At 68.7% G+C, this 113,129-nt stretch carries 102 protein-coding genes (2 of these 102 cut by a window edge); 58 read left to right on the plus strand and 44 right to left on the minus strand.

Features of this window, described 5'->3' with window-relative positions; genetic code table 11:
• Positions 1–48, plus strand: the 3' portion of a protein-coding gene (locus tag QHF89_RS14575) for a hypothetical protein (RefSeq protein WP_136928742.1). 669 nt of this gene lie to the left of the window's left edge; 48 of the gene's 717 nt are visible here — the last part of the coding sequence; its start codon lies beyond the left edge, outside the window; the stop codon is at positions 46–48.
• A gap of 7 nt (positions 49–55) precedes the next feature.
• Here the strand turns inward: QHF89_RS14575 and QHF89_RS14580 are convergent, their stop codons facing one another.
• Entirely contained in the window at positions 56–943 is an 888-nt protein-coding gene (locus QHF89_RS14580) for an alpha/beta fold hydrolase (RefSeq protein ID WP_284720486.1), read from the minus strand.
• A 46-nt stretch (positions 944–989) separates the two neighbouring features.
• Between QHF89_RS14580 and QHF89_RS14585 the strand changes: the two genes are divergently transcribed.
• From QHF89_RS14585 to QHF89_RS14600, 4 genes are all read left to right on the plus strand, one after another.
• Positions 990–2,219, plus strand: a complete 1,230-nt coding sequence (locus QHF89_RS14585; RefSeq protein WP_284720487.1) for a mechanosensitive ion channel family protein — start codon at positions 990–992, stop codon at positions 2,217–2,219.
• Positions 2,220–2,244: 25 nt separating this feature from the next.
• The gene (locus QHF89_RS14590) at positions 2,245–2,658 is read left to right on the plus strand and encodes a hypothetical protein (RefSeq protein WP_136928740.1); all 414 of its coding nucleotides are present in this window, start codon (positions 2,245–2,247) and stop codon (positions 2,656–2,658) included.
• Positions 2,659–2,728: 70 nt separating this feature from the next.
• Positions 2,729–4,633: a M20/M25/M40 family metallo-hydrolase gene (locus QHF89_RS14595; protein WP_284720488.1), complete on the plus strand. Its 1,905-nt coding sequence runs from the start codon at positions 2,729–2,731 to the stop codon at positions 4,631–4,633.
• Positions 4,630–5,646, plus strand: a complete 1,017-nt coding sequence (locus QHF89_RS14600) for a formylglycine-generating enzyme family protein (RefSeq protein WP_136966813.1) — start codon at positions 4,630–4,632, stop codon at positions 5,644–5,646. Before QHF89_RS14595 ends, QHF89_RS14600 begins: the two co-directional genes overlap by 4 nt.
• A gap of 15 nt (positions 5,647–5,661) precedes the next feature.
• Here the strand turns inward: QHF89_RS14600 and QHF89_RS14605 are convergent, their stop codons facing one another.
• The gene (locus QHF89_RS14605) at positions 5,662–6,594 is read right to left on the minus strand and encodes an RpnC/YadD family protein (RefSeq protein WP_136966814.1); all 933 of its coding nucleotides are present in this window, start codon (positions 6,592–6,594) and stop codon (positions 5,662–5,664) included.
• A gap of 265 nt (positions 6,595–6,859) precedes the next feature.
• Between QHF89_RS14605 and QHF89_RS14610 the strand changes: the two genes are divergently transcribed.
• Positions 6,860–7,309, plus strand: a complete 450-nt coding sequence (locus QHF89_RS14610) for a hypothetical protein (RefSeq protein WP_136966815.1) — start codon at positions 6,860–6,862, stop codon at positions 7,307–7,309.
• 7 nt (positions 7,310–7,316) lie between these two features.
• Here QHF89_RS14610 and QHF89_RS14615 read toward each other — a convergent pair whose 3' ends face one another.
• Positions 7,317–8,312, minus strand: coding sequence for a fatty acid desaturase family protein (locus tag QHF89_RS14615; RefSeq protein ID WP_284720489.1), 996 nt, complete (start codon positions 8,310–8,312; stop codon positions 7,317–7,319).
• Between the two features lie 101 nt (positions 8,313–8,413).
• Here QHF89_RS14615 and fumC point away from each other — a divergent pair, with 101 nt between their 5' ends.
• Together fumC and QHF89_RS14625 are read left to right on the plus strand one after the other, a co-directional pair.
• Positions 8,414–9,811: a class II fumarate hydratase gene (gene fumC, locus QHF89_RS14620; RefSeq protein ID WP_136966817.1), complete on the plus strand. Its 1,398-nt coding sequence runs from the start codon at positions 8,414–8,416 to the stop codon at positions 9,809–9,811.
• Positions 9,812–9,843: 32 nt separating this feature from the next.
• Complete coding sequence (locus QHF89_RS14625) at positions 9,844–10,533, plus strand: ROK family protein (RefSeq protein ID WP_136966818.1); 690 nt, start codon at positions 9,844–9,846, stop codon at positions 10,531–10,533.
• Positions 10,534–10,604: 71 nt separating this feature from the next.
• On the opposite strand, the gene QHF89_RS14630 is transcribed toward QHF89_RS14625, so the two are convergent.
• Together QHF89_RS14630 and QHF89_RS14635 are read right to left on the minus strand one after the other, a co-directional pair.
• Positions 10,605–11,066: a hypothetical protein gene (locus QHF89_RS14630; protein ID WP_136966819.1), complete on the minus strand. Its 462-nt coding sequence runs from the start codon at positions 11,064–11,066 to the stop codon at positions 10,605–10,607.
• A 291-nt stretch (positions 11,067–11,357) separates the two neighbouring features.
• The gene (locus tag QHF89_RS14635) at positions 11,358–13,199 is read right to left on the minus strand and encodes a hypothetical protein (RefSeq protein ID WP_136966820.1); all 1,842 of its coding nucleotides are present in this window, start codon (positions 13,197–13,199) and stop codon (positions 11,358–11,360) included.
• A gap of 111 nt (positions 13,200–13,310) precedes the next feature.
• Between QHF89_RS14635 and pip the strand changes: the two genes are divergently transcribed.
• Both pip and QHF89_RS14645 read left to right on the plus strand, forming a co-directional pair.
• Positions 13,311–14,285 (plus strand): prolyl aminopeptidase, encoded by a 975-nt coding sequence (gene pip, locus QHF89_RS14640; protein WP_136966821.1) that lies wholly within the window; start codon positions 13,311–13,313, stop codon positions 14,283–14,285.
• A 51-nt stretch (positions 14,286–14,336) separates the two neighbouring features.
• Positions 14,337–15,065: a PP2C family serine/threonine-protein phosphatase gene (locus QHF89_RS14645; protein WP_136966822.1), complete on the plus strand. Its 729-nt coding sequence runs from the start codon at positions 14,337–14,339 to the stop codon at positions 15,063–15,065.
• Positions 15,066–15,071: 6 nt separating this feature from the next.
• Here the strand turns inward: QHF89_RS14645 and QHF89_RS14650 are convergent, their stop codons facing one another.
• The 4 genes from QHF89_RS14650 to QHF89_RS14665 form a co-directional block, all read right to left on the minus strand.
• Positions 15,072–16,838 carry a GMC oxidoreductase gene (locus QHF89_RS14650; protein ID WP_136966823.1) on the minus strand — a complete coding sequence of 589 codons (1,767 nt, stop codon included), beginning with the start codon at positions 16,836–16,838 and terminating at the stop codon, positions 15,072–15,074.
• Between the two features lie 331 nt (positions 16,839–17,169).
• Positions 17,170–18,042 (minus strand): succinate--CoA ligase subunit alpha, encoded by an 873-nt coding sequence (sucD, locus tag QHF89_RS14655; protein WP_136928728.1) that lies wholly within the window; start codon positions 18,040–18,042, stop codon positions 17,170–17,172.
• Between the two features lie 40 nt (positions 18,043–18,082).
• A complete protein-coding gene (gene sucC, locus QHF89_RS14660) occupies positions 18,083–19,276 on the minus strand; it encodes an ADP-forming succinate--CoA ligase subunit beta (protein WP_136966824.1) in 1,194 nt (397 codons plus the stop codon).
• An 18-nt stretch (positions 19,277–19,294) separates the two neighbouring features.
• A complete protein-coding gene (locus QHF89_RS14665; protein ID WP_284720490.1) occupies positions 19,295–19,570 on the minus strand; it encodes a hypothetical protein in 276 nt (91 codons plus the stop codon).
• On the opposite strand from QHF89_RS14665, the gene QHF89_RS14670 reads away from it, so the two are divergent.
• Positions 19,545–20,372 (plus strand): formylglycine-generating enzyme family protein, encoded by an 828-nt coding sequence (locus QHF89_RS14670; protein WP_284720491.1) that lies wholly within the window; start codon positions 19,545–19,547, stop codon positions 20,370–20,372. The genes QHF89_RS14665 and QHF89_RS14670 overlap by 26 nt on opposite strands.
• A 173-nt stretch (positions 20,373–20,545) precedes the next feature.
• Positions 20,546–25,546 carry an AAA family ATPase gene (locus QHF89_RS14675; protein ID WP_136966826.1) on the plus strand — a complete coding sequence of 1,667 codons (5,001 nt, stop codon included), beginning with the start codon at positions 20,546–20,548 and terminating at the stop codon, positions 25,544–25,546.
• Positions 25,547–25,554: 8 nt separating this feature from the next.
• On the opposite strand, the gene QHF89_RS14680 is transcribed toward QHF89_RS14675, so the two are convergent.
• Positions 25,555–26,982 carry an SLC13 family permease gene (locus tag QHF89_RS14680; protein WP_136966827.1) on the minus strand — a complete coding sequence of 476 codons (1,428 nt, stop codon included), beginning with the start codon at positions 26,980–26,982 and terminating at the stop codon, positions 25,555–25,557.
• An 86-nt stretch (positions 26,983–27,068) separates the two neighbouring features.
• Here QHF89_RS14680 and QHF89_RS14685 point away from each other — a divergent pair, with 86 nt between their 5' ends.
• From QHF89_RS14685 to QHF89_RS14720, 8 genes are all read left to right on the plus strand, one after another.
• The gene (locus QHF89_RS14685; protein ID WP_136966828.1) at positions 27,069–28,115 is read left to right on the plus strand and encodes a hypothetical protein; all 1,047 of its coding nucleotides are present in this window, start codon (positions 27,069–27,071) and stop codon (positions 28,113–28,115) included.
• An 888-nt stretch (positions 28,116–29,003) separates the two neighbouring features.
• Complete coding sequence (locus QHF89_RS14690) at positions 29,004–29,318, plus strand: hypothetical protein (protein ID WP_136966829.1); 315 nt, start codon at positions 29,004–29,006, stop codon at positions 29,316–29,318.
• A gap of 8 nt (positions 29,319–29,326) precedes the next feature.
• Positions 29,327–29,833 (plus strand): hypothetical protein, encoded by a 507-nt coding sequence (locus QHF89_RS14695; protein WP_136966830.1) that lies wholly within the window; start codon positions 29,327–29,329, stop codon positions 29,831–29,833.
• A 251-nt stretch (positions 29,834–30,084) separates the two neighbouring features.
• Positions 30,085–30,894, plus strand: a complete 810-nt coding sequence (locus QHF89_RS14700; protein ID WP_136966831.1) for a hypothetical protein — start codon at positions 30,085–30,087, stop codon at positions 30,892–30,894.
• A 16-nt stretch (positions 30,895–30,910) separates the two neighbouring features.
• Positions 30,911–31,357 (plus strand): hypothetical protein, encoded by a 447-nt coding sequence (locus QHF89_RS14705; RefSeq protein WP_136966832.1) that lies wholly within the window; start codon positions 30,911–30,913, stop codon positions 31,355–31,357.
• A complete protein-coding gene (locus tag QHF89_RS14710; protein WP_136966833.1) occupies positions 31,354–32,607 on the plus strand; it encodes a hypothetical protein in 1,254 nt (417 codons plus the stop codon). Before QHF89_RS14705 ends, QHF89_RS14710 begins: the two co-directional genes overlap by 4 nt.
• 227 nt (positions 32,608–32,834) lie before the next feature.
• Complete coding sequence (locus QHF89_RS14715) at positions 32,835–33,377, plus strand: hypothetical protein (RefSeq protein ID WP_136966834.1); 543 nt, start codon at positions 32,835–32,837, stop codon at positions 33,375–33,377.
• Between the two features lie 149 nt (positions 33,378–33,526).
• A complete protein-coding gene (locus tag QHF89_RS14720) occupies positions 33,527–35,047 on the plus strand; it encodes a hypothetical protein (protein ID WP_136966835.1) in 1,521 nt (506 codons plus the stop codon).
• Between the two features lie 305 nt (positions 35,048–35,352).
• Here QHF89_RS14720 and QHF89_RS14725 read toward each other — a convergent pair whose 3' ends face one another.
• The 3 genes from QHF89_RS14725 to QHF89_RS14735 form a co-directional block, all read right to left on the minus strand.
• Positions 35,353–36,447, minus strand: coding sequence for a hypothetical protein (locus QHF89_RS14725; protein ID WP_136966836.1), 1,095 nt, complete (start codon positions 36,445–36,447; stop codon positions 35,353–35,355).
• Positions 36,444–36,902: a hypothetical protein gene (locus QHF89_RS14730; RefSeq protein WP_136966837.1), complete on the minus strand. Its 459-nt coding sequence runs from the start codon at positions 36,900–36,902 to the stop codon at positions 36,444–36,446. The genes QHF89_RS14725 and QHF89_RS14730 overlap by 4 nt, the downstream gene beginning before the upstream one ends.
• A 497-nt stretch (positions 36,903–37,399) precedes the next feature.
• The gene (locus QHF89_RS14735; RefSeq protein ID WP_136966838.1) at positions 37,400–38,740 is read right to left on the minus strand and encodes a PAS domain S-box protein; all 1,341 of its coding nucleotides are present in this window, start codon (positions 38,738–38,740) and stop codon (positions 37,400–37,402) included.
• A 92-nt stretch (positions 38,741–38,832) separates the two neighbouring features.
• Here QHF89_RS14735 and QHF89_RS14740 point away from each other — a divergent pair, with 92 nt between their 5' ends.
• From QHF89_RS14740 to QHF89_RS14755, 4 genes are all read left to right on the plus strand, one after another.
• Positions 38,833–39,567, plus strand: a complete 735-nt coding sequence (locus QHF89_RS14740) for an AAA family ATPase (RefSeq protein WP_136966839.1) — start codon at positions 38,833–38,835, stop codon at positions 39,565–39,567.
• Positions 39,518–40,213 (plus strand): hypothetical protein, encoded by a 696-nt coding sequence (locus QHF89_RS14745; RefSeq protein WP_136966840.1) that lies wholly within the window; start codon positions 39,518–39,520, stop codon positions 40,211–40,213. Before QHF89_RS14740 ends, QHF89_RS14745 begins: the two co-directional genes overlap by 50 nt.
• A gap of 217 nt (positions 40,214–40,430) precedes the next feature.
• Entirely contained in the window at positions 40,431–41,819 is a 1,389-nt protein-coding gene (locus QHF89_RS14750) for a hypothetical protein (protein ID WP_136966841.1), read from the plus strand.
• 149 nt (positions 41,820–41,968) lie between these two features.
• Complete coding sequence (locus QHF89_RS14755) at positions 41,969–42,430, plus strand: VOC family protein (protein WP_136966842.1); 462 nt, start codon at positions 41,969–41,971, stop codon at positions 42,428–42,430.
• Positions 42,431–42,433: 3 nt separating this feature from the next.
• Here the strand turns inward: QHF89_RS14755 and QHF89_RS14760 are convergent, their stop codons facing one another.
• A complete protein-coding gene (locus QHF89_RS14760) occupies positions 42,434–44,263 on the minus strand; it encodes a TIM-barrel domain-containing protein (RefSeq protein ID WP_136966843.1) in 1,830 nt (609 codons plus the stop codon).
• 697 nt (positions 44,264–44,960) lie between these two features.
• On the opposite strand from QHF89_RS14760, the gene QHF89_RS14765 reads away from it, so the two are divergent.
• The 4 genes from QHF89_RS14765 (at position 44,961) to QHF89_RS14780 (ending at position 48,938) form a co-directional block, all read left to right on the plus strand.
• Positions 44,961–45,866 carry an RNA polymerase sigma factor gene (locus QHF89_RS14765; protein WP_284720492.1) on the plus strand — a complete coding sequence of 302 codons (906 nt, stop codon included), beginning with the start codon at positions 44,961–44,963 and terminating at the stop codon, positions 45,864–45,866.
• 62 nt (positions 45,867–45,928) lie between these two features.
• Entirely contained in the window at positions 45,929–47,158 is a 1,230-nt protein-coding gene (locus QHF89_RS14770; RefSeq protein ID WP_136966845.1) for a peptidase associated/transthyretin-like domain-containing protein, read from the plus strand.
• Positions 47,158–48,384: a hypothetical protein gene (locus tag QHF89_RS14775; RefSeq protein WP_136966846.1), complete on the plus strand. Its 1,227-nt coding sequence runs from the start codon at positions 47,158–47,160 to the stop codon at positions 48,382–48,384. Before QHF89_RS14770 ends, QHF89_RS14775 begins: the two co-directional genes overlap by 1 nt.
• Positions 48,385–48,542: 158 nt before the next feature.
• On the plus strand, positions 48,543–48,938 hold the full coding sequence (locus QHF89_RS14780; protein ID WP_136966847.1) for a hypothetical protein: 396 nt from the start codon (positions 48,543–48,545) through the stop codon (positions 48,936–48,938).
• Positions 48,939–48,996: 58 nt separating this feature from the next.
• On the opposite strand, the gene QHF89_RS14785 is transcribed toward QHF89_RS14780, so the two are convergent.
• The 3 genes from QHF89_RS14785 to QHF89_RS14795 form a co-directional block, all read right to left on the minus strand.
• Entirely contained in the window at positions 48,997–49,212 is a 216-nt protein-coding gene (locus QHF89_RS14785; RefSeq protein WP_136966848.1) for a hypothetical protein, read from the minus strand.
• Between the two features lie 11 nt (positions 49,213–49,223).
• On the minus strand, positions 49,224–49,847 hold the full coding sequence (locus QHF89_RS14790; RefSeq protein WP_136966849.1) for a hypothetical protein: 624 nt from the start codon (positions 49,845–49,847) through the stop codon (positions 49,224–49,226).
• Positions 49,848–50,073: 226 nt separating this feature from the next.
• Positions 50,074–50,877, minus strand: a complete 804-nt coding sequence (locus QHF89_RS14795; RefSeq protein ID WP_136966850.1) for a hypothetical protein — start codon at positions 50,875–50,877, stop codon at positions 50,074–50,076.
• Between the two features lie 133 nt (positions 50,878–51,010).
• Here QHF89_RS14795 and QHF89_RS14800 point away from each other — a divergent pair, with 133 nt between their 5' ends.
• From QHF89_RS14800 to QHF89_RS14810, 3 genes are all read left to right on the plus strand, one after another.
• Positions 51,011–51,742, plus strand: coding sequence for a hypothetical protein (locus tag QHF89_RS14800; protein WP_284720493.1), 732 nt, complete (start codon positions 51,011–51,013; stop codon positions 51,740–51,742).
• 7 nt (positions 51,743–51,749) lie between these two features.
• Positions 51,750–52,313, plus strand: coding sequence for a hypothetical protein (locus tag QHF89_RS14805; protein ID WP_136966852.1), 564 nt, complete (start codon positions 51,750–51,752; stop codon positions 52,311–52,313).
• 119 nt (positions 52,314–52,432) lie between these two features.
• Complete coding sequence (locus tag QHF89_RS14810; RefSeq protein ID WP_136966853.1) at positions 52,433–53,644, plus strand: cytochrome P450 family protein; 1,212 nt, start codon at positions 52,433–52,435, stop codon at positions 53,642–53,644.
• A 71-nt stretch (positions 53,645–53,715) separates the two neighbouring features.
• Here the strand turns inward: QHF89_RS14810 and QHF89_RS14815 are convergent, their stop codons facing one another.
• Complete coding sequence (locus QHF89_RS14815) at positions 53,716–56,484, minus strand: HEAT repeat domain-containing protein (protein WP_136966854.1); 2,769 nt, start codon at positions 56,482–56,484, stop codon at positions 53,716–53,718.
• Between the two features lie 119 nt (positions 56,485–56,603).
• On the opposite strand from QHF89_RS14815, the gene QHF89_RS14820 reads away from it, so the two are divergent.
• Positions 56,604–57,155, plus strand: a complete 552-nt coding sequence (locus QHF89_RS14820) for a TlpA family protein disulfide reductase (protein ID WP_232379470.1) — start codon at positions 56,604–56,606, stop codon at positions 57,153–57,155.
• A 1-nt stretch (position 57,156) separates the two neighbouring features.
• On the opposite strand, the gene QHF89_RS14825 is transcribed toward QHF89_RS14820, so the two are convergent.
• On the minus strand, positions 57,157–58,500 hold the full coding sequence (locus tag QHF89_RS14825) for an alpha/beta hydrolase fold domain-containing protein (RefSeq protein WP_136966855.1): 1,344 nt from the start codon (positions 58,498–58,500) through the stop codon (positions 57,157–57,159).
• Between the two features lie 102 nt (positions 58,501–58,602).
• On the opposite strand from QHF89_RS14825, the gene QHF89_RS14830 reads away from it, so the two are divergent.
• Entirely contained in the window at positions 58,603–59,088 is a 486-nt protein-coding gene (locus tag QHF89_RS14830) for a hypothetical protein (protein WP_136966856.1), read from the plus strand.
• Between the two features lie 3 nt (positions 59,089–59,091).
• Here QHF89_RS14830 and QHF89_RS14835 read toward each other — a convergent pair whose 3' ends face one another.
• Positions 59,092–59,946, minus strand: coding sequence for a class I SAM-dependent methyltransferase (locus QHF89_RS14835; RefSeq protein WP_136966857.1), 855 nt, complete (start codon positions 59,944–59,946; stop codon positions 59,092–59,094).
• A 200-nt stretch (positions 59,947–60,146) separates the two neighbouring features.
• On the opposite strand from QHF89_RS14835, the gene QHF89_RS14840 reads away from it, so the two are divergent.
• Positions 60,147–61,112, plus strand: coding sequence for a tetratricopeptide repeat protein (locus QHF89_RS14840; RefSeq protein WP_136966858.1), 966 nt, complete (start codon positions 60,147–60,149; stop codon positions 61,110–61,112).
• A gap of 6 nt (positions 61,113–61,118) precedes the next feature.
• On the opposite strand, the gene QHF89_RS14845 is transcribed toward QHF89_RS14840, so the two are convergent.
• Positions 61,119–62,258: a cysteine desulfurase family protein gene (locus tag QHF89_RS14845; protein WP_136966859.1), complete on the minus strand. Its 1,140-nt coding sequence runs from the start codon at positions 62,256–62,258 to the stop codon at positions 61,119–61,121.
• Positions 62,259–62,407: 149 nt separating this feature from the next.
• On the opposite strand from QHF89_RS14845, the gene QHF89_RS14850 reads away from it, so the two are divergent.
• The 3 genes from QHF89_RS14850 to QHF89_RS14860 all read left to right on the plus strand — a co-directional run bounded on the left by QHF89_RS14850 (position 62,408) and on the right by QHF89_RS14860 (position 65,246).
• Entirely contained in the window at positions 62,408–63,004 is a 597-nt protein-coding gene (locus tag QHF89_RS14850; protein WP_136966860.1) for a hypothetical protein, read from the plus strand.
• 70 nt (positions 63,005–63,074) lie between these two features.
• Complete coding sequence (locus QHF89_RS14855) at positions 63,075–64,001, plus strand: DHH family phosphoesterase (RefSeq protein WP_136928695.1); 927 nt, start codon at positions 63,075–63,077, stop codon at positions 63,999–64,001.
• A gap of 57 nt (positions 64,002–64,058) precedes the next feature.
• Positions 64,059–65,246, plus strand: coding sequence for an NAD-dependent epimerase/dehydratase family protein (locus tag QHF89_RS14860; protein ID WP_136966861.1), 1,188 nt, complete (start codon positions 64,059–64,061; stop codon positions 65,244–65,246).
• Positions 65,247–65,252: 6 nt separating this feature from the next.
• Here the strand turns inward: QHF89_RS14860 and QHF89_RS14865 are convergent, their stop codons facing one another.
• Genes QHF89_RS14865 through QHF89_RS14880 form a run of 4 tightly spaced genes read right to left on the minus strand, consistent with a single transcriptional unit; the run spans position 65,253 to position 70,767 of the window.
• A complete protein-coding gene (locus tag QHF89_RS14865) occupies positions 65,253–67,112 on the minus strand; it encodes a hypothetical protein (protein WP_136966862.1) in 1,860 nt (619 codons plus the stop codon).
• On the minus strand, positions 67,076–68,959 hold the full coding sequence (locus tag QHF89_RS14870; protein WP_284720494.1) for an acyltransferase family protein: 1,884 nt from the start codon (positions 68,957–68,959) through the stop codon (positions 67,076–67,078). Before QHF89_RS14870 ends, QHF89_RS14865 begins: the two co-directional genes overlap by 37 nt.
• Positions 68,960–69,019: 60 nt before the next feature.
• Entirely contained in the window at positions 69,020–70,069 is a 1,050-nt protein-coding gene (locus QHF89_RS14875) for a Rieske 2Fe-2S domain-containing protein (protein ID WP_284720495.1), read from the minus strand.
• Positions 70,070–70,086: 17 nt separating this feature from the next.
• A complete protein-coding gene (locus QHF89_RS14880) occupies positions 70,087–70,767 on the minus strand; it encodes a hypothetical protein (protein WP_284720496.1) in 681 nt (226 codons plus the stop codon).
• 136 nt (positions 70,768–70,903) lie between these two features.
• Between QHF89_RS14880 and QHF89_RS14885 the strand changes: the two genes are divergently transcribed.
• Positions 70,904–71,620: a TetR/AcrR family transcriptional regulator gene (locus QHF89_RS14885; protein ID WP_136966865.1), complete on the plus strand. Its 717-nt coding sequence runs from the start codon at positions 70,904–70,906 to the stop codon at positions 71,618–71,620.
• Between the two features lie 4 nt (positions 71,621–71,624).
• Here the strand turns inward: QHF89_RS14885 and QHF89_RS14890 are convergent, their stop codons facing one another.
• From QHF89_RS14890 to QHF89_RS14900, 3 genes are read right to left on the minus strand one after another with little or no spacing between them, the layout of a single operon-like run.
• Entirely contained in the window at positions 71,625–75,104 is a 3,480-nt protein-coding gene (locus tag QHF89_RS14890) for a protein kinase domain-containing protein (RefSeq protein ID WP_136966866.1), read from the minus strand.
• On the minus strand, positions 75,101–75,469 hold the full coding sequence (locus QHF89_RS14895; RefSeq protein ID WP_136966867.1) for a hypothetical protein: 369 nt from the start codon (positions 75,467–75,469) through the stop codon (positions 75,101–75,103). The genes QHF89_RS14890 and QHF89_RS14895 overlap by 4 nt, the downstream gene beginning before the upstream one ends.
• Positions 75,470–75,472: 3 nt before the next feature.
• Complete coding sequence (locus tag QHF89_RS14900; RefSeq protein ID WP_136928686.1) at positions 75,473–75,946, minus strand: hypothetical protein; 474 nt, start codon at positions 75,944–75,946, stop codon at positions 75,473–75,475.
• 147 nt (positions 75,947–76,093) lie between these two features.
• Between QHF89_RS14900 and QHF89_RS14905 the strand changes: the two genes are divergently transcribed.
• The 5 genes from QHF89_RS14905 to QHF89_RS14925 all read left to right on the plus strand — a co-directional run bounded on the left by QHF89_RS14905 (position 76,094) and on the right by QHF89_RS14925 (position 82,357).
• Positions 76,094–77,077 (plus strand): PEGA domain-containing protein, encoded by a 984-nt coding sequence (locus QHF89_RS14905; RefSeq protein ID WP_136966868.1) that lies wholly within the window; start codon positions 76,094–76,096, stop codon positions 77,075–77,077.
• Positions 77,077–79,137, plus strand: coding sequence for an RCC1 domain-containing protein (locus QHF89_RS14910; RefSeq protein ID WP_136966869.1), 2,061 nt, complete (start codon positions 77,077–77,079; stop codon positions 79,135–79,137). Before QHF89_RS14905 ends, QHF89_RS14910 begins: the two co-directional genes overlap by 1 nt.
• Positions 79,138–79,139: 2 nt before the next feature.
• Positions 79,140–80,534, plus strand: coding sequence for a serine/threonine-protein kinase (locus QHF89_RS14915; RefSeq protein ID WP_284720512.1), 1,395 nt, complete (start codon positions 79,140–79,142; stop codon positions 80,532–80,534).
• A 6-nt stretch (positions 80,535–80,540) separates the two neighbouring features.
• The gene (locus QHF89_RS14920) at positions 80,541–81,035 is read left to right on the plus strand and encodes an MmcQ/YjbR family DNA-binding protein (RefSeq protein ID WP_284720497.1); all 495 of its coding nucleotides are present in this window, start codon (positions 80,541–80,543) and stop codon (positions 81,033–81,035) included.
• Positions 81,036–81,187: 152 nt separating this feature from the next.
• Positions 81,188–82,357: an STAS domain-containing protein gene (locus tag QHF89_RS14925; RefSeq protein WP_136966871.1), complete on the plus strand. Its 1,170-nt coding sequence runs from the start codon at positions 81,188–81,190 to the stop codon at positions 82,355–82,357.
• On the opposite strand, the gene QHF89_RS14930 is transcribed toward QHF89_RS14925, so the two are convergent.
• The 5 genes from QHF89_RS14930 to QHF89_RS14950 are packed head-to-tail and all read right to left on the minus strand — an operon-like array spanning position 82,351 to position 87,519.
• Positions 82,351–83,370 (minus strand): DUF1152 domain-containing protein, encoded by a 1,020-nt coding sequence (locus QHF89_RS14930; RefSeq protein WP_136966872.1) that lies wholly within the window; start codon positions 83,368–83,370, stop codon positions 82,351–82,353. The two genes, QHF89_RS14925 and QHF89_RS14930, sit on opposite strands and share 7 nt — an antisense overlap.
• A gap of 47 nt (positions 83,371–83,417) precedes the next feature.
• Positions 83,418–84,215, minus strand: coding sequence for a succinate dehydrogenase/fumarate reductase iron-sulfur subunit (locus QHF89_RS14935; protein WP_136967049.1), 798 nt, complete (start codon positions 84,213–84,215; stop codon positions 83,418–83,420).
• Positions 84,215–86,125 (minus strand): fumarate reductase/succinate dehydrogenase flavoprotein subunit, encoded by a 1,911-nt coding sequence (locus tag QHF89_RS14940; RefSeq protein ID WP_136966873.1) that lies wholly within the window; start codon positions 86,123–86,125, stop codon positions 84,215–84,217. Before QHF89_RS14940 ends, QHF89_RS14935 begins: the two co-directional genes overlap by 1 nt.
• Before the next feature lie 12 nt (positions 86,126–86,137).
• On the minus strand, positions 86,138–86,806 hold the full coding sequence (locus tag QHF89_RS14945) for a succinate dehydrogenase cytochrome b subunit (RefSeq protein ID WP_284720499.1): 669 nt from the start codon (positions 86,804–86,806) through the stop codon (positions 86,138–86,140).
• Positions 86,807–86,841: 35 nt separating this feature from the next.
• The gene (locus QHF89_RS14950; RefSeq protein WP_284720500.1) at positions 86,842–87,519 is read right to left on the minus strand and encodes a hypothetical protein; all 678 of its coding nucleotides are present in this window, start codon (positions 87,517–87,519) and stop codon (positions 86,842–86,844) included.
• Positions 87,520–87,754: 235 nt separating this feature from the next.
• On the opposite strand from QHF89_RS14950, the gene QHF89_RS50185 reads away from it, so the two are divergent.
• The 4 genes from QHF89_RS50185 (at position 87,755) to QHF89_RS14970 (ending at position 90,964) form a co-directional block, all read left to right on the plus strand.
• Entirely contained in the window at positions 87,755–88,456 is a 702-nt protein-coding gene (locus QHF89_RS50185) for an Hsp20/alpha crystallin family protein (RefSeq protein WP_136966875.1), read from the plus strand.
• A 54-nt stretch (positions 88,457–88,510) separates the two neighbouring features.
• Positions 88,511–89,413: an undecaprenyl-diphosphate phosphatase gene (locus QHF89_RS14960; RefSeq protein WP_284720501.1), complete on the plus strand. Its 903-nt coding sequence runs from the start codon at positions 88,511–88,513 to the stop codon at positions 89,411–89,413.
• On the plus strand, positions 89,383–90,480 hold the full coding sequence (locus tag QHF89_RS14965; protein ID WP_136966877.1) for a mannose-1-phosphate guanylyltransferase: 1,098 nt from the start codon (positions 89,383–89,385) through the stop codon (positions 90,478–90,480). Before QHF89_RS14960 ends, QHF89_RS14965 begins: the two co-directional genes overlap by 31 nt.
• Before the next feature lie 79 nt (positions 90,481–90,559).
• Positions 90,560–90,964, plus strand: coding sequence for a CBS domain-containing protein (locus QHF89_RS14970; protein ID WP_136931279.1), 405 nt, complete (start codon positions 90,560–90,562; stop codon positions 90,962–90,964).
• Between the two features lie 3 nt (positions 90,965–90,967).
• On the opposite strand, the gene QHF89_RS14975 is transcribed toward QHF89_RS14970, so the two are convergent.
• From QHF89_RS14975 to gshB, 4 genes are all read right to left on the minus strand, one after another.
• On the minus strand, positions 90,968–91,600 hold the full coding sequence (locus QHF89_RS14975; RefSeq protein ID WP_284720502.1) for a hypothetical protein: 633 nt from the start codon (positions 91,598–91,600) through the stop codon (positions 90,968–90,970).
• A 52-nt stretch (positions 91,601–91,652) separates the two neighbouring features.
• Complete coding sequence (gene folK / locus QHF89_RS14980) at positions 91,653–92,141, minus strand: 2-amino-4-hydroxy-6-hydroxymethyldihydropteridine diphosphokinase (RefSeq protein ID WP_136966878.1); 489 nt, start codon at positions 92,139–92,141, stop codon at positions 91,653–91,655.
• Positions 92,142–92,163: 22 nt separating this feature from the next.
• Entirely contained in the window at positions 92,164–92,478 is a 315-nt protein-coding gene (locus QHF89_RS14985; protein WP_136966879.1) for a hypothetical protein, read from the minus strand.
• Between the two features lie 163 nt (positions 92,479–92,641).
• Positions 92,642–93,592 (minus strand): glutathione synthase, encoded by a 951-nt coding sequence (gshB, locus tag QHF89_RS14990; protein ID WP_136931275.1) that lies wholly within the window; start codon positions 93,590–93,592, stop codon positions 92,642–92,644.
• 114 nt (positions 93,593–93,706) lie between these two features.
• On the opposite strand from gshB, the gene ggt reads away from it, so the two are divergent.
• On the plus strand, positions 93,707–95,500 hold the full coding sequence (gene ggt / locus QHF89_RS14995; protein ID WP_284720503.1) for a gamma-glutamyltransferase: 1,794 nt from the start codon (positions 93,707–93,709) through the stop codon (positions 95,498–95,500).
• 71 nt (positions 95,501–95,571) lie between these two features.
• Here the strand turns inward: ggt and QHF89_RS15000 are convergent, their stop codons facing one another.
• From QHF89_RS15000 to QHF89_RS15010, 3 genes are read right to left on the minus strand one after another with little or no spacing between them, the layout of a single operon-like run.
• Positions 95,572–96,438 (minus strand): anti-sigma factor family protein, encoded by an 867-nt coding sequence (locus QHF89_RS15000; RefSeq protein WP_136966881.1) that lies wholly within the window; start codon positions 96,436–96,438, stop codon positions 95,572–95,574.
• Positions 96,435–97,139, minus strand: coding sequence for a sigma-70 family RNA polymerase sigma factor (locus QHF89_RS15005; protein WP_136931272.1), 705 nt, complete (start codon positions 97,137–97,139; stop codon positions 96,435–96,437). The genes QHF89_RS15000 and QHF89_RS15005 overlap by 4 nt, the downstream gene beginning before the upstream one ends.
• Before the next feature lie 30 nt (positions 97,140–97,169).
• Positions 97,170–97,883 (minus strand): polyhydroxyalkanoate synthesis regulator DNA-binding domain-containing protein, encoded by a 714-nt coding sequence (locus tag QHF89_RS15010; protein ID WP_136966882.1) that lies wholly within the window; start codon positions 97,881–97,883, stop codon positions 97,170–97,172.
• 102 nt (positions 97,884–97,985) lie between these two features.
• On the opposite strand from QHF89_RS15010, the gene QHF89_RS15015 reads away from it, so the two are divergent.
• The 4 genes from QHF89_RS15015 (at position 97,986) to QHF89_RS15030 (ending at position 103,760) form a co-directional block, all read left to right on the plus strand.
• Positions 97,986–98,798 carry an ABC transporter ATP-binding protein gene (locus tag QHF89_RS15015; RefSeq protein WP_136966883.1) on the plus strand — a complete coding sequence of 271 codons (813 nt, stop codon included), beginning with the start codon at positions 97,986–97,988 and terminating at the stop codon, positions 98,796–98,798.
• Positions 98,799–98,807: 9 nt separating this feature from the next.
• Positions 98,808–100,766 carry an NADH-quinone oxidoreductase subunit H gene (locus tag QHF89_RS15020; RefSeq protein WP_136966884.1) on the plus strand — a complete coding sequence of 653 codons (1,959 nt, stop codon included), beginning with the start codon at positions 98,808–98,810 and terminating at the stop codon, positions 100,764–100,766.
• A gap of 91 nt (positions 100,767–100,857) precedes the next feature.
• Positions 100,858–102,588 (plus strand): serine/threonine-protein kinase, encoded by a 1,731-nt coding sequence (locus QHF89_RS15025; RefSeq protein WP_284720504.1) that lies wholly within the window; start codon positions 100,858–100,860, stop codon positions 102,586–102,588.
• Positions 102,585–103,760: a serine protease gene (locus QHF89_RS15030; protein WP_284720505.1), complete on the plus strand. Its 1,176-nt coding sequence runs from the start codon at positions 102,585–102,587 to the stop codon at positions 103,758–103,760. Before QHF89_RS15025 ends, QHF89_RS15030 begins: the two co-directional genes overlap by 4 nt.
• A gap of 78 nt (positions 103,761–103,838) precedes the next feature.
• Here the strand turns inward: QHF89_RS15030 and QHF89_RS15035 are convergent, their stop codons facing one another.
• Both QHF89_RS15035 and QHF89_RS15040 read right to left on the minus strand, forming a co-directional pair.
• Positions 103,839–104,810 carry a hypothetical protein gene (locus QHF89_RS15035; protein WP_284720506.1) on the minus strand — a complete coding sequence of 324 codons (972 nt, stop codon included), beginning with the start codon at positions 104,808–104,810 and terminating at the stop codon, positions 103,839–103,841.
• Positions 104,811–105,218: 408 nt separating this feature from the next.
• On the minus strand, positions 105,219–105,389 hold the full coding sequence (locus QHF89_RS15040; protein ID WP_284720507.1) for a hypothetical protein: 171 nt from the start codon (positions 105,387–105,389) through the stop codon (positions 105,219–105,221).
• A 74-nt stretch (positions 105,390–105,463) separates the two neighbouring features.
• On the opposite strand from QHF89_RS15040, the gene QHF89_RS15045 reads away from it, so the two are divergent.
• Entirely contained in the window at positions 105,464–106,342 is an 879-nt protein-coding gene (locus QHF89_RS15045; protein ID WP_136966885.1) for an alpha/beta fold hydrolase, read from the plus strand.
• Positions 106,343–106,351: 9 nt separating this feature from the next.
• On the opposite strand, the gene QHF89_RS15050 is transcribed toward QHF89_RS15045, so the two are convergent.
• The gene (locus tag QHF89_RS15050; protein ID WP_284720508.1) at positions 106,352–107,068 is read right to left on the minus strand and encodes a hypothetical protein; all 717 of its coding nucleotides are present in this window, start codon (positions 107,066–107,068) and stop codon (positions 106,352–106,354) included.
• A 138-nt stretch (positions 107,069–107,206) separates the two neighbouring features.
• Between QHF89_RS15050 and QHF89_RS15055 the strand changes: the two genes are divergently transcribed.
• The 4 genes from QHF89_RS15055 to QHF89_RS15070 all read left to right on the plus strand — a co-directional run bounded on the left by QHF89_RS15055 (position 107,207) and on the right by QHF89_RS15070 (position 110,754).
• Positions 107,207–107,752, plus strand: a complete 546-nt coding sequence (locus QHF89_RS15055; RefSeq protein WP_136931264.1) for a hypothetical protein — start codon at positions 107,207–107,209, stop codon at positions 107,750–107,752.
• Entirely contained in the window at positions 107,749–108,162 is a 414-nt protein-coding gene (locus QHF89_RS15060) for a hypothetical protein (RefSeq protein WP_284720509.1), read from the plus strand. Before QHF89_RS15055 ends, QHF89_RS15060 begins: the two co-directional genes overlap by 4 nt.
• Positions 108,163–108,243: 81 nt before the next feature.
• Positions 108,244–109,917: a signal recognition particle protein gene (gene ffh, locus QHF89_RS15065; protein ID WP_136966887.1), complete on the plus strand. Its 1,674-nt coding sequence runs from the start codon at positions 108,244–108,246 to the stop codon at positions 109,915–109,917.
• 12 nt (positions 109,918–109,929) lie between these two features.
• Positions 109,930–110,754, plus strand: coding sequence for a carbohydrate-binding family 9-like protein (locus tag QHF89_RS15070; RefSeq protein ID WP_136966888.1), 825 nt, complete (start codon positions 109,930–109,932; stop codon positions 110,752–110,754).
• A gap of 4 nt (positions 110,755–110,758) precedes the next feature.
• Here the strand turns inward: QHF89_RS15070 and QHF89_RS15075 are convergent, their stop codons facing one another.
• Positions 110,759–112,030 (minus strand): agmatine deiminase family protein, encoded by a 1,272-nt coding sequence (locus tag QHF89_RS15075; protein ID WP_284720510.1) that lies wholly within the window; start codon positions 112,028–112,030, stop codon positions 110,759–110,761.
• Positions 112,031–112,775: 745 nt separating this feature from the next.
• On the opposite strand from QHF89_RS15075, the gene QHF89_RS15080 reads away from it, so the two are divergent.
• Positions 112,776–113,129, plus strand: the 5' portion of a protein-coding gene (locus QHF89_RS15080) for a hypothetical protein (RefSeq protein ID WP_136966891.1). 315 nt of this gene lie beyond the right edge of the window; the window shows 354 of its 669 coding nt (coding positions 1–354); its start codon is at positions 112,776–112,778; its stop codon lies beyond the right edge, outside the window.

A 113,129-nucleotide genomic window follows, 5' to 3' on the forward strand; every position in this document is an offset into this window, starting at 1 on the left:
CTGCTCGAAGAGTCAGCGCCGCCGCACTGGCATTTGCAGGTCGATTGAAGGCGCGTCAGGCGAGCGCGGCCGCCCATTGCGCGATTTCGCGCCAGACGGGGAGCGAGCGCGCGTCGGTCACGAGCCCCATGTGATCCGGCGCGCGGCCTTCGTGCTCGGCGTGCGTCACGACGCGCAGCCTCTTCTCCGCGCTGCCGATGCGGGAGAAGAAACGCGAGACGGAGGCAGGGTGCGCGAGGAGTTTGTCGCCCTCGCTCGCCACGGCGAGGACCGGGCAGGCGACGCGGGTGAGCGCCTCCGCATAATCGTACCGATCGTCGATGCTGCCGTAGCGATCGGAGGACCACACCTTCCAGAACTGGCGGATGTACGGCAAGGCGACGGCGTCCGTGCCGATGCGTAATGGTTTGGGGTCAAAATAGCCGACGGCCTCCGCCGCGGCGAGCCAGGTCCGGAGCGTGGCCGCCTTCGCGGCGCGCCGCGCGGCGCTCGGTTCGTCCGAAGGGAACCAGAAGTTCCCGGCGATCGAGGCGATCGCGTCGGGGGCCTTGTCCGGAAAAACGCCGGCCGACACGAGCGCCGCGTGTGCGCCGAGGCTGTGGCCGACGACGATCACGCGCTTGTCCGGGAACAGGGAGCGGGTGAGGCCGACGAGCGCGGGCACGTCGAAGAGGACGCAATCGTCGTACGTGTACCGCGCGCCTTCCCGCGCGGAGGGGCCGCTCTCGCCGTGGCCGCGCAGGTCCATGGAGATGACCGAGAGCCCGGCCGCGGCGAGGGTCGCGGCGAGGCCCGCGCCGCGTGGTTTGTCCATGCTCCTGCGGCTCGCCATCATCGCGTGCAGGAGCAGCGCCACCGCGGGCCGCGCGCCTTCGGCGAGGACCTCGCCGCGCAGGTGCCAGCCGTCGTCGGTCCGGGCGGAGACAGGCCCGATTGCGATCATGGAGACGAGGCTACCACGCGCCGCGTCCTTCGCTACAGTGCGCGCCATGCTGGACGAACTGCCGATCCCCCTGTTCGCCGCGCAGCCCGGCGTGACGCCGGGATGGGTGATCCGCAACCTCCCCACCTGGGCGTACACGAAGTCGGTGTACGGCGTGGCCATGTGGCAGTGGGTCGCGCTGCCGCTCGCGTTCGTGCTCTCGATGCTCATCGGCGCCCTCGTGTCCGCGCTTTTCGTGCGCCTCACGATGCCGATCGCCCGGCGCACGGCGACGAAGTGGGACGACGAGCTGCTCGTCGCGCTCCGCGGGCCCGCGACGCTCTTCTTCGGGACGACGGCGTTCTGGTCCGTGGAACCAGCGATCGCGCTGCGCCGCGCGGCGAGCGACGTGGTGGGCCGCGGCGTCGACGCGTTGCTCGTCGCGAGCCTGCTCTGGGGCCTCTTCGGCCTGCTCGATGTGCTCGCCCACCGCGTGGGGGCGCGGATCGCGAAGGCGGGCGACACGAAGGATCGCGGCGGCGCGCTCTCGCTCGTGGCGATCTCGACGAAGGCCGCGAAGGTCCTGCTCGTGATTTTCGGGTTCATCGTGGTGCTCGGGCAGCTCGGCCTACAGGTGACGGGGATCATCGCGGGCCTCGGGATCGGCGGCATCGCCGTCGCGCTCGCGAGCCAGAAGACGCTGGAGAACCTGTTCGGCTCGTTCACGATCGGCGTGGACCGGCCGCTGCACATCGGCGATTACGTGAAGGTCGACGATCTCGTGGGGACCGTGGAGCAGATTGGCCTGCGCTCGACGCGGATCCGGACGCTCGACCGGACGCTCGTGACGATGCCGAACGGGCGGCTGTCGGACATGCGGATCGAGAACTACAGCGTCCGCGACCGGCTGCGCCTGCACACGAAGCTCAACCTCGTGTACGCGACGCGCCCCGCCGTGGTGCGGCAGATCGTGGAGGAGATGCGCGGTTATCTCGCCGAGCGGCCGGGCATTTACCCCGACGCGATCAACGTGAACTTGATCGGCATCGGCGAGTCGGCGCTGACGATCGAGGTGATGGTCTGGTTCGACTCCTCCGAGTGGACGGAGTTTCTTACGTGGCGGGAGGAGATCCTGCTCGGGTTGATGGAAATCGTCGAGAAAAACGGCTCGGCGTTTGCGTTTCCGACGCAGACGGTCCACGTGGCGTCGTATCCGTCCCCTCCGCAGCCGCGCCCGGCCGAAAAGGAGGCCCAAGCGGTGAGGCTTTACAGCGCGACCGATCTGAAGGATACGTGACAAAAGTCCGAGACGAGGAGGCCCCGTGGCAAGCTGGCGAGACGAGCTCATCGAGGCAGCGAAGACCAAAGCGGAGCGCGACGCCGAGGAGCAGGAACGGCATCGAAAGCGCGTCCAAGAGGCGCTCCACACGGCCGAGGCCGCGCTCTCGCTGGGCGCCGAGGCGCTGCGCTTCACCCGCGACCGGCTGCGCGACAAGGGGCAAGTGCCCACGTTCGGCGAGCAGGCGGACGACTACAAGCTGAAGCTCGGCGATTTCAGCCTGCGCGTAGAGCTCGCCCGGGACGCGGCCGTCGTGCGCGTGACGTTCGGCGACGGCAAGCCGCGCGAGTTCGACTTCGCCAAGGACCGGCACATCGCGCCCGCCGACGTCGAGGAGTACATCGGCCGCCGCGCCGTCGAGCTCGTACGCACGGCCCAGAAGTCATCCCCCTGGTGATCACCTGGGGGTATAGCTCGGACAAGCCGAGTTATGCCCCCGCACCCCCGTTCGTGGTAGAGGCGTTGGCGTGAAGCCGACCCTCCTGCCGCGCCTGCGTGGGCGCCTCGCGATCCACGCGTCCCTCCTCGCCCTGCTCGCCGCCTGTGGCCCCGCGGCCGAGCCCGTCACCCCGCCGCCGCCCGTGCCGCCGGAGCTGGCCCAAGCGGCGGCGCCGAAGGCGGAAAACCCCATCGAAAAAGGGGATCCGCAGCGGATCGACGCGGACGTGAAGCAACTCGCGTCGGACGCGTTCGCCGGTCGTGGCACGGGCGATGCGGGCGCGCAGCAAGCCGCCGAGCACGTGGAGAAGCGCTTCCGCGAGCTCGGGCTCGAGGCGTTCGGAGATGCGGACGGGAGCGGGAAGAGCTTCAAGCAGAAGTTTTCCGCGCGCGTCGGCGCGAAGGTCGAAGCGCCGACGGTCTCGCTCGCGAAGAAGGGGCAGAAGGCGGCGAAGACGCCCGCAGCGGCCGACGTGATCACGGCGGAAGGCGCGCAGACGGGCGAGGCGAAGGGCGAGGTCGTGTTCGTCGGGCACGGCGTGACGGCGCCCGCGGCGTCGTGGGACGACTACGCGGGCAAGGAGATCGCCGGGAAGGTGGCGCTGATCGTGGACGGCGCGCCGAAGCCCGAGTCCGGCGGCAAGAACGCCGAGGCGCTGCGCGACTTCAAGAGCGTGCGGTACAAGCTGCGCACCGCCCGCGAGCACAAGGCCGTCGCGGCGATCGTGGTGGCCGCAGGCGAGGAGCTGCCGGCCGCGCCGGAGAACGCGAGCGGGATGGGCATCCCCGCCGTGGTGATCAAGCGGAGCGCGGCGAAGGCGTTGTTCCCGGAGATCAAGTGGGACGACGCCGCGGTGAGCGCGCCGAAGGCCGCCGTGAAGCCGAAGGCGCTCGCGGGCACGGAGCTCTCTGTGGCGACGCGGATCGAGCCGACGTTCGCGGACGCGTGGAACGTGGTCGCGCGGCTTCCTGCCCGCGCGGGGACGAAGACGGCCGAGGAGTACGTCGTCGTCGGCGCGCACTACGATCACCTCGGCAAGGGCGGCACGTCGCACTCGCGCGCGCCGGGCTCGCGCGAGATTCACCACGGCGCGGACGACAATGCCTCGGGGACGGCGCTCCTGCTCGACGTGGCGCGGCGTTTCTCGAAGCTCGCCGAGAAGCCCGCGCGGAACATCGTGTTCATCGCGTTCGGCGCAGAGGAGCTCGGCACGCTGGGTTCGCGGCACTGGGTGGAGCACCCGCCCGTGCCGATCGGCTCGGTGACGGCGATGATCAACGCGGACATGGTCGGGCGGATGCGTGACCGGACGCTGGTCGTCGACGGCACGGGGACGGCGGCGGCGTGGCCGGAGCTCGTGAACGCGGCGAACACGGGTCTCTCGCTCACGCTGAAGCTCGGCGCCGAGGGGTTCGGCGCGAGTGATCACGCCTCGTTCACGGCGGCGCGTGTGCCCGTCGCGTTCCTGTTCACGGGCGTGCACGACGACTACCACAAGCCGAGCGACACGGCCGACAAGGTCGATGTGGGCGGCATCGACCTCGCCGCGACGCTCGCCGCGCGCCTCACGCAAGCGGTCGCGGAGCGCCCGGAGCGTCTCGCGTTCGTGGAGGCGCCGGCGGCGCATGATCCGCACAAGGGTGGCGGCGGGGGCGGCGGGCGCGCCTTCCGCGTCTCGCTCGGCTCGATCCCGGACTACGCGTGGCAGGGCAAGGGCGTGAAGCTCACGGGCGTGCGTCCGGACGCACCCGCGGCGCGCGCGGGCCTGCAGGCGGGGGACATCATCGTGAAGCTCGACAAACACGAGATCACGAACGTGCACGACTATACCTTCGCGCTCGGCGATCTGGAGCCGGGTCGCGAGATCACGGTCGAGGTCGAGCGCGACGGCAAGCGCGTGGCGCTGAAGATCATCCCCGCCCCGGGCCGATGAGCGAACGGTACACGACGTCGTCGAGGCTGGGCCTCGGCTTCCTTTTCTGCGTCGCGCTCGCCACCTCGGCGACGGCCCCCGCGTGCTCGGGCGGTTCCACGCCGGCCGCGCCCGACGCGTCTGCGGACGCCGCGATCGAAGCTGCGGAGGCGGCTGCCGAGCTCGACGCCGCGCTCGCGGATGCAGCGCTGGATGCAGACGCGGACGCGGACGCCGATGCGTCTGCGGATGCGTCTGCGTCGCTGCCTGGGACGAGCGAGGGTTGTCCGGGCGACATGGTGCTCGTGGCTGGCGAGTATTGTCCGCTCGTGCAGCAGAGGTGCACGGAGCACCACGACGAATTCGAGAAGGACCAGGCAAAGAAGAAAAAAGCTTCCGAGCAGGGCGAGGGCTCCGGGGCGAGCACGGTGAGCGAGCGTTGCATGCGGTACGAGGAGCCGTCGGTGTGCCTCTCGAAGAAGCGCACGCCGATGCGGTTCTGCATGGACCGTTATGAATGGCCAAACCAGAAAGGCGAGCTGCCGGCGCTCCTGGTCTCGTGGGGCGACGCGCAGAAGCTCTGCGAGGCGAAAGGAAAGCGGCTCTGCGCGGAGGCCGAGTTCAACTTCGCCTGCGAGGGCGAGGCGATGCTGCCGTACACGTACGGCTACGAGCGCGACCCCACGGCGTGCAACATCGACAAACCCTATCGAAAACGCGAAAAGAAGCTCTTCAAGTACGAGCGGTGCATGAAGCGCCCGGAGTGCAAGGCCGAGCTGGAGAAGCTCGACCAGCGCTTGCCGACGGGCTCGATGCCGCGCTGCGTGTCGCCGTTCGGGGTGTACGACCTGAACGGCAACATCAATGAATGGGTGGTGCGGCCGAAGCAGAAATACCCGAACCGGAGCGGCCTGAAAGGCGGCTGGTGGGGCCCGGTGCGCGGCCGCTGCCGGCCGACGGTGGGGTTCCACAAGGAAGACGATTACGGCTACGAGGAGGGGTTCCGCTGCTGCAAGGAGGCGGAGGGGACGTGAGGGAGCGGACGGGCGTCAGTGCCCGTTCGTCGCGGCGAGCCAGGTGGCGAGGTCCTCGGGCGATAGATCGAGGACGACATCGCCCAGCCGCTCGGCGCCCTGTTGAAGGAGCCGCTCGGCCAACGTCGCACGTTCGGTCGGTGTGAGCGGGCGGCGGAGGCGGCGCTCGAACTGATGCGCGAGCGGGGCGAGGCCCGTCTGGAGGCCCTCCTCACGACCCTTCTGCCGACCGTCCTCCAACCCTTCCTTGTAAATCCAGTTCTGCATCACCAGCTCCCTGGGTAACATCGTTCTTACCACACTTCGGAGATCACGGCCTCGCTGATCCGCTTCCGCGAGGACCGCCATCGCCACCCCGAGCTCCTCGAATGCCTCGGGCGATACCTGCGCCCGGAGATCCTCCATGACCCGCCGAATGCAGGGCTCGTCCGCATCCAACGCGAGCGGCGCGAAGATGAGCCAGAAGGGGCCGCGCGCCGCGAGCTCGGCGACGGTCCGCTGATACACGGGCTCGATGCGAAAATGCACCCCCGAGAACGGCGCATCTGGGGGCGAGAGGCGGTACGAACCATGCGGTGGCCAGGGCTCCGCTCGGCCTCCCAGGAGCACGACCACGCTCTCGATCGGCGGCACGAGCTGCGAGCCCGCGCGGCTCTCGGCCGCCACGGCGAGCGCCATCAACGACTGGTACTCGTAGCTCCGGAACGGCATATTTGCAGGCATGTCGCCCTGCCATTCGAGGTGGAGCAGCCTCCGCTCGCCCTTCACCTCGACATCGAGCGTGCGGTCGAGCTCGCGATGGCGCGAGGCAATCTGCGTTTCGAGGACGGTCGCCGAGAGCGGGCCCTTCACGCCAAGCAAGCCCCGCGCGAGGTCCTCGGGAAAACGGTGCGAGACGTGGCGGAGGATCAGGTCGACGCTGTCGTTCTCTTCCACGGAATCGTTCATCGAACCTCCTTCCTGGACGGCTGCGCAACGCTTACGTTTGTCCGATGGATCCGTCAAGAAAAACGTTTGTCGAGAAATGTGATGCCTGCGCAGTCGATTTGTGAAATGAAAACGCGCGTCGACACACCCCCACGCAGGTAGCCCCTTCTCCGTCCCCAGCACAGCCCGGCGGCCACGATCCCCGCATCTTGACCCACCGCGTCGAGCACGCCCCCGCCTCTCGTTCGGGTTTTCCACCCGCCCTCGTCTCCGCTAGGCTTCGGGCATGGGGCTAGGACATCGTGGGCAGCACGGCTTTCGCGGCGGGCTCGGGCTCGCGGCGGTGCTCTTCTTCGCGGCGTGCGGCGGTAGCCAGGCCGACGGCTCGCCCCCGACGGTCGAGGGCGGCAACGCGTACGCGCCCATGCCCGGGCAAGGGACCGTCGCCGGACAGCAGGTCTCGTACGGACCGTCGACGCCTTATGGCACCACGCCCCAAGGTCAGGTCGCGGGATACGGGCAGCCACAAGCCGCGCCGACAGGCACCACGCCCCCGCCGAGCGCGCTCTCCCCCTTGTGCTCCGAGGCCACCGCGATCGTGTGCGGCGGTCATCGTTGCAATACGCAGGTCGGACGCTGCGCGATGCCCTGTGGCTCAGCGCAGGATTGCAATCCGGGATTTTCGTGTCTGGGGGCGGGCGGGCCGACGGCGATCTGCGTGCCCGGCAGCCCGTGAAGGCAGGTCAGGCCGCGCCGGGCTGAATGCCCTGCACGGCGAGCATCTTCTCACGCTCTTTTTGCTTGTCGAGGTCCTGGTACTTCGCCTCGAGCTTGTCGACGTCGAGCTTCACGATCCGGCCCCAGAGCATGAACGTCGGGCCAAGCACCGAGCCGTAGCATTCGGCCTTCACCCGCTCGTCGTAATAGGGATATGCGGCGTGGTGGAAGCTCTTCAGGTTGTAGAACGGGATCCCCGGGTACTTGTGGTGCTCGTTGTGATACGTGACGTTGTTCCACAAGAAATTGAGGAAATCGCTCTTCGTCCCGTAGGTGCGTGAGCTGTACGCGTCGTCGTCTGTCGCCGGCATCTCGAAATGCTCGATCATCGACGTCACGCTGGCGAGGATCGCCCCGAAAATGAAGGGCAGGGCGAAGCAGAAGAACCATACCTGAAACGGCATGTACCAGGCCGCCAGGCCCACGAGCGAGAAGTAGCCGATCGTCTCGAGATGCGTCCGTAGCTGGAGCGCCGGCGTGAGGCGCTTCATGTAGAACTTCAGCATCTGCCCGAGGAAATAGAACGGGTACGCGAACGTGTAGACGACGAAGAGGAAGATCTTCGCCAGCGTGGGATGTTTCGTGTAATCGGTGACCACGACGTTGTCGACGTCGGGGTACGTGTTCGTGATCTTGTGATGGTGCAGGTGATAGTTCGCGTAAAGCGTCACCGGAAACCCCGAGGGCGACCAGCACAAGAGCGCGAGCAGGTACGAGATCGTCTTCGATCGCGAGAGGTTTCCGTGCACGGCGTCGTGCCCCGCCGCCCCGAGCCCGCGGATCAGGTTCGCGATCGTCCACGCGACCACGATGCCGATCGGGATCGCGAAGCGGTGATGCTGCGTCGCGTAGAGGACCCACGCGAGGCCCGCCCAGAGACCATAATGCAGCGGGATCTTGAGCAGGTAGATCGGCTTGCGCTCGTAGGCCGCGCGCAAGATCTCCCGGGGTACCGCGTCCATGCCCTGTCCAGCCATCACTCACTCCACGTAAGAATCGTCGGGGGCGGAAGGTGGCAAAGATCGGGACAGATGACAAGCGCGGACGCTGCTAAGCCAGCGGCATGACGACGCGCATCGAGACCGACACGTTCGGACCCATCGAGGTCGAAGCCTCCCGCTACTGGGGCGCGCAGACGGAGCGCTCGCTGCACCACTTCGCGATCGGCGCCGAGCGCTTCCCGAGGCCCTTCCTCCGCGCCCTCGGCCTCGTGAAGAAGGCCGCCGCGCTCACGAACGCCGAGCTCGGGCTGCTCGGGCCGCAGGAATCGCGTTGGATCGTGGCCGCCGCCGACGAGGTGATCGCAGGCCAGCACGACGCGCATTTTCCGCTCTCGATCTGGCAGACCGGCAGCGGGACGCAGACGAACATGAACGCGAACGAGGTCATCGCGAACCGCGCCATCGAGGCGAGCGGCGGCGTGCTCGGCTCGAAGAAGCCGATCCACCCGAACGATCACGTGAACCTCGGGCAAAGCTCGAACGACGTGTTTCCGACCGCGATGCACGTCGCGATCGCGTCCGAGATCACGGCCGCCCTCCTGCCGAAGCTCGCCACGCTGCGCGCGACGCTCGCCCGGAAAGCCGAGGCGTGCGCGGAGGTCGTGAAGATCGGAAGGACGCACCTGCAAGACGCGACGCCGCTCACGCTCGGGCAGGAGATCTCGGGCTGGGTCGCGCAGCTCGATCAAGCCAAGGGGATGATCGAGCGGGCGCTTTCGCCGCTCTACGAGCTCGCGCTCGGCGGGACCGCGGTCGGGACGGGGCTCAACACGCATCCGGAGTTCGCCACGCGCGCGGTCGCGAAGATCGCTGCGCTCGCGGGCTTACCGTTCGTGCCCGCGCCGAACAAGTTCCAGGCGCTCGCCGGGCACGAGGCGATCGTGTTCGCCCACGGCGCGCTGAAGACGCTCGCCGCGAGCCTGACGAAGATCGCGAACGACGTGCGGTGGTTGTCGAGCGGGCCGCGCGCAGGGCTCGGCGAGATCACGATCCCCGAGAACGAGCCCGGCAGCTCGATCATGCCGGGCAAGGTGAACCCGACGCAAAGCGAGGCCGTGATCATGGTCGCGGCCATGGTGCAAGGGAACGACGTCGCCGTGGGGATCGCAGGCGCGGGCGGAACCTTCGAGCTCAACGTGATGAAGCCCCTCCTCCTGCACGCGACGCTCCAGTCGATCCGGCTGCTCGGCGACGCGATGGCCTCGTTCGAGGAGCACTGCGCGCGCGGGATCGAGCCGAACCGCGCCCGGATCACCGAGAACCTCCAGAAGAGCCTGATGCTCGTGACCGCGCTCGCGCCGCGCCTCGGCTACGACGCGGCGGCGCGTATCGCGAAAAAAGCGCACGCCGAGGGGACGACGTTGCGCGAGGCGGCGCTCGCGCTCGGGCTGCTCACGGGTGCGGATTTCGACGCGATCGTGCGGCCAGAGCTCATGATCGGCCCGAACAAATCGATCTAGCCACGCCGAACGGCCTCTGGGACGATGAGGGCATGCGTACGTTGGTCCTCGACATCGGAGGCACGGGTCTCAAGGGAAGGGTCCTCGACGGCGAGGGAAACGCGCTCACCGAGCGGGTCCGCGTCCGCACGCCCGCGCCCGCCGATCCTGAGGCGGTGCTCGCCGCGATCGCCGAGCTGATCCGCGGGCTCGGCGACTTCGATCGGGTGTCGGTGGGGTTCCCCGGCGTGGTGACGGAGGGGACGACGCGCACCGCGCCGCACCTCGACGCGGCCTGGGCCGGTTTTCCGCTCGCGAAGGAGATCGAGCGGCGCACGGGGAAGCCGGCCCGGGTGATCAACGACGCGGGGCTGCACGGGTTCGGGGTCATCGAGGGGCGCGGGACCGAGATCCTGATCACGCTCGGCACGGGGATGGGCTTCGCGCTCTACGTGGACGGGCATTACGTGCCGAACATCGAGCTCGGGCATCACCCGTTCCGCAAGCGCCAGAAGTACGAGGATCGGATCAGCAACGAGGTGCGGAAGAAGGTCGGCAAGCGCCGGTGGAACACGCGCGTCCGGGGGGTGATCGCCCAGATCGCCCCCATTTTCAATCACCGCAAGCTCTACCTCGGCGGCGGCAACGCGCGGCACGTGGAGGCCGAGGGGCTGCCGAGTGATGTCGTGCTCATCGACAACGTGATGGGCCTGCGCGGCGGCGTGCGGCTCTGGTCGGTCTGAAAGAAAGACCGGGCGCGCGTGGCCAGGGGGATCACCACGCGCGCCCGGCGACCAGAAGCCTTTGGGATCCCCTACGGAATCATCCAGGGCAGTTCGAGCTGAAAGCCCACGAGCACGCCCTGCATGCCGCGTGCCTCGGCCACCACCGTCGAGGCGGTCTCGATGGGCATGAGCTGGGCCCGCGCAGGTCCCACGTAAAGCGTGGGCTGCTCGGGGCTCTGCGGGATGAACGTCCGCATATCCGCGCCCCACAATTGCGAGGGGACGCTCACCTGTACGGCCGGCGTGAGGGCGGGCGGTGCGCCATAACGCGTGAGATCCGCGAACGCCTCGAATGCCTCGAACGTATCGAGCAAGACGCGGCGGTAGCCATCCCCGAACGGGGCGGCCGGTGTGATTTCCGAGGCGGGCTGCCAGGGCTGGCTCCCTGCCGAGAGCGGCGCCAGCGGCGCCTGTGCCCAAGCCAAAGCAGGCGTGCCGAGCGCGATCCCGATCGCGACGACCGCTCCCAGCACCTTCGTGCAAGCTCCCATCGCACGCTCCTCCATGGACGCACGCCGCGCGCGCGCCGGTGACCGTGGGAGGCGGCGAACCGCCCCCGAATCCAATGGCAAACACGAATATAGCGAGTGCCAGCGACAGTGAAAAGAGGGTCTCCTCACGCGGGCGGCATTTTCCAGCGCGCGGTCGCATCCCGACCCGCTCGCCCGAGGAGGGGCCCGACGTGCCTACGGCCCTTCCTCAGGTGGCTGCTTGCCCCGCCCGGACGTGACACAAGGCGGCAGAAATGAGGGGTACGTTGGGGGGCATGCCGCGTGGCGGCGTCACTCCCAGGTGACGTCGACCGGCGTCATCGCGCCCGCGGGGTCGAAGCGTAGCGCATACACGCCCGTCACCGTCGAGAGGAGCAGGATCGCGAATCCCTCGCGGGAGAAGAGCCGCAGGTCGAAGAGCGTCGAGAGCTTCTGGACCTGGCCGTCCTTGTAGAGGTCGTCATAGAGGATCGCGTCGTCCGCGCGCTCGATGTCTTCGGCCTTGGCATAACGCATGCGCACGCCGCCACGCTCGCCGGCCGCCCACACGACGAGCAGCTTTCCGTCGACGTCGACCGCGTCGACTTTCCGCTCGCGCGGGCCAAACTCATATTGGCCCTTCAGGATCTTGTCGAACGTGATGTCGTGCACGCGGCAGCCGGCGGTCGTGCACTGGCTCTGCGCGATTTTCGTGGCCCAGCCTTTGTCCGGGCCGCCCGGGTAGAGCCGCGTGACCACGGCCTCGGTGCCGTGGCAGGAGAGCACGCCGTCGCTGACCGTGGGCGACATCGGCGGGCTCCACTTGCCGCCGACGAGGAAGCTCATGAAATCGTTGTCGTAGCCCTTCACGCGGACGACCATGGCCTGGGACGACCGGCAGCCGCCGATGTGCGGGGATTCGTCCGCGCCGCCCTCGACGAGGCCCGGCTCGGGCAGTTCCCCGACGTCGGCGAACGAAGGCTCGGCCTGGCCCGCGAGGCCATACGGCGAGACGAAGAGGCGGCGCTCGTTCTGCTTGGTCACGCCGCGCAGGATGAGGTGGTCCCAGAGGATCTGCGTCGAGTAATAATAATTGCCGACGCGGAAATCAGGCTCGAGCTTGGTGCGTCCGGGCGCGCCGCCGGCGGGCCTGCGCGTCAGCAGGAGGTCCTTCGTCTTCTCTTCGAACCCGAGCGCCGCGGCCGCGCCGTCCTTCTTGGCATAGCCGCCATAGCTGTACATGGCGTCGATCTTGTCGCCGCTGTCCGCGCGGAAAATGCCGGCCTGGCCACGCTCGCCCGCGAAGACGAGCGGCGCGGAGTCGTCGTCGGCCGTGCCCCAGAGGCGCAGGCCGTGGCCCTTCGGCATCGAGCCCGGCAGCGATTTGCACGTGGCCTTCGCGTCCTTCGCGGCGAACGTGCAGAGGAACGGCGCCTTGTCCACGCCCTTCTCCTCGATGAGCAGTCGCATCACGCCGGCCGGATGCGCGTCCGTGTAGGCCGCCTTGAACGTGAACGCGGTGCGCGAGAGCGGCTCGCTGAGCTCGTCGAGGCGCGTGGCGTCGAGCGGACGCACGGGCTCGGGTGCGCGCGGGCCCTTCTCGACCACGACGCGCTGCACGCCGGCTTTCTTGGCCTGCGTGAAGGCCTCGTCGATCGCCTCGGAGAGGTCGCCCATGCGCGCCGTCGGCTCGCCGAGGGATTTCGCCAGGCCTTCGGCCGCGGCGCCGAGGTCCTTGCCGCCTGCCTCGGTGCGCCCCGCGCTCTTCCACACCTCGGCGACGGCGTGGCCGAGCGGCGCGCACGCGGCCGGCCAGGGTTTGTCCACGCCTGGCGTCATCCGCTCGGCGTCCGTCATCGTCATCGCTTCGAGCTGCACGCGCCGGAAGCGCTGGCTCGCGGGCTCCTTCTCGTCGAGCTCGGCGCCGATCGTGCACGTGGCGAACGCGCTCCATGCCTCGGCGATCGCCTTCGTGTTCTGCGCGTCCTGATACCGGAGCAGCCCGAAGATCCCGCCGCCTCCGAGGACGACGGCGAGCGCCCCGAACGTGAGGAGCCGGCGCGAGCGCTTCTTGCGGTCTTCCACGAGCTCGTCGATGGGCTCGGGCGGCGGCGGCTCGTGATCGGCCGCGTGCGAGGAAATGGGTTCGTTCATGATGGAGTGTTCTCCCTCCCAGGGCGGCCCGAGACATACCACGCGTTCTGATGATTCCGGAAGATTCCCCCGATGGACAGGCGTGGGTCCGTCTGGCAAGCTCGCGCGCCCATGGCCGGATCCCTCCCCATTCGCAGACCCCTCTACCCCGAAATCGAGCCCTTCCGCACCGGGCGCCTGCGCGTCTCCGACGTGCACGAGCTTTATTTCGAGGAGTCCGGCAATCCCACCGGAAAACCCGTCGTCTTCCTGCACGGCGGGCCCGGCGGCGGCAGCGACGCGAAGCAGCGGCGGTTCTTCGATCCGGCCCATTACCGCATCGTCCTCTTCGACCAGCGCGGCTGCGGCAAGAGCACGCCCCACGCGTCGCTCGACGACAATACGACCTGGCACCTGGTCTCGGACATCGAGCGGCTGCGCGAGCACCTCGGGATCGAGCGCTGGCAGGTCTTCGGCGGCTCGTGGGGCTCGACGCTCGCCCTCGCCTACGCGGAGAAGCACCCCGAGCGCGTCACGGAGCTCGTGCTCCGGGGGATCTTCCTTTTGCGCAAGTGGGAGATCGACTGGTTTTACCAGGACACCGGCGCGGGCGCGTTTTTCCCCGACGCCTGGGAGGTGTACCTCGCCGCGATCCCCGAGGCGGAGCGGGGGGATCTCGTGGCCGCGTATCATCGGCGCCTCACGAGCGACGATCCGGCCGTGCGGCAAGCCGCGGCGCGCGCGTGGAGCGTGTGGGAGGGCAGCACGAGCTTCCTCTTCCAGAACCACGATTACATCGCGCGCTGCGCGGGCGACACGTTCGCCGACGCATTCGCCCGTATCGAATGCCATTACTTCGTGAACCGCGGGTTCTTCGAGCACGACGGGCAGCTCCTCACGGACGTGGGCCGCATTCGCCACATCCCCACCGTCCTCGTGCAGGGGCGCTACGACGTGGTTTGTCCCGCGAAGAGCGCGTGGGATCTGCACCGCGCCTTTCCCGAGGCAAACCTTCGTCTCGTGCCCGACGCGGGGCACTCGGCGTTCGAGCCTGGAATCATCCACGAGCTCGTCACGGCGACGGACGGTTTTCGCAGCAAGAAGTGAGCGTGCCCGGCGATTGACGGAAAGCCGCGAGCCTGGTTGGATGGAAAGGCCATGAAGCGAAAGGCCCCCCGGAGAGCGCTGGCCATGACGGTCGAGACGCTGTTCGAAGCGGCCGCGTCTTCCGGTGCCCCGGGCGAGGCGACGAACGAGGACGTGCTGCTCGTGTCGGGGCACGTGTACGGCGTGTTCGACGGGGGGCGGAGCGGGACGATCGCGAGCGAGGTGTTCGGCGAGCGGACACGCGCGCCGCTCGCGGAGCTGTGTCAGGAGGCGAATCGGCGCATCGGCGCGGCGCGGGCCCAGGGCGGGGCGCAAACGGGCAGCGCGGCGGCCGTGGTGCGGATGGCGAAGGACACGTTCGAGTGGGTGATGGTCGGCCGGAGCCAGGTCGTCGTGGTCCGGGCGGATGGCTCGTTCGAGCGCCTCGCGCCCGAGGACGCGCACGTGCTCTCCGGCGAGCCTTCGGCCGAGGCGTTCATGCGCGCGGGGGAGCGCAAGCTCGCGGGCGTGCGGCATCTGCTTCTGTTCACGGACGGGTTGCTCGCGTCCGGCGCGGACGAGGCCATGGAGGACCTCGTGCGCCGTTTCCTCGACGGAGGCCTCGGGGCGGTGCGGCAGGCGGCGAACGAGGCGGACGTCGCCGCGGTGGCGATTTCGTTGTTGCCGCCGAACCCGGTGGCGCGAAAGCGTATCTCGATGTACCCGCGCCGGATCCTCACGGGAGGCGCGAAGCGGAGCTCGGGCGTGCCTTCGCGGAGGCGGCGGAGCCGGTTTCCCTGAGTTTTGTTAGGGCTTCTTGGCCAGATGGTCGGCGAGGTCCTGCGTGAGCGCGACCATCGTCAGGGTCGGGTTCCACGACCCGCTGACCGGCCAGAGGCTGCCGCCCGTCACGTACACGTTTTCGACGCCGTTGAGCTTGTAGTTCAGGTCCACCACGCCCTCCTTGCCTTTGCCGATCCACATGGTGGAGCCCTCGTGGACGAGGCCGGGCACGCGGCGCTCCGTGATGCTGGGCCGCTCCTTCGTCCATTCGCCCTTGTTGGGATCGCCGTGCCAGTACTCGATCCCCTTGTTCTTTGCACCCGGGGGAAACAGCGCGCCTTCGAGGAGCTGGAACGTCCCCTCATCCATCGTGTTCCACGTCTCCCGGTCCGTGTCGTTGGCCAGCACCTGCAAGGTCACGTTCGTGGTGGGATCCGACTCGCCATTGGGACGGAAGAAGTTCTGCGGGTTGTTGCCGTCGATCTCGCCCAGCACGGCGCATACGAAGACCAGGTGATCCTGCGATGTCGCGAGCTGCGCCTGCGACGCCGTCGCCACGACGTCCGGCATGTAGCGCGCTGCCTTTTCGGCGTATTGCTCCGGGTTCTTGTCGGAGAGCACCGAGAGCTGAATATGGTACTGCATCTTGCTCTTCGGGTTCTCTCCCGCGACGTAGATCGCCGCGAGCTCGAGCTGCTCGAGCTTGTCGCCGAAGGCGTAGGCGTTCCGGGGGATACGCGCGATCACCGAGGTGATGAAGTGCGAGGTGAAGCGCGTGCCTGCCTTCTCGACCTGCGGGAACGAATTGAGCACCAGCGTCGTCGCCGGAAGCGTCCCCATGGCCAGGATCACCTTCGCGTGGCCCACATTCACGACCCCGCGGGAGGTCTCGAGCGCGGTGGCGTGGTGCTCCGTTTGCCCATCTTTGATGAAATTCTGCTGGAGAATCCGGTTGACCACGCAGTCGGTCGCGATGTGCAGCGGGCTGCCTTCGCCCTTCGCGGCGAGCCTCGCCTGACGGTCGATCAGGTTGAGCAGCGGCGCAGGCGTCGAGAATTTCGCGAAGTCGAGGCCCTCTTGCACGCCGGCCCCGACCGCCAACGGCGCCGCCATGAAGCGCGTCAACGACGAGACCTTGCGCCGGTTCTCCTTCAGCATCTTCTGCAGCTCTTGTTGCAACTTGGAGTAGACCGGGCGGCTCTGGGCGACCTTCTGCTTGAGCTTGGGTTCGTCGAGATTCTTGTCGATCTCGTCGGCGGGGACGACGTTGAGCAGCTTCTCGGCCTCTCCGAAGTATTCGTTTGCCGTTCGAATGACCTCCTCCGGCCAGCCCGCCATTTCCTCGCGCGTGGGGCGGGGGCACCACGCGCTCCACAGGGTGCTGCGACCGCCGAAGAAGGGCACCATTCCGTGCTGAAACTGGATGTTGCCCGGGGGCTGGTTCACGGTATTGGCCGACAGGGTCCAGGGGAAGGTCTCGGAGAGACCTCCCAGGGTGCGCTGGTAGGAGATGGGCAGGTTCTGGAAGTGCTGCGGGAGGAAAAACGAGCCGCGCTCGATGATCAGGATCTTCGCGTGGGGGTTCTTGCTGAGCGTGCGCTCGGCGAACGCCAGCGCGCAGAAGCCGCTGCCGATGATGATGTAATCGAACGTCTCCTCCTCGCGCGCCCGCTTCCAGCCCGTCTCGGAGAGGAAAAAAACGTGATTCATCACCTGCTGCCCGCTGGGAGTCTGCGGGCCGGGTGTCGGGTATCCATAATTGAAATTGGGAGATGACGAAGCAGCGCTCATGGCTTCTCCACCTTTCGTTCGAAAATAGGACGGTCGCCCCCTGGAGCTCGGTCATCCGAGCCCACGCTCGGCCCCGCGACTTCGCCGACGCAAGATTCGTTCGTCGGGTGCTCGGGGTGCGAGCGTACGAACCATGCAACGTCAGGCACCTTCCCACGTCAAGGCTTTTGATCGCGCTTGCTTCGCGAAATCAGCGCGATCTCCACAGCGTGTGTCGTGGACGTTTCTCGCGCGGCTCGGCAAGCGCACGCAATCTCGCGCGCTGCGATCCGGGAGCAAGGGAGATGGGAGGGGAGGAGCCAGGGGCCCTGGGAAGGGCCCCCGAGGGCGATTACTTCATCAGGCTGACGAGCGTCGCGGCCATGTCGGCCGGGGTCGGGGCGACCTTCACGCCGGCGTCTTCGAGCGCAGCGATTTTCTCGTCTGCCGTGCCCTTGCCGCCCGAGATGATGGCGCCCGCGTGGCCCATGCGCTTGCCGGGAGGCGCGGCGCGCCCCGCGATCAGCGCCGCCACGGGCTTCTTCATGTTCGCCTTGATCCACGCCGCGGCCTTCTGCTCCGCGCCGCCGCCGATCTCGCCGATCATGATCACGCCGTGCGTGTCCGGGTCCTCATTGAAGAGCTCGAGCACGTCGATGAAGTCCATGCCCGCGACCGGGTCGCCGCCGATACCCACGCACGACGACTGGCCAATGCCCAGCGCCGTGAGCTGACCGACCGCCTCGTACGTGAGCGTGCCCGACTTCGACAGAACGCCGATATGGCCCTTCTTGTGGATATGCCCCGGCATGATGCCGATCTTGCATTCCTCGGGCGTGATGATGCCGGGGCAGTTCGGCCCGATGAGGCGCGTCGGCTTGCCTTCGAGGTACCGGCGCACCTTCACCATGTCGAGCACCGGAATGCCCTCCGTGATGCAGATGACGAGCCGACAGCCGGCGTCCGCGGCCTCGACGATCGCGTCGGCAGCGCCCACGGGCGGGACGAAGATGCAGGAGACGTCGGCGCCCTCTTTCTTCACGGCTTCTTCCACCGTGTCGAACATCGGGACCTTGTCCTCGAATCGCTGGCCGCCGCGGCCGGGCGTGACGCCGGCGACGATCTTCGTGCCGTACGCGAGGCAGGCGCGGGCGTGCTGCGAGCCGTACTCCCCGGTGATGCCTTGGATGACGACCCGCGTGTCCTTGTTGACGAGAATGCTCATCGCAACTGGTTCCTTTTCGTGACGAAAATCATCCCCGGCATCAGGCCGCGGCGCCCGGTTTTACCGCGGCGACGATCTTTTGCGCGCCGTCGCCCATGGAAGAAGCGCTCTCGATTTTCAGGCCACTCTCGTCGAGGATCTTGCGACCCGCCTCGACGTTCGTGCCTTCGAGCCGCACCACGAGCGGCACCGACAAACCGAGCTCCTTCGTCGCTGCGACGATACCCGCCGCGACCACGTCGCAGCGCATGATGCCGCCGAAGATGTTGACGAAGACGCCCTTCACCTTGTCGGAGCGAAGGATCATCTGGAACGCCTTCTTCACCTGCTCCTGCGTGGCGCCGCCGCCGACGTCGAGGAAGTTCGCGGGCTTGCCGCCGTAGTGCAGGATGATGTCCATCGTGCCCATCGCGAGGCCCGCGCCGTTCACGAGACAGCCGATGTCGCCGTCGAGCGAGACGTACGAGATGCCCACCTGCTTCGCCTCGAGCTCGACCGGATCCTCCTCGTCCGCGTCGCGCAGATTCGCCCACTCGGGGTGGCGGATCTCGGCGTTGTCGTCGAACGTCATCTTGCCGTCGAGCGCGACGATGTCGCCCTTCTTCGTCACGACGAGCGGGTTCACCTCGACGAGCGAGCAGTCCTCGGCGAGGAAGCACTTGTAGAGGCCGTCGAGCAGCTTCGTGAACTGCCGCATCTGCTCCTTCGCCCCGAGCCCGAGCGCGAACGCGAGCTTGCGGGCCTGGTAGGGGGCGAGGCCGATCACGGGGTCGACGTGCAGCGTGTGGATCTTCTCGGGCGTGTCGTGGGCGACCTGCTCGATGTCCATGCCGCCCTCCCGCGAGGCCATCACGGCGATGCGGCGGCGGTCGCGGTCGAGCGTGAGCGCGAGGTAGATCTCGCGGTCGATGTCGAGGCCCTGCTCGATGTAGAGCCTGCGGACCTTCTGCCCGGCGGGGCCCGTCTGCACCGTGATGAGCTGCATGCCGAGGATTTTCTCGGCGAGCGCGCGTGCTTCGGCGACGCCGCCCTTTGCGACCTTCACGCCGCCGCCTTTGCCGCGGCCGCCTGCGTGGATCTGGGCTTTCACGACGACCACCGGGATCCCGGTCGCCTCGATCAGGCGCTGCGCCGCGGCTTCCGCCTCCGCCACGGAGAAGGCAGGCTCACCCTTCGGCACGGGGATCCCGTAGCGTGCGAAGATTTGCTTGGCTTGATACTCGTGGATTTTCATGCGAGGGCGGGCAAGGTATCACACGCATGAGTCCAGCATGGGATCGAATTTGAAAAGGTTGACCGTGGTTGCCGTGATGTCCCTCACGGCATCGAGCTGCGGCGGTCCAACGGAGTTCCCAAAAGGGGCGAACGCGACGGGCGTGCCGAGCCCAACGCCGAGCGCGCCCCCGGCGGAGCTCGTTCCCACGGCAAAAACGGCCGCTCCTTCCGCGAGCGCGAGCGCGAGCGCGGAGCTGATGTCCGCGGCGCCGGCGAGCGAGGCGAAAGTGAAGTCGCCTTGCCCGGAGGGCATGGCGTTCGTCGACACGACGTATTGCCCCGACGTCGAGCTCGAGTGCTTGAAAAAAGAGCACAACAAGCCGAACAAGATCATCATCTGCCACGAGTTCGCCGAGCAGGCGCAGAAGTGCAAGACGGAGCTCCGGCGCCAGCGATACTGCATCGACAAATACGAGTACCCGAACCAAGCGGGCGCGCACCCGCCGGTCATGGTCGACTGGTACGACTCGCTGCAGATGTGCCAGGAGCAGGGAAAACGCCTCTGCTGGGAGAGCGAGTGGGTCGCGGCCTGTGAAGGGCCGAAAAAGACGCCATTTCCTTATGGCTACAAGCGCGACCCCAAAACCTGCAACATCGACAACCCCTGGTACCAACCCGTCCTCAAGAACATTTATTCGCGCGAGGCCTGGCTCCAGGATCAGGAGCTCTTTCGGCTCGACCAGAGCGTGTCGAGCGGCGAGATGCCCGGCTGCGCGAGCGGGTTCGACGTCCACGATCAAACCGGAAACGTGGACGAGTGGGTCAACGCGGAGAAGAACTACGAAAAGTCGAAGTGGGCCGGGCTGAAAGGCGGCGCCTGGGGCCACGTGCGGAACGCCTGCCGGCCCATGACCGTCAGCCACGAGCCGGAGTTCACCTATTACTTCGTCTCCTTCCGTTGCTGCGCCGACGCCACGCCCGACCCTGCCGCTGACGCCGATCCGACGCTCTGGCGCCCGCCCCCCCAGCCCACGCCGAAGAAACACGGCGCGTACTCCAAGGGCTGGACGCCGAAGACGCGCGCCCCCCACCAGCCCTCGCCGCCGAAGCCTTAGCCGGGCCCAACGTCGACCGAGCAGTTTTTCCCCGCGGTTTGCCCCTCCCGCCGGGGGAGCGGGCGGGGTGAGGGAATCGAGCACAATTACGAGCTTCTTCGCCTCTTCCATCCACGCCCGGACCCGCCGTATCGTTCGGTCAAACGTACCCCTCCGGCGGAGGCTCCCCCCGCATGGTCCCCGAGTTTCCCGGCTGCACCATCATCGCAACCCTCGCTGAGGACGCGCGCTTCGCTCTGCACCGCGGCCAGCTCGAGGACGGTACGCCCGTGCTCGTCGAGACGGCCCGAGCCCGCGCCCGCGGGGAAGAACGCGCGCGCATCCGCCGCGCCCACGCCATCGCCAAGGACCTCGGCGAGACCATCGTCCCGCGCACGCTCGGCCTCGTCGAGCACGGCGACGTGTTCGCGCTGCTCCGCGCCGACCCCGGCGGATGCACGCTCGCCGAGCTGCTCACCTTGCGCCGGCTGCGCATCGAGACCGCGCTGGAGATCTCGATCGCGCTCGGGCGGGCGCTCTCCACGCTGGCGGCGCACGGCATCGTCCACCGCGACATCGCGCCGAAGAACGTCCTCTTCCGCGAGGACGACGGCGCCGTCTGGCTCCTCCACTTCACCTCGGCCGCGCGCGTCGGCGAGGAGTCGCTGCGCACGCCGAACCCGCAAGCGCCCGAGGGCACGCTCGCGTACATGCCGCCCGAGCAGACGGGCCGCACGAACCGCCCGGTCGACCACCGCGCCGACCTCTACGGGCTCGGCGCCGTGCTCTACGAGATGCTCACGGGCTCGCCGCCCTTCACCACGCAGGACCCGGTCACGCTCGTGCACGCGCACCTCGCGCGCACGCCGAAGCCGCCCCACGAGCTCGAACCGAACGTGCCGCCGGCCGTGTCGCGCCTCGTGCTCAAGCTGCTCGCGAAGGGCGCCGACGATCGGTACCAGAGCGCGCGCGGGCTCGTGGCCGACCTCGAAACGTGCCTCACGCGGCTGCGCAAATCGGGCCGCATCGATCCCTTCCCGCTCGGCGGCCAGGACCGGCCGACGATGCTGGCGTCAGCGGTCCGTCTCTACGGCCGCGACGCGGAGCGCGAGGCGTTCGCCTCGGCGATCGAGCGAGCGCGGCGCGGCGGGCGGGAGCTCTTCGCCATCCAGGGCGCCCCCGGGATGGGCAAGACCGCGCTCGTCCTCGACGCGGCCGCGCGTATCGGCCCCGACGACGCCTACATCGTCACGGGCAAGTTCGATCCGATCGGGCAAGGCCTGCCGTTCTCGGGCTTTGGCCATGCGCTCGGTGAGCTCGTGCGCGCGGCGCTCGCCGAGAGCGAGTCCGAGCTTGCGCGCATCCGCAGCGAGATCGACGTCGCGCTCGGGCCGAACGCCGAGCTCGTCACGCGCGTGGTCCCCGAGGTCGGCCTGCTCTTCGGGCCTGCGGAGGCCGCGCCGGACCTCGGCCCGATCGAGTCGCAGAACCGCTTCGCGCTCGTCGTGCAGCGCTTCCTGTCGGTGTTCACGCGGCGCCGGCCGGTGCTGCTCTTCCTCGACGATCTCCAGTGGGCCGACCCCGCCTCGCTCAAGCTCCTGCGCGACCTGCTCTCGGATCCGCAGTCGAGTTACCTGCTCGTCGTCGTGGCGTTCCGCGGCCGCGAGGAGGGCGACGGGTTCCGGGCCGTCGGGCGCGTGATCGACGAGGTCGAGTGGCAAGGCGTGCCCGTCTCGAAGGTCGAGCTCCGGCCGCTGCGCCCGTCGGACGTGCGCGCGCTCGTCGCGGGGCTGCTCGGCTGCGACCTCGCGGACGTGGAGTCGCTCGGCGTGCTCCTCTGGAGCAAGACGAGCGGCAATCCGCTCTTCATCCGGCAGCTCCTCGGCACGCTCGTGCGCGAGGGCCTCGTCGAGGTCGAGCCCGCGACGGGCACGGTGATCTCGGACGAGGCGCGGATCGAGGAGACGGTCACCGACGACATCGTGACGCTCCTGCTCGACAAGATCGGCGACCTCTCGCCCGCGGCGCAGCGGACGCTCGAGCTCGCGTCGGTCTTCGGGCACGAGTTCCAGATCGACGCGCTCGTGGCGCTCGCCGACAGGCCGGAGACCGAGGTGCGCGCGGACCTCGCCGCGGCGCTGAGCGAAGGGCTCGTGCTCCCCGTGCGCGTGCGGCCTTCGACGTCGCGCGGCTCGGGCAAGTCGACCCCGCCCCGTCCGATCGCGCCGCGCGCGTTCCGGTTCTCGCACGACAAGGTGCAGCAGGCGGCCTACTCGCTCTTGCGCCCGGAGGAGGTGCCCGCGCTGCACCTCGCGATCGGGCGGCGGCTGCGCGACGAGATCGGCATGGAGGGCGAAGGGCTCTTCGAGCTGCTCTTGCACATGAGCCGCGGCATCGCGGTGATGAACGATCCGACCGAGCGGCTGGAGGTCGCGCGGCTCGCGCTCGACGGCGGGCAACAGGCGAAGGGCGCGGCCGCGTACGAGGCGGCGATCGGCTACCTCGCGACGGGCATGGAGCTGCTCGGCGAGCGCGGCTGGGAGGAGCAAACGTTCCTCACGTTCGCGCTCACGCGGGACCGCGCGGCGTGCGCCTACCTGACGGGCCAGTTCCACGAGGCCGAGCAGCTCTTCGCGCTCCTCCTCTCGCATGCGAACTCGGCCCTCGATCGCGCGGGCGTGCACGACCTCTTGGTGGTGCTCTACGTGACGCAGGGCAGGTTCGTGGACGCGGTGCGCGTGGGCCGCGAGGCCCTCGCGCTGCTCGGCGAGGCGCTGCCGGACGAGGCGGACCTCGAAGCGGCGCTCGCGAAGGAGCAAGCCGAGCTCGTGGTCGAGCTCGAAGCCCGCTCGATCGATTCGATCACCTCGGCCCCGCCGCTCGACGACGTGCGGAAGCGCGCGACCTTGCGCACGTGGATGCACCTCGTGTCGGCGGCGTACGGCTCCTCGCCGTCGCTCATGTTTTTCGTGTGCGCGCGGATGGTGCGCGCGACGCTCGCGTGGGGGCCGACGGAGCTCTCGGCGTACGGCTTCTCCGCGTACGGCATGAGCCTCGTCGCGCAGCGGCGGTACGAAGAGGCGTACCGGATGGGCGAGATCGCGCTGCGCCTGCACGACCGGCTGCCGAGCCCGAACATCGCCTGCAAGGTCTACCTGAACCACGGGGTGACCTTGCATCCGTTCCGCCGCCCGCTCGCGGCGTGCCTGCCCTTCCTCGAACGTGCGCAGCGCGAAGGGCTCGCGACGGGCGACTTCTCGTTCCTGTCGTACGCGTGTTTCTCGACGACGATCGTGCGGCTCGGGATCGGCGAGGACCTCGCCGTCGTCGAGCAGGAGGCCGAGGGCTTCCTCACGCTGATGCAGAAGACGCGGGACGCGGCGTCGGAGGCGTACCTGCGGATCACCTACCAGCTCATCCGTTGCCTGCGCGGCCGGACGCGGGGTCGGATCTCGCTCTCGGATCGCGAGTTCGACGAGGTGTCGTTCGTCGCCTCGCTGGTCGAGAAAAAGCTCCAGTTCATCGCGTGCCGCTACCACGCGGCGCGGCTCGAGCTCGGCCTGCTCTTCCACGACCTCGATCTCGCGGAGAAGGCGGCCGCGGAGGCCGAGGCGCTCTTGCCCACGGTCATCGCGCAGTACTTCGCGACGGAGGTCCACTTCCACGGCGCGCTCGTCGCGGCGGCGCTGCTCCACGCGGGCACGCCTGCGGATCAGGCGCGCCGGAGGGCGGACCTCGATCGGCGCGAGGCCGAGCTCGTCGCCCTCGCCCGGAGCTGCCCCGAGACGTACCAGCACCGGCTCGACCTCGTCCGCGCGGAGCGCGCGCGCGCGGAGGGGCTCGACGCCGAGGCGATCGACCTCTTCGAGACCGCGATCACGGGCGCGTGCGAGCACGGCTTGATCAAGGACGAGGCGCTCGCGAGCGAGCGCGCGGCCGTGCATCACATCCACCGGGGCCGAAAGCGCCTCGCGCGCGCCTACGTGCTCGACGCGCGCAAGGCCTACCTGCGCTGGGGCGCGCGCGCGAAGGTGGAGAACATCGCGGCGCGGTACGAGGACCTCTGGGAGAACGAGACGCCGCCCTGGGACATGCCGGCGAACTCGAGCCCCGGCGAGCGTTCGTTCGCGACGCTCGACACGGCCACGGTGATCCGCGCGGCGCAGGCGATCGCGGGCGAGATCCTCCTCGAACGTGTGCTCTTGCGCGTCGTGCGCGCGGTGATCGAGAGCGCGGGCGCGGACCGGGGGATGCTGCTCATCGAGCGGAGCGGCCGCCTCTGGGTCGAGGCGACGATGGTGGTGGATCCGGAGCGGCTGACGGCGGGCCCGAGCGTGCTCGCGGAGGAGACAGAGGAGCTGCCGCTCTCGGTGGTGGAGTACGTGCGGCGCACGCGCGAGCCGCTCTTGCTCGGCGACGCGCGCTCGGATCGTCGCTTCGCGAAGGATCGGTACATGGTGGCGCGCGCGCCGCGCTCGATCCTGTGCACGCCGATGCTGCACAAGGGCCGGCTCGTGGGGATCATCTACCTGGAGCACGCGCTCGCGACGGAGGCGTTCGTGCCGGCGCGGCTCGTGCTGGTGGACTTCCTGGCCTCGCAAGCGGCCGCCGCGGTGGAGAGCGCGTTGCTCTACACGGAGGTGCAGCGCGTGACGGAGGAGCTGCTGCGCACGAACGAGGGCCTCGAAGAGGAGGTCGCGCGGCGGACGCGGGAGTCGAACGAGACGGCGGAGCAGCTCCGGGTCGAGCTCGAACAACGCATGCTCGCGGAGCTCGAGCGCGAGTCGCTGCAAGCGCACATCATCGAGGTGCAGCGCGAGCGCCTGGCGGAGCTGTCGACGCCGATCATCCCGATCACGGACGACGTGGTGGTGATGCCGCTCATCGGGGCGATGGACCGGGCGCGCTCGGAAGAGGTGATGGGCGCGGCGCTGCGCGGCGCGTCAGAGCGGAGCGCGCGCGCGGTGATCCTGGACGTGACGGGCGTGAAGGGCGGCGACATCTACATCGCGGAGGCGCTCGTCCGAACGGCGGCGGCGCTGAAGCTGCTCGGGACGCAGGCGATCCTGACGGGCGTGCGCGCGGACGTGGCGCGGTCGCTCGTGGGCAGCTCGGCGGAGCTTCAGGGGATCGTGACGAAGGGGAGCTTGCAGGCGGGGATCGCGTTTGCGATGGGGGCGCGGAAGCGCGGCTAGGTCGAAGCTCAAAACACCAAAAACCGCGGAAACCAGAGCTTCGTGAACGCGGCCAGCACCCCGAGGCCGACGATCGTGAGGAACGTACCCGGGACGATCATGTCCCGCGCCGTGAACTCGCCCCGCCCGGCAGGGTCCACGCTGAACCCGTACGCCATCGCGTTCGGCGGCGTGCTCACCGGCAGCGGCATCGAGAGCGTGCACGCGAACGCCGCGACGAGCAGCAGGGGCGCCGAGGGCACGCCTTCGAGCCCGACCACCACGGGCGCGAGCAGGTTGACCGCGGCCGTGTTGCTCATGACCGACGAGACCACCACCGCGAAGACCGCCACGACGCCCATCACGACGAAGGGCGGCAGCCCCGTGGTCGGGAGCCTTTGTGTCGCCCACGCGGCGAGCCCCGATTGCTCGACGGCCGCGCCGAGCGCGAGCCCGCCGCCGATGAGGAGGATCACGTCCCACGGCAGGGCGCGCAGGTCCGGCGCGCGCAGGAGGTGCGTGCCGAAGAAGACCACGACCGGCAGGAGCGCGACCGTGCCCGAGCTGATCGAGAGCGCGCCGCCGAAGATCCAGCCCGCCACCGTCAACACGAACACGCCGAGCACGAGCGCCTGCGGACGTCCGAACGGACGTGGCGGCTCGTCGTCGAGCGAGATCGCCTTCACGCCGCTCGGGTAACGACGCCCGAGGTACACGAGCAGGACGAGCTGCAGCACCACCTGCAGCGGCACGGCGAGCGCCATCCACACCGCGAAGCTCGGCGCCTCGGCGCCGAGGTAGCGGATCACGATCGCGTTGGGCGGCGAGCTGATCGGCGTGGCGAGGCCGCCGAGGTTCGCCGAGAACGCGATGCCGAGCAGGAGCGCCTTGCGGAACCCGTCGCCCGGCGGGACCCGCGCGAGCATCGACGCCGCTGGGCCGAGCATCAGCGCGCACGCGGCCGTGTTGCTCATCCACACGCCGATCACGCTCGTCGCGATCATCATGGCGAGCAGCACGCGCTGCGGGGACGTGCCTGCGCGGCGGAGCAGCGCGCGCGAAATGCGCCGGTCGAGCTGGGTGCGCTCGATGGCGACGCTGAGCACGAAGCCGCCGAGGAAGAGGAGCGTCACGTCCGAGAAAAACGCGTTCAGGAAGAGCGTCGGGCCGTGGTGCGCGGGGTCGAGGGCGGGCGAGAGCCAGACGAGCTCGAGCGCGAGGATGACGAGGCTCGTGACGAAGAGCGGCACGGCCTCGGTGAGCCAGAGCGTGGCCGCGACCGCGACGATCCCGAGCGTGATCTCGGCCGGCCGCGTGAGCCCGAGCGGCACGCAGAGCCAGCCGCGGTGCGTCACGAAGGCCGCGACGACCGCCAACGTGACTCCGAGGATTGCGCGCGGATCGAGCCGCAACACGAGGGGCGCGAGGCTCGATTCCTTCGCCGGCTCAGGCGACATGGCCTGCTTATAGCCCGAGGGTCGGCCTCGACGCACGCGCCGTTGCCCTTTGCGCAGCGTGAGAATCAGCGCATTCTCTCGCCCTCGTGACCGACGCCCGCCCCGCCCACGACGCCCGGATCTGGCTCTACGCGTTCGGCTATTTCGCCTGCTATTGGCCCTACAGCGCGCTCACCAAGCTCGCGTCGCAGGGCCGGATCCCAGGCATGACGCGCGCCGTCTCGGGCTTCGAGCTCTTGCCCGTCACCACGATCGCCTCGCTCGTGGGCATGCTCGTCTTCCTCTCGTGGCGTGGCCTCTTTCGGTACGCGACGCATCGCACCGTGCTCGGCCGCGTGATCCCCGTCCCCACGCGCTGGACCTTCCTTTCGGGCGTGGCCACGGCGGTCATCATCGCGACGACCACGCTCGCGTACACCTTCGACGGCGTATCGATCGTCCTCATGATGCTCCTCATGCGCGGCGGCGTGCTCGTCCTCGCGCCGTTCGTCGACGCGTGGAGCGGGCGCCGCGTCCGCATGGTCTCGTGGATCGCGCTCGGGCTCAGCCTCGCCTCGCTCGCCGTGACGCTCGCCGATGGGGCGAGGTACGACATGACGTGGGTGGCCTCGGTCGACGTCGCCGCATACCTCGCCAGTTATTTCGTGCGGCTGCGCTTCATGAGCCATCTGGCGAAATCGGAGGACCCGCGCGACACATATCGATATTTCGTCGAAGAGCAAATGGTCGCGACGCCGGCGGTGGTGTTTTTGCTGGTGGTGGGCGCGGTGATCGGAAAGGGTGCGGCGCTCGAAGAGCTGCGGGCCGGGTTCCTCTCGCTCGGGGGGACGGGCGCGCTGCTGCCGGCGATCGCCATTGGCTTGCTCTCGCAGGGCACGGGTGTCTTCGGCGCGCTCATTCTGCTCGATGGGCGCGAAAATGCGTTTTGCGTGCCGGTGAACCGCGCGTCGAGCGTGCTCGCCGGGGTGCTCGCCTCGGCCACGCTCGCGCTCCTCGGGCTCGGCCAGGCCACGCCGATGAGCGAGGTCGCGGGGGCTGGGCTCGTGCTTTCGGCGATCGTGGTGCTGGCTTGGCCGACGTTGGCCGCGCGGCGGCGTGCAGGGCAGGCGTCCACGGCGCGGCCTGCGGGCTGATGTGGCGCGGTCGCTCGTGGGAAGCTCGTCCTTCCGAGGATGTGCTCAGCAGGAGCGCAAGCCGCGTCGCGTGTGCCGTTGCGCCAGCGATCAGGGCCACCGGCGCAAGAAGATCATGTGTGCAATGGCGCGCTGGCCCTGAGCAGGGGTCTCCTCTCGAAGGCGCCTCGCCGGGCAACGCTCCGGCGCGGTGAGGGTCGGCAAAAGGGGCCGACCCCGGACAGACAACGTCTGCCCACCTCGTGCTTTGTCTTGCCCGACCCGTTCGTCTTCCTGATAGATAGGCCACAGCTCATCGCAGGAGGGGTTCCAGATGAGACGAGGGGGTCTTCTCGTCGCGGCGCTCGTCGTCGCGGCGCCGGGCGTCGTGTTGCCTGGGTGTTTGTGGTCGTTTGGGGAGGACGAAGGGCAGGGGCGGTTTTGCGCCGCGCTGCTGCGGCTCTTTCGGCTTGGGCTTCTGTTCCTCGGCGCGATTTGCGTCTCGGCATGGCTTCTCGCATGCGGCGCGACACGCGCGCATACGCAGACGTGGGCGCAGGCGACGCCGAGCGGAAAGCGCTTGTTCCGTATATGCCGGCGCCATCCCCAGGTCGATCCGAATGCGCGTTATTGGTACGATCGCGGGGACGGAACACCTCGAACGACGTCCCTGCCGCTCGACGCGCTTTCCATAAGAGGCACAAGAACTTTCAGGAGGGAAAGACCAAGCCCGCCGGGACGCGCAATGGGCAATCGTTGTCCACGGGGAGCGGTGGGGGAGCGAGCCCGCCGCAGCCCGCGCCGAAGACGAAGGTCCGGACCAAGACGCGGACCTTCGGGAAGCCAAACGGCGCTGCGGCGGGAGAGGCGTCACCCGGGAACACGGGCGCGGCGACGAACGAGAGGCGCGTGCCGAATCCGAATGGTAGGAACGGCGGGGAGGCGCATCAAGACAAGGTGCGGGAGGTCATGCAGGATATCAAGAATCGCGGCCTCACGCCGAAGAAAGAACATCACGTCAAAACCCCGGGCGGCCACAAGGAAAACCGCTACGTGGACGTCGCTGGGCTTGACAAGAAAACGGGGCAGCCCGTGGAATACCACCAGGTCGGGAAGCAAAGGAAGGACGGGCAGCCCGTGGAACGTGAACGAAAGGCGCTTGACGACGTGGAACGCGCGAAGAGGCGGCGCCCGACGTTCCACCCCTACAACAAGGACAAGTGAGGAGCATCATGGGACATCAATCAGCCTTCTACCTCACGCCAACGGACAAGGCGGAGCTTGAGCAGCGGCTTCGGGAGAAGACGGACTTCATCATCCTTCTCGATGAGTCCCCCACGGCGTCGCCGCGTGTCGTGGACTCGCTGAACTTCTCCGAGCCCGACAACCCGTGGTTGAGCAAGTACCTCGCGCGGCCCGAGGACCTCGACAAGGTCGTGACGGATTACGTGAAAACGCAGGGCTATTGGACCGTGGAGGACCTTTTTTCGCCCGTGCTCGAGTTCAGCGGCTGCTTCTTCGACGGGAAGATCCTGCGGGAGGGGCGCGTGTATTACGTCGACGGGTTTTATGGTCCGGACGGCGGGTGGGTGGAGAAGAGCGAGGCGTTCCGGAAGTGGGCGAGGATGGTGCATACGACCCTCAAGAAATCGTTGAAGCGGCGTGATTCGAGGTATGTCGAGTACATCGGCGCGGACGCGCAGGCGTGGGTCGATGCAGGCGGGCAGCTCGTCGACTGAAGTGGGCAACGCGTCACGGGTAGCGGACGGCCTGTAGGCCTGAGCCCCAGCGCATCCTCGGGCCGGAGAGGCGCGCCGGTCGTCCGCTGCGCCCATCGCAACGACGGCGGAAAACCCTCCACGACCACTGCCGCAGCGGTAACGTTCGCAGGAACCGCGCTTCGCGCTCGCGGGAGGCGCAGGCCTCGGGGTTTTCGCCGGACGATCCGTTCGAGTATTCGCTCACGTCGTCGGAGCTGCCGTGGGTCGAGGTGCCCGATGTGTCGGGCGCGGCGGGGGCGTTCGAGCCGGGGAAGGATCCTTATGCGGCGTATGCGGATGCCGTGATTGAAGCGCTGTCGCAGGATGTACAGGGCGGCAAGGTGATCCTGCGCGGGGACTTCGTGACGAACGTGCGGGCGTGGCGGTCGAACACGGCGGCGATCGAGAAGGCGCTGGCCGCGCGGGTGAGTGTTTCGCAGGCGGAGACGAGCGCGTTCTTGCAGGCGCAGATTCGCGTCACGGAGTACGTGCGGCAGTACATGGATGCGTCGGATTGGTTCCTGGATTCGCCGATCCCGCCGGATGTCCGGGCGCAGGTGGACGGGGTTCTGAAGAATGCTTTCGCCGACATGGCGGAGCAGATGAAGGAGAGCCTCAATGTGTGGGAGGCGATCGCGCTCGGGCCGGAGCAGGGCTCCTTCATGGAGACGGTGCGGGCATTTGCCGGGGCGATGTCGTTCGTCGGGGAAGGGGCGGCGGCGTATGCGGAGGTGATGCAGACGCTGGTGCACGCGTCGTCGCGCATTGCGATCGGATTCGTGCCGTATGCGGGGCCGGCGCTCGATCTCTGCGAGGCGGTGACGGGGAAGCTCTTGTGTTTGCCCGGGGGGAAGGATCTGTCCTCAGAGGAGCGGATTTTCTCGGGGGTCGGGTTCGGGTTTGGGAAGATCACGAAGGCTTGGGCGGGGATCAAGGCGGCCGGGGTCAAGCCGGGGGCGAAGATCGTCGCGGCGGGGATTGTCGGGTATACAGATGAGTTCCTCGAGGCCTTGCGGGGGGGCTCGGAGGGAGTCGTATAAGGATCTTCGCGGCGTGATGGAAAGCGCCAAGACGGTCGGCGACACGTTCGAGCAGAAGGCGGGGGTCTACCTGATCAAGCAGGAGGGACGGCAGATGCTTGGCGTGGGCGATCCGGCCGTACGGAGGGTGCTCGGCTTGCCGAAGCCCAACGGAGCGCCCCGGGGGGCGGCCGTCGCGCCGGACTACCTCACGGTGACGAAGGAGAACATGTTGGCGGTGAGCGAGGTGAAGAGCGGCGGCGTGGAGGGCGGTAAGGTCGTCGAGCAGTTGACGAACGCGATGAAGAAGCTGAAGGAGAAGAACCTCCACGGCGACGTCGCGCACCTTGAACTCATCATGAGCAAGGGAGCGACGATGAGCAACGCGTATGAGGTCGTCGGTGACACCCTCATGAAGGTGACCGAGGAAGGCAAGGAAGTGGTGCGCATCGAGGGCCACGTGATTCGGGTGATCCAGCTATGAGCGACGACCACCTGGAGAACGATGACCCGCACATCCGCGCGATGCGGGAAATGTTCCGCGCGATTGGCGGACCCGTCCTGTGCAACAGCGAGGACGCTCCGCATTTCTATGCGTGGTGCGCGCCGGAGGACCGGGCCGATGCCTTCGTGGCGGCCTTGGCCGTGCTCGATGAGAGGGACCCGCCTTATTGCGTTGAGCTCGGCGCATTCCGTAAGGAGGCGACGCGCCACGACCTCCCGCTTGAGGACGTGCGGCTGCTCGCGCGGGCGCATCTCAGCAAGGAGACAGCGTTCATCCGGGGTTTCGCGGGCGTCACCCTCCGGTCAGGGGAGTGGCTCGACGAATGGTTCGAAAGTCGCGGGGAGGCGGCGAAGGTTTCTTGGTCCGAGGACCCGATCGAACTGTCTGTGTATGATGCGTCGTACTTCTTCCCCATCAAAGAGGACCTCGTCCTTGGCGCGGGGCCGCACGCGGCGATGGTCGAAGCGGCGGCCATCGCGATCCACACGCAAGGGGACGTGGAGCATATCCTCCTCGGCCTCTGCGGCCCGAACGCAGGGCTCGTGACGACGGGCGCGTGTGCCTTGTCGTCGCCCTGGGGGGCGCACCTGGAGTGCAATGCGACGTATCACGCTGACGCCGCGGCCGTCGCGCGTGACCTCGCCCTCTCGTGGATTCACCTCCACGACGGAGACAAGATGGCGCTCCTCGTTGGCCTTTCCCTCGACGAACTCACCGCGCGCGTCTTCGCCGCGCCCGAAGACGCGCACGTCGGAATCGCGACCTCGCTTGAAGGCGTGCAGCAGCACGGCGCGGAGGACCACGAGGCGAGAGGAGAAGACTTTCCCAGGCAACCGCCCTTCTCCCCGTTCGCACGCAAGGGCGTGCGACCGATCCGACCTGGCGACGAGCAGCTTTCCCGCGAGCAGGTCTTACGGGCACTCGCGACGCCGCCGAATGCGCTACTCGACGCCCTCGAAGCATCTGCGGCAGCCTTGTGCGATGACGAATGGCGCGCGGCCGAGCCGCTGGCTCGCCAGGCCATCGAAATGCGGCTTTCGGGAGGGCCGACGTACGAACTCCTGCACACGGTCGAACACCGGCGCCTGATCGAGCAGCACGCCCCGTACCGTGTCCACAGGCTCCCGACGGGAGGCGTCCTCCTCGCGACGCATCCCTTCCGCACGCTTTGGCCCCTCTGGGCCGACGCGCTCGCGCTCCTTGGAATTCGGCCGAGAGGCGGAGGCTGAGACCCCTCAGCCAAGACGGCGGCGCTGACGGTTCAACGGGCAACGTCCCCGGAGCTAGCGCCCGCCCCGCGGAGCATTTCCGGACCTCACCCACCGCAACCCTCCCTCTCCCCATGGTGGAGAGGGAGGGGATTTCCGCTCGTTCCAGTGCTCCTCCCCCCCTCTCCGCCGCGCGGAGAGGGGGAAGGGGGATCGACGGGCGACATGCCGTGGTGCAGTCTGCGCCGATGTCAAAGGGCACGCGTGGTGACTTCGCCGACGATCCGGACAGCGTCTTTGTCGACGTTCCCCCGGGCCCCGCGTGGATCACGCTGGCCGATGTGCTGATCGCCGGCGGCGCGGCCGTCGGAACCTTCTTCGCGGCGAAGCACTTCGGGGCAAGCGGACTCCTCGCCACGGTGCTGGCCGCTTTGGCGGTTCCCCTGGCGGGCTTCAAGCTCTCGTGGTTTGCCCATCAGCGCAGGATTCCGCGGCTCACCGTCGAGGCGTTCGACGCGGCGCGCCGCGCGGGCTCGTTGGCGCTCGCGGAGTTCCGCCGAGCCAACCCGGAGCACGCGCAGGTCGACTGGTCGTTGGTCGCCTCGTCGTCCGAGGGAAACGTCATCCATTGCATGGGACAGCGCGAAGGGGCTGACCCCATGGCCCGCGGCATCGTCGGCTTCTATCTCGTCGCCGCCGACGGGGCGATCCGCGAGGTCGCCGATCCCCATCCACGCGGCCGCTACGCGCAGCGCATCGTGCGATCCGAGTGCGTGAATGCCCGCGCTTGAGCGACTCGTTGCGTAGGAGGGACCGACCCGTAGGGCAATGAGCTGTCACCCAGGCTCCCGGTCTACCCTGTTACCCAGGTAGCCAGTCTGTACCGGACGACGAGCCCCCCGTGGCATGGCCCCTGCGGATGGCCGCGCCTGGGAGGAGAATGATGATCCGACGTACCCACGTAGCACACGCCGCGACCCTCCTTGCTCTGGCTTCCTTCCCTGCTTGCGGCGGCAAGGGCGAAGGCACGGGCGGCCCGCCATCGCCGAGCCCCTCGGGCCCCTCGGAGGGCGGCGGCGAGCGCGACGCCGTGTCCGTCCGCGCGACCGACCGCTGGATCGAAGAAAACGCCACCGTCGAGGCCCCCCGAGACCTGAGCAAAACCCGCATCGAGGCCCTCGTCCCCATGGGCGGCGGGCAGTGGCGGACTTTCGAAGGCACGGCCAAGGCGGATGGCTCGGTCGTCATCCCCGGTGTCCCCGAGGGTCCGTATGTCCTCCACGTGGACGACTTCGAATATATCTACACCTCGGCCAGGCTCGTCGACCTCGGCGCCGCAATCGCCGGGCGCAAGGATGCCCCGCGCGCGACGGTTCCGACCAAGCTCGCCCTGGACATCACGAACCTCGATCCTTGGCAGGCCCCTGATGACCTCCAATTGTTCGTCCCGAACAGCGGTGCAGGGCAGAGGATGTTCGGCTCGGGCACGGGCGCCGAGAACTGGCCTGCGGTTGGCGACACCACGCTCGAGAGGTTCACCGTGAACTGGGCGGGTTTCGCCTACAGCAGCCTCATCGACGCGGGCAAGGGGGATGTCCTCACGGTCTCCCAGCTCTCGCAGCAGACGGGCGCTTCCGGCGTGCCTTACGCCATCGTCACGCGATTCGCGAGCTTCGACGACATCACGCAGACCGACGGGAGCACCGTCTCGAAGAGCGGCGCGTTCACCAGTGTCCCGTCGAACCTGAGCGCCTCGCTCGATGTACATACGACGAAATTCGCGAGCCACGTCGCAGCGGTGAACCCCAAGGCCGTCGACCAAGGTACCTTCGTCGAGCTCCGCACGCAGCCCGGCAACTCGCTCGCCCCCATCGGCTCTTCGGCGACGCTTCTTCTCCTCGGCCTCGCTGCCGGAACCGCCGACGTGAATCTGGGCGCGCTCCCGTATGGAAACCCGTATCCCGCGGCCTGGGGGAGCTCCGTGTTCGTCTCCCACTATGGCCTGGTGGAGTATACGGCGCCCGGCGTGGCGACCCCGTGGAGCGACTACGGTGTCATCATGTTCAGCCGTGATGTCGCGAGCGTCCATGCGGGGGGGCCCATCGAGCCGCCTTTGAGCCCGGTCCAGGACCTCGAGGTCAACGGGAAAAGCGCATTCAGCGATCAGACGGGCGTCACCCGGACACCACGCTTGAGCTGGAAGGCGCCGGCCGTCGGGACACCGACGCACTACACGATCGTGGTCTCGAAACCCACCGGGAACGCGATCGGGTCGATTGTCGCGATGCTGCACACGAAGGACACGAAGATTGATCTCCCGCCGCGCATCCTCGAGGGCGCGAGCGCCTTCTATGTCCGTGTCCAGGCCTATACGTCGGCTGTCGACATCACGACCCACCCGTACGGATACCCCGCAGACTTCGCGCGGGCAGATGTCTTGTCGAACATCCTCATACCCTGACGCCACACGGGGGAGCTCTCGTACGGGGTCGCCGACCTCTCGAACGAGGTAGCCGACCTCTCGAACGAGGTAGCCGACCTCTCCTACGTGGACGCCGATCTCTCGTCGGAGGTCCTTGGACCTCTCGCACGAGGTAGCCGACCTCTCGTACGGGGTTGCCGATCTCTCGCACGAGGTAGCCGACCTCTCGAACGAGGTAGCCGACCTCTCGAACGAGGTAGCCGACCTCTCGAACGAGGTAGCCGACCTCTGGTCGGAGGTCGTTGGACCTCTCATCGGAGGTCGTTGGACCTCCGACCAGAGGTCTACTCCTGCGGAATCACGAGCGGCTCGCAGCAGAAGACGCTCGGATCCATGGCGACCGCCTCCCCGATCGCCTCGCCGCCCGTCGCCACGCAGGCCCCCGGCTCCTCCGCCAGCCACACCGCGGAGATCGATCCGAGGGCCAGCGGCATGGACGTGTCGTAGCAGACCGGGGCGTTCAGGCCGACGGCCGCGTTCTGAAAGATAGGCATGGGAGCGCCCGCGCAGCTCGCGTCCTGGAACGCGCTCACCGACGCAATGCAAATCCCGTCGGCGGGCGGTGCACACGTGCACGCAGTGCATTCACGCGTATCCGAGAGCCCCGCGTAAAACACATGTCGCTCCGGAAACTCCGCCGGGCACGTCTGCGTCTCGCTCTCCTCCGCTCCCTTGGGGTAACGGAGACATTGCCGGAATTCGCTCGGAAGCTTCTCGATCCCACGCACGCATGCGGCCCCCGCACACGCGGGCGGACTCTCCTCTTCTGCCGCACAAGCCCGCGCGGTCACCGCCCACTGGGCCGGCCATGCCGTGGCAAACTGCGGTGTCGGCAGGGGATCCTCGACGACCTCGCAGCCCGCCGTGCCCACGGCGCCGACGTGCACCGAGCTGAACGTCCCGGGCCCGAGCGGCGGGCCCGCGAGGCACTCGCCTTCCCACGACGGGGACGGCTCGACCGCGCCGACGACCTCCCCACCACACGCGTCCCCCGCCGTCGCGGTCACCGAAGGCAAGACACACGAGGGCTCGGAGCATCGGCACGGCGCGCACGTCGGAGGCGCCGTGAGCCCTGCATACCCGTTGAAGACCGGCTTGGGCGCCTGCTTCGGGCACGCCGGCTCCTTGCCCTCGGGGCCCACCCATAAAGCGACGATCGTCTTCTCGAACGAAAGCGAAATCTCCTCGCAGCCCCCCATGCAAAGGGACTGCGGCTTCCCTTTCTCTTCCAGATGGCACGGGTCGGGTTTTCCCTTGGAATCGAAGTGGCCGATGTCCGGGTTGTCGCAGGAGTAAACCACGTCCTCGGTTTCCTCTTCGCAGCCGAGGACGAACGTCGACATCGAGAGCAAAACGAGCGCAAAACGTAGAGTCTTCATTCCAGGGGATCCTTCACTGCATACTGCATGATGTCGTAAATGATCTGCACCGAGAGGACGCCGAACACAGGAAGAGGCGGGCCCCATATCTGGTCGAACCTCGCGTCCACGCGGAGCGTGGGTTTGGCGATGGTGTACCCACCTTCGGCCAGGACACGAAAGGCGAGCTTGGGCGCGAACCGCCAGAAAAACTCGGCGCCGAGCAGCCCCGCCCCGGTCCTTCCCTTGGACTCCAGGGGGCCGCTCGGCGTCTCGTTCCAGCCGTACCAGTCGCCGACCCGCGCGCCGGCAAAGACCCCGAAAAACGCCCAGGGGCGGACGCCGATGTGCGTGAAGATGGAGACGTCGTATCCACGCATCGGCGCGCGGAAGCGCTCCTCGGGGACCACCGCCACGGCGAACGTCGTGCCGACGTCCCACAGCCACATCGGGCTCCGAATGCTCAGATTCACCATGCCCCCCGCGTGGTAGAGGCTGGGGACAGGGCCGCCGATCTGCGCGAGCGGACCGGCGCCGATGGCGAACGACTTGAAACCTCGCGGGGGGGAGGATGAGGATGCGGATGCGGAGGGGGCCGGTGGCGGGGTTGGTCCGGGAGGGGCGCCGGGGGTCGCGTTCGCGGCGGAAGAAGCCAGGGCCCCGAGAAAGAAGGCTCCTCCTACGCCCAAGGCCAGACGTCGACAAACCCGCATCCTCCGGCCTTACCTGGGGTTTTTCCGGGGGTCAAGGGAAGTTTGTCCCGTTCCTCAGCGCGCTATCGGTCATCCGGAGCGGCGACGTCGAGCGGCCCCGACCTATCGACGCCCGTCATTCGCGCAGCGCGCGGCGTTTGGTGCAAATCAGGGCAAACGCGGCCGCGCAATCGCGGCGCGCGTATCGCGCACAACCCGGACGTTGCGGGACGTCCGGGCTGTGGTGCCGATGTCCCTTTACCGTCCCCTGGTTTTGTGCCCTACCGCCGCCGCCACGCCCCGCCGATCGCCTCTGCAATCGCGGCCGCCAGCGTGCTCTTCGTGGTCGTCCCTCGCATCTCCACCCCGAGGTCGACCAACGTCCGCGCCACTGCCGGCCCGATCCCCGAGAGGATCACCTTCGTGCCGAGCAGGCGCGCCGCCTGCGCCGCCGAGATCAGCGCGTTGGCCGCTGACGCGTCCACGGAAGGCACCCCCGTGATGTCGAGGATCGCCGTCGTCGCCTGGTGCGCCTGGATCCCTTCGAGCAGCGCTTCGAGGATCTGCTGCGCGCGCGCGTCGCCGATCGAGCCGACGAGCGGCATCGCGATGACGCCCTCCGCGATCGGCACGAGCGGCGTCGAGAGCTCGCGGATCAGCGCGTCCTGCGAGGCGATCACCTTCGCTTCGAGCTCCGCCCGCTCCACCTCCGCCCGCTGGTCCTCCGAGAGATCCCGGATGATCGCAGCGAGCCCGAGCACCCCCTCGGGGCCGGCGCGCACCACGTAGCAGTCCACCTGCGCCGGCAACGCCGCGCCGTCCGCGCCGCGCAGCGTGAGCGTCCCTCGGTACGTGCTGCCGTCGATGAGCGCCGCGTAGAGCACGTCGCGCACCGACGCGTCGGCCGGCCGGATCGCGTCGACGAGCGGCGTGCCGAGCACCCCCGCGCCGTCGCCGAGCAGCCGGTGGTAGGCGTCGTTCACGTACGTCACGTCGCCCTCGGGGCTCGCGAGCACGAAGGCGTCCGCCGCGTGCTCCGCCAGCGCCGCGAAGATGCGCAGCTCGTCGCTCGTCCTGCGGAGATCGGCCGAGCGGAGCGCCACGTCTTGCTCGAGCCCCAGGCGCGCCTCCACGCGCGCGGTGATGTCGAAGTTCGTTCCCACGAACCCGAGGAGCGTCCCCTCCGGGCTCTTCATCGGCACGATGGTGCCCTGTACCCAGCGCGTCGTGCCGTCGGGTCGGAGGACGCGGTGGTCCGCCACGAAGGGCATGCCGCTCGTCCGCGAGAGGACGAGGTTCTCCTCGACCGCCGCGATGTCGTCCGGATGGAAGGTCTTCTGCCAGCCTTGGCCGAGCCCCTCGTCCCCAGGGAGGCCCATGATCTTGCGCCAAGCGTCGTTCACGTAGACGCACTGGCCCGTGCCGTCGTCCTGGAACATGCCCACGTGCGCGTGCTCGACCATCGCCCGAAACCGCGCGAGCTCTGCGCGGAGCGATTCGACCTCGCGTTCCTTCTCGGCGAGGGCTCGTTCGAGCGCCGCGACGCGCTCCTCGCTGCTGCCGTCGGCCTCGGTCGCCACGCGCTCATCGTAGGCCGTCTTCCCCGCGATGTCCCCGTGCATCCGCAGCGTCAACCGTCCGGCATGGCGCGGCGCGTCCGAGGTGCGTCACCAAAAATTGGGCCCGGCGGCGTCGCTTCCGGTAGGGGGGCTTCATGATCATCGCGCTCACCGGACAGAAGGGTGGGATCGGCAAGAGCACCACGGCGGTGAGCCTCGCCGTGGCGGCGCTCGCGCGGGGGCAGCGCGTGCTCCTCGTGGACGCCGATCCGCAAGGCACAACGCGCACGTGGGGCGAGGTCGCGAGCGAAGCGGGGCACAAGGCGCCGACGATCGTGGCCATGGGCGCGCAGATGCATCGTCCCGGCCAGCTCGACAGCGTCTCGCACGCGTACGACCTGACGATCATCGACTGCCCGCCGCGCCACGGAGAGATCTCCCGATCGGCGCTCATGGTCGCGGACGTCGCCGTCTTTCCCTGCGGCCCGACCGCGGCGGATGCCTGGGCGCTGACGGCCGCGATCGAGGTGTTCCAGGAGGCGCGCGCGCTGCGGGACCACCTCCGGGAGTTCGGGGGCGCAACTCCGCACGCGGAGCGGAGCCCCCGAGCGTTGAGCGGCTGCGTGCTGATCACGCGCAAGCAAGGCCGCACGGCGCTCGCCAAGAGCGCGCGCACCGCGCTCGAGACCTCGGGCCTGCCGGTCCTCGGCACCGAGCTCGGGTTTCGCGTGGCGTACCAGGAGGCGATCGCCGTGGGGAAGGGCGTCACCACGTACGCCCCGCGCGACGCCTCCGCGAAAGAGATTCACCAATTGCTCGACGAGCTCACGAGGTTCCACCATGGCCAAGAAGCAAGTCGCGGTTTCGCTCCGCAAGCCGCCGTCGCCTGAATCGATCGACGCATTCGTCAGCGGAGACGAGCCGCCCGCCGCCGCCGCCGCAGCGCCGAAGCGCGCGCGCCGCGCCCCGGCAAAAGCGGAGCGTGGGGGTTTGGGGGCGCAGCTCGGCTCGTCCGAGCGGAGCGAGGCCACGCCCGTCCCGGAGGACGTCACGCCCGTCCCGGAGGGCGTCACGCCCGTCCCGGAGAGCGCCGTCGTCGCCGTCGCGGCCCGCGCCGAAGCGCCGGCCGCGCCCGCGGCTGCGCCTGTCGAGCCCGTCGCCGCGACCGAGCCTGCTGCGCCTTCGCCGCTGCCCGAGCCGACGGTCGTGGGCGGCGTGCCGCTGCGCCCCGTCACGATTTACCTGACGCCGGAGCTCGCCGAGCGCCTCACGATCCATTGCATTCAGCACGATCGGGATCTCAGCAACGTCATCGGCGAGGCCCTCACGAATCACCTCGCGCCGCGCCTCGGCGCCGGCACGGCCGAAGCCGCCGCCGCGCCCGGGGACGCCCGGCCGCCGCGTCCCTCGCCGTTCTGGGGCCAGGCGCCCTTCCCGCACGTGGAATGGCCTCCCCGCCGCTTCGGGCAGATCGTGGAGATCGGCCGTATCCTGCTCGACGTCGTGCGTCGGCGCGGCTACGCCGCGACCGCATAGTCCCGCGTGCTACGAAATTCCGTCCCTCGCGGGGGCTCCCCGCCAGCCGGGGAAATCTTGCACAGCGGTTGAAAGCGCCCCCCTTTGCGCCGAACATGACCGCTCGGCGGCGGCCCCCCGTCGCCGTGACTTCGTTACGCGACTCTCAACCCTTGGTGGCTCGAACTCGGACGTGCCGAGCGACGCCCCAAATCCCCTTCCTGAGGAGCTTCTTCCCATGCGAATGAGCCGAGTGGGTCTTCTGTCGTTGTCTCTCTTCACGCTGTTTGCGCTCGGTTGCTCCGGGGATGCCGGTCCGCAGGGGCCCGCGGGACAGCCGGGTGAGGAGGGTCCGAGCGCGGACCCGAGCATCAGCGCCATCACGCCGGGCAAGGCGTTCATCTCGCGCCGCGCGGACGTCACGATCAGCGGCTTCAACACGAGCTGGACCGACGGCGCGTCGATCGACTTCGGGCCGGGCATCACGATCGTCGAAAAGAAGATCGCGAGCCCCACGGCGATCGTCGCGACGATCGAGATCGACGCCTCGGCCGCGGCCGGCCCGCGCGACGTGAACGTCACCGAGGGCGACACGAAGGTCACCTACGCGGGCGCGTTCTCCCTCGACGCGCCGCTCGAAGTGTCGTTCCTCGGCACGCAGGCGCAGGGCTCGATCCTCGTCGCGACCGCCAAGCAGCGGGACCTCTCGACGCCGTTCGACCTGACGACCACCGGCGACGGGTTCTTCGAGCCGCTCGTCTACACGAACCTCGCGGTCTCCAGCTCGGCCGGCGTCACCGGCGGCGTCGAGGGCGCGCAGCTCTACGGTGCCGATCTCACGATCTTCACCGACGTGACCGCGGCCGCCGGAACGGCGGACGTCACGGTCGCCAGCGGCCCGCCTGGCGAGGAGATCCTCTCGCCCGCGCCGGGGAGCTTGCAGATCGCGGCGCGCCAGCCGACCGCGCTCACGCCGGCCATGATCCTCAGCAGCACGATCGATCAGCCGTTCGCCACGGTGCTCTACCAGTACACGCCCACGAGCGCGGGGAAGGTCATCACCGTCGAGGCGCTGCCCGACTCGCCCGACGCGTCGCCCGCCTTCGCGGTGCTGCCGGCGAGCGGCAAGTTCGCCGACCTGATCACGTTCGCCGAGGCGCCCACGGTCGAGGCCGGCTCGGAGCCGATCTACTTCATCTACTGGGACAACACGGGCACGTCGGGCTACGGCATCAACGTGTCGGTCACGGAGATCGTCCCGGCGGAGGTCGAGCCGAACAACGCCTGCGGCGAGGCGCAGCAGGTGGCGTCGCTGCCGGCGGAGCTCGAGGCGTTCAAGATGGCGGACAAGGACGACCAGGACTGGCTCGTCATCGACGCCGTGGAGGCGGACGTGGGCAAGGTCATCCACGTCGTCACCTCGCCGGGCGAGGCGCAGACGGACACGGTCGTCGAGGTCGTGGGCTCGGACTGCACGACGTCGCTCGGCGTGAGCGAGGACTCGAACTACCACGAGGACTTCACGAGCGACCCGATCCCGGCGCCCGGGAAGTACTTCGTCAAGGTGACGAACTCGACGTACGGCTACTCCGGCGCGCTCTACAACCTCTCGATCACGATCGAGTGATCCGAGGCGGAGGGGAGCGCGCGGCGCGCCCGCGTGCTCCCCGCCGTCCCCGCCCATTTCCCGGAAAAACCTCCTCTGCGAGCCGAAGGCCTTGACGCATGTGCGGGCCTTGGGAAAACTCTCGCGCGCTCCAAAGGAGGAGGGAACAGATGACCACGCAAGAACCGTCGAAGCCGGCCCCGGCGAGCTGGCCCCGCATTTCGTGCTCGCTGTACTACGAGGATTCGAGGGCCGCGATCGACTGGCTCTGCCGCGCCTTCGGCTTCCAGGTGCGGCTGCTCGTCGAGGGGAACAACGGGTCGGTCGAGCATTCGGAGCTCGTGTACGGCGAGGGGCTCATCATGGTGGGTCATCCCAAACCGGAGAAGTTTCCGTACATGAGGGCCCCGAGCCAGATCGGCGGCGCGAACACGCAGAACATCCTGGTGTACGTCGACGACGTGGAGGCCCACTGTGCGCGGGCCCGGGCCGCGGGCGCGAGGATCGTCAAGGAGCCCGAGACCGTCGATTACGGCGAGGAATACTGGTCGGATCGCGGATACGAGTGTGTGGACCTCGGCGGCCACCACTGGTGGTTTTACCAGCGGCTCCGCGACCCGAAGACGACCTGATCGTCAGGGGTTTTTCAGCTCGATCGCGCTCTCCCCGGCGCCCGCCGGGACCTTGACCCACGCCGAGCGCGTCTCCGCCTCGTAATAATAGCCCGAGGGGGCCGCATCGAACGCGGCCCGCGTGGCGTGTTTCGTCGCCGCGCTGCCGGCGACCGTGACACTCCCCGGCTCCCCTTCCACGCGGACGCGGAGGAGCGTCTCCACGAGCGTCCGTGAAATCGACACGGACGACGCATTCGCGGTCGCGGACGCCTTCACGACGGTGACCACGTCATCGGTGTCGTGCAGGGAGAAGCTCGTCGACGTCGCGTCCGGGAACACGAGCAGCGTCAGCTTGCCCGCGGAGGCGGCATTGCCGAGCCCGGTGACGTCGTCGGCGACGTGCATCGGCACGATCGCGCCGGACCGGAAATAGAGCGGCACCTTCTGCAGATCGGTCGAGAAGTCGACGGGCACCGTCGTCCCGCCTTCGATCGGCGCGGCCGAGGGCGACCAGAAATCATAATAACGCACCCCCGCCGGGAGCACGACGTCCCGCTTGCCCGTGCCGTCGAGCAGCGGCGCGACGAAGAGGGCGTCGCCGATCGCATACCGATAATCCCCGGCCCAGCTCGCCTCTTCGCCCACGGGCCGCACGGGGACCGCGGCCCCGGCATACGCCTCCTCGGAGAGGCTGTACCAGAAGGGGACGAGCTCGTGGTGGAGCTTCGACCAGAATCGATAGATGTCCGCGATCTCGGTCCCATTTTGCGGCACGGTCCAGGGCGTGATGTTCGCGCGGCCGTGGAGCTGCATGAACGGCGAGAGCGCGCCGATCGCGGTCCAGCGCGCGAAATTCACGGGGTCGAGCGGGATCTGCTCGCCGAGGAGGTCCTTGTCGTCCCGATCGAGATAACCGCCGATGTCGGACCCGAGGACGACGTACCCCGCGGCGGCCGAGCGGAACGTGTGATCGAGCGCGTCTTCGAGGCCCACCCAATCGCGGCGGTTGTCGCCCATCCACGCGACGGGCGCGTGCTCCTTGCGGGCGAAGAACCGGCCCTTGAAATCGTACGACTCGTCCCAGGCGCGGACCATCGTGACGAACTCGGGCCCGCGCCGCGAAACGCCGTAGGCCAGGAAATCCTGGTAATAGGCCTCCGAGTATTCCTGGTGCGGGACGGGCCCCGCGGCCGTCGTGACCGTGTCGAGGCGGACGTAGCTGTCGCCGAAATCGATCTTCCAGCCGTCGATGCCCATGTCGAGCACGGCATTCTGCTGCTCGTGCCACCACGCCCGCGCCGACGGGTTCATGAAATCGACCGCCGCGCCCGTGCCTTTCCACCACGCCCATCGCGACGAGTCCTCGACGAAATATCCGCACGTTTCACCTTCTGCGAGGTTCGGCGAGGCGCCCACGTACCCGTCGCCCCCCTCTTCGAGGTCGTACGAGACGGCGTTCACGAGGTTCGTGATCCACAGGACGACGCGCACGCCGTCCGCGTGCATGTCCGCCACCATCTTGCCGAAATCGGGGTACCGCGTGGGATTGGGGATGAACGTGTTGTAATGGGTCTCCCACGGGCTATCGAGGACCACGGCGCCGACGGGGATGTCGCGCTCGCGGAAGCCCTCGACGAAGGCATACGTGTCCGGGCCGTCCGAGATGTCCTTCGAGATCCAGGGCTCGAAGGCCCAGCGCGGCGTGTGGGGCGTGGGCTCGGGCAGATTCTCGGCGGGCCGGATGCAAGGGTCGGCCGGATCCGGGGGCGGTGGAGCCACATCCTCCGGGCACCCGAGGAGCGCGAGGAGCGACAAAGGCAGAACACGGAGCGGGAGCGAAAGCATTCTCATTCTGCGAACCTATCGCGGCTCGTCCGCCCCTGTCACGCTCGTCTCGAAGGGGACGTTCGGCATCCACAGGAGCGTATGCGGTTCCCCTCTTCCGCCCCACCTCGACCGCCGGATGCCCTCCACAAGCCAGGAGGTGAGCACATGGGGAAGGGGCGGCTTGCCGGGGCGACGTTGCTCGCTACGTGCATGGCGGTGTCCATGGTGCCGATGGGATGCGGGGCGGGCGACGCGTACGCCGTCGTGCCCAAGGCCCCGACCGGCTCGCGCGTGGTGGATGGAGCGCTCGGACGCAAGGGACCCCCCCCGGCGTTCGTCCCAGGGACCCGGGGAAAACCTACCGGTTTGGAAATCTGTAACTTTGTGCATTTATCGCTTGACGCGGCGCCTCGGTTTGGCAAGGGTATTCGCAGTGGAGGATGTCCCCGCGCTCCGTGCGCAAACGCCTCGCGAGCACCCACCCGGCAGCACCGGGAGACGGGACCGGGGAAAAAAAAACCAGCCGGACCTCGCGGGGACCTCTCCTCCACGCTTTTTTCTGTGACTCGCTCTCATGGACCCACCTTCCAGGGACTCACCGTCCGTCCGTCGAAATCGTCACATCGAGCGAAGTTTTTACGTCACGAAATCTCGCCTCCGGTGAATACAGGTCATGAGCGCTGGTTCTGCCTCCCGCCATTCTGACCTCTTGGCTCGCGTCGTGGACCTGCGTCCCGACGTCGAGCGCTTCCTCGCCAGCCGCCGGAAGGGCCGCGAGGACGACGACAGCCTCGAAGACGAGGTGCAGGTCGTGATGACGGAGGCCATCGCGAGCGTGCCGAATTATCGCGAGGACGAAGGCGATCTGAAGTCATGGGTCCTCGGCATCGCCGCGAACATCGCGAAGCGCGCGGAACGGACGCGGCATCGGGACGCGTGCCTCACGACGGAGGACGGCGCCGTTTCGGTGCTCTCGCCGCTCGATTCCCCGGAGCGCCTCGCCCGGATGCATGAGCTGCGACGAAAGGTCGGGCTCGTGCTCCAGGCGATGCCGGAGCCGCTGTTCATCGTGCTCTACCTCGTTTGCATCGATGAAAAGTCACACCAGGAGGCGGCCGAGCTGCTCGAGATCACCGAAGAAGCCTCCCGCAAGCGCCTCCAGGACGCGCGCGCGTATGTCGAGAGGGAGAGCGGGATCAGCCGTGACGAGCTGCGCGTCGTGTTTCCGTTCTGCGTTGCGAGCGAAGAGGACGAGCGACGGGAGGGCGCCGCGGCGCTGGACAAGCTCTTCCCCTTCCTTTGGCGCGGCGGGGAGTTCCTGGTGGTGTGGATCATCGCGGCGCTCTCGTGGCCTTCGCCGTCGTTGCACACCGCGCGGGCGGGGCTCTCCGTGCCCGCGGTCCATGTGGCGACGGCCGAGAGCGCTCCCGCCGTGATCGAGATCGCGCCTGCGCCGCCTGTTGATGTCCCCGCGCACGCGCCCTCCTCCGCAAAGGAGAGCGCAAAGCCGCCCGCGGCTCGTCCGAAGCCCGCGGGGCCGGTCGAGACTGCACGCGGCGCCGCAGCCGCGACGACGGAGAAGCCCTTCCTCGACAAGGTCACGGACCTCGAATTCCGGCGTCGTTAGGGGTTCGTCGCATGGCCGCTCGGCCTCCTCAACGCCGCGCCGGCGGAGTACCCTGGCGCGGGATGCGTTCCCTCGTTGTCGTGGCCATCGCGCTTGTCGGCATCGCATCCTCCGCGGCCGCCGACGAGCCACGCGCCGCGCCTCCCGTTCCGCCGGACGCTCTCGCGGACGCAGCGACCCACGCGACGTTCGCGGCCCACGTCATCGATGGAGACGACGCGCGCGCAGCCGGCCGCAAGACGGCGGCCGCGAGGTCCTACGCCGCGGCGCTCGCGGTCCGTCATGACCCGTTGATCGCGGGCCGGCTCGGGGTGCTGCTCGTCGAGCTTGGTCGCCCCGTCGATGCGGCCGACCTCTTGCTCGACGCGATCCAGCGCGCATCGAGCGCGAGCTCCGACGAGCGACAGGGGTTCTTGAAGGCGTACGACGCGGCGCGCGCCGAGGTCGCGTGGATCGACGTCACGATCTCTCATGTCGGCGCCAAGCTCACGCTTGACAGCGAGCCGCGAAACAAGAGCGGGTTTTCAGCGCTCTCCATGTTCGTCACGCCGGGCGAGCATGAGCTCCGCGCGACGCTCGACGGGTACGAGCCTGCGGTGGTGATCTTCACGGCACGCAAGGGGGAGCAGAGGACGATCACGCTGACGCTGCGCGAGCTTCCGAAGCCGTTGCCGCCGCCGGAGCGGCTCTTGCGTCGGCGAGACGTCGATCGGGCCTACACCGTGGAGGAGCCGCGGGAGGACGAGTCTGCGCGGCGCGAGCCGATCGTCGGCGGTGTGGCCGGGCAGGAGAAGAAGCCTGGCTTGCGAGGGACGATCGGGGCGGGCCCCGTCGTCGTGTTTGGTGTCGCGTCGTGGAGCCCGGCCGTGGGCGGCGTGCTCGCGGGTAGTTTGAGGACCAACGAGCACGTGTCGATCGGCGTGGAAGGACGCGCCGCGTGGCTGACGTCGGGCGTGCAAGACGGGCAGATCAACGCGATGACGGCAGGCGGACTGCTCAACGCGTGTGGACACTACCGCTGGTTCTACGGTTGCCTGGTCGGGCACATCGGCGTGATCAACATCGAGTTCGAAGGGACCGGCTACAAGGAGCGCTCGCTCTCCTTCATGCAGCCCGGTGTTGGAGGCCGGATCGGTGCAAGGCTCAGCCTCGGCTCCTCCTTTTCCTTGCAGGCGGCAGCCGAGGCCATCGGGCTCGCCCGCGGCACGAAACTCATGGTTGGTCAAACGGTTTTGATCGATCAGCCGCCGGTGATGATCACGTCTCAGCTCCTTACAGGATGGGATTTCTGATGTTGCGACGAGCGCGTTTCTCCTTCTTCTTGATGGTGGGTCTGGGCATCGGGACGGGCGGTTGCTCGAGTTCGCCCTACGTGGGCGTGGGTGAGTGCGCTCCCGACCCCCTCATCCCCGATCCGTGGTGCATCCCCGACGCCGGCCCCGACGCCGCCGACGCCGGAACCGACGCCGATCAACTCATCGATCCCGGCACGCCAGCGCCGCAATCCTACTGCTCCGGCCGTTGCCTCCCCGAGCCGAGCGACGACTTCGCGGGGAGCTGGCCTCGCACGCCGATGCTCCTCTGGGTCGGCCCTCGCGCCCTCGCGCCGACGAACTGCGACGAGGCGCGCAAGGCCGCGGGCCTCCCCGAGGACGTCGTCTTCTTCGAGAAGTACCGCCGTTTCGCGGGTCTCATCGCTCCGCCCGCGGCGTGCGAGGCCTGCACGTGCGCCATGTCGGAAGGCACATGCACCGGGCTGCCCGCGGACCTCGAAGTCCGCGCGGGTACGTGCGCGGAGGACGACGCGTCGTCGCTCCCGTTCGGCGGGCCCGACGGCTGGGACGGCGCGTGCACGAGCGCGAACGCGTTGCCTTCGGGCGCGCAGTGCGGCGGCGAGCCGTGCGCGCAGTCCGTCCACGCCTCGCCGCTCCCCGGGCCGACGAGCGAGGCTTGCCCGATCAGCTCGACGCTGCCCGCGTTCACGAAGACGACGGACTGGGAGACCGCCGGCGTCGCGTGCGAGGCGAAGGAGATCGACGAGCCCTGCGACCCGTCGTTCTACCCATCCACGTACCGCTGCATGCACAACGCGCCGCTGCCGTGGCTCCAGTGCGTCGCCCTTGACGGCAACCACGAGATGTGCCCTGGCAACTACACGTTCGCGCGGTACGAGCTCTACGGCGAGCAGCCGAGCGACACGCGTGGCTGCACGGCCTGCGAGTGCGGCGGGACGCCGGTGGGGAGCGCGTGCTTGGGCACGTTGCGGCTCTACAGCGATGGCGCCTGCGCGGTGCCTGCGGATAACGTCGGCCTCTCCAGCTACGGCGAACAGTGCGTCAACGTGTACCCCGTCGGCCGTGCCCTCGGCGGCAAAGCCATCACGGACCTCGCGTACAGTCCCGGCATCTGCGCCTCCACGGGCGGCGATCCGACCGGGTCTGCCGAGCGTGACCCCGCGCAGGCCGTGACCTTCTGCTGTCGGTCGCCGTTCGACGACGAGCCCCCGCCGCCCAAGTAGCCGCGGGCCCGGCCCTCCCTCCCGCCGGGAAAAATCGACCCGACACACCTCACGAAATGGTTCCTCCTGCGAATATAGGGGGAGGACGAACCCATGGTCGCGCTGCCCTTCTCGCGCGTCGGGTCGATCGAGAGGTGATGATGACGAGACGTATTGCCATGCCCGAGCCGAGATTGCCGACGGCGTATGCGCGCCGGAGCGATGGTCGGCTCTACGTCAACAGCTTTTACCTTCGCGAGGGGGAGAACGGAGAGGCTGTGCGTTCCTGGTATGCGCTGACCCGTCGAGAATCGGAGCGATTCCTCGGAGACCTCGCAGAGCAGAAGCGGGTCGGTCTTCACCTCGTCGGCAGCGATCATCGTATCTATGTCCCCGAGGACAAGGTGGGCAATCGCCAACGTCGACGCGTCTTCCACGGAGCGCCGGCCGGCGACGAGCTGACAGCGCTGCTCATCGAGGAGATCCACAGGGTGGCCTCCGAGGTGGTCAGCCTCGCGCTGCGAGAAGTGCGGGCGCTCGGGCGCGGCGTGATCCCTATTCGACTTCTGCCATGAGGAGGGTGACTCTTGCGCGGCATAAGCTTACCGAGATCGGAGGGATCCCGTTCCCCGGTCACGCGATGTTGTCGGGCTTGAGATCCGGATACTCTGTGTAGAGTGGACTCAGAACGTCCGTATAAAGATACCCGAGCGCTCTCCCGAATCCCATGATGTATTCTTTTCTTTCGGGGGCCGAGCAGCTCGCGTGCACGAGGGCGGCTGCGTCGTGGAGCTTGAAATAGGCTTCGAGTGTGATCTTGTTCAGCTTTTCGGCCGTGTCTCGGTCCATTGTCTCCTCCTTTATAGGCAGTTGGCCTTCTCCATGCACGCTCGTAGGCAGCGGGTGAAGTGCGGTTCGTGAATCCCTTGGTCCAGTATCGTATCGGCACAGGATTCGATACAGCCCTGCTTGACCTTCTTGCACCGCTCCTTCTCGGCTTCCTCGTCGGCGGCATCCTTATAGGAAACGGCCGCGGCCACGACCAGGACCGCGACGCCCACGACGATCGTCACGCCGGACGCCGAGACGACGAGCGGGGCGAGTCGGATCAACTGGGAGATCACCGACACGTTCGCCAGGAGGCCTCGTGCAGGCAAGAGGCCGCCGCGCGAGATCAGCGCGTCGGGGTTTGGCGTGTAGCCCGCGTCCGCGATCGTCCGCAGCGCAGCCATCATGCACTGTTCGAGGCCGGCGTCGTCGAGCCGCGGACCTTTGGGCCTCACTTTGGAGACCTGGTTGTCGGTCAGCTCGACCTGAAAGTCGATCTCGTACGCATGGCGCCCGAGCCGCCCTGCGTGCTTCTCCGCGCACGCTTGAAGTGCGCGGACGGTGCTCGCCGGGAGCGAACCCTCGGTCGGGGGCGCGCGCACGGCGGCGTACTCGTCGCTCGCCCCGCATCCCATCGGCACCCAACACGCTGCCATGCACGTAGCGAACAACGTCGCGCCGGCAAGCCGCCCCTTCCCCATGAGCTCACCCCCTCGCTGGGGAAGCAGCGTATCGGACCGTACGCGCTGGGTGGAAGCGGAGAAGAGGCGCGTCGACGGCCTCGGGCGGGGGGTTTCGGAGCTCTCCGGCGCCTGTCGACGACCCCGGGAGGGGGGTTTCCGAGCCCTGGCGCGCCTGTCCGCGCCCTCCGGGAGGGGTTTTTCAGCCTCCGGTGGCTCCTGCCGGGGCGGGCTCGGGCTTCTTCTTGCCTCGGCCGCCTGCGCGGGTGCGAACGACGCTGAAGAGCGAGGGGAAGGTCTTCTCCGGTGCGGGCTCGTGGCGCAGGAGCCACCGGCCGGTGGCGGCGACTTCCTCGTAGGTATCGAGCAAGAGCGTGAATGCGCGAGCGAGGTGATCGGCAGCCGCGCGCGCCTCCGGGCCGAGCCGCGCGCCCAGCGTGGCGAGGATCTCCTCCGCGGCCTTTACGGCGTCGTCGGCGTCGGTCGAACGGAAGTGCTTCGTATCGGCGGAGAGCGCGCCGTAATGGTCGCGATACACGCTGGCATAACCGAGCAGATCCGCGGCGAGGTCGCGGTGGCCCGTGCCCCCGCGCAGCATGGCGAGGTAGGGGCCGACCTCGGGGTGATCATTCAAATGGTACTCGCAACAGGCCTGCATGCGGGCTTCGATGGCCAGGGCCTTTTGCACGAGCTCGACCGGGAGCTTCGCCTCCGTGGAGAGGGCGCGCGCCTTTTGATCCTCGGTCGCGGCATACCAGCACGCCCAGGCGGCCGTGGGGAGCAGCTCGACGAGGCTCGCGTCGAATTCGCTCGCGGGGAGGGTCTTGTAGCGCGAGAGGAGCTTTGGCTCGCTCGCCCGCGCGGACAATCCGAGCGCCGCGACCGCGACGAGGCCCGCGTCGGCATTGACGACGGAGAGGAATTCAGCCGGCATGGCCTTGTAGCGAGGGAGAAGCGCGTCGAAGGCTTGCTTACCCTGGATGGGATCGAATGAGGGGCTGCTCATGCGCGGTATGGGACCACAGGAGGAGAGGCACGCGCAAGAGGAGAAGGGTGTGGATGCACTGTGGGGGCAGACACGGCATGCGTTGACAGAGGCCGGTGTTCCTGGTCGCATTCTGGCAATGACGGGCCCGCGTGTGCGTACCTTCCTGTCCCTCGGGCTTCTCGGTTGCGCGACGTTGGCGCTCGTGCCGCTCGGCTGCGGGGCCAAGATCACGTACCCGGCGGCGAGCGAGGGCCCGCGCGTGCCGGACGCGACCGCAGAGCGCCTGCGAGAGTGCGTGGATGAGTTCGGTGGCGACCTTCCGCGGGGGTACTACGTGTTCGACGTCGCGGTGAAGGTCGACGAAGAGGGCCGTGGGGTCGATGTGGCGTCGAAGGGCGTGCCCCACGCGGATCTCGCGGGGTGCATGCGGATCGCGCTGCGAGGCATGACCGTGCCGGAGGATCTGCTCCGCCTGCGCAAGCTACGCCTGTCCGCGTCGCCCGCGCCTGCGAACGAGCAGACGGCGGCCGAGCGTGCGCTCGTCGGCAACCCCGGGGTGCTCGTGGCTGTGGCGGTCGTGCTCGCCGACCTCATCATCGAAGCAGCCCCCATCGTCATCGTGATCGCCGCGTCGGTGGAGCTTGGCAAGTCGGATATTGCGACGAAGTATCGGCAGGAGGACGATGACGACGACCCGTGTCAAGAGCATCTGAACGCTTGCCTGAACAAGCGCCTGGCGGACAGACCGGGTAGCGTCATTGGAGAAACGAGATGCAAGATGTGCTTCGACAGGTGTCGAGGGGAGAAAGAGTGGCCCAAATTTATTCCGCTGACGCGCGGCAAGGGATCCTGCGAGTATTGGTTGCCCGGATGGCCGCGGTAGGAAGAGCATGACGACAGAAGACGAAAGAATTGAATATATTTTCCAGGATTTTGCAAAAGTGAGCGGCGCTCTCTTGGTTAAATCTTTGAAGCGAACTCGTAGCTTCGCCGAGGCCGTTGACGATTACTGTCGGCTCGAGGCGGAGTTCGTGGCGCGCATGGGCGACAGTGAGTTCGGCGTGCTCGAAACAAGGCGCCGCATCGCCGAAGATATCATCAGGCTGACAGAATCAAAGCACCCCCCCTTCCAGACCTGTCGGGACGCTTGGAACGCACGCGTTCTCCTCGGTTTCACGGACATTGATATCGAATGCAGGATGACGTGGTTCTTTGCGGAGTGCTGTCGCTACGACGAGAACCCCGAGGAGGGGCTCGCCGTGCTCTTGCCGCTCATCGCCGAGCTCGAGCGAGGGCTCGAAGAAGCGAGGGCGACGCAGAGCGACACGGATTTTCACGAATACCACCTCGAACCTCTGCGGAAGCTCCGTGACGTTCTCCTGGCCCAACGAAGGGGCGAGCAAATCCCGGGGAAGAGGACGCGTCGGATCGACGAGGAAGATCAAACCCCGTGAGCGCCCCTCTGCGCATCCGCCCCTCCTGAGCGGCGAGCCCGAAATGCGGCCCGTCCGCCCCTGTCACTCGCTTCGGCACCCACGGCCTTGTTCCTGCGTGTATGGTATGCTCGGGAACGATGCCTCCCCCCGCGTCGGTCGACATCCTCGCCCCCGGATTCAAGGCGAATCCATTCCCATTCTACGCCCGCCTCCGGGCCGAGGCGCCCGTCTTTCCCACGAAGCTCGAGGACGGGCGCACGGCCTTTCTCGTCACCCGATACGACGACGTCGTGGCCGTCCTCAAGGACCCGCGCTTCGCCAAGGACCGCAGCGCCGTCCTCACCCCGGATCAGCAGGCAAAGCAGCCGTGGGTCCCCGACTTCGTGAAGCCCCTCGAGCGCAACATGCTCGACGTCGACGAGCCCGATCACCGTCGCCTGCGGAACCTCGTCCACCAGGTGTTCACCCCGCGCATGGTCGAGGACATGCGCGAACGCGTGCAGCGAATCGCCGACGATCTCCTCGCGAAGGTCGCGGCGCGCGGCCGCATGGACCTCGTGCGTGATTACGCGCTCCCGCTGCCGCTCACCGTGATCGCCGAGCTGCTCGGCATCCCCTCCGAGGCTCGTCCGAGGTTTCATCGCTTCTCGAAGGCGCTGATGGAGACCACCTCGAACATGAAGATGCTGCTCGCGCTCCCGCACTTTTACTTCATGCTGCGATATCTCCGCGCGCTCATCGCCGAGAAACGCGCGCGGCCCCGGGACGATCTCCTGAGCGCCCTCGCGCAGGCGGAGGAGGAAGGCAGCCACCTCAGCGAGAACGAGCTGCTCGCGATGATCATCCTTTTGACCGTCGCCGGGCACGAGACCACGGTGAACCTCATCGCGTCCGGCACGCTCGCGCTCTTGCAACACCCTGGCGAGCTCGATCGGCTTCGCCAGGATCCGTCGCTGATCAAATCGGCCATCGAGGAGCTGCTCAGGTTCACGAGCCCCGTCGAGATGGCGACCGAGCGATATACCCGCGAGGACGTCGAGTTCGCCGGCGTCAGGCTCCCCCGCGGCTCGCTCGTGCTCGTGGTCCTCGCGTCCGCGAACCGCGACGCCTCGCAGTTCGTGAACCCGGACCAACTCGACCTCACGCGCGACCCGAACCGCCACGTCGCCTTCGGCCAGGGCATCCATTATTGCCTCGGCGCGCCGCTCGCGCGGCTCGAAGGCCAGATCGCGCTCGCCACGCTCCTGCGCACGCTGCCCGATCTCCGCCTCGCCGCGGCCCCGCACACCCTGCGCTGGCGCCCCACGTACATCGTGCGTGGGCTCGAAGCGCTCCCCGTCGCATTCTAGCCGCTAGAAACACGAAACCCCCTCCCATCACGCAGATGAGAGGGGGTTTTGGGGTCACGCGCGGGCGCGTTTTACTGCTTGTCGCCCTTGTCGCCCTTGCCCTTCGGCTGCAACGCCGAGAGGTCCTCGGCGATGATCGCCTTCGGGTTCATGATCTCGAAGAAGGCGCGTTTCGCCATCTCGCCCGTCTCGCCCTGCTCCTGACGGAGCGCCATCAGGACGCCGCGCTCCTTCATGAACTTGAGCGTCTGGATCGCGCCCTTCTTCCGCGCCGCGTCGCCCGTCTTCGCGTCCTGCCAGAGGCGGTAACGCAGGACGACGCGCGTCTCGGAGTGCGGGCCGTTGTCGAACTTGAGGTTGTCGAACTGCGACTGCAGGCGCTGACGCGACCACTCCTGCGGCACGTCCGCCACCTTGATGCGCGCGATCGCCTCGGCGTTCGACACCCAGCGGTAGATGTTGCCGCGCTTGAAGTCCTCGTCCGACCAGTAGCCGAACGCCCGGAAGTAGTGGTCCTTGAGGTCGTTCAGCGCGTCGGGGCCGAAGTCGCCGTACATCGCGACCGTGCGGGCCGCCGTGTCCGTCGAGCCGCCGAGGATCAACGCGAGCGCCGCCGCGTTACGGATCTCCGGGTTCTGCAGCTTCTCGAAGAGCTTCGCCTCCGTCGCCTGATCGAAGCCGCCGATGCCGATCGCGCGGGCGTAGGCCATGCGCAGGCCGATGTCGAGCTCGGGCGTGAGCAGGTCCGCGAGCTCCGGCGCGATCGTCGGCACGGGCTTGAGCGAGAGCGTCGAGGCGTAACAAGCGCCGATGAGCTGCTTGCGCGGCTCCTTCTTCGCCCCGTACTCCTTCGCCTTCTTCGCGACCTCGCTCATCGTCTTGTCGTCGGCGCACCAAGCGAGCGCGTCACAGGCGGCCGCGCGCGCCTCCTCGTGCCACGACTCGTCCTCGATGAGCTCCATCAGCGGCTTCGAGGCGCGGTTGTCGCCCCACTGCCCGAGGCCCTGCGCCGCGCCGTAGCCCACCGCGCGGAGCGCCATGCCGAGCATCGCCAGGCCCGCGCCGTTCAGCGCCTCCTGCGTGATGTCCATCTTCTTGTCGGGCTTGCGCTTGAACTGCTCGAGCAGCTTCGGGAACGCCGACTCGTCCTTCATCAGGCCGACGTAACGGAGCGCGCTCTGCGCCGTCTCGAAGGCCGTGGGGAAGGGAGGCTGCGCGCCCTCCTTCGGCAGCGGATCCTTCGGGAACGCCCAGTCGCGCAGGTCGTTCTTGATCTTCTCGCTCTGCACGGCGGCGAGGAAACGCAGGCCGTTCGCGTGCGGCTGCGGGCGGTCCTTGATCCAGTAGATCACGCCGTCCTCGGCCGCAGCCTTGAGCTCGTCCTTCTTGTCGGGGTGGATCAACGCGAGATCCGCGAGCATGCGGGTCGCGACCACGCGCGGCAGATCCGTGCGCGAGAGATGGCCGCCCTCGTCGGCCTCCCAGAACCGCTCCTGCGCGTAGAGCTTCGCGGGCTCGACGCGCATGCGCTCGCCGAGGTACTTCGCCGCGCGGACGTCGCCGACCTCGGCGAGCCGCGTGCCGGCCTCGCCCTGCCAGTGCAGCGTGGGCTTCGAGCCGTCGAGCCACTTCACGAGCGAGTCGCCGACGCGCGGATCGGCGATGTCCTTCATCATCTCGAAGAGCTGCTTCGTCTGGAACCACTCGCTCTCGGGCGGATCCTTCTTCACGCTGGCGAGCGCGAGCACGAGGCCCTCGCCGCCGATGCCGTCGCGCAGCGCCTCCAGGAACTTCTGCCGGTTCTCCTTGCTGGAGCTGCTGAGCGCCGAGAGCAAAGGAGCGCGCGCGGTCTCGTCGCCGATCTTGCCGAGGCCCGTGGCGGCCTCGCGGCCGACCTCGGAGTCGGGATCCTTCACGAGCTGAATGAGCGTCTGCGTCCACTTCGCGTTCGCGTCGCGCGAGAGCAGCGTGGCCACGAGCTGGCGCACCGACGGGCTCTGATCGTTCGCGAGCTTGGCGAACTCGTCGAGCGGCACGAGGGCCGCGAGCCGCTCCGGATCAAACGCGGTGCCGCCGCCGAGGCGCTCGACCTTCGACAGGAAGCCCTTCCTGTACTGGTCCATCGCGTCCTTGAAGACCTGCGGCTCCTTCAGCATGACGAGGGCCCACACGATCTGCGGCTTGTCGCTGTCGTCGGCCTCCTGCAGCGCCTTGAGCAGCGCCGCCTTACCGGCGTCGCCCTTCGGCGATCCGTAGTAGGCGAGCACCTGCGCGGAGACGCCCTTCACGCGGTGATCGGGCTGATCGAGCGCCTTGATCGCGTTCGTCACGCCCTCGGGATCCTCGGCGTAGGCGAGCTGGATCAGCGCCTCTTGCTGCAGGGACCACTCGTTCGGGTTCGCGGCCCACGTGCGCCAGCGCGGGATCTGGTCCTTCACGGGCAGGACGAAGATGTTCTTCTTCTCCTTGACGACCTGCTCGACCGTCATCTTCTCCTGGCCCTGCTTGATGCCGAAGAAGAGCGCGGCTGCGCCGCCGGCGACGATGAGCAGCGCCACGATGATCGTGACGGGATTGAAGCGGCCCTTCTTGAAGTCGCCGTCGCCGAAGTCGGCACCGCCGCCGCCGCCGCCGGTGGGCGCGGGGGGCACGGCGCCGCCGTCGGGCGTGCCGCCGGGCAGATCGGCGTCGTCCGGCGGCCACTTGGCGAGGTCGAGCCGATCGGGCGTTCGGAGCCTTCGCTTGATGGGTTTCGCTGTGCCCCCGAGGCCCTGGGGAGGAGGCTTTGGTCCGTTGGGAAGAGGAGACGGTTCGGGCTGTGGATTCGGACGATCGAGCATGGTTCCTCCCCGCGTCGCTCTCGTGCGACCGGCGGAGCGGCGGCGCCGCTTTGCGGGGAGCGAACATACCAGGGGACGCCTTTCGGGCGCAGCCGCAAAGAACTTGCTAAGGAGAACGGGTGCCGACGCCCGCCTCCGCCTCTTCCGACGGCAAAGTTCGCTCCTGGGTGTTCGCGGGCCTCCTCGGCCTGGGCGCGCTCGGGGTGCTTTCTCTGCTGCCGCGGGTCGTCGGCGGGGGGAGCCCGTTCGAGGGCAAGCCGGCGCCCGACGCGGTCTTCGCGGTCGCGGCGAACGGCGATCCCGGGGCGCGCATGCAGATCGAGAGCCTCAAGGGCCACCCGGTGGTCCTGGACTTCTGGGCGACCTGGTGTGGCCCGTGCGCCGCGCAGGCCCCGATCCTCGACCGCATCGCGCGGAGGTACGAGAAGCAGGGCCTCATCGTGCTCGGCGTGAACGCGCACGACCCGCCCGCGAAGGCGAAGAGCTACGCGGAAAAGAAGGGACTCTCGTATCCCATCGTGATCGACGCGGGCCAGGAAGCGGCGCAAGCGTACGACGTGCAGAACCTGCCGAGCCTCGTGGTGATCGATCGCGAGGGCCGCGTCGTTCGGTACATGACGGGCCTCGTGGACGAGGCTTCGCTCGACGAGATCGTCGCGGCGACGCTGTAGCTCAAGCGGCCGACGTCGCGTCCGCGGCCTCGCCGAGCACGCCCGCCGGGGGCTTCTCCTCGGCGCCCTCGGCATGCGCGACCTCGCGGCGATGTTTCGCCCACTGGTGCGCGAGGAACCGCTCCACGGCGGCGAGCGCGTGCCCCGTGCGCTCCGAGGGGAACACCTCGAAGGCGTGCTGCGCGCCCGGCAGCTCCGCGTAGAGCACCGGCGCGCGGCTGTGGGCGCGCAAGAGCTCCACGAAGAGCCGCGCCTCCTGCACGGGCACGAGCGAGTCGCGATCGCCGTGCACCACGAAGAACGGCGGCGCGTCCTCGTGCACCAGGCTCATCGGCGAGGCCGCCTCGAACGCCGCGTGATCGTCGTCGAGCCGCTTCTTCATCACGCTCTTTTCGAGGATCGTCCGCAGCAGCGTACCCCGCCAGATCCCGCGCCGGTCCGTGAAATCGTAGACGCCGTAGAACGGCACGCAGGCTTGCACGCGCGTGTCCACGTCTTCGAAGCCCGGCTGGTAGCGTGGATCGTTCGGCGTGAGCGTGGCGAGCGCCGCGAGGTGACCGCCCGCCGAGCCGCCCGTGATCACGAGGAAGCTCGGGTCCGCCCCGTACGCCTTGCCGTGCTCGCGGATCCAGCGGATCGCGCTCTTCACGTCGATCAGGTGATCCGGGAACGTGAAGCGCGGCGAGAGCCGGTAGTTCGCCGACACCACGACCCACCCGTGCGCAGCGAGCCGGTACGCGAGGGGTTTGCCCTGGTCGTCCTTGCTGCCGATCACCCACGCCCCGCCGTGCACGAACAGGACCGTCGGGCGTGGCTTCGTGTTGCCGCGCGGCCGGTAGACGTCGAGCCGCAGGTTCACGCCGCCTGCGCGCGAGAAGACGATGTCGCGCACGATCTCCACGCGGCCGTCGAGCACCGGCAGCGGGAAGAGGCGCTGCCGCAGCGAGAAGTGATCGTCGACGTGCGCGCCGATCTCCTCGGGGATCACGCTTCGATACTCCGTGCCGAGCCCCTCGCGCAGCGCCGATTCCGTCACGTCGCGCGCCTTGCGTGCGTCGAACACGATCCGCACGAGCCCGATCCACGACAGCGACACGATGAACAGCGCGACCCAGCCGGGCCAGCCGTCGAGCCCGCCGGCCCACACGAAGAGCGCCGTCGCGACGACCTGCCAGAACAGGTGGTGCGCCGCGAGCTCGCCGGTCAGCCACGACGCGAAAAAACCTGCGCCGACCAGCGGCCAGAACTTCCGGGCGGGCCGGAGCGCGTTGAGCGTGAACATCGCTCCGACGGCCGCGGCCATCAGGAAGAGCACCGGCAGGGGGAGCAGGAAGGGCAGGGGCACGTCGCGTGGAAAATAACCGAGGCGCGTGGTGTTGTCCCGCGCCGAGACGGAAGGAAATGCGCCGTCGGGCGAGCAAGACGCCGCGTGGTATCTTGCGCCGCGATGAAGAAGACGATCGCGTTCGGAACGATCGGCGAGGTGCTCGTGCTCGTGCACGCCGATTCATCGCCGACCGATCCCGAGTGGAATGCCTACATCGATGCTTGGGAGGCCCACCACGCCACGCAAGGCCGCTCTCGTTTGCTCGTCTGCACCGAGGGCGGCGCGCCGAGCGCGGCCCAGCGCCACAGCCTCGACGAGCGCGTCCGTCGGTTCGGGCCCGACACCGCGCGTGCCGCGATCCTCAGCGAATCGCTCTTCGCGCGTGTCGTCACGAACACCTTGAGCGCGATGGAGCATGCGCGCGCGTCCCGCTTTTTGGGGCCGCTCGGCGAGAGCCAAGGGCCCGCGTCGTCCCGCGTGTATCGCATGTTCGCGCGCAGCGATCTCCGCCACGCGCTCGCCTGGCTCGACGTCTCCGCCAAGCGCGAGCCCGAGATCGTTCGTTGCATCGAGCAGCTCAAGGCCGCGATCGAGAACAGCGGCTGACCCTCACGCCCCCACGTCTTCGGCCACGCTCGCCACGACCGCGTGCTGGAACCGGAACGTCCGCGCCCGGTCGTACGTCCCCGTCAGGTTCAGCGCGATCTCGTCGAACGACGCGCAGCGCGCGCGCCGAAACCCTTCCTCGTAGAGCATAGGCAGCACGTGATCGACGCCGAAGACCACGGGCTCGCCCATCTCCGCGACGTTGTCGCGCGCCGCGATCGCCGACGCGTCGCGCACGTTTCCTTGGCCCATGCGTTTGCCCACGTGGTCGAAGAGGATCACCGAGTTCGGGTGGAGCTTTTCGGCGATGCGCCGCAGCGTCGCCCGGACGGCGGGTTCTTCCAGGTAATAGGTCACGCCTTCCCAGATCAGGAGGGCCGGCTGCTCTGCGAGAAACCCGCTCGAATCGAGCCGCTCCACGAAATCGTTCACCGCGAAATCGCAGGGCACGTACGTCGCATTCTCGAACGGATAGCCGGGCAGCGCGGAGAGACGCGCGAGTTTGTCCGCCTGCGTCGTCGGGTGATCCACCTCGAAGAACCGCACGCCCTTCTGCCCGAGCCGCGCCGCGCGGGTATCGAGCCCGGCGCCGAGCAGCACCACCTGGGTACACCCTCGCGCGAGCCAGCGCCGTGTCTCCTGATCGAACAGCGCCGTGCGCAGCGCCACGAAGAGCTCGATGTGCGGGTAGCCTTGCTCGTAACGCGCCGCGTCCTCGAACCCGCGGGGGCCTGCGAGCGCGCGGGCGAACGGATCGTCGCAGAGCGGCGTTTCTCGCTCCGTTGCTCGTGCTCGGAGGGCCGCCACCATCCTCGCCGTTCGGCTCGGCTGCTGCATCGCCTCAGAATGACAGGGCATGCCGCAGCGCGCAACGTTCACGTTTCAACCAGGACGGACCACATGTCGCGGAGATCCCTGTCGTGTAGGGATCCGACCGTGACAACCCTGCGCTGCGTCGGTCTTTGGGGACGACGTCCACGCCGAGGACGAACGGCTGGCGCGGGCCCTCGCCGTCCTCGAAGCCCCACGCCCTTCGAGATGCCGTAGGCTCGGACTTCATGCGCGCCGTCGCCTCGCCCCTCCTCCCGCTTTTCGCTCTTCTTTCCGCGTGTAGCGGCGGGCCTTCCGCGCCGCAGGAGCCGGCGAAGGCGCCCGTCGTCGAGGTAGGCGCGGGCCACGAGGCGCCGCCCGTGTCTGCGCAGGGACCCGAGGAGGACGGAGACGCCGAGCCGCGATCTGCGAACGACGCCGAGGCGCCCGACACTTGTATCGAGCACATGCGTGAAGGCCGGGGTTTGCCCGAGCGCGTGAAGGCCTCGCCCGAAGCGTCGCAATATGCCCAGACCCTCGCCGCCGAGCGAGCGGGCAACTTGGACCAGGCGAAGAAAGGGTACCTGAAGATCGTCCAGCAATACCCGGACTCGCCCTACATCCCGCTCGTTTATTTCGCGTTCGGCGAGCTCTTCTTCAAGGACGGCCAGAAGGACCCCATCAAGCTCGATTTCGCGGAGCAGTCGTACGACGAAGTGCTCAAATTCCCCATGCCGAACAACACCGCCTGGATCGCGGCGAACTTGCGGCTCGCCGAGGTCTACCGGCAAAACGGCGACCCCCCGAAGGCGCTGTCCGCGCTGAAGAAGGTCGCCGAGGCCGCGGCGAAAGAGCCGGGCGCGTCATGTGCAGCCTCGCTCGTCCCTCCTGCCCGCGCGCGCCTCGTCGCCGTGTACGCCGACGTGGGCAGGCCGAGCGCTGCGTTCGATTTCTTCAAGACGGCGAGCGGAAGCAACAAGGGCGACGAACGCACGACGGCCCTCGCCATGGTCGCTTCCCTCGCGGAGCTTTACGTCCAGCAGCAGAAGCACGACGACGCGGCGACGGCGTTGATCTCCGCGCATGCGAGGTTTTACGATACGGCGTATTGCCAGCGGGAGGGCCAGCTCGTCACGAAGCTCGGGCCCTCGCTCACGGCCACGCGCCGGGACCAGCTTGCCAGCGCGCACTCGGTCCATTGTATCGCGCAGTGAAATGTTTTACCGCGAAAGCTTCACCCACGCCGCCACCAGCACCTCGGCCGCCCGCGTGATCTCCGCCTCCGTCGTCCCTCGCCCGAGCGTCAATCGCACCGAGCCGATCGCCTCCTCCGGCTTCACGCCCATCGCGAGGAGCACGCTCGACGCCGACTCGTGCCCGTCGTGGCAAGCCGAACCCGTCGACGCCGCCACCTCCTCCGCCTGCGCGAGCAGCGCCGTCCCGCTCACCCGTGGGAAACGCACGTTCAACGTGTTCGGCAATCGCTTCTCGGGGTGCCCATTCAGCGCGAGCCCCGGCACCCGCTCGCGCAGCAGGACAAACAGATTGTCCCGTAAAACGCGCACCCGCGCGCCCTCCGCCGCGAGGTCCCGTTTTGCCGCCTTCGCCGCGACCCCGAGCCCCACGATCGATGGCACGTTCTCCGTCCCGGGCCGGATCCCCCGCTCGTGCCCTGCGCCCAGCATGAACGGCGCGATCGGCATGTCTTTCCGGATGAAGAGCGCGCCCACGCCCTTCGGCGCATAAAGCTTGTGCCCTGCGATCGACAGGAGATCCGCGCCGAGCTCGCCCACGTCGATCGGCACCTTGCCCACCGATTGCGCCGCGTCCGTGTGCACGACCGCGCCCGCGCGCCACGCGGCCCGCGTGATCTCTTCGATCGGCTGGAGCACGCCCGTCTCGTTGTTCGCGTGCATCACCGTGATCACGCCCGTCTCGTCCCCGAGCTTTGCGGCGACCTCCTCCGCGCGCACCCGCCCCTCCGCGTCGACGCCCACCACATCGACGCGATGCCCGCGCCGCGCGAGCCACGCGCAGAGCTTCGACGTCGCGGGGTGCTCGATCGACGACGTGATCAGGTGCGTTCGATCGGGCAGCGCCTCGGCCACGCCTCGGATCGCCAGGTTGTTCGCCTCGGTCCCGCCCGACGTGAAGACGAGCTCTTCCGGCGTGCAACAGATCAGCGCCGCCACCTCTGCGCGCGCCGCCTCGATCGCGGCCCGCGCGCGCCTCCCGTACACGTGGCTGCTCGAAGGATTGCCGAATCCGCCTCGCAGCCAGGGCAACATGGCGTCGACCACCTCGGGCAGGAGCGGCGTCGATGCGTTGTAGTCGAGGTAGATCGGATCGTCTGCGTGCACGATATCTGGCGGTACTCAGCCCCTGCCTTCGCGTCAAGCGCGCCTTTCGCCGTGGAGCCCGTGCGACCGCCTTGACGTGTCGCTCGTGCTCGTGCCTCCTGTCGTTATGGCCGCCGCGACCCGGCGCCTGCTTGATGGGGAGACACACGATGAAATCTCTTGGCATCCTTGGAATTCTGATCCTTTCGGCGACCTCCTTCCTCGCGTGTAGCAGCGGCGAAGGATCGAGCGGGAGCGAAAACACGCCGCCCGCGTCTTCGCTCGACGTCACGCCCTCGATCAGCGCGTGTGGCGGCTTCCTCGGCGCATCGGAGGGCGCGAAGATTCCGCCCTCCCCCGACCCGGCGACCTATTGCGAGGCCGAGCGCCTCCTCTGGAATTACGACGCCGCCACGCGCACGCTCGGCCTGCTCGACGCGCGTATCCAGCTCAATTGCTGCGGCCGGCACTCCATCGACGTCGCCGTCGAGGACGGCGTCCACGTCGTCACACAGACCGATGCCCCGGAAAAACTCGAGAACGGCGACGAGGCGCGTTGTGGCTGCATGTGTGTCTTCGATTATGCGGCTGACGTCGCGCCCGTCGAGAGCTCCACGATATCGATGCGCATCCTGCGCAACGTGACGGACCAGAAGCCGCCCGTCACGCTCGTATGGGAGGGCACCGTCGACCTCACGGCCGGCGCGGGCGAGGTCGTCCTCTCCACGGCGAGCGCCGAGCCTTGGTGCAGCAACAAGGAACCTTGATCCTCGGGGCTTCCCCGCGCGCGCGGCCTCGGTTATCCTTCGGCGCGAAAAGCGGTCCGGAGGGCAGATCATGGCGGAAAAGTACCGGCTGGTGACGCGGAGCGACTTCGACGGCCTCGTGTGCGCCGTCCTCTTGAAGAAGCTCGGCATCCTCGACGAAATCAAGTTCGTCCACCCGAAGGACATGCAGGACGGCAAGGTCCCCGTCACCGAGCGGGACATCACGACGAACCTCCCGTACGTCGAGGGGGTGCACCTCGCGTTTGATCACCACGCGAGCGAGACGCAGCGGGTCGGCAAGCGCGACAACCACATCATCGACCCCCACGCCCCCTCCGCCGCGCGTGTCGTCTGGCGCCATTATGGCGGCAAGGAGAAGTTCGCCGACATCCCCGACGAGATGATGGAGGCCGTCGACAAGGCCGACGCCGCGCAGTTTTCCCGCGACGAGATCCTCTCGCCGAAGGGCTGGGTCCTCCTCAACTACCTGATGGATGCGCGCACCGGCCTCGGTCGATTCCGGCAGTTCCGCATCTCGAACTACGACCTCATGATGCGCCTCATCGACGCGTGTCTGGAGTTATCCGTTGACGAGATCCTCCAGATGCCCGACGTGAAGGAGCGCGTCGACATGTATTTCGAGCACGAAGAGCGCTTCAAGGAGCAGATCCAACGCTGCTCCACGGTGCACAAGAACCTCGTCGTGCTCGACCTCCGGAACGAGGAGACGATCTGGGCGGGCAACCGTTTCATGATCTACGCGCTCCACCCCGAGACCAACATCTCGATCCACGTGATGTGGGGCCTCAAGAAGCAGAACACCGTCTTCGCCACCGGCAAATCGATCCTCGACCGGAGCAGCAAGACGAACGTCGGCGCGTTCATGCTCGAATACGGCGGCGGCGGCCACGAGGCGGCCGGCACCTGCCAGATCGACAACGACAAGGCCGACGAGGTGCTGAAGACCCTCATCGCCCGCATCAACGCCGACGGCTGATCGCCCCGCGGGTGATCGTCGTTCACAACCCTCCGGCGCCGTCGTCCATCCCTCGCCATGATCAAACGTCGCTCGTTCCTCGTCGGCTCGCTCGCCGCGGCCGCGTCCACGACCTTCGGCTGCGCGTCCCAGCCGCCCCCGCCTCCCGCCGATCCTGCGGGGGCTGCGGGCGCGGGCGCGGCGCCTCCGCCCCCGACGAACCAGAAAAAGAGCCTGCTGATCCTCGGCGGCACGGGGTTCGTCGGGCCTGCCGTCGTCGATGCGGCGCGGGCGCGTGGGTTTTCGATCACCCTCTTCAATCGCGGCAAGACCCGCCCCGAGCTCTTCCCCGACATCGAAAAGCTCCGCGGCAACCGCGACCCGAACAAGGACGAGGGCCTCAAGGCCCTCGAAGGCCGGAGCTTCGACGCGGTCATCGACACCTCGGGCTACGTCCCGCGTATCGTCCGCGCCTCGGCCGAGCTGCTCTCGAAGAACGTCAAGCAATACATCTTCATCTCCAGCATCTCGGTCTACAAGGACACCTCGACGCCGAACATGGACGAGACCGCGGCGGTCGGGACCATGGCCGATCCCACCGTCGAGGCCATGGGCAAGGAGTTCGAGAATTACGGCCCCTTGAAGGCCCTCTGCGAGCAGGCCGCCGAAAAGGCCATGCCGGGCCGCGTCGCCAATGTGCGGCCCGGGTACATCGTCGGCCCGGGCGACGGAACGGATCGATTCACGTACTGGCCGCTCCGCGTCGCGAGGGGCGGCGAAATGCTCGTCCCCGGCTCGGCGAATGATCCCATTCAGGTGATCGACGTCCGCGATCTCGCCGAGTGGCTCGTGAAGCTCGTCGCGGACGGCACGAACGGCGTCTTCAATGCCACGGGCCCCGGCACGCCCCACACGATGGGGAGCGTGATCGAGGCGAGCAAAAAGGCCTCGCCGAAGAGCGACGTCAAGCTCACCTGGGTCCCGGCCTCGTGGCTGAAGACGAAAGAATCGGGCGGCGGCGAGCCGATCGATCTGCCGATCTGGGCGCCGGCCGAGGGCGAAACGGCGGGCTTCCACCGCGTCAGCGTCGCTCGTGCGCAGAAAGCAGGCCTCACGTTCCGCCCGCTCGACACGACCCTGACGGACCTCCTCGCCTGGTTCAACGCCTTGCCCGCGGAGCGCCAGGCCAAACGCCGCGCGGGCCTCTCGCCCGAGCGCGAGGCCGAGCTGCTCCGCGCGTTCCACGAAGAATCGAAAAAGAAATAGACCGCCTCAGCGCGGATCGAGCGCCTCGCAGACGGGGGGCTTCACGTCCGTGTTCCAGCGGAACGATTGAAGCCACTCGTCGAGCGTCCGCTGCGCCATCGGCTCCTTGAACGATTGCAAGAACACGAGCGACCCCGTCCCGCCGCAGATCGGGACCATCACGGCGCGCACGGAGACCGACGTATCGCCGATCGTCCACCATCGCTCCAGGCCGGCCCCGAGCGGCGTCGCCACGGGCCCGGTCCTCGCGGGCACCACGGGTTTTCCCTCCGCGCCCTTGGCGAGCCCGCCCGCGACGTCGGCGAAGAGTTTTTCCTGGAATCGTGGCGTCGTCACGAGGTCCGAGACGAACAGGGCCCCGCTGACGAGCACGTCGGGGCGGCTGATCCGGAGCTCGAGTCCCTCGTATCCGAGGACGGCATTCACGCCGAACGGGACGCGCCCGGCGACGCCAAGCCACCGGCTGAAATAGTCGTGCCCGACGAGCCACCCGCGCTCGCGCTGCGGCAAGGGCGCGCGCGGCGAGAGCTGGTAGGGGTGCACCACCGGCGGGCCCGCGGGCGCAGCGACCGGCGCATCGAGGATCTGCTTCGCGGCCGCCTCGGCGAGCGTCCCTGACAACCCACGGACCACGGCCACGCGGGTTTTCTCGGCGCGCACCACGATCCCGCCCTCGATCGACGTGGCCCCGAGCGACAGCGCGCGCAGGCAGCCGGGCTGCGATTCCATGGCCGCGACGAACTCTGCCGCGTCGCTCTCCGAATCCCACGCCGTGCTCCAGAGCAGCCCCACGCCGCCGTTCGGCGCCGCGACCAGCGTGTATCGATCGCCGCCCCAGCCCGCGGCCGCCGCCGCGGACAAGGGCGAACATCGATCGAGCACGACCCGCGTCTCCAGCTCGCCGAGCGTCCCTTCATCGAGCGTCCGGTATCCCTCGGGCGCCCGTGGCGCGGCCAGCACGACCGGCCGTTCCCCGGCGAGGTATTTTTCGGGGTGGATCACCTGCTCGGTCGAAACGGGCGGCGACACGAACATGCGATTGACGAGATCGAGCCCACCTGCGCGATAAAGCTCCGCGACCATGGCCGTGCCGGCGTGATACCGGAACAGGAGGCGCTCGCGCACGATGGGCAACGCGCGAAACAGCGCCGCGTCCCCGTCGCCCGCGACAAACCGCTCGGCCGGCACGTCGTGCATCACGTCGGCCGCCCTCCGCACCATGCGCTGGAACGGCACGCCACGCTCCGACGCGAGATACGCGAACATCGTGAGCATCGCGTCGCCTTCGAGCAACGACCCGTACGCGAGGACCTCGTCCGCGCCCATCGTCGCCTGCTTTTGCACATCCGGCCGGCCGAAACTCTGGTCCTGCAAGGCGTGCTCGATCTCGTGCGCGAGGATCGCCCGCTCCTTTTCGGCCTCGGCCTCGGTGCGCGGCCGCGACGCGCGCACCACGATGATCCGCTGTTCGTGATCGTAAAACCCGCGCACCTGCTCTTCGAGCACCTCGCGCGTGCTGCTCGGCGGCGCGTCGCCCGGCTTTCCGTTGGGCAGGAGATCAAATGCGAGGTGAAATGCCGTGCGCGCCTCGTTCTCGGCCGCCGCCGCCTTCCGTTCGGCTCGCGTGCGCAGCGCCGCGAGGAACGCCGGCTCGTCGAGCAAATACACCGGCACGGGCGCGCGCTGGGGCAATCCGCGCAGATGCGCGACCTCGGCGACGAGCGCCTGGATACGCTCCTGCGTGAGCGGCGCCGGAGGAGCGGGCGCAGCGGGGTTTGCCGGCGCAGGCGGCGGCGACCCTGCGCACCCGGCGAGAGCGAGGAGAAGGCCTACCGCCGCGGTTCTTTGACCTGGTCGATCACCCATCGCGCGATCTCCTTCGCCCCTGGGCCCCCGAAATGCATTCCATCCGGCCGGATCGGCTCGCCTTCACTCATGAGCGTGCATTGCCCGCCGGGGCAGAGGTGCGCCGCGAGGTCCAGCAGGTGGATCCGCGGCTCCCCTTGCACTGCCTTTTCGATCAGCGTGTTGTAGCAATCGACCTGCGCGTTCAGCGTCGGCTTTTGCCATCCGCCCACCGGATAAGGCACGCGCGCCACGTAGACCCGGCCGCCCTTGTCCGCGAGCATCGCGAGCTTGCCCCCGAGCTCCTTCGCATACGCCGCGTCCCAGCCCGGTTCGCAGATGTGCTGCCAGCGCCCCTCGACCTCCACCCGCGCGAAATACCCGCCGCCGAGCACCACCAGCGTCACGTCCGGGTGCATCTCGTCCACGTCGCTCCCCCAGCGCGCGTCGCAATCGCCGCCGTCGTGCGGCACGTTCGTCAACGAGCGCGTCGGCAGCGTCCCCTCCATGATGCTGCAATCGGGCGTACCCCGCTCGATCACGAAAGCCCCCGTGCCGCTCTGCACCGCTTTCATTCGCTCGCCGAGCGCCTGCGCCACGGAGTCGCCCACGATCAGGATCTTCACCGTGCCCGGCGCCACGGTTTCCGGCCACGGCAAGAGCTGCAGCCCGATCTGCATCACCCTCCGGCTCTGCGTGCCGACGAGCAGAGCGCCGATGCAGAGCGCCACCGACGACGAGAGCATCACCGCCGGTCGCCTGAACGGCGCGCCGCGCTTGCGGATCGGCTGCTCCAGGAAATGGTAGGAGATCAACGCCACTGCGAACGTCGCCGTATACCGCAGCGCCGAGAGCCCGATCCCGGACAAACCAATCCGCTCCGGCCGCAGCACCACGTAGATCGGCCAGTGCCAGAGGTAGAGCCCGTAACTCACGAGCCCCACCCACGCGAACGGGCGGAACGCGAGCGCCCGCGCCACGAGGCTCTGCTCGCCGTGCGCCGCGCAGGCGATGAGCACGAGCACGCAAAGCTCCGTCCCAAAAAATCCTCCGCGGTAGAGCAGCGGATTCTGCCCGTCGAGCTTTACCCAGGCGAGCGCGAGCCCGATCGCCGCGAGCACGCCGAGCCCATCGAGCGCCCGCACCACCTGCTTGTTCTTCGACGTCCCGCGTTCGGCCATCAGGCACGCGAGCGAGGCGCCGAGCAGGATGGCCACGCCGCGTGTATCCGTGCCCATGTAGGCCCGCGACGTGTCCGTCCGGTTGCCCAGCCAAACCATCGCCGCGCCCGAGACCACCACGAGCCCGAGCGACACGGCGAGCATCACGCGCCGCGAGCCCCGCGACAGGTAGAGCACGCCGAACGCGAGCAGCGGCCAGACGACGTAAAACTGTTCCTCGATCGCGAGGCTCCAGGTGTGTTCGAGCGGCGAGGGTACCTGGAACATGTCCCAGTAGCTCCGCCCCGAGAAAATCGCGCGCCAGTTCGCCACGTAGGCCAGCGTCGCGAGCCCGTCCTTGCGGATCCGATCGAGCTCTTCTGGCTTCGCGAGCTTTTGCGCATACGCCGCGACCACGGGCAGGAGCGCGAGGAGCGCCGGGAAGAGGCGGCGAGCGCGGCGAACCCAGAAAGCCTTGAGATCGATCGTCCCGGCCTTGGCCCACTCTGCGAGCAGCAGCGAGTGGATGAGGTATCCGGACAGGACGAAGAACAGGTCGACGCCGAGATACCCGCCGTCGAGCCTGCCATCGTGGAACAGGAGCACGCCGAGCACGGCGAGGCCTCGCAGGCCGTCGAGCGCGGGCAAATGCGGGATGGTGGCGCGGCGGAGCGGATTCGAGGTTTGTTCGAGGGCAGGCGGGCTCACGGGCAGCCCGGGAGATAGCGCATTCCGGGCGTCCCGGACATGAAGAATGTGCGGGTGACGTCAGTGAACGACGGCGGCGCCGTCGGGCATGCCCGCTTCCTCGGCTTCGGGCTGAGCGTCGGGCCTGCGGACGAGCCGGCCTGTGGGCACGAGCGTCGACGTGGAGTCGCGCAGCTCGCGGTAGTAATACTTTCGGAAAAACAGTGTCGGCGCGTCGGTCGCGACGGACGGCTCCTCGCCCGGCGGCGGCACCTCGGGCGGGTTCGAGGTTTCGAGCACCTCGCGATCCTCGCCGAGGATGTTGTTGAACTTCGTGGCGAACCAGGTGATGAGCTCCGCGCCGAGGAACGTCCGCGCCGAGATGAGCATCATCTTCGTGTGCGCCTCGTCGACCGGAATGCAATAGACCTGGATACACATCCGGCGCTTTGGCTCGTCCATGATGTGGAGCTCCATCGCGTTCGGCTTGCGCCACTTCAAAATCTGCTTCTCCTCCGCCTCGTAATCCCATTTTGCGTAAACGAGGCCGCCGAAGGGAGCAGGCTCGATGCGCATCTCGAGGGTCGTGTCCGGTCGGAGCTTTTTTCTGACGTCCTTGCCGATGCTCTTGCGGTGGATGTAAGGCAGATGCGGCGTATCGAGCATGTTCTCCATGGCCCGCGTCCAGTGCGTTTTCCAGACCTCCTGGGTGTACCCGACGTGCCACCCCGGCTCAATCAGCGCGGGCGGCGGCTCGGGCTCCGTGCCGGCGGGATCCGGGCCCGTGAAGATCCAGACGAGCCCGCCGATTTCCCGCACGGGGACGGCCGTCGCGCCATAACGCGCGCGTTTCTCCGGGGTGACGGTGTTCAGGGGAATCTTCGCGCAGGCGCCGTCCTTCTGGAAGGACCAGCCGTGAAAAGGACAGGCGATGCAGCCGTCCGCGTCGACCTGACCCAGCGAGAGCGCGACGCCGCGGTGCGGACATCGATCGAGGAGCGCGCCCACGCCGCCCTTTCCATCCCGGAAGAGGGCGATCGTCTCGCCGGCCACCTTCACCGAAAGCGGCTTCTTCCTGAGCTCTTTGGCCGTGATGACCGGAGTCCACACGTTGGCGAAGCTCTCGAACACGTTTGCCTCCTGTTTTGTTACACCAAATGTTCTAGAAAACAGGAGGCGGTTGTCAAGCCCTCGCTCGGCGAGATCGCGGGGGCCACGGCCGCGGAGGCACGCTCGCGGGCGAGATCCGTCGCCGCGAAGTACTCGGTGATCCACGTGGGAATGTCGCCCTCGCCCGGCGCGTGTGTGGTGCAGAAGAGGACACGCGTCGTCGCTTCGGTCTCGGGGAAACAGTAGAGCAGCGTGCGTTTTTCGGGCGTGCGCGGCGGGAGAAACAGCTCGACGCAGCCGGGCGCGCGAAACAAGAGCGCGGGCTCTTCGGGCGTGTCGCCGAGGGCCCATGTGAAGGGCAAGTTCGCCGGATCGAGCAAGGCCTCGATCACGCGCGTGAACGGCGCGGACCAGGTCTCGGCGTGAACTACGAGAGGCCGCACCGGATCGAGCGAAGGCAACGCCGGACCCTCGGCCGGGGCCTCGTGGCCCGTGAAGATCCAAACGAGCCCGAGGGCCTCGCGCGCGGGCAGGCGAGCTTGTAGCGTGATCACCTCGGGCAGCGCCGAGGACGCGTGATCGACACACGCCCCGGGCTCCCCGCGCTCATCGCGGAAGAGCAAGATCGGCTCCCCGGCGACCCGTACGCGTCTGGCTTCCTCCCGCAGATCCAGCGCAGGCAAGACTGGCGTCCAGACGTTCGCGAAGCCCTCGAACATGGAAGCCTCCATTTTATAGAACGGTGAGTCTAGGAAAATTCCCACGTTCGTCAAGCCGGCCAGGCCGGGCTCGTGCCTGCGGCTGCGCCCGAGTCTTGAACTGCAAGATGGATGTTCTAGAGTTCCGGACGACGAGATGGGCAGGCCCGCAGGATCACGCAACCCGGACTTCGAGGCGACGCGCGCGTCGCTCGTCGCGTCCGTGCAGAAGCGGCTCTCGGAGCCCGACGGCCCGCGGGCGAGCTTCCGCGAAATGGCGGCGGCCGCGGGGGTGAGCGTGGCGACGCTCCGGCACTATTTCGGCTCGCGCGAGGGCGTGGTGTCGGCGGTGCTCTCGCATTGGCACGAGCGCGGCCAGAGGTACATGCTGGAGGTCGCGACGGGCCCGCTCTTGCCCGTGCGCGCGTCGCTCCGAGGGTTTTTGTTTTATCTGGAGCTCGGCTTCCGGGCCGGCGTCGGGGAGGTGCACGCGATCGGCATCGCCTGCGGCCTGCGCGAGCCCACGCTCGGCCCGAAATACCTCTGCGAGGTGCTCGATCCGACGCTCGAATCCGTGGAGGCGCGGCTCGCCCGGCACGTGGCGCGGGGCGAACTTCGCGCGGGCGACGTGCGGCACATGGCGCTCGCGCTGGTCTCGCCGCCGCTGCTCGTCCTTTTGCATCAACACCCGCTCGGCGGGACGACAGCGCGCCCACTCGATTGGGACAAATTCGCCGACGAGCACCTCGACGCCTTCCTGCGCGCCTACGGTACGGGCCACGAGGCGCCGGCCGAGCCGGGCGCCGAGGCGTCCTTCGGCGGCGGCGGCGGGCCCCTGCCCCGAAAGCGCCCGCGCGGGCAACACGACGCCTGAGAAATCAGCGTTTGTCCGGGTGAATGCCGAGCGACGTGACCGTCTCCGGCGTCGCGGCCTCGACGAAGGCGCGCAGGCTCGCCGATTCCATGGGGAGATCGTCCATCCAGCGCCGCACGGTTCGGTCTTTTCCGGCCGTCACGAGGGAGCGGCCTCCCTCGGCGAACCGGACGGCGAGGACGTTGCCCTCGTGGCCTTCGAGCAGCCGGCTCTCGCCCGCTTCGAGGTCCCATAACCGCACGATGCCGTCCGCGCCCGCCGTCGCGAGTCGGCTGCCCTCGGGCGAGACGTCGAGCCCTTCGACGACGCCTCGATAGCCGCGCAAGACGTCGAGCAGCCGACCATCCACCGCGCTCCAGAGTTTTACATTGGCCTCGCCGCCGAGCGTCGCGAATCGCTTGCCGTCCGGGAAAAACACGAGCCGCGTGAGCCCTGTCCCCGCGGCGTCGATCACGTGGCGCAGGGCGCCCTGGGGCACGTCCCAAAGGCGCACGGAATGGTCCATTCCGCCGGACACGAGCAGGCCGCCGTCCGGGGAAAACACGAGCACGTGGACCGCGTCGTGGTGGCCGGCGAGGACCGTCTCCCGGCCCGTCGTACCTTCGCGCAAAACGACCCGGCCATCGGCGAAGGAATACGCGAGGCGCGCGCCGTCCGGGGAAAACGCGAGCGCGGTGGCCTCGGTCGAATGCCGCGCGAGGACCTTTCCCTCGCCGCCCTTCACGGGAAAACTCCGAAGGACCCCGTCCGCGCCGGCCGAGACGACGCGCGCGCCGTCGGGCGAAAACAGCACGCGATTTGCTGCGCCCTCGTGGGCGTCGAACGAGATCGCCGCGCCCTGCGTGCTGAAGATTCGCACGCGGCCGTCCGCGCCGGCCGAGGCGATGGCCGTGCCGTCGGGGGAAAACGCGACATCATGCACGTCGCCCGCGTGCTGGCCGAGCGTCCGCGGGGTGCCGTCCGCGAGGTTTGTCCAAACGACCATCCCGTCGGCGCCGCCCGAGGCGATACATGCTCCGTCGGGGGAGATGGCGATCACGCGCGCCGCGCGCTCGTGCACGGCCATGACACGGTCGCGCAAGGCTTCGAGCGAATAGACGCGCAGGCTGTTGTCGTAACTCGCGACGAGCGCACGTTTGCCGTCGCGGGAAAACTCGACATCCGAGATCGAGTCGTTCGGGCCACGCAAGGTGCGCGACATGCCGGAGGCCACGTCCCACACCCGCGCCGTCTGGTCGGCGGCGCCCGTCATCAAGGTCTTTCCATCCGGAGACACGGCCACGGTATAGACCGATCCTTCGTGTCCCCTGAGCACGCGCGCCTCGCCCGTGTGGACGTCCCAGATTCGCACGGTACGGTCGAGTCCCGACGACACGAGGCGGGAAGAATCCGGGAGAAATACGACGGCTCGCACCTTCCCGGTATGACCTTCGAGGCGCCTCGACACACCCGTCGCAATGTCCCACAACCGAACGGTGCCTTTTTGATCACCCGTGGCCACGAGGGCACCGTCGGGGGAGAACGTGAGCGCCTCCGGCTCGTGCGCCTCGCCCGCGAAGTGGCGCTCGGTCCCGGCGTCGACATCCAAAAGAACGAGCGAGCCTGCCGAGACGAAGGCGAGGGTGCGTTCGTCCGGGGAGATGGCGAGCTTTCGCTCCGCGCTGCCCGCAGGCCACACGGGTTTGCATTTCCCCGAGGCGATGTCCCACAAGCAGACCGAGCCGTCGCGGCCCCGGGAGGCCATGCGCTGCCCGTCCCGGAAATAATGAATCGCGCCGAGCGGCGCCGCGTGTCCCGCGAGGACCTTGGTTTCGCTCGTCTTCACGCTCCAGAGCCGCACCGTGGTGTCTTTGCTCCGGCTCGCGAGCCATGCGCCGTCCGGCGAGAATGCCGCTTCCCAGACCTCGTCGGTATGCCCTTCGAGCACGCGCGCTTGGGCCGTGGTCAGGTCCCAGAGGCGGACGGTTCGGTCGTCGCTCGACGAGGCCACGAACCGGCCCTCCGGCGAAAACGACGCGCGGTTGATGCCCGCCGCGTGCCCACGCAGCAGCATCGGGACGCCCTTCGCAATGGCGTCCGCCGCCACGAGCCGCTTGCGCCGGTGCCCCCGGAACGAAGACGACAATGTCTTGAGCCAGGCCAGCGCTTCGAGGGGATCCCGCGAAGCCGCCGCGCGCGCCTCGACGAGCGTGAGCGTATCGGCGCGCTCCGATTCTCGCCGCTCGGCCTCCGCGGCCCTATCGCGCTCGCGCCGCGCCTCGTCACGCGCGTCGAGGACCCTCCCGACGGCGAGCGCGCCCGTGACCGCGAGCGCGGTGAGCGCGGCGAACGCCATGAGAAGCGTCGCGCGATGGCGACGGGCGAACCGGAGGAGCCGCTCGCGGGCCGAATAATGGTGCGCCTGGACAATCTGCCCCGTCTGGAACCGGCGCAGATCCGCGGCGAGCTCCCCGGCCGTCCGATATCGCTCGGCCTTCGCGCGTGCCATGGCCTTTTGCACGATCGTCACGAGGTCGCGCGGCACGCCCGGCTGGAGTTTTTCGATGGGCACCGGCGGCTCGCGGAGCACGCACCGGACGATCTCCATTGGGTATTGGCCTTCGTAGGAGGCTTTTCCCGCCAGCAGATGATAGAGAATGGCGCCGATCGCATACACGTCGGCGCGCTCGTCCACGCTGCGCCCCGCCGCCTGCTCGGGCGGCATGTACGCGGGCGTGCCCATGACCACGCCGAGCACGGTGAGCGCCATCGATCCCGGCGAGGACGGCGACGACGATCGCTGCGGCGGCAGCGACGAGGTACGTGACGGCTCGGGGGATTCCTCGTCGAGGTCCTTCGCGAGCCCCCAATCGATGACCACGGTCTCGCCGAACGGACCGAGCAAGATGTTTTGCGGCTTGAGGTCGCGATGAATGATGCGCTCGTTGTGCGCATACGCCATCGCCTCGGCGACCGCGAGCACGTGGGGGAGCAGGACGAGGCGCTGATCGAGCGTGCTCGCCTCCTCGATGAAATGGTCGAGCGAGCGCCCGGAGACGAGCTTCATCGCGAAAAATGGCTCGCCCGAGGGCCAGACGCCCGCCTCGTAGAGCGGAACGATCGAGGGGTGTTGCAGCCGCGCCGTGATCCGCGCCTCGCGAATGAAGCGCTCCTCGGTCTGAGGATCCCGCGTGATGAGCTCCTTCAGCGCGACGGGGCGATCGAGGTGCGTGTCGTACGCCCGCAGAATCCGGCCAATGCCGCCTTTCGTGACCTCCGATTCCACCGCGTACGTCTCCGGATCGACGACGCGCATTCGCCGCGCGGCGGCGCTCTCCGGGGCCTCCTCGTCCTCAGCCTCGTCCCTCCCGGTGCGCGCGATGAGCGTCTCCATCGGGGGCGTAGGCAGCGTTTCGCCGAGCGTGCCGGGCCGGACACGTCTCCCCTCCGCGGGATCGAGCGTCGCGGCTTCGAGCGGGGAGGGGAGCGTGCGTCCGGCGGTCACGGCCAATGGAAGAGCGCGCGGCTCGCAAATCCCAGGGTGACGCTCGCCATGTTCGCGGCGAACGCCCACCCGAGCGTCTTTTTCTTACCAATGAACCGGAAATATCCGGCCTCCGCGGTCACGGCGAACGTCTCGGCGATGACCACCATGATCCAGTATCGCGGTGTCTGCGAGATCCATAACGATGGATGAGGCGCGAACACGGCGAGGTAGAAGCGCTCCCACAGGTTCGGAATGACGAACCAGACGATCGGGTGCGTCAGCGCGCTCGCGCCGAATGCCTCATACACGCGGACGCGGAGCCCGTAGACGTAAATGGGGATCTCGACGACCTGCGTGAAGACGAATGCCCAGAACCAGGCCACCCCTCACCCCGCCGGACGCGCGCGGCGTTTTGCCCGACAGAACGCGAGCGCGGCCAGGGCGACGGTGATCCCGAGCGGAGCCCCTTCGTTCGAGCTTCCCACCGCCGCCACAGAGCAGCCCTTTTTCTCGGCCACGGTCACGGTCGCGGCGGACGGCTGCGGGCCCGCGGTCTTTGTTTCCGGTGCCGGCGGGGTCGGCGTCTTTGCTTCGGTCGTTTGCGGGGCTGGGGCTTTTGCGCCCACCACGCAGCGGAGCAGCTCTCGACCTCGGAGGTCCTTCACGCCGGTGCACGTGCCGGCGGCGCCTGCGGGATCGGCGCACGCATCCCCGGCGGCCTTGTTGTAACAGCTCTCTTCCAGCGGCCCGACCTCGTCGGCGGCCGCGGAGGCGGGCCCGACGAGCGCGGCGACCGCGAGGAGAACGCCGGAAAGACGGCGCGGGAGGGAGGGTTTGTCCTGGGAAATGGGGGCGCGCATCAAGAACACCTCGCTCCTCCGCCTGGCGAAGTCAAGGGCGACGGGGCGCGCGCGGCGAAGCGGTGGAGGGCCGCGCACCCAAGGCCGGATCGAGCGCGCGATTCTTCCCCTCGACATCCGGCGCGATCGGGCGGCAGAATGGCGCCCATGTCTCGATGGGTCGCTTGCGCCGCGATCGTCCTCGGCCTCGTCTCGGGTCCGCTCGCGCATGCGGGCGAGCAGGAGAACGTCTCGAAGGCGCGCGAGATCGCGCTCTCGGCCTCCGATGATCTCGACGCGAAGCGGTTCGCCGAGGCGCTCGAGAAGGTCACGCAGGCCGAGGCGCTCTACCACGCGCCGACGCACTTGCTCATGCGCGCCGAGGCGCTCGAAGGCCTCGGCCGGCTCGCCGAGGCGCTCGAGACCTACGAGCGTCTCGCCGCCGAGCCGCTCGGCCCGACGTCGCCGCCTGCGTTTCGCAAGGCGCGCGAGGAGGGCAGCAAACGAGAACGAGCGCTGCTCGCGCGCGTGCCGTCGCTGCTCGTCGTGGTCACGGGCGCCGCGACGGAAGACGTGAAGGCGACGGTTGACGACAAACCCCTCGCGCTCGGGACCGGCATGGCGACGCGGTTCGATCCGGGCAAACACGTGCTGCGCGTCGAGGCGAGCGGGTTCTCCCCGGTGGAGCGGACGATCGAGCTCGATGAGCGCGGAGGCGTGATCAAGGTCCCCGTGCACCTCGAAGTCGCGAGCGCGCGGCCCGTGCGCGACGAGAAGGTGGACGTGATCGCGCCGAAGCCCGCGCCCTCGGGTCGGACGCTTTTCGTGCCGGCGATGGCGGCCTTCGGCGTGGGCGCGGCCTCGCTCGTGGCGGGCGCGGTGACGGGCGTGATGTCGCTCGGGCGCGTGGGCGAGCTCGAAGAGCTCTGCACGTCGGAAGGCCGGTGCCCGCCGTCGGCGCAAGGCCACATTGACGAGGCGGGTACGCTTGGCAATGTCTCCACGGCGATGTTCGTCGTGGGGGGCGCGGCGGCCGCGGCCGGCGTGGTGTTGCTCGTCATGGGCAAACCAAAGGGCCCACCGGCCGTGGGGCACGTCGAGGTCGTGCCCTGGGCCGGGCCTCTTTCCGCGGGGATCCGGGGGACGTTCTGATGGGACGAACCTTTCGTGTGGGGCTTTTCGGGACGCTGGCCCTGGCCGCCTTTGCCGGGCTTGCCTCACCGGCTTGCAATGCGATCACCGGGCTCGATCGATTCGAGGTGGATCCGGTCCTCGGGAGCGGGGCCGCGGGCGGGGTCGGGCAGACGTGCTCGACCGAGCTCGATTGTCCGGGTGAGACGAACGAATGCCAGACACGCGCCTGCGTCGCAGGCCGTTGCGAGCTCTCGATGCTTCCGGAGGGCGCCCCCGCGCAGGGGCAAACCCCCGGCGATTGCATGCGGACCGAGTGCGACGCGGAGGGGCAGACGCGCACGGTCGTGGATACGAGCGACGCCCCCGGCAATGGGTTCGAATGCACCGTAGGGGAATGCAGCCCCGAGGGCGAGCCGTCGATCTCGCCGCGGAAGCAGGGCTCCGCGTGCACGCAGGGCGGCGGCGCCGTATGTGACGGCAGCGGCAAGTGCGTCGAGTGCAACTTCAGCTCGGATTGCAGCGGCGGCGGCCCCTGCTCGGCCGGCCTCTGCGTGCCGCCCGAGTGCACCGACGGCTCGAAGAACGGCGACGAGAGCGACATCGATTGCGGCGGCCCGGTATGTCCGCCCTGCGGCACGGGCAAGGGGTGTACGGCGATCGCCGATTGCGAGAGCAAGGTTTGCATCGCCGGCGTGTGCCAGTCGCCGACGTGCAGCGACGGCGTGCACAACGCGACGGAGACGGACGCCGATTGCGGCGGCGGCGACTGCCCCGATTGCCAGGACGGCAAGAGCTGCCTCATCGCTTCCGATTGCGTGAGTGGCGTCTGCACGGCCGGCGTGTGCCAGGCGCCGACGTGCAGCGACGCCGTGAAGAACGGCGCGGAGACGGACGTCGATTGTGGCGGCGTGGGCTGCGCCCCGTGCGCGAGCGGCAAGACCTGCGCCGTGCACGTCGATTGCGCGAGCGAGGCTTGTCTCGGTGGGACGTGCGCCTCGATCGTGCAGATTTCCGCGGGAAGCACGAATGCATGTGTGCTCCTCGGCGACGGGACGGTCCGTTGCTGGGGCGCGAACACGCAGGGGCAGATCGGGGACGGCACGGTCGTGGAGAAGCTCTCCCCGACCCCCGTGTCCGGGCTCTCCGGCGTCACGCAGATCTCGGTCGGCTCGAATCGGGTCGACACGCAGGGCACGCACGCCTGCGCCCGGACGGGCGACGGCAAGGTCTCGTGCTGGGGCCGCAACGCGACGGGGCAGATCGGGAATGGCTCGACGGCCGCCGCGACGACGCCGAAGGCCGTCAATTTGACGAACGTGGTCCAGGTGGCGGCGGGCGGCCGTCATACCTGCGCGCGCCTCATGACCGGCACGGTGCGGTGCTGGGGGGCGGGCACGGCGGGGCAACTCGGTAATAACGTCGCGGAAAACCGGACCACGCCCACGGGCGATCTGGCGAACGTGACGGCGACCGCGCTCGCCGCGGGGGACATGCACAATTGCGCGGTCCTTCAATCGGGCGAGGTGCGGTGCTGGGGCGACGGCAGCGACGGGCAGCTCGGCTCGGGCGTCGCGGACCGGTTGGTCCCGACGCTCGTGCCGAATTTGACCGGCATCAGCCAGGTGTCCGCGGGCAATCGATTCACGTGTGTCGTGTCGGCCGGCGGCACGGCGCTCCGTTGCATGGGCGAGAATGCCGGAGGTCAGCTCGGGATCGGCAATACCACGCAACAAAACGCGCCGGCGCTCGTCCCGGGGCTCATGGACATCACGGGGCTCTCGCTCGGCACGGACGCCACGCTGGGCGGCCATTCCTGCGTGGTGCTCGCGGGCGGCGGGCTGCGCTGCTTCGGCGCGAACACGCGCGGCGAGCTCGGCACGGGGGACAAGACGAACCAATCGACGCCGCAGATGATCAACGTCCCGCCCGTCGCCGAGGTCGCGCTCGGCTTGCAGTTCACCTGCGTGCGCCTCGTGAGCGGGCCCGTGCGTTGCTGGGGTCGCAATGACCTCGGCCAGCTCGGGACCGGCGCAAAAGGCGCCGATCAGACGGCCCCCGTGCCCGTGGTTTTCCCGTGAAGATGTGGTCGCCGCCCACGCAGGTCGCAAAGCCCGCCCCCGGTCTGGTGATCGCCGGAAAGGTTCGTCTCGACAAGCTCCTCGGAAAGGGGGGCATGGGCTCGGTCTGGGTGGGCACGCACCTCGACCTCGACATCCCGGTCGCCGTGAAATTCATGACGGGCTCGGCCGATGCGGCGCTTTCGCGATTCCAGCGGGAGGCCCGCGCGGCCGCGCAGATCCGCTCCTCGAACGTGGTGAAGATCCACGATTACGGGATCGACCAGGGGTTGCCGTACATCGTGATGGAGCTGCTCGAAGGGGAAGACCTCGCGGCGCGGATTCGTCGCGCGGGGCGGCTCTCGCTCGTGGACGCGGAGAAGATCCTGATTCCGGTCGCCCGCGGGCTCGAGCGCGCGCACGAGGCGAAGCTCGTGCACCGCGACCTCAAGCCGGAGAACGTGTTCCTCGTGCGCGAGGGCGACGAGGAGATCCCCAAGATCCTCGATTTTGGCATCGCGAAGACGCTCGCCGTAGCCGAGGAGGCGAAGGACGTCACGGAGGAGGGCGCGGTCCTCGGCACGCCCTACTATTTGAGCCCCGAGCAGGCGCGAGGGAAGACCGATATCGACCACCGCGCGGATCTCTGGTCGCTCGGGGTGATCCTGTTCCGCATGGTGACGGGCCGGCGGCCCTTCGAGGCGAATGCACTCGGTGATATGATCGTGCGGATCTGCATGGATCCCGTCCCGCGCGTCGTTATGATCGATCCGACCTTGCCTCCCGAGCTCGACGCCTTCTTCGAGCGCGCGCTCGCCAAGGATCCGGCCATGCGATTCTTCTCGGCCCGCGAATTCGCGCGCGCGTTCTCCGACGTGGTGCGCCTCGCCGCGCCGGGGGCCGCGTTCGGGCCGAATTCCGTGCCGCCGCCTCGTTCGTTTGACGGCGCATTCGATGCGTCCGGCGGCTTCTTGGCCTCGCATACGGGCCGGACGGGCCCGCTGGGCGCGACGGGTCCGAGTACGCTCGGCCCCGCGGCGAACATTTCGATCGTCCAGGCGCCGGCCCCGAGCAGCGGGCGCGGCCTTCTCATCGGCGCCATGGCCGTCGTCGTGTTGCTTCTCTTCGGCGTGGGCGCGGCGTTCATGATGTTCGGGGGCAAATCGGCGCCGACCGCGGCGACGGGTTCGTCGAACACGACCATGGCCCCCGCAGCGGCGCCGCCGCCTGCGATTTCCACGGGCGCCCCGCGCGAGCCTGCGGCCGAGCCTGCGAAGGAGGTCGTGCTCGACGAGGAGAGCGCCGCGCCCGCCGTCTCGGCTTCGGCCGCGCCGGGGCCCCTGCCCGCGAGCGACGCAAAGACCACCAAACCACTGCCTTCCGCGACGACGAAAAAGACGCGCGACCTCGGGTATTGAGAGACCATGGCGAGCACGAAAGCCGGCACGACGAAATCGACGAAGACCACCAAGAAGACGGCCACGAAGAAGGCCAAGGCCCCCGCGAAGAAGACAGCTCCCCCGGCGAAAAAGGCGGCCGGACGAGCGAGCAAAATGGAGGGGCCCGGCGGGGCACTCGAGCGGTTCCGCGCCATTTGCATGGGGTTTCCCGAGGCGACCGAGGTCGAGGCCTGGGGGCACCCGACGTTCCGCGTGCGGGACAAGATCTTCGCCGCAATGGGCGGGGAAAACGGCGTGGGGTCGTTCGGCGTGAAGACCACGTTCGAGATGCAGGCCGGGCTCGTGGCGACCGACCCGCGGTTCACCATTGCGAAATACGTCGGCAAACACGGGTGGATCAACGTGCGGCTCGACGAGCCGAACGACGGCCCGATCGACTGGAACGAGGTGCGGGCCCTCGTCACGGGCAGCTACAAGATGATCGCCCCGAAGGCCCTTGCCGCGCGCGTGGACGACTGAACCGCGCCGCGTCCTTACGTCACGTCACGCGGTCGACCTATCCTTGATTATTCCTTTCGGGGTGTAATCAATTTTGCATATTTCCTGCTCGACGATGCTACGAGCGGCGTGATAGTCCCTTCGTTCGGCCCCGTAGGTTCGTGGAGACTGTAATGGATTCGGCTTGGTTCCAGCATTGCCCGGGCATCCTCGTGGTCACGAGCCAGGAGGGCGCGATTTCCGGCTTCAATCCCGAGGCCGAGCGTGTCCTCGGAGCCGAGCGCGTGCGAGGCGGTTCCTTGTTCGAGTCCGTTCACCCCGATCACAGGGACGCGGTCGCGTCGTCGTGGGCGACGATGAACGAGGGCGATGCCTGGAGCGCCCTCTGTCAGATGCGTGACGTTGAGGGGATCTATCGCTCGTTCTCTTTGCATGCGCGGCGCGCGCCAGGGCGGGTCGAAGTGTATGTGACGATTGTCCCGACGCCGCGCGTCTCCTCGGGGCGGCTCGCCGTGCCCCCCGCCGAGGACCTCACTTTGCTGCCCGCGGCTTCGCCCGAGCGTGTTCTCCGGGGGATCCTTGATAACGTGGATATCTCCGTGTACGTGGTCGACCAGCAGGGTGATTACGTCGTGCACGACGGCAAAGGGTGCAGAGCTGGCGGCTTCGAGCCCGGGACGCTCATCGGGCAAAACCTCTTCGAGATTTTCGGCGGCGATGTGGGTTCCATGACGGATATCCGTCGCGCGTTCGCGGGCGAGGTCGTCCACGCGACGAGCGAGGCTCTCGATGTCCTGTGGGAGAGCTGGTTTTTGCCGATACGCAACGAGGCCGGCGACGTTACGCACATGCTTGGCTTGACGCTCGCCAAGAGCGACGTGAAGAAGGCCATGGTCGACCTCCGGACGAAGATGGATCTCATCGAGCGGCAAGAGGAGGTCATTCGGAACCTGGAGACGCCGGTGATCCAGGTATGGGAGAAGGTGCTCACGCTCCCGATGATGGGCGTGGTCGACAGCAAGCGCGTGGCGCGCGTGATGGACGACCTGCTCTCGGCCGTGGTGCGCACGTCGGCGCGGTTCGCGATCCTCGACATGACAGGCGTCGATATGGTCGACACGGCCACGGCGAGCCACCTCTTCAGCCTGATTCGGGCGATCCGGCTCCTCGGCGCGGAGGGCATCGTCACGGGGATCCGGCCGACGGTGGCGCAGACGGCGGTGACGCTCGGGCTCGATCTGTCGAGCGTGACGACGTGCGCGAACCTGCGCGAGGGGCTCCGGCTCTGCATTCGCCGGATGTCGGAGGAGAGTCGCGTTCGTCGGAGCGAAATGGGTCAATAACCGACCATGTCCTCCTGCCGCGGCAGGTTCTCCACCTCGCGCGGGCCCTCCGCGAGCGAGGCGCGCCCGCGGCCGAGCGCGAGGTGGCAATCTCGCACCGTGGTGCAATCGTGGATCCAACCGACGATTTTCGAGCGGCGCGCCACGACCTCGACGTCGAAGGCCCAGATCATGGCCATGAGCGGCCAGACGAAGAACCGGCCCGGGCTCACCCGGTTGCGCAGGGCCGGCGGGACGCTCTCACCGCCGAAATGGCCCTCGGCCGCCGAGAGGATGAATCCGGTGAGCGCCGAGCGGAACGTCTGGTTTGCATAGACGTGTTCGATGCAGCGTTTGTAAAAGTCGAATCCAGGGCTCGTCGGTTCGAGGCTCACGGCGCCGAGGAAGCCGCCGGCTTCGGTGAGCTCGGCGATGGCCCGCAGGCTGGCGGCGTCGGAGACGCCATTGAAGCGGTCGGCGCCGAGGCCGATCGAGCAGAGCAGCTTGAGCTTGACGCCTTCGAGCGAGGCCACGGCGCCCACGGAGACCGCGTCCTCGATCGGATCACCGAGCCCCTCCTCGTCGCCGCGCATGAGCGAATCCGAGCCCCCGTCGACGAGGATCACGGCATCGACCTCGTGGCGCTGGACGAGCTCGGCATAAAAGGCGCGGAGCGCGGGCACGGTGAAGGACCGCGCGTAATAGGCGTAGACGAAATGCGGCGCGCTCTTGGGGCGCTCCTGGTCGAGGAAGCTCGCGAGGTGGACCTCCGGGCCGTAATCGGGCGGGGGGCTCGAATACGCGAGGACCTGCTTGACGACGGCGCCCGTCTCGGCCGTGTACACGACGGCCGCGTCGTCGATGCGCTCGGGCTGCCCGAACGAATAACTGCCGAGGATCACGCGCTTGCCGAGGCGCTCGAGCTCGGGCAAGAGCGTCGCGCCTTGCAGGAAATCGAAGCCCCCGCCGCAGCCGCAGAGGAGGACGGTCTTGATGGAAGGGTCGGCGAGCCGCGCGAGGAAGGTCGGAAGCATGGCGCGGCGCCGAGGCTACCACGGCGGCGGCGCGCAGCGCGAGCGCGTCAGCGGCGTCGTTTTGGTGTCCCGGGCTCGATGTGCCGCGGTTGTGCGCGTCCCTCGCCGGAGAGCCGGGCCGCGAGGTAGTCGTGGTTCATTTGCGTGATGACCTGGAGGGGGATGCTCTTCGGGCACGCGGTCTCGCATTCCCCAGCGAACGTGCAATGGCCGAATCCCTCCGCCGCGGCGGCCCGGACCATCCGGAGCGCGCGCCGACCGCGCTCGGGCTGGCCCTCCGGGAGGTTTCCGAGGTGCGTGATCTTCGCGCCCGTGAAGAGCGCGGTCGAGGCATTCGGGCAAGCCGCGACGCAGGCCCCGCACGCGATACACGCGGCCGCGTCCATGGCCCGCTCGGCGCAGTCCTTGCGGATCGTCGAGGTGCTGGCCTCCGGCGCATTGCCCGTGTTGACGGTGACGTAACCGCCCGCGGCGATGATCCGATCGAGCGCGCTCCGGTTGATGACGAGGTCCTTGAGGAGGGGAAAAGCCTTCGCGCGAAACGGCTCGATCCAGAGCGTCTCTCCGTCGCGGAAGTTCCGCAGGTAGACCTGGCACGCCGCCGCGCCCTGGAGCGGGCCGTGCGCGAGGCCGTTGACCATGAATCCACAGGTGCCGCAAATGCCCTCGCGGCAATCGCTGTCGAAGGCGATTGGCTCTTCGCCTTTTCGCACGAGGCCCTCGTTGACGACGTCGAGCAATTCGAGGAGCGACATGTCGGGCGAGGCCTCGGTGGTCTCGTACCGGACGAACCGTCCAGGCGCCTCGGGGCTCCGCTGCCGCCAGACCTCGAGCGCGAGCCGCATCATTTGTAGCTCCTTTGCATGGGCGGGGCCGCCTCGAACACGAGCGGCTCCTTGTGCAGGAGGGGCGGTTCGCCCTCGCGCCATTGCCACGCGGCGACGTAGGCGAAATGCTCGTCGTCGCGCAGGGCCTCTCCGTCCGGCGTCTGGTATTCTTCGCGGAAATGGCCACCGCAGGATTCTTCGCGGTGGAGGGCGTCGCGGCAGGTGAGCTCGCCGAGTTCGAAGTAATCGGCGACGCGGCCGGCGGTTTCGAGTTCACGATTCAAGGATTCGCCTTGGCCGGGGACGAGAAGCTCCCGGTAAAACTTCTCGCGAAGCTCGGGGATCTGGGTGAGCGCGCGTTCGAGCCCTTCGCGGTTGCGCGACATGCCGCACGTGTCCCAGAGGAGCTTGCCGAGCTCGCGGTGGAACGAGGCGGCGGTGCGCTTGCCACGCACCAAAAGGAGCCGCTCGATGCGGGCCGCCGTTTCTTTGCGTGCTTCCTCGAATGCGGGGTGCGCGCCGTCGATCGCCGGCGGCTTCGCGCGCGCGAGGTAGCTGCCCACGGCGAGCGGGACGATGAAATAGCCGTCGGCGAGGCCCTGCATGAGCGCGCTCGCGCCGAGGCGGTTCGCCCCGTGATCGGAAAAATTCGCCTCGCCGATCACGAAGAGGCCGTCGATCGTGCTCATGAGGTCGTAATCGACCCAGAGGCCGCCCATCGTGTAATGAATGGCTGGGTAGATTCGCATCGGGGCGCGGTAGGGGTCTTCGCCCGTGATTTCGGCGTACATGTCGAAGAGGTTCCCATACCGCTCGGCGATGACGTCTGCGCCGAGGCGGCGGATGGCGTCCGCGAAATCGAGGTACACGCCGAGTCCGCTCGGGCCGACGCCGCGGCCCTCGTCGCAGACGGCCTTGGCTGCGCGGGAGGCGACGTCGCGGGGCGAGAGGTTTCCATAACTCGGGTAGCGGCGTTCGAGGTAATAATCACGCTCAGCCTCGGGGATCTGTTCGGGCGAGCGCTTGTCCCCGGCGCGGAGCGGCACCCAGATGCGGCCGTCGTTGCGGAGCGATTCGCTCATGAGCGTGAGCTTCGATTGATGCTCGCCGCTGACGGGGATGCACGTGGGGTGGATCTGCGTGAAGCACGGGTTCGCGAAGTACGCGCCGCGGCGATGGGCGCGCCAGATCGCGGTCGCGTTCGAGTTGCGCGCATACGTGGAGAGGAAATACGCATTGCCATAGCCACCCGTGGCGAGGACGACCGCGTCGGCGACGAACGTGCGAATCTCGCCGGTCACGAGATCCCGCGCGACGATGCCGCGGGCTCTGCCGTGGGCGACGACGAGGTCGAGCATTTCCGTGCGCGGCGAGAGGCGAACGGTGCCGGCCTGGACCTGGCGGAGCAAGGACTGGTAAGCGCCGAGGAGGAGCTGCTGGCCTGTCTGGCCGCGCGCATAAAACGTGCGTGAGACCTGAGCGCCGCCGAAGGAGCGGTTCGCGAGTTTTCCCCCGTACTCGCGGGCGAATGGGACGCCCTGCGCGACGCATTGATCGATGATGCGCAGGCTCACCTCGGCGAGGCGGTAAACGTTGCCCTCGCGGGCCCGGTAATCACCGCCCTTGATCGTGTCCTGGAAGAGGCGTTGCACGCTGTCGCCGTCGTTCTGGTAGTTTTTCGCGGCGTTGATGCCGCCCTGGGCCGCGATGCTGTGCGCGCGGCGGGGACTGTCGTGGAAAAAAACGCATTCGACGCGGTAGCCGAGCTCGCCGAGCGTGGCCGCGGCCGAGGCGCCCGCGAGGCCCGTGCCGACGACGAGCACCGTGTATTTGCGGCGGTTCGCCGGGCTCACGAGCGCATAGTCGAGCTTGCGGCGCTCCCATTTCTGCGGAAGAGGGCCGCCGGGGATCTTGCCGTCGAGGTGCATGAATGCCTCCCCCTAACGCCCCCGCAGCAGCGAGAGCGCGAGTGCGGTGAGCGGAATGGCGGCGAGGCCCACGGCGACAACCAACGCGAGGACAGCGGCGAGCCGCCGGAGCACGCGCAGCCGGTCACGCTGCAAGGTGAGGCCGAGCGATTGCGTCATCGCGAGCGCGCCGTGCGAGACGTGCAAGCCGAGCGCGAGCATGCTGACCACGTAGATCACGGTGGGCACGATCGAGGAAAAAGCAACCGCGACATTCGAATAGACGCGACCCGGGGAATAGGCTGGGTGGAAGAGGCCGATGGTCAAATGGAGGACGTGGTAGATGACGAACCCGAGCAAGACGAGGCCGGTCCAGAGCATCGTGCGCGCGCCGAGGCTGCTCGCGGCGCGCTCGTAGCGGCCGTACGAGATCGGGCGCGCAACCTGTCGGCGCACATAGAGGTCGAGCGCGACGACCACGTGGATGCAAAACGACGCGAAGAGGACGGTGCGGGCCGACCAGAGCAGGGTGGGGTTCTCATGGAGGAGCGCGCCGTACGCGTCGAGCGCCTCGGGGCCCGCGAAATAAAGCAGGTTGCCCGCGAGGTGCAGCACGACGTACGCCGTGAGCACGACCCCGCTCGCTGCCATGAGCGCTTTTTTCGCGACGCTCGTCGCCCCGAGTTTTACGGTCGCCGCCATCCCGGGCCCCCTCCCTGCACGACGATCCGGATTCCTCAGCGCGGATAGCCGTAATAATAGACGCGCGGCTGCGCCGGGCCTCGGTGGATGATCACCGAGCGCGGATAAAAGAACGGATCGTACCACCAATACGGATATGCCCCGCCGCCCCAGCCATAACCAAACCCGTACGTCGCCGTGGTCGGGGGAGGCTCGACGCTGCGCCGTTCGAACGGGGTCCGCTGGGTGACGATACGATCGTCGGTGTGCACCCGCCAGACGATGTCGAATTGCGGCAGGTCGCGGGCGCCCCGGAGCGACTCCGGGAGCGGAAAATAGGCGTCGATCGTCGTCGATTCGCCGCGCGGGATCACGACGACGGGCATGCTCGCGTGGGTCGCGTTCGCGACCACGGGCGCGGTCTCGCCCGCCATGTCGGCGAATTGCACGCGGAGCTCGCGTGTATCGACGGTCCAGGGCTCGGCGCCGTCCTCGTTTGCCACGACGAACCGGACGTGGAGCGCGCGGACCGGCTCTTCGTCCTCGGAGAGGCGCACGTCCGTCACGCCAAACGAGCTCACCCGCACGTCCCCTTGGCCCGTGCCCGGCGGGATGTCGTACCGCGCCGCCGGATATCCCGATACCGTCGCGTTGGCTTGCTCGGCAGGCTGATAATAATACGAGCCGCCGCATCCGGTCACGGCGAGCGCGAGGGCGAGGAGCAAACAGCGCATGTCCTTCGATCCGTGCAACCTTCATGCGCGAAGGAGCGCGACCCTCCTTCCAGGACGCCCGGCCGTGACGCTCCGAGGCAGGCTCCTCCGCGTCGCTGTGCAATCGTCACCGTGTCCGGCCTGCGCACGGAACGTGCATGAAGCGCGCGCGAATCCGTTCGAACAGGAGGGGGTCGTCATGGCTGGTTTCATGCGCAGACGAGAAGGTCGAGAAGGGCAGGGGCCGTCGAGGGAAATGACACAGGCAGGCGCCCGGGAGCCGGGGCGCGAGCAAAGGCTCGCGACGGGGGATCCGTTCCGCTCGCTCGGGTACGGAGATCCATTCCGGCGCATGCGCGAGATGCTCGCGTGGGATCCGTTCGCCGAAATGGAATCCTTCCTGCCGCAAGGCCGGGCCTTCCTGCCCGACATGGAGGTGCGCGAGACGAAGGATGGATACGCGATCCGCGCGGATCTGCCGGGCCTGAAGGAGGACGACGTCTCGATCGACGTCTCCGGCCGGCGGCTCACGATCAGCGGCCGGCGCGAGGAGGAGCAGCGCGACGAGAACGAGCGGTACTGGGCCTACGAGCGCTCGTACGGGAGTTTTACCCGGTCGTTCACGCTGCCCGAAGGGATCGATCCGGAGCGGATCGACGCAAACCTTTCGAACGGCGTGCTCGAGGTGCTCATCCCGAAATCGAAAGCGGAGGAGCCGAAGCGCATCAGCGTGAAGCGCGGAGAAGCCCGCGCCGAGGAGCAAGGCGCGCAATCGAGCGTGCGTCCACAAACCTCGGCGAGCGGCGCGTCAGGCACGGGCGCGAGCACGACCGCGGGACAAACGTCCACGGCCGGCGGAGGAGCGGCCGGGACGCACGGGACCTCGCAGGCCACGACGGGCGCGGGCGGCAGTGAACAGGGCATGACGCAGGGCGGCTCACGAGAGAAGGCGGCCTGACGCCGAAGCGGCCCGGATGGACAACAGCGCCGCGGCGCTGCTATCACTGGCCGCGTGCTGCCGCTCGCGGAGGTCGTGCTCTTGGCCGGGATTCAGGGCCTCGCGGAGGCGCTGCCGATCTCGCGCTCGGGGCACGACGCGGTCGCCCGCCTGTGGCTCGATCCAGGCCGCAGCGCCGCGGCGCTCGAATCGATCTTGCACGTCGCGACGGCCTCCGCGCTGCTCGTCGGCGCCCGGCGGCACCTCGTCGCTGCGGTCTCCGAGGGGCTCCGGGCCGTCGCGCGTCCCTCGCTCTTGCGCTCGTCGAAAGGCGCGCACGACGCGGCCGTGCTCGTGGTCGCGGCGGCCGCGAGCCTGCTCTCGCGCGCGCTCGCGGCGCCGTTCCTGGAACTCTGGACCGGCGCGCCGATCGCCGTCGGCTTTGGCCTCGTCTGGACGGGGCTCCTCGTGGCGACGATGAGCCTCGCGCCGGCCGGGCGCGTGGAGGCGCCGTCGCTCTCGCTCGCTGCGTTGCTCGGCCTCGTGCACGGGACGGGCGCGCTGCCCGGCGGCTCGGACGTGGGCGCGGCGCTCGTGATCGCCATGTGGATGGGCACGAAGGCCGATCGGGCGCTCGATCTGGCCTTCGCGCTCACGGGGATCACGCTGCTCGTGTCGTTTGTCGCGGGCCTCGGCGCGCGGCCCGAGGTCACGGAGATCGGCGCGCCTGCGATCGGCTTCGGCCTGGTGACGGCTTTTCTCGGCGCGACGGTCGCGATCGGCCTCGCGCGCAGCTTGCTCGAAAAACACGCCCTCGCGCGGCTCGCGTTCTGGGTCCTCCCCTTGGGCTTCGCCACGGTCTCGTACGGCCGTTCGTTCGGCGAAGCTTCGATGCGGGAGGCGCCGGCGCCTGCGGCGATGGCCGTTATGTCCATGGATGACAAACCATGCAATCCGCTCCTTCCATTTACGCCCTGATCCTCGCCGGCGGCGCCGGCACGCGTTTCTGGCCGGCCTCGCGCGCCGCGCGGCCGAAGCAGCTCTTGCCCCTGGTCGGGAAGTCTCCGCTGATCCGGCAGACGGCGGAGCGAATCACGCCGCTCGTCGACTGGGAGCGGCTCTTCGTGGCGACGGGCAAGCACCTCGTGGAGCAGACGGCCGAGGCGCTGCCGGAGCTCTACGCCGAGAACACGCTCGTCGAGCCCGCCGCGCGGAACACGGCGCCTTGTATTGGTTGGGCGAGCTTTCACATTGCCCGGACGAACCCGGACGCGGTGCTGATGGTGTTGCCGAGTGATCACCACGTGCGCGACGTCGCGGGCTTCCGGTTCGCGCTGGAGCGCGCCGTGGCCTCCGCCGCGCGCGGGACGATCACGACGATCGGAATCAAGCCCACGCACGCGGAGACGGGGTATGGATACATCGAGCTCGAAGGAGAAGCGCGCGGCGTGGAGGCGCTTCCGGCTACGCGATTCGTCGAAAAGCCGGACGCTGCACGCGCGGAAGCCTTCGTGGCCGGCGGCAAGCACCTCTGGAACGCGGGGATGTTCTTTTTTCGGGTGCGCGACATGGTGGACGCCATCCGCGCGCACATGCCCGCCCTCGCCGAGGGGCTCGACGCGATCGACCGCGCCGCCGAGGAGGGGGAGGAGCAAGCCGCACTCGACAAGATCTTCCCGATGTTGCCTTCGATCAGCATCGATCACGGCGTGATGGACCACATCGACCAGTTTGCGGTCGTGCCCGGCGATTTCGGCTGGAGCGACGTGGGGAGTTTTCAGACCGCGTTCGACCTCGCCGAGAAGGACGCGCAGCAGAATGCCGCGCCCCCGAGCGCGCTGTTCGTCGATGCGCGGCGGAACCTGGTGCTCGATCTGCGCACGGGGGCGGAGGAGGGCAAACGCGTGATTGCGCTCGTCGGCGTGGAGGATCTCGTGGTGGTGGAGACCGACGACGCCTTGCTCGTGGTGCCACGGGCGCGGGCGCAGGACGTGAAAGAGGTCGTGGCGGCGCTCAAGTCGCGCGGACGAACCCGCCTCGTTTGAACCAAAAATTCAGCCTGCGGGGACGGACGCGCGCGAGGGGTGGACAGGGCGGGCGCGAGGCTCCATTCTACCCCCGGCCATGAAGGGACACGCGCGCCACATCATGACGCATCACGCCGACGCCGTCTCGCTCGGGACGCCGCTCGAGGAGATCGCACGCCTGCTCGTGGACGCGCGGATCGGCGGCGTCCCGGTCGTCGACGAGCACGAGCGCGTGGTCGGATTCGTGAGCGAGACGGATCTGATGGCGACGCTGCTGCAAGGGCAGACGCCCGGAGCCGCGGCGCGCGACGTGATGAGCCACCCGCCGATCGTCGTGGACGAGTTCGCCACGACGGACGAGGTGATGGCCATCCTGCGAACCGGTCAGATCCACCATTTGCCGGTGGTGCGGAGCGGACGGCTCGTCGGGATCATCACCCCGCTCGACGTGCTCAGGTATTTCGTGGAAAAGGTGATGCCGCCCGAGCCCGAAGTGGGCTGATGCTCAGAGGTTGAAGAGCTCGGCGCAGCAGCTCGTCTTCGGGCCGCACGTCTCGGGGTCGGGGTTCGTGCAGGTGCCGACGACCGTGTCGCCCGTGGTGCACGTACACGTCGTCACTCCGCCGTTGGCGGGGGTCTCACAGCTCGTCGAGTAGGGCTCACCCTTGCAGGTCGAGGAGCAGCCGCAGCTCGATTCGCCGTTCGGACCGGCGCCGGCGAAGCATTCTCCCTCGAGGCAGCCGTTTGCCATTTGGCACATTTGCGCGGCCTCCTGCTCGTCGTTGCACTCGGGCGGGGGGTCGTTCGGGCAATCCTTCGCGGCGGGGATGTAACACGCGAAGAGCGCGCCGAATTGGTCCTCGCATTCGGGGGGGATGTCGGCGAAGGCCTCGTCGCAAAACGCGTTGCAATCGCCGAGCTGCATGCCGCAGTTGTTGACCTCGCCGACGTGGCAGAAATCCATGCACGCCTGCCTGGCATCGCCCGGCGCTGCGCCGCCCGTGCCGCCCGCGCCGCCGCTGCCGCCCGCGCCCGAGCCACCTTGCCCGTTATTCGTGACGTCACTGCCGCACGCGGCGAGGACCTGCGCGGCGCCCAAAAGAAAAAGCCCAACCAAGGAAACACGAAGCTTATGCATGACGCGACCATACCCGCTCCCCGCGGCTATGTCGAGGACGCTTCCGTGCGTCTTATGCTCGCATCATTGGCAAGTGCGCCGCAGGGAGCTCGTCGTAACGTTTCCCCGTGCGCGGGTGCGTCGCGTCGGGGGCGACGTCGAGGAGCGGGCGGAGCGCAAAGACGCGACCTTCGAGGCGCGGATGCGGGACTTCGAGGCCAGGCTCGTCGATGCATTCCCCCTCGATCCAGAGGATGTCGATGTCGATTGTGCGAGGCCCCCAGCGGACGGGATCCGGCCGGACGCGGCCGAGCGAGCGCTCGATGGCCTGCGTCCGCGCGAGGACGTCACGCGCAGGCAAGGCCGTCGAGACGAGGACGGCGCCATTCAAGTAATCCCCTTGAGGCGGTCCGCCCGCCGGCGGCGTGACGTAGAGCGGCGAGCAGTCGACCACGACAAACCCCGGCGTGTCGCGCAGGTCGGCGATGGCGTGTTCGATCGTGGCGGCACGGTCGCCGAGGTTCGAGCCGAGGGCGAGGGCGATGCGCCGGGCGTGCAGCATGCGTGTCGTGTAAGGCGCGGGGTCAGTCGTGGGGATCGGTGGCGCGGCGGCCATTCGAGGCGCGGCGGCCTTCGGGGCGCGGTGGGAAGGCGCGCCGATCCTCGCCCCAGCGGCGCGCGATGGGCGATCTGCGTTCGATGCCGCTGCCGGCGCGGATGGTGACGCCGACGAAGAGCGCGCGGAGTTCTTCGAAGGTCTCCGGGCGCGCAGCGACGACGGTGGCCGCGTGGCTGCGGCAGAGGTGGAGCGTGCGTCCCTCGATGTAGACGCGGACGAGCGAAGTCGTCGCCGAGGCCTCGGCGGCGCAGACGGCGCAAGCGTGGGCGGGCGGGGCCATGCGCGAACCCTGGTCGAGGGGAGCCGCGCGGGCCAAATTTTGGGGGGAGACGGGAGAGCGCCGCTCGGCGCTTTGCGAGCTCGCCTGCCGAGTTCGCCTCGAGCGGGTGAATCGGCCGGGCGTTGCCTGGCCGAGAGGGGGACGCGAGGCGTCCCCCTCGGGACTAACGCAAACGGGCGTTTTTTTCGGCCCACTCGATGACGCGGGCCGACTGGTCCTGGCCGGTGAAGCGGCTGAGCTCCTGGATGCCGGTCGGGCTGGTGACGTTCACCTCGGTGAGGTGTTCGCCGATGACATCGAGGCCCACGAAGTAGAGGCCGTCAGCCTTGAGGCGCGCGCCGACCGAGCGGACGATCTCGCGCTCGCGCGGCGTGAGTTCGGTCGGGACGACGCTGCCGCCGACGTGGATGTTCGAGCGGATCTCGTCGCTGCGCGGGACGCGGAGGATCGCGCCGAGCGGCTCGCCGTCGAGCAGGAGGATACGTTTGTCGCCCTGGGACACAGCCGGGAGAAACTCCTGCACCATCGCGAGCCGCTGGCCCTCGCCCGTGAGCATGTCGGCGATGGCGCGGGCGTTCTTGTCGTCCGAGCGGAGCATCATGACACCCCAGCCGCCGGCGCCGTCGAGTGGCTTGATGACGGCCTTTCCGCCGACGTCGCGGACGAAGTCGTGGATCATGTCGCGATCGGCCGTGACGAGCGTCTTCGGCGTCCACTCGGAGAAGCCGAGCGCGTAGAGCTTTTCGTTGGCGTCCCGCAGGCCGCGCGGATCGTTGATGATGAGCGTCTTGCCGCGCGCGGGCTCGAGCATGAGCGTCGCGTAGAGGTAAGCCTGGTCGAAGGGCGGATCCTTGCGGATGAAGACGGCCTCGACGTCGTGCAGCGGCAGGCGTTGCGCGCCTTCGTCCCGGCGGAGCGTGATGTAAGGCGGATCGGGGAGAATCTCGACACGGTGCGCCGTGGCGAACGGAAAACCCTGCGAGACGTAGAGGTCCTGCGGCAAGCAGTGGAAGCTCTGATGACCACGCGCCTGCGCTGCGCGGATGAACGCGAAGGTGGTGTCCTTGTCGTGCGTCACGCGGGTCAGGGGGTCCATCACGAACACGAAGCGCATGGTTTGGCTCTCCCGTCGGGGATCGAGGGCTTTCTCCGGCCACGGTTGATCCCCGCGGCACGGCCGGGGCATCCTAGCGCACGCGCGGGGCGCCCGCGCAGATGGAGCTGTGCCATGCGAACTCTCCGTGCCCTCTCGACGGCATCGTTTGCCGCCGCCCTCGCGCTGCTGGTCGCCTTGCCCGGATCGGGTTGCAGCGCGCCGGCCGCGCGCTCGCCGGACGAGGCCACGGCGAAGGCGCCGCCCGCCGCGCCCACGCCCGCCGCGCCGCCCGCGAACCTGATCCCGCAAGGAACCGCGCAGGCGCCCGCGCCGGCCGCGCCCGCTGCGCCGACGAAGCACAAGTACGCCGTGGCGACGGAGAACGCGACGGCGTCGGCGATCGCGATGGATGTGCTCGCCCGCGGCGGGAGCGCGGTGGACGCGGCGATCGCGGGGGCGCTGGCGATCGGCGTCGTGCATCCCGTGTCGAGCGGGCTCGGCGGGGGCGGGTTCGCGACGGTGTACGACGCGAAGACGAAGGAGATCCGGATCCTCGATTTCCGGGAGACCGCGCCGAAGGACCTCGTGCCGACGGAGCTCACGAAGCGGCCGGTGCCCGAGGACCACCGCGGCGTGATGACGGGCGTGCCCGGCGAAGTCGCGGGGATCGCGGAGATGCACGCGCGCTGGGGCAAGCTCGCGATGGCCGATCTCGTGCGCGGCGCGGCGGACGCGGCGGAGAAAGGTTTTCCCGTGAGCGCCCACATGACCCGCGCGCTGAAGTGGAACGAGAAGTGGCTGCTCTCGTCGCCGCGGTACGGGCTCTTCGCGAAGGCCGGCGCGATCGTGCCGGCGGGCGAGATCGTGAAGAACCCGGCGCTCGCCGCGACGCTGCGGAGGATCGGCGCCGAGGGGAAGAAGGCGTTTTACGAGGGGTCGATCGCGGCCGACATCCTGGCCACGGCGCGGGCCGGCAAGTGCCGCATGACGAAGAAGGATCTCGAGGACTACAAGGTGCTCGATCGAGAGCCGCTGCGGACGCAGTGGGAGGGCTACGAGGTCGTCACGATGCCGCCGCCCTCGGCCGGCGGCGTGATGATGCTGGAGACGCTCCACATGCACTCGAAGGTGGATCTCGCGGCGCTCGGGCACAACACGGGGGCGTACACGCACCTGCTCGCCGAGACGATGCGCGGCGCGGTCGCAGATCGGGTGCGGCTGCTCGGGGATCCCGCGTTCGTGAAGATGGACGTGGCGAAGCTCGTGAGCCCCGAGCGGATGAAGGCGCGGCGCGCGAGGATCTCGATGACGTCGACGACGAAGGCCGAGAACTTCCCGGTGACCGACGCGGGCACGACGCACATCGTGACCGTGGACGCCGAGGGGAACGTCGCGTCGATCACGACGACGGTGAACAACATGTTCGGCGCGCAGCTCGTGACGGAAGGCGGGTTCTTGCTGAACGACGAGCTCGCGGACTTCACGGCCGAGCGCGTGGAGAAGCTGTTCGGCATGTCGAAGGGGCCGAACTATCCGCGCGGCGGGGCGCGGCCGACGTCGAGCATGACGCCGACGATCGTGACGAAGGACGGCAAGCCCGTGCTCGCGTTCGGCGGGTCGGGCGGGACGCGCATCGCGACGGGCACGACGCAGGTGCTCCTGTCGCATCTCGTGTTCGGCATGCCGGTCGACAAGGCCGTGGCCGCGCCGCGCTTCGAGACGCCGCCGACGGGCGGGTTGTTCATCGACGCGGCGATCGGGACGGAGGTGCTGCAGGATCTGGAGAAGCGCGGCGAGGTCGTGGACACGAGCAAGCCGAACTTCTCCGCGGTGCAGGCCGTGTCGATCCAGGAGGGCCCGGACGGCGCGCGGGTGCTCACCGTCGGCGCCGATCCGCGCAAGGGTGGCGCGGGGCTCGTGCAGTAGGAAGGGTTTGTCGGGGACGAGGAGGGGTTCGTCAGGGTTGTCCCCGCGAACCCCCGAGCGTCGAGCGGCTGTTACTGCTGCGTGGCGGCGAGGACGAGCTGCGCGCTGCGTTCGTCGTCGAAGTCCGTCGCGAGCGCGTAACCGACGCCGCTCTTCTCGACCGCCGCGACCGAGTAGCCGCGGAGTTTGCCCACGTAGACGGGACGCTCCCGCACGACGCGCGGTTCGAGCCGCGTCACGCGCATCATCGGCACGGCGCGCGGATCGAAGACGTACACCGTGACGCGGTGTTTGCCCTCGACCGTGTACTGCAGGAGCGCCGCACGTTGATCACGCATCGCGTGCACGCGCGCGCCGTTGAAGCTCGCCACGAAGGGCTGGAACGCAGGCCGACGCACGGGCACGCCGACGAGCGGGTCGAAACGGACGAGCTCTTCGGGGTTCGTCGTCTCGGGCGGCAAGGGATGCGCGTGGAGCGCGACGAGATCGTCGAGCAGCGAGTCCATGCCAGCGGCAGCCATTTCCGTCGTCGCGCCGATCCGCGCGAGTTCCGGCGTGACCACCACGTCCTTCTGGTTTTTCGCGGCCGCCACCGTGAGCGCGACGCCAGCCGCAGCCGCGAGCGTCGCCGCGTATTTCCAGCTCACGAGCTTCGCGGAGTGGACCTCGCGATCGGCCTCTTTCACGCGACGCTTCTCGGCGAGCATCGCGGCGTGGATGCGCGCGCGCATCGCGTCGGGGACACGCTTCGCGGCCGTGCGCTTCATGCTCGCGCGCATCACCCGCAAGAACGTCACGCGCTCGGAGCACGTGCCGCAATGAAGGACGTGCGCCTCCATGTCGACCGCGTGTCCTGGATCGAGCTCGCCGTCCACGTACGCCGACATGCAACGCGAGAACAACGAGCACTCGTCGGTCATCACCTTGAGCCCATTCATACCGCAGCACTCCGCTTCCGCTTCCGGTACGCCGCGAGGTCCGTCGGGGCCTGGTCGGCCTTGTTCGAGGAACCCTCGCTCACGATGCCCAGGGCGACAGCATGGTCGCGCAACGTCTTCTGCAAGAGCTTCCGGCCGCGGTGCAGCCGCGACATCACCGTGCCGATCGGCGTGCCCATCGCCTCGGCGATCTCCTTGTAGGAGAGCTCTTCGATGTCCGAGAGCACGACCGCGACGCGGAACTCCGGCGGCAGATCGTCGAGCGCGCGCTGCACCTCGGCCTCGACCAGCGGCGCGAGGGCCGCCGTCTCGGGATCCCGCATGCCGCGCATCGTCGTCGCGCCGATCCATCCGTCGGTCAGCGACTCGACATCCGGACCTTCCAGGATGTCGCGCTCGAGTCCGCCGCGGCGGTAGCGGTTGATGAAGGTGTTCGTGAGGATACGAAGCAACCAGGCCTTGAGGTTCGTGCCCGGCTCGAACTGGTCGCGGGCACGCATAGCCTTCACGACCGTGTCCTGGACGAGATCCTCGGCCTCGGTCGTGCTCCGTGTCATGCGGCAGCTCACCGCATACAGCGTGTCGAGGTGGCCAAGCAGCTCCACCTCGAAATTGTCGACCCCCGGCGCGCCGTCCCCAGCGCCGGAGAAGCTCAGGTCCTGGGCGACCGAAGCTGGCTTTTTACTGAAGAAAAATGCCATCGCGGTCTCCCAACAGGAGCACCCCCCCGACTATTCCTCGGTCGAGGTCTCAGGCTTCTCGGGTGTCTCGGGCGTGTTGGTCGGCTCACCACCGAGCTTGCGCACGATGGCTTCGAGCTCCTCGACGCGCTGCGAGAGGCGGTGAACGTCGGCCTGAAGGTCGCGGAAGAGGCCGACGCCGGGCAGGATGTGACGGATCCGCTCGTCCACGGCGTGCTGCCACTGGTCGAGGGTCTGCTTCGAGCTCTCGACGATCTCGGACAGACGCGCCTTCGCGCCATGGGAGGCGGCGGGTTTGTCCGCCTCGGCCGGAGCAACGGCGGCAGCAGGCGCGGGCGGAGGCTGCGTGGGGGGTTTGTCCGGGGTGGCCGGCGCGGCCGCCTCCGCGGGGGCGTCTTCGGTTCCGCCGCCCGGGATGAGCCGACCGATCGGGCCCTCGCGGAGCGTGTTGAGCAGGCGCTCGCCGCGCTCCTGGATCAGGTCCCGCAGCGTCCCGAGGGGCACGCTTCGCGGCTGGGACTTGAGGTCCTCCGAGATGATGAGCGCCAGCGTGACCTCGGTTTTGTCCTCCTTGGTCGCGTTGTCGATGATCTGGACCTCTTCGCCCGCACGGACCATCTCCCCGATCTGCTGGAGGGTCACGTAGCGGCTGTCCTTGGTATCGTACAACTTACGGTTGGAGTACCGCTTGATGACGCGCCGCGGCGTCGCACTGGCCCCCGAGGTCTCCTTCACCGTATCCATGATCTCCCCTTCGCGCCTCGACTGAATTGGACCACCTGTAACTCATATGTGCAAGCTGATGACAGCGTGAATCGTCCGAGGGCCGGAAATGTCGCGGATGCCATGAATGCCATCGAACTATCCGGGGTGTCGGTTCGCTACGCATCGGGAGGCGCGGCGCTCGAGAACATCGACCTTTCCGTGCGAAAAGGCGAGATTTGCGCGATCCTCGGGCCGAACGGGGCCGGGAAGTCGACGCTCGTGAAGGTGATCTCGGGCGCGCTTCAGCCCCAGCGTGGAGAGGTACACGTTCTCGGCGAGCCGCTCGCGCGCCTGGAGCGTCGGGAGATCGCGAAGAAGATCGCGCTCGTGCCGCAGTCGTCGGAGCCGGCGGTGGGCTTCGTGGTGCGCGAGATCGTGATGATGGGCCGCGCGCCGTACCAGGGCGCATGGATGCGCGCGTCGAAGCACGATGAAGAGGCCGTGGCGAGGGCGATCGCCGCGTGCGAGCTCGAAGCGCTGGCGGATCGGCGTGTGTCGGAGCTGTCGGGTGGCGAGCAGCAACGGGTCGCGATCGCGCGGGCGCTCGCGCAGGAGGCGCCGGTGCTGCTCCTCGACGAGGCGACGGCGCACCTCGACGTGCGGCACTTTCTCGCGCTGTCGGAGCTCGTGTGGCGCGAGGTGCGGGATCGAGGGCTCGCATGCGTGATGGTGCTGCACGACCTGAACGCGGCGGCGCAGTACGCGGATCGGATCGCGCTCTTGAAGGCCGGCAGGCTCGTGGCGCACGGGACGATCGAGGAGGTGATGACGTACCGGCGCCTCAAGGAGGTCTTCGAGGCGGAGCTCTACGTGGGCGTGAACGAGCTCGACAACGCCCGGTATTTCCTGCCGGTTCGCCCTCAACTTGGCCCTTTGCCGCGGCGCGATGGATAAGCCCGGGCCATGCCCGGACATGGAAGGATCACGCTCGCCCTCGCCTGCCTCTTGGCGATCGGCTGTAACGTGAACGACACCGCGCCCGACCTCCTGCGGGTGGTCGACGTGGCGCCGCGTGAGCTCGAGTCGGGCGATCGGCTGGAGGTGCTCGGGACGAACCTGCCGACGGGAGAGGCGCGCGAGGCGACGATCACGTTTCGCGGGACGTTGAAGCGGCCCGGAGAAGCGCCGATCGAAGGGCAGACGATCGTCGTCGACAAGGCGAGGATCTCGACCGACAAGGTGAGCGCCGCCGTGAGCGAGGCGCTCGTGGCGCGGTTCTGCGGGCAGGGCGACGACTCGGCGCACACGACGTTCCACGGGAACGTGACGGTGACGCTGGAGACGAAGGCCGAAGGCGCGCTGCCGGTGACGGGGTCGGTCAAGGACGTGACGATCGACGTGCGGCCGAAGGCGCCGCGGCGCGCGATCGCGCTGGCCCGCGAGCGCGACGGGCAACGGGCGCTCGATTTCCTGGGGATCACCGTGTCTCCGGACGCGCCCACGTCGAGCGGGATCGTGGTGGCGGCGGTTCGTCCGGACAGCCCCGCGGCCGCGGCGCGGATCGAGGGCGGCGACGTGATCACGAGCTTCGAGGGCATGAAGGTGACGAGCGTGGCCGACGTGATCCCGAGCGGCGAGGAGCGCGCGCCGCGCGCGACCGTGCGGCGCGGCGCCGAGGATCCGCGGGTCCTGCCGATCTCGATCGAGGGCTTCCACGCGAGTGCGCCGTCGGACCTGCTCGGCGCGGCGATCGTGCTGGGTTTGTCCGCGGCGACGTTGCTCGTGTTCGCGACGCCGCTCGGCGCGCTGGTGGCGTGGCTCGTGCGGCGCGTGGCGTCGCGGCTCGCCGCGCAACGGACCGGGAAGAAGGCGCTCGCGCGTTCGCCGGTCGCGCGGCTCGCCTCCGAGGTGCATCGCGAGGTGGCCTCGGCGATCGCGCCGCCGGACGCCGATCCGATCCTGTCGAAGCTCGCCCCGGTGCTCGCGTTCGCGGCGATCTCGGCGACGTTCGTGGTGATGCCGTTCTCGCAGCGGCTCGTGGGCGCGGACCTCGACGTGGGGATGCTCTTCCTGCTCGCGCTCTTGGCGCTGCTCGGGCTCGGGTTCGTGACGGGAGGGTCGCTCGCGGGGCAGGCGTGGTCCGTGCTGCGAGGTCTGCGCGGTGCAGGACGCGTGTTCCTGCAGGAGCTGCCGGCCTTGGTGGCGATCGTGTGCGTCGTGTCGAGCACGGGATCCCTTCGGCTCGAAGACATCGTCGCGGCGCAGGGCGGGCAGGGAGGCTCGCCGTTCGACGCGGGTGGGTGGCCCTGGCACTGGTTCGTGTTCCGAAACCCGGCGACGTTCGTGTTGTTTCTCGCGTACGTGACGTCGATGATCACGGCCGACGGGCGCGCGTCGGGCGCGCTGCGGGAGGCCGAGGCGAACGGAGACGAGCTCGCGCCACCGGCGAAGATCGGCGCGCGGCAGCTTCTGTTCTACTTCGGGGAGTGGGCGCACGTGTTCGTGGCCTGCGGGATCGCGAGCGCGATCTTCCTTGGCGGCTGGCAACTGCCGGGCGTGGCGGGCGCGACGCAGGAGAGCGCGGGCGCGCTGAAGATCGTGGGCGCGCTCTTGTTCTTGCTGAAGAGCTGGGGCCTCGTGCTGACGGTGGTGTGGCTGCGCTGGGCGCTGCCGCGGCTCTGCGCGGAGGAGCGGTCGCGGATCGCGCTGCGATGGTTCTTGCCGCTCGCGCTCGTGGCCTCGGCGTTTGTCCTGCTCGGCGGCCTCGCCACGACGACGATCGGCTTTGGCCGGAACGCGGGGCTCGTGAGCGGGGTGGTGACGTTCGTGACCTGGGGCGCCTTCGCGGCGCATTTCGTGCGACGAATCCAGGTGGATCTGCGGGAAACGCGGACCCCCCTGCACCTGAACCCCCTGATCTGATCGGGGCGAACGGCCCCGGAAAAGGCGGCGTGGATCACGGCGCGCGCACATTGTGCCCGCGTCGGGCCGCGTTCGCTTTATCCTCTGCGCGGTGGGAGCCGCGAGCCGAACGGCCCGGGAGTTCTGCACGGTGTGCGGATGGCCCGTCCACGGGCCACGCTGCGACGCCTGCGGGGAGTACCGCGCTCCGCTGGCGCTCGAAGACTCGATGCGAAGGTTCGTGCCGCGCGGGCACGCGTCGCTGGATCCTTCGGGGCTGGAGAGAGCGACCGAGGCGTTCCGGCGCGGCGAGTACGCGCGGGCGCTGGGTCAGGTCGTTGGTACAGAAACGAATCTGACGGCGCGCGCGGTGAACCTGCCCGAGGGGCCGGGCTGGGCGCTCATCGGCAAGGAGTCGAGCGTGTTCCTGTCGCTCGACATGCAGTCGATGCATCTGATCGTGGAGTCGCCGGTGGCGCGCCTGCCGCGCAGCCAGCGTGTCCCCGCGATGCGGCTCTCGCTCGAGCTCTGCGACGCGGAGGCGATGACGTCGCGCGTGTGCCTGCGGGACGATCTGCTCCTCCTGCGCTTCGTCACACAGCTCGGCGCGGCGTCGCCGCCGCTCGTGCGGCACGTGATCCGCGAGATGATGTCGACGTCGGAGCGGTACGCGGAGATCTTCGTGGCGTCGTTCGACGCGCGCACCGCGGCGCACGGAGACGCGCGCGGAGGCGGCGGGTGGGAGTCGCTCGGGAGGAAACGAACGCTGTCGACGCTGCAGCCGGCGCCGCAGCGACGATCCGTCGTGCCGCCGCCGCCCTCGACGCTGCGGCCCGCGGACAACACGACGCCGCCGGACGACGATTTGCCGCCGATCCTCGCACCGGCCTTCGCGAACGAGCCGTCGCGCGGGCCCGCCGCGGAGGAGGAGCTGCCGCCGGTGCTCGCGCCGTTCCGCCTCTCCGATACGTGGCGCGGCGAGGACGGGGTGCCGCCGGTGCTCGCGCCTCCCGAGAACGTGCCGCAGACGGCGCGGCTCGGGGTTCCGCAGACGTCCGCGTTCGCCGCGCCGCCTGCGCCGGACCGCGAGCCGCCGCCGGAGACCGCGCGCCTCGGGGCGATCCCGTCGCTCACGACGCCGCTCCCGTTCGCGGCGCCCGTCGCGCGTCGGCGCACCGTGCCGGGGATGCCCGCGGTCGATGGCGTGACACGTCCCGGCTCGCCGGACCTCGACGACGCAGCCGCGCGCCGGGCGCTCACGCCCGCGGACAAACTCTGCGAGCTCTTGCACCAGGCGCAGGCGCTCGCGACGGCGCTGAGCTACGAGGAGCGGCCCGCGACGATGCTCCTGCTCGTGCGGGCCGCGGTGTACCGCGCGATCTACGAGTTCGGCGAGGCCGTGCCCGACGCGGTCTCGTACCTCTACCGAAACGCGTCGAGCGTGACGCGGGCGATCTGGCCGAGCGCTTCGCCCGCCGGCAAGCGTCCTTCCTCGCCGATCCCGATGGCCGAGCCCGCGCTGCTCGCGATGGAGCGGATCGTCGCGGTGCGCGCGCAGCTCCCGAAGGAGCGCGCGGTCATCGTCGAGCCGCTCGCGACGGCGGCGCAAGCGCGCGAGCACCTCGCGCGGTACGTCGAGGAGATCGAGCTCGCGCCCCAGGACGCGACGCTCCGCCACTTCCTCGCGCTCGGCGCGCTGACGGAGCTGCTCTCGCGCACGCGCTTGCCGGCGCAGACGTCGCAGCGGCTGAAGGAAATCGTGGCGCACGCGCTCCGCGACGTGCCCAAGCAGGCGGCGCTCGATCTGATGATGACGGCGCTGAAGAGGATCGCGTCCGGATGAGCTCGCGTATCGCCTCGTCGCTCGGGGAACTCATGCAGCACGGCGGCGCGGAGGAGAGCGTGCTCGGCGTCGCGCGTCGTGGTGTCGTGACGGTGACCTCGGGGACGTCGAGCGGCACGGGATGGGTCGCGCTCGGCAACGGCGTGATCGTGACGAGCTGGCGCACGGTCGGGTTCCAGGCCGAGGTGACGCTCTCGACAGAGGAGGGCAGGCGCGCGGCGGGGCGCGTCGTCGCCGTGGATGCCGAGCGGGATCTCGCGTTCGTGCTCCCGCTCGAAGCGATCGGCGTGGTGCCGCTGCCGCTCCGCGCCGATCCGTTGCCGCGGCTCGGCGAGGCCGTCACGACGCTGATCGCGGCGCCCGGCGACACGCTCGTGACGGCGATGGCCGTCGTGTGTGCCGAGGGGCGCGGCGGCGAGCTCGCGGCGCTCGATCCGGATCTCGGCGTGCGTGCAGGTCGCGGCGGCTCGCCCGTGATCGACGCGGCGGGGCGCGTGATCGGCGTGATCACGACGGCGCGGCGGAGCGGCCGGGATCCGCTCGATCGATCGCGATGTGTCCTGCCCGTCGGGCTCCTCTCGCGCGACCTCCGCGCGCTCGACGTGCCGGCCGAAGGGCTCGGCGAGCGCACGCTCATCCATCGCTGCCCCGGCTGCACCGAGGCGTTCTCCGCGGACAACGATCGTTGCGAGTCGTGCGGGATCCTCCTGCCGCACGCTTACGAGAGCGAATCCCCCGGGGCCGAGCGCGTCGTGCGTGATGCGCTCGCTGCGCTGGGGATCGTCGCGAACAAGGCGCGCGTGGGGCCACGGGCGTGGCGCATCCAGCACCGCGCGCTCGGCGGAGACGCGACGCCCTCCGAGGTCACCGTGCGCCTCGACAGCGCAGGCTTGCAGGTGATCCTGCGCGTGCCGCTCGTGCGTTTGCCCTCGGCGAACCACGAGCCGTTTTACCGACTCCTTCTCACGGCGAACGACCAGACGTCGGGCGTGTGTCGTCTGTCGCTCGCGGGGGACGTCGTCGTCCTCTCCTTCTCTGAGCCCGTGAGCGCGTTCGCGAGCGAGCACGACGTCGCCGCGGTCTTCCACGACCTCGTGCGGCTCGCCGATCAGTACCGCAAGGTGCTCGCCGAGCTCTTCGGCGCCGAGCCGCTCCGCGACGGCTCGTGGTGATCACGCGCTTCGAAAAGAAAACCCGATCCCGGGGAACCGAAACCCGGGATCGGGAGGAGGAGCCGACGACCGCGACGCTCAGTTGCCCTTGCTAGGGACGTACTGGCTTCCGCCCTTGCTGGGGACGTACTGGCTTCCGCCCTTGCTGGGGACGTACTGGCTTCCGCCCTTGCTGGGGACGTATTGGCTTCCGCCCTTGCTGGGGACGTACTGGCTTCCGCCCTTGCTGGGGACGTACTGGCTGTCACCCGCACCGGCGTCGTACTGATCGTCGTACTGATCGTTGCCGCCGCCGTACTGGCTGTCGCCGCCGTACTGGCTGTCGCCGCCGTACTGGCTGTCGCCGCCGTACTGGCTGTCGCCGCCGTACTGGCTGTCGCCGCCGTACTGGCTGTCGCCGCCGTACTGGTTGTCGCCGCCGTACTGGTTGTCGCCGCCGTACTGGTTGTCGCCGCCGTACTGGCTGTCGCCCTTGCCGCCGTACTGGACGTCGCCCTTGCCGCCGTACTGGACGTCGCCCTTGCCGCCGTACTGCGTGCCGTAGTCGCCGGAACCCTTGTCGCAGGTCATGCGCTCACGCGAGTAGGGTACGTTGTTCGTCTGGTCGAGCAGACGCGCGTTCATGAGCGTCACCCGCGTGAGCTCCGGCTGGTAGCCGCTGCCGCGGCAAGCGTCGGCGCCGCGGAACCGATCGCGCGGCATGATGAACTCCCCGTTGACGCGGCCCTGCCGGTTCGCCTGGAAGCTCTTCGCATCCTTCCACGAGTCGCGCACGACGATCGGGTCGCCCGCGTACTGCCCGCGTCGATCCTTGCATCGGTACGTGGCCTGGAGGTCGGCGTCGAGCGAGTAACGGATGTTCTGCCGGCGGATGTTCGACTGCTCGAAGCCGAACCGCAGATCGCCGTTGTCGAGGAGCTTGGCGTCGACGTCGCCGAAGCGCGGACTTCCGTCGTAGCGTCCGCCGTTCGCCGATGCCTCGTCGATGCTCAGGAAGGGTGCGCTCGTGGCGATCGTCGCAGCCAGGAGGAGCTTGATCGAGTTCTTCATCGAGATACCTCTCCTTGTCTCGCGTGCCGCCCTCGCTCGGTTCGCGCCGCGCGTGGGGAAGACGCCTCGCGACGAGCCGTCCGCTCGTCGTCGAAGCGCTCGCTCACGTCGCAATGCAAGGCAGCGGCCGTGGGCCTTTCGGACCTCGCGCATCCAGCCCGCGTGAACGCGCAGAGGCACATGCGGGGAATTCTCGGACCACGCGGCGCGTGTTCTCCACGAATCGTCTCGCTTGGGAGCCGCATCCGCCCCGAGACGATCGAAGCCGTCTTCGGCGGTTCGCGCGCGTTCGTCCCGCGCGTCCAAGCGTGCGCCGATTTTGCCCCCGTCTATTCGCCCACGACCAGAGCGTGTGCACGCGCGTCCGGACACGTCGATGCGAGTCGAGCGGGACGTACGCGTCCGTCGTCAGTCCTTCTGCGTCCGCTTCGAAACGACGGCCGCGAAGACGAGCCCAATCGGGCCGAGCACCGCGCACGTGAGGAACCAGAAGCAACCGCCGCGACCCTTCGTCGTGGCGATCCAAGCGCCGAGGATCCCGCAGAGCAGCCAGACCGGAATGCCGAACTCGAGCTTCATCCCTGATCGCTAGCACGCGGACGCACGTCGCGCGGTTCGCCCCCCGTCACGCGCGCCTCGTGTAGCCTCTCGCCATGGCGGCGACGAAGACGCTCGTGACGAAGACGATCGACCTCGGCGATGTCGAACTCTCGTGCACCGTGCACGGCGACGGGCCCCTCGTCCTTTGCGCGCACGGCTTCCCCGACGACGCGCGCTCGTTTCGTGCTCAGATCGATCCACTCGTCGCGCGAGGCTTCCGCGTCGCGTGCCCGACGATGCGCGGCTACGCGCCGAGCGGCATCCCGAAGAGCCGTCGTTACGATGCCGAAGCGCTCGGCCACGACCTCTGTGCGCTCGCGGATCGGCTCTCGCCCGGCTCGCCCGTGCGCCTCGTCGGCCACGACTGGGGCGCCGTCGCCGCCTACGCCGCGACCGCGCTCGCGCCCGCGCGCTTCTCCCATCTCGTCACGATCGCCGTGCCGCACCTCCGCGCCACGTTGCCGAGGCTCGCGCAGCCCGCGCAGCTTCGTCGCTCCTGGTACATCGCCTACTTCCAGCTCCGCGGCGTCGCCGAGCGTGGCCTCGCGAAGAACGACTTCGCGCTCATCGATCGCCTCTGGCGCGACTGGTCTCCTGGCTACGCCGCCTCCCGCGAGGACCTCGATCTCATCAAGGCAGGCATCGCTCCTCGCGTGTCCGAAGTCATCGGCTACTACCGCGCGTTCTTCTCGTCGCGCGTGCTCCTCGGCGAGGCACGGCGCCTCCTCTTCACGAAGACGACCGTGCCTGCGATCCACATGCACGGCGAGGACGACGGCTGCATCGGCGTCGAGCTCGCGCGCGGTGTGGAGGAGCGACATTTCCTCGCGGGCATCCGCGTGCACACGGTGCCGCGCGCGGGCCACTTCGTGCACCTCGAACGACCCGAGGTCGTGAACCCGATCCTGCTCGATTTCCTCGGCGCACCCTGACGCGCGCGTCTACCGCGCTTCGCCGTCGCGCACCCGCGCGAGCACGCGCACGATGCCCGCGAGGTTCCACGCGGCGAAGCCCAGGAAGAGCGCGACCAGCGCGACGGCCCATCGCGACGCGCGCGGCGAGCTCCCGTCGATGAGCACCCACGCGTCGTCGGGCACGGCCTTGTTCGTCTGCGCGTGCACGGATTCGGGCAGGCGCGCGTGGCGCAGGCCTGCTTTGCGGAACGGCACGAGCCGGCCGGCGAAGCTCGTCGGCGGCATGAAGCGGGGACCCTCGAAGCCCTCGGGCACGCGGATCTCCACCCAGATCTTCTCGTTGCCCGCGATGGGCGCGAGCCGGAACGAGTCCCCCTCCGCCGCGCGCCCGTAGCGGATCGCCCCCGTCGTGCCGAGCAGGCCCGTCGCGCGCACGTAGCGGTTCTCCAGATCCGCGCCCGGCGTGAGCGTCGCGAGGTCCGGCACCTCCATGAGCTGGCCCGGCGTGAGCGCGTAACGTGCTTCTCCGGACAGCACGAACGCCATCCAGGCGGCCGCGAGCGTCGTGATCGCCATCAGCACCACCGTCGCCGTGCGCTCGCGTTTCGGCGGCGCGGGCAGCGCGATGAGGTCGGGATCCGACCCCGCGGCGTCGAGGGCCGGCGGGCGGGGCGCGGTCAGGGTGGGCGACGGATCGCGGGGCACGAGCAGGGCGGTGGGGGTCGGGTAGCGGTGTCCGGTCACGAGTATAACCGACGGACATCGCCGGGCGGTCCGGGTTCCTTCGTCCTCGCGTCGGATTTCCGCTGCCTGCCGTCCGGTTCCTCGCGGCCGGGCGGGGGATCTCTTGCCCTCTTGCCCTCGCTTTTCTAGCCTACGCGCGTGGCAACGTCCGCGAAGAAGGTCTCCTCCGTCGTCTGCCCCTCCTGCGGAGCGACGAACTCGCCCGTCCCGCCGAGCGGCCGGTGCGTCTCGTGCGGCGCGTCGATGGATCTCGGCCGAGGCCGTGACGAAGGCGGTGAAGGGCGGCGCGGCAGCGACGGCTTCAGCGTCGCATGGGCCGGCATCGCGCTGCTCGTCCAGGCCGTGCTCACGGCGGCGATCGTCGTCGGTTTGCCGATGGTCGTCAGCGCCTTCGACTTCGAGGGCCGCTACGGGATGATGATCGCGGTGCCCGTGTGGTTCGTCGGGGGCATCCTGCTCGGCATGATCTCGCCGGGAAAGACGGTGGCCGAGCCGGTCGTCGCCACGCTGCTCGTCGCGATCCCCACGGTCTTTCAGCTCATGAAGTCGCAGACCGTCCGGACGCTGCCGCTCTTCATGTACGTCATCCTCGCGGTGATCGGCGTGCTCTTCACGATGGTCGGCTCGTACATCGGCGAGCGCATCCAGATGGGCCCGGCGCCGAAGCGCGCGGGCGCGGATTGATCCGCCGAGGCCCGCCCCTCCTCGCCCTGGGCCTCGCCTCCGCCCTCGGCTGCATGTCGGCCGGAGCCGAGCAGGAGCGCGCGCTCCTCGCGGCGATCGAGGCCCTCCGCGACGCACCGGCCGAGGATCTGGCCGGACGGAAGAACCTGCTCTCGGCGCTCGAAACGAAGCCTGCTCCGAGCCCCGAGGCCCAGCGTGCCCGGGACAATTGCGTCGAGGCCTACCGCCTGCTCGGCGAGGGCAAGGAGGGCACGGAGGCCGTCAAGCGCGCGCTCGGCGGCGCAGGCCCGGTGCCGAAGACCCTGCTCGCCGACCTCGCCGCGGCCGAGGAGAAGATCCGCAAGAGCAGCGAGGAGGCCATGCCGGCCTGCGAAAAAGCGGCGACCGAGCTGCGCCTTCGCCGCCGCTGACGGAGTCTGGGGAACCAGGCAAGGGAAAACGCGCGCGAGGGGGTACGGACGCGCGCGCCTCGTGCTAAAGAGCGCCCCCGTATGTTCGACACGCTCGCCCGAGGTTTTCGTCAGGCCCGCAACCGCCTCGCGGGGCTCACGGAGCTCTCCGAGTCCAACATCGAGCCCGCGCTCCGTGAGGTGAGGCTCAGCTTGCTCGAAGCCGACGTCGAGATCGGCGTCGTGAAGGCCTTCCTCAGCCGCGTGAAGCAGAAGGCCGTCGGCCGCACGCTCGAAGCGAAGGTGAAACACGAAGGCGAGACCATGCAGGTCTCGGCGAGTGATCACTTCGTCAAGATCTGCCACGACGAGCTCGAAGCCATGATGTCGCACGAGGGTGAGCCCATCGTGTGGGCGTCGGGCCGCCCGACCGGCCTCATGATGGTCGGCCTTCAGGGCTCCGGAAAGACGACGACCTGCGCCAAGCTCGCGCGGCACATCGCGAAGCAGGGCAAGAAGCCCATGCTCGTCGCGGCCGACATGCAGCGCCCGGCGGCCGTCGAGCAGCTCAAGGTGCTCGGCAACCAGATCAAGATCCCGGTCTTCAACATCTCGGGCAAGTCGCCCGTCGAGATCTGCGCGGCTGCCGAGGCCGAGGCGAAGAAGCTCGGCCGTGACGTCATCATCTACGACACCGCGGGCCGCCTCGCGATCGACGAGAAGCTCATGCAGGAGCTCGCGGAGATCAAATCGCGCGTCGCGCCGGAGAACATCTTCCTCGTGGTCGACGCGATGATCGGCCAGGACTCGGTGAAGACCGCGCGCTCGTTCCACGAGCGCCTCGGCATCAGCGGCGTCGTGCTCACGAAGCTCGACGGCGACGCGCGCGGCGGCGCGGCGATCAGCATCAAGGAGGTCACGGGCGCGCCCGTCCTCTTCAGCGGCGTCGGCGAGACGACGGACAAGTTCGAGGAGTTCCGCGCCGACGGCATGGCGAGCCGCATCCTCGGCATGGGCGACGTCGTTGGCCTCATGCAGGACTTCGAGCAGGTCGTCGATCAGAAGAAGGCCGAGAAGGACGCCGAGCGCTTGCTCCAGGGCGACTTCTCGCTCGACGACTTCCTCGAGCAGGTCCGCATGATCCAGAAGATGGGGTCGCTCAAGGACCTCGTCGACAAGCTCCCGCTCGGCGGCATGTTCCCCGGCGGCCTGCCGAAAGACGTGAACCTCGACGACAAGGAGCTCGTGCGGATCGAGGCGATCATCCAGTCGATGACGCGCTTCGAGAAGCGTGATCCTTACGCGCTCATCCGCGAGCCGCGGCGCGCCGAGCGTATCGCGAAGGGCTCGGGCACGAACGCCGAGGCCGTCGCGGAGCTCGTGCAGAAGTTCCTGTTCATGAAGCAGATGATGTCGGGCCTCGGCCAGAACATGGGCATGATGGGCAAGATCCCCGGCATGAAGCAGATGGCCCAGATGCGGAACATGCAGAAGGCCATGGCCGGCATGGGCGGCGGCGGCGGCATGCCGGGTTTCCCGGGCATGGGCGGCATGCCGGGCATGCCGGGCGGCTTCCCCGGGATGGGGATGCCGGGCTTCCCGGGCATGGGCATGCCGGGCTTCCCTGGGATGGGGATGCCGGGCATGGGCATGCCGGGCGGCGGCGCCGAGGGGCCGAGCATGACGAAGATGCGCACCCTCAGCCAGGCCGAGAAAAACGCGAAGAAGTCGCAACGCAAGCGCGAGCGCGACGCGCGGAAGAAGGGCCGGAAGTAACAAGGAGCGCGCATGCGTCGATTCGTCTTCGTCGCGTGCGCGCTCGCCCTCGCCGCGTGCTCGCGGGATCCGGGCGGCGGCAAACCCGAACAACAAGCGGGCGGGACGGGCGCGAAGAGCGCGCCGGGCGAGGATCCGCGGCGCGTGATCAAAGAGATCGCCGTCAAGGCGATCTCGTCCGGCGAGACGATCACGATCGACGGTAAGCTCGACGAGCCTGCGTGGGCGAAGGCGACGGAGACGGGTCCTTTCGTCGACGTCGCGTCCGGCGCGGTCAACCCGCGGATCCCGGTGCAGGGCAGCGCGCGCCTCCTCTGGGACGACCAGTTCCTCTACGTCGCCTTCGACGTGAAAGACACGACGATCCGCGGCGGTTTTCCCACGGACGCGCCGGATCCGCACCTCTGGGAGCGCGACACCGTCGAGGTCATGATCGACCCCGACGGCGACGGCGACAACAAGGACTATTACGAGATCCAGGTGAACCCGCAGAACCTGGTCTTCGACTCGCAGTTCGACGATTACAATCGTCCTCGGGGCGGAAACGCAGGTCCCTTCGGGCACCAGGACTGGAGCGCCGGGCTCGCGAGCGCCGTCGTCCTCCGCGGCACGATCGACGCGGACGAGGACAAGGACGAGGGATACACCGTGGAGGCGCGGATTCCCTGGAAATCGTTCGCCAAGGCAAAAGCCTCACCGCCCGCGCCCGGGGATGCCTGGCGGATGAATTTTTATGCGATGCAGAACAACGGTGGCGTCGCCTGGTCCCCGATCCTCGGGATGGGGAATTTTCACAAGGCGGCGCGGTTTGGCCGGGTGAAGTGGGTGCGCGAGTAGCCGCTCAGCGCGGCTCCTGCTGCGTGATGCAATGAATGCCGCCGCCGCCGAGGTTCACGGCCTCGGCGTCGATCGGGACGATCTTCCGCCCGGGAAACACGTCCCCGAGGATCCGTTGCGCGGCCGCGTCTTTTTCTTTCACGCGTGAAGGCCTCCCCTCTTTGGAATAGACCTGCACGAGGACCACGCCGTTCGTGACCAGGAAATTCAGGTAGCTCGTCGACACGATGATCCGCACGGGTGAGCCCTTCGGAAACGGCACGCCGCTCGTGTACTGCATTCTCTTCAATGACTCGTAAACGCCGTCGCCGGGGCCGAGCGTGTCATAGAGCGGCTCGGGCATCGGGACACGCACGATCCGGAAAGGACGGCCGTCCTGATCCACCGACGCCTCGATCGCCGCGCGCGCCCGTTCGAGCCGCTCGCGTGTCATGGCGTGGATCACATCCGCCCGCGCCTCGGCCTCGGTCACCTCGCCGAGCAGAATCGTGTGGGCGTCGGCGAAACGTGCATACTCGTCGATGTGCCCGCCCGGCGTGAGCGGCGTGTAAATGCCGCCCGGCAGCGGCCCCTCCCACGACGCGTCGTCCTCCGCGATTCCTTGGGGCAGCCACACGAATGCTTTGGCGCCGAGCGTCCTCCGGAACTCTGCCTCGATCTGCGCGCGTGACATCCCCGGATTTCGCTGCCGCTCCACCTGCTCCGTGAGCATGAACGTCCCCGCGCCGTTCGACTCTCGATTGCCCCCTTCGCTCGACATGCTCGATCGCACGACCGGCAGGCCTCGCAACGCTGCCACGTTTCGATCGACGGCGTCCTCCATCAAACCCATCCGGCTCGATCGATCAAAACCGGGATATCCCCAGGCATTGTACGCGTAATCGACGACCGCGCGTCCGCCGCCGCTCGTCTTCACGAAGATCGGCCCCATGTCGCGCAGCCAGATGTCCGCGTGTGGCATGGCGTGAATGCGCACGTGATCGGACGGCACGGCATCCTGCACGAGCCGCTCCCGGATCACGCCCGCCTCCGCCTCGTCCTGGGCGAGCAGGTCGACCGACACGTGGCCGTGGAGCGCGCGGACGATGTCCTCCACGACGCGCTCGGTCGGGTGCCCTGCCTTGTTTTCGTAGGTCGGCCAGGCGAGCCAGATCGACGCGTGTGGCTCGAACTCGGCCGGGAACGAATACGTGGTTCCGGGCTCCGCCTGCGGGACGGCGGCCCCGGGGGGCGTCGTACACGCCGCGATCACGAAGCCGAGAAGGGCGAGGGCCATTCGACGCATAGGCGGCGTGATTCGTATCACGATTTGCGTGGGTTTGTCAGGCGTCGCGTCGCCGGGTTCTAAGGGGTCGTTCTCGCGTCGCCGTCGGAGAGCTCGGGGAGAAGCGCACGCTCGCGGATACGTTGATGCCGCGGTAGGCGAGGACAGCCGCGGCGACGACGTCGTGCGCTCGGCGGATGACGGCATGCTCCCCGGTGGATGACGGCATGCGCTCGGCGGATGCCGGCATGCTCCCAGGGGGATGCCGGCATGCTCCTGGCGGATGTCGGCATGCGCTCGGCGGACGACGGCATGCGCTCGGCGGATGTCGGCATGCTCCTGGCGGATGTCGGCATGCGCTCGGCGGACGACGGCATGCGCTCGGCGGATGTCGGCATGCTCCTGGCGGATGACGGCATGCTCCTGGCGGATGACGGCATGCTCCCAGGGGGATGCCGGCATGCTCCCGGCGGATGGCGGCATGCGCTCGGCGGATGTCGGCATCGCTCGGCGGACGACGGCATGCTCCCAGGGGGATGCCGGCATGCTCCTGGCGGATGTCGGCATGCTCCCAGGCGGATGTCGGCATGCTCCCAGGCGGATGCCGGCATGCTCCCAGGCGGATGTCGGCATGCTCCCGGCGGATGTCGGCATGTGGGCGCGGGAAACGCCGGGAAAATGGCGGGAGAACGGTTGACGGAGGCGTTTCGACACTCGTAGCCTTCCCCACCTGCGTCGAGGCCGAGGAGGTGGGGTCATGAGGGGGCAGCGGCTCGCAGGGGCGACCTTGGTCGCGACGTGCATGGCGGTGGCCATGGTGCCGATCGGATGCGGGGCGAGCGACGAGCACGCCGCAGCGCCCAGGCAGGGCAGCGGGCTCGCGCTCCCTCCGAGGACGGTCCAGGCGCTTCAAGCGTGCGTCAAAGAGGGAGGCCAGCGGCTTCGGCACAACGCGTACGAGATCGAGTTCGCAGTCGAGATGACGGGCGACCTCGTCACGGAGGTGAAGTCCAAGGGCCCGCGGCTCGACGACGCCAGCGTCCAGCAGTGCATGAGGGAAGCGCTGCGGAGGATGGCGGACGCGGGGTTCTCGCCGGACCCTGACGAGCTG

Source organism: Polyangium sorediatum (genome assembly GCF_029946465.1).
Lineage (GTDB): Bacteria > Myxococcota_A > Polyangia > Polyangiales > Polyangiaceae > Polyangium > Polyangium fumosum.

Coding starts and splice junctions, on each gene's coding strand:
- QHF89_RS14580 (WP_284720486.1), bottom strand. CDS start 943: ATGATCGCAATCGGGCCTGTCTCCGCCCGGACCGACGACGGCTGGCAC.
- QHF89_RS14585 (WP_284720487.1), top strand. CDS start 990: ATGCTGGACGAACTGCCGATCCCCCTGTTCGCCGCGCAGCCCGGCGTG.
- QHF89_RS14600 (WP_136966813.1), top strand. CDS start 4,630: ATGAGCGAACGGTACACGACGTCGTCGAGGCTGGGCCTCGGCTTCCTT.
- QHF89_RS14605 (WP_136966814.1), bottom strand. CDS start 6,594: ATGAACGATTCCGTGGAAGAGAACGACAGCGTCGACCTGATCCTCCGC.
- QHF89_RS14610 (WP_136966815.1), top strand. CDS start 6,860: ATGGGGCTAGGACATCGTGGGCAGCACGGCTTTCGCGGCGGGCTCGGG.
- QHF89_RS14615 (WP_284720489.1), bottom strand. CDS start 8,312: ATGGACGCGGTACCCCGGGAGATCTTGCGCGCGGCCTACGAGCGCAAG.
- fumC (WP_136966817.1), top strand. CDS start 8,414: ATGACGACGCGCATCGAGACCGACACGTTCGGACCCATCGAGGTCGAA.
- QHF89_RS14625 (WP_136966818.1), top strand. CDS start 9,844: ATGCGTACGTTGGTCCTCGACATCGGAGGCACGGGTCTCAAGGGAAGG.
- QHF89_RS14630 (WP_136966819.1), bottom strand. CDS start 11,066: ATGGGAGCTTGCACGAAGGTGCTGGGAGCGGTCGTCGCGATCGGGATC.
- QHF89_RS14635 (WP_136966820.1), bottom strand. CDS start 13,199: ATGAACGAACCCATTTCCTCGCACGCGGCCGATCACGAGCCGCCGCCG.
- pip (WP_136966821.1), top strand. CDS start 13,311: ATGGCCGGATCCCTCCCCATTCGCAGACCCCTCTACCCCGAAATCGAG.
- QHF89_RS14645 (WP_136966822.1), top strand. CDS start 14,337: ATGAAGCGAAAGGCCCCCCGGAGAGCGCTGGCCATGACGGTCGAGACG.
- QHF89_RS14650 (WP_136966823.1), bottom strand. CDS start 16,838: ATGAGCGCTGCTTCGTCATCTCCCAATTTCAATTATGGATACCCGACA.
- sucD (WP_136928728.1), bottom strand. CDS start 18,042: ATGAGCATTCTCGTCAACAAGGACACGCGGGTCGTCATCCAAGGCATC.
- sucC (WP_136966824.1), bottom strand. CDS start 19,276: ATGAAAATCCACGAGTATCAAGCCAAGCAAATCTTCGCACGCTACGGG.
- QHF89_RS14665 (WP_284720490.1), bottom strand. CDS start 19,570: ATGCCCTCCGGGCAAGGCGACTTCACTTTCGCCTCGCTCGCCGGCGCC.
- QHF89_RS14675 (WP_136966826.1), top strand. CDS start 20,546: ATGGTCCCCGAGTTTCCCGGCTGCACCATCATCGCAACCCTCGCTGAG.
- QHF89_RS14680 (WP_136966827.1), bottom strand. CDS start 26,982: ATGTCGCCTGAGCCGGCGAAGGAATCGAGCCTCGCGCCCCTCGTGTTG.
- QHF89_RS14695 (WP_136966830.1), top strand. CDS start 29,327: ATGGGACATCAATCAGCCTTCTACCTCACGCCAACGGACAAGGCGGAG.
- QHF89_RS14705 (WP_136966832.1), top strand. CDS start 30,911: ATGGAAAGCGCCAAGACGGTCGGCGACACGTTCGAGCAGAAGGCGGGG.
- QHF89_RS14710 (WP_136966833.1), top strand. CDS start 31,354: ATGAGCGACGACCACCTGGAGAACGATGACCCGCACATCCGCGCGATG.
- QHF89_RS14715 (WP_136966834.1), top strand. CDS start 32,835: ATGTCAAAGGGCACGCGTGGTGACTTCGCCGACGATCCGGACAGCGTC.
- QHF89_RS14720 (WP_136966835.1), top strand. CDS start 33,527: ATGATGATCCGACGTACCCACGTAGCACACGCCGCGACCCTCCTTGCT.
- QHF89_RS14725 (WP_136966836.1), bottom strand. CDS start 36,447: ATGAAGACTCTACGTTTTGCGCTCGTTTTGCTCTCGATGTCGACGTTC.
- QHF89_RS14730 (WP_136966837.1), bottom strand. CDS start 36,902: ATGGTGAATCTGAGCATTCGGAGCCCGATGTGGCTGTGGGACGTCGGC.
- QHF89_RS14735 (WP_136966838.1), bottom strand. CDS start 38,740: ATGCACGGGGACATCGCGGGGAAGACGGCCTACGATGAGCGCGTGGCG.
- QHF89_RS14740 (WP_136966839.1), top strand. CDS start 38,833: ATGATCATCGCGCTCACCGGACAGAAGGGTGGGATCGGCAAGAGCACC.
- QHF89_RS14745 (WP_136966840.1), top strand. CDS start 39,518: ATGGCCAAGAAGCAAGTCGCGGTTTCGCTCCGCAAGCCGCCGTCGCCT.
- QHF89_RS14750 (WP_136966841.1), top strand. CDS start 40,431: ATGCGAATGAGCCGAGTGGGTCTTCTGTCGTTGTCTCTCTTCACGCTG.
- QHF89_RS14755 (WP_136966842.1), top strand. CDS start 41,969: ATGACCACGCAAGAACCGTCGAAGCCGGCCCCGGCGAGCTGGCCCCGC.
- QHF89_RS14760 (WP_136966843.1), bottom strand. CDS start 44,263: ATGAGAATGCTTTCGCTCCCGCTCCGTGTTCTGCCTTTGTCGCTCCTC.
- QHF89_RS14770 (WP_136966845.1), top strand. CDS start 45,929: ATGCGTTCCCTCGTTGTCGTGGCCATCGCGCTTGTCGGCATCGCATCC.
- QHF89_RS14775 (WP_136966846.1), top strand. CDS start 47,158: ATGTTGCGACGAGCGCGTTTCTCCTTCTTCTTGATGGTGGGTCTGGGC.
- QHF89_RS14780 (WP_136966847.1), top strand. CDS start 48,543: ATGCCCGAGCCGAGATTGCCGACGGCGTATGCGCGCCGGAGCGATGGT.
- QHF89_RS14785 (WP_136966848.1), bottom strand. CDS start 49,212: ATGGACCGAGACACGGCCGAAAAGCTGAACAAGATCACACTCGAAGCC.
- QHF89_RS14790 (WP_136966849.1), bottom strand. CDS start 49,847: ATGGCAGCGTGTTGGGTGCCGATGGGATGCGGGGCGAGCGACGAGTAC.
- QHF89_RS14795 (WP_136966850.1), bottom strand. CDS start 50,877: ATGAGCAGCCCCTCATTCGATCCCATCCAGGGTAAGCAAGCCTTCGAC.
- QHF89_RS14805 (WP_136966852.1), top strand. CDS start 51,750: ATGACGACAGAAGACGAAAGAATTGAATATATTTTCCAGGATTTTGCA.
- QHF89_RS14810 (WP_136966853.1), top strand. CDS start 52,433: ATGCCTCCCCCCGCGTCGGTCGACATCCTCGCCCCCGGATTCAAGGCG.
- QHF89_RS14815 (WP_136966854.1), bottom strand. CDS start 56,484: ATGCTCGATCGTCCGAATCCACAGCCCGAACCGTCTCCTCTTCCCAAC.
- QHF89_RS14830 (WP_136966856.1), top strand. CDS start 58,603: ATGAAGAAGACGATCGCGTTCGGAACGATCGGCGAGGTGCTCGTGCTC.
- QHF89_RS14835 (WP_136966857.1), bottom strand. CDS start 59,946: ATGCCCTGTCATTCTGAGGCGATGCAGCAGCCGAGCCGAACGGCGAGG.
- QHF89_RS14840 (WP_136966858.1), top strand. CDS start 60,147: ATGCGCGCCGTCGCCTCGCCCCTCCTCCCGCTTTTCGCTCTTCTTTCC.
- QHF89_RS14850 (WP_136966860.1), top strand. CDS start 62,408: ATGAAATCTCTTGGCATCCTTGGAATTCTGATCCTTTCGGCGACCTCC.
- QHF89_RS14855 (WP_136928695.1), top strand. CDS start 63,075: ATGGCGGAAAAGTACCGGCTGGTGACGCGGAGCGACTTCGACGGCCTC.
- QHF89_RS14860 (WP_136966861.1), top strand. CDS start 64,059: ATGATCAAACGTCGCTCGTTCCTCGTCGGCTCGCTCGCCGCGGCCGCG.
- QHF89_RS14865 (WP_136966862.1), bottom strand. CDS start 67,112: ATGGGTGATCGACCAGGTCAAAGAACCGCGGCGGTAGGCCTTCTCCTC.
- QHF89_RS14880 (WP_284720496.1), bottom strand. CDS start 70,767: ATGTTCGAGGGCTTCGCGAACGTCTGGACGCCAGTCTTGCCTGCGCTG.
- QHF89_RS14885 (WP_136966865.1), top strand. CDS start 70,904: ATGGGCAGGCCCGCAGGATCACGCAACCCGGACTTCGAGGCGACGCGC.
- QHF89_RS14900 (WP_136928686.1), bottom strand. CDS start 75,946: ATGCGCGCCCCCATTTCCCAGGACAAACCCTCCCTCCCGCGCCGTCTT.
- QHF89_RS14905 (WP_136966868.1), top strand. CDS start 76,094: ATGTCTCGATGGGTCGCTTGCGCCGCGATCGTCCTCGGCCTCGTCTCG.
- QHF89_RS14910 (WP_136966869.1), top strand. CDS start 77,077: ATGGGACGAACCTTTCGTGTGGGGCTTTTCGGGACGCTGGCCCTGGCC.
- QHF89_RS14915 (WP_284720512.1), top strand. CDS start 79,140: ATGTGGTCGCCGCCCACGCAGGTCGCAAAGCCCGCCCCCGGTCTGGTG.
- QHF89_RS14920 (WP_284720497.1), top strand. CDS start 80,541: ATGGCGAGCACGAAAGCCGGCACGACGAAATCGACGAAGACCACCAAG.
- QHF89_RS14925 (WP_136966871.1), top strand. CDS start 81,188: ATGGATTCGGCTTGGTTCCAGCATTGCCCGGGCATCCTCGTGGTCACG.
- QHF89_RS14930 (WP_136966872.1), bottom strand. CDS start 83,370: ATGCTTCCGACCTTCCTCGCGCGGCTCGCCGACCCTTCCATCAAGACC.
- QHF89_RS14935 (WP_136967049.1), bottom strand. CDS start 84,215: ATGCGGCTCGCGCTCGAGGTCTGGCGGCAGCGGAGCCCCGAGGCGCCT.
- QHF89_RS14940 (WP_136966873.1), bottom strand. CDS start 86,125: ATGCACCTCGACGGCAAGATCCCCGGCGGCCCTCTTCCGCAGAAATGG.
- QHF89_RS14945 (WP_284720499.1), bottom strand. CDS start 86,806: ATGGCGGCGACCGTAAAACTCGGGGCGACGAGCGTCGCGAAAAAAGCG.
- QHF89_RS14950 (WP_284720500.1), bottom strand. CDS start 87,519: ATGCGCTGTTTGCTCCTCGCCCTCGCGCTCGCCGTGACCGGATGCGGC.
- QHF89_RS50185 (WP_136966875.1), top strand. CDS start 87,755: ATGACACAGGCAGGCGCCCGGGAGCCGGGGCGCGAGCAAAGGCTCGCG.
- QHF89_RS14965 (WP_136966877.1), top strand. CDS start 89,383: ATGCAATCCGCTCCTTCCATTTACGCCCTGATCCTCGCCGGCGGCGCC.
- QHF89_RS14970 (WP_136931279.1), top strand. CDS start 90,560: ATGAAGGGACACGCGCGCCACATCATGACGCATCACGCCGACGCCGTC.
- QHF89_RS14975 (WP_284720502.1), bottom strand. CDS start 91,600: ATGCATAAGCTTCGTGTTTCCTTGGTTGGGCTTTTTCTTTTGGGCGCC.
- folK (WP_136966878.1), bottom strand. CDS start 92,141: ATGCTGCACGCCCGGCGCATCGCCCTCGCCCTCGGCTCGAACCTCGGC.
- QHF89_RS14985 (WP_136966879.1), bottom strand. CDS start 92,478: ATGGCCCCGCCCGCCCACGCTTGCGCCGTCTGCGCCGCCGAGGCCTCG.
- gshB (WP_136931275.1), bottom strand. CDS start 93,592: ATGCGCTTCGTGTTCGTGATGGACCCCCTGACCCGCGTGACGCACGAC.
- ggt (WP_284720503.1), top strand. CDS start 93,707: ATGCGAACTCTCCGTGCCCTCTCGACGGCATCGTTTGCCGCCGCCCTC.
- QHF89_RS15000 (WP_136966881.1), bottom strand. CDS start 96,438: ATGAATGGGCTCAAGGTGATGACCGACGAGTGCTCGTTGTTCTCGCGT.
- QHF89_RS15005 (WP_136931272.1), bottom strand. CDS start 97,139: ATGGCATTTTTCTTCAGTAAAAAGCCAGCTTCGGTCGCCCAGGACCTG.
- QHF89_RS15010 (WP_136966882.1), bottom strand. CDS start 97,883: ATGGATACGGTGAAGGAGACCTCGGGGGCCAGTGCGACGCCGCGGCGC.
- QHF89_RS15015 (WP_136966883.1), top strand. CDS start 97,986: ATGAATGCCATCGAACTATCCGGGGTGTCGGTTCGCTACGCATCGGGA.
- QHF89_RS15020 (WP_136966884.1), top strand. CDS start 98,808: ATGCCCGGACATGGAAGGATCACGCTCGCCCTCGCCTGCCTCTTGGCG.
- QHF89_RS15030 (WP_284720505.1), top strand. CDS start 102,585: ATGAGCTCGCGTATCGCCTCGTCGCTCGGGGAACTCATGCAGCACGGC.
- QHF89_RS15035 (WP_284720506.1), bottom strand. CDS start 104,810: ATGAAGAACTCGATCAAGCTCCTCCTGGCTGCGACGATCGCCACGAGC.
- QHF89_RS15040 (WP_284720507.1), bottom strand. CDS start 105,389: ATGAAGCTCGAGTTCGGCATTCCGGTCTGGCTGCTCTGCGGGATCCTC.
- QHF89_RS15045 (WP_136966885.1), top strand. CDS start 105,464: ATGGCGGCGACGAAGACGCTCGTGACGAAGACGATCGACCTCGGCGAT.
- ffh (WP_136966887.1), top strand. CDS start 108,244: ATGTTCGACACGCTCGCCCGAGGTTTTCGTCAGGCCCGCAACCGCCTC.
- QHF89_RS15070 (WP_136966888.1), top strand. CDS start 109,930: ATGCGTCGATTCGTCTTCGTCGCGTGCGCGCTCGCCCTCGCCGCGTGC.
- QHF89_RS15075 (WP_284720510.1), bottom strand. CDS start 112,030: ATGGCCCTCGCCCTTCTCGGCTTCGTGATCGCGGCGTGTACGACGCCC.